Consider the following 115,343-nt stretch of genomic DNA (forward strand, 5'->3'; position numbering starts at 1 on the left):
ATCAGCCGGCGCAGCAATGATCGTGACCGTGCCAAGGGTCTGGAAGCCCTGCCCGCGATTACCCAACTCGTCGTCGAGCGGGTACAGAGCGACCTCCCACTCGCCAGCCGCCGATCCCTGCGGGATCCTCACCGTCCGCTCGTACGTCCCGTCCCTCGCGTCACCGGAGACCAGCCCCATCTCACCGAAACCGTGCGACTGCCCGCTCGGGTGGCTGACCGTAATGGTCGGCGCTGTCGCACCGGTCTCATCGGTGACACGCACACTCACCGTGAAGACCGCATCACCGTCATCGAGATTGAACTCCCGCTGACTTATCGACGACTCAACCAACACCGGCCCAGCCGTATCCGGGACGCCACTGTCGAGCAATCTCGTCCCAGAGCTTCCGCCGCTGGCTGTGGCGGCCGGTCCTGAGACCAGGGGTCCACTTGCCGCCACCATTGCAGCCACGGCGAAAGCCACTACTCGTCGCATTCTCAAAAGCTGGTCTCCTAGCCTAAAGGACACGGCAGCCCTCGTGGTGCCGCGCTGACCACCAAACTTAACGATCTGCGCCCACTTCCGGGGCGCTATTGGAGGACGCATTGACGCGTCAGCGAGGGAGGCCGAACCGGGCTGCGGCTTCCCCATTCATTGGCGCGGCGCCGTCTACCCGAAGTAACTCTCGCAGGCCTCGCCGTCGTTATCGGCGTCCAGCCGGTGGACGTCACCCAGCCCTTGCGCCATCCAGTAGTCGAACGTCGCCTGCGCCTCGGCCTTGGACCTGAAGTCTGGGCAGTCCAGGTCTGGAGACGACGGTCGCGGCGCAGGGCTCGGCGTCGGGCTAGGAGCTGGCGGAGGCCGCCGGACGCCGAGAGTGTCGGCACCGTCGCCGTTCCAGTCTCCCGCCAGCGTCGTGTCGGTCGCCCGCCCGTATGTCAGGACGCGATCCGCGTCTCCACCCGAGAAGTCATTTGCCACGTAATACGTGCTGGCCCGGCGGACAGCCAGGGTGTCGAGGCGGTCGCCGTCCCAATCTCCGACGAACACCGCGTCGGAGGAGCGACCGTACCCGACCGTCTGATCGGCACCACCGCCCGAGAGGCTGTTCTTGAAGTAGTAGGTGCTCCCGCGTCGAACGGCCAGCGTGTCAACGCCGTCACCGTCCCAGTCTCCGACAAGGACCACGTCGGAAGGTCGTCCATACGCGACCACCGCGTCGGCAGCTCCTCCGGAGAGGCTGTTCTTGAAGTGATAGATGTTGCCTCGCCGGACGACCGGTGTGTCGACACCATCGCCGTCCCAGTCGCCCATGAGAAGCGCGTCGTTGGAACGGCCATATGCGATTACCCGGTCAGCCTGGCCTCCAGTGGTTGAGTTACTGAGGTGGTACTGATTGCCGCGGCGCACGGCCAGGGTGTCGCGCCCGTCGCCGTTCCAGTTGCCGACATAGACCCGATCGTCCGTTCGACCATAGGTAAAGCGGACGTTCGCCTCACCGCTCCAGGCGTCGTTGAGGAAGTACTGGTTCCCCGAGCCGCCGATCTCGCCCCCCTTGGCCGTAGCAGACGCTCCCCACAGCGTGCTTCCGCCGACCACGATCACCGTTGCCAGCCCGACCCCGATCGAACGCCGAAACCTCAAAATTGACTCCTCGAATAAGGGAAGCTCGCCAAACCTGGCGGCGACCACGTCTCTTCAGGCAAACGTATCTTTCGGCGCTCAGGCACGAGGGCACATTGGCGACGCGATCCGCGGCGCCCGATCCAGCGCACTCGGCACAGCAGCGAGTCAGCCCTGCGAATCCTCTGCGGCTCGCCTGTCTCTGACGGCCTCGAGGCGGCGCCGTGCGTCAGCCGCGGCCACAACACCGAGGACAAGATCGGCGGCTGTGAGCAGCACACGCGACAGAAGGACGGTGACGACGACCGCGCCGGTACCAAGGTGTCCGCTGAGCACAAGGGCGAGGACCGCCTCGCGAACACCGACACCGGCCGGCACCACGATCACCAGGAAACCGACCGTCCACGCCAGGGCGTAGCCACCGACCGCCAGCGCGAACGACTCGACCGTGGCGTCCGCACCGAGGGCCGAGATAAGGAGCCACAACTGGATCCCTGCGAGCATCCAGGCGAGCAGGGCCCAGGCGGCCGCAGCGCCGACGCCGCCGATACTCAACGGCTTCTCAAGAGCCGGCCGACGAACGACTCGAAGAGCTGCCGCCAACAACCTGTTCAGCACAGGCGGCAGCAGCACGACCATGAACAGCGGAAGAGTCCAGCCGACCCAGCCATACTGGTCCGTGAGTTCTTGGGGCCCGAGGAGTAGAGCCGCGGACGCCAAGATCATCGCCATGACGATCGAGACCAGGATGGAGACCATAAGGACGGAGATCGACCGCCGCCGCGGGATGTGGAGGTCTGCGCCCATCTCGGCAACCGCCAGGAAGTTCCACACACCGCCTGGCAAATATTTGCCAAGCTGGGAGACGAAGAAGAGGCGGCCGGCCTGACGGATCGAGACCTTCGACCCCATGTCCTTGAGCACGGCGCGCCATGACAGCATGGTGACGAAGACGTAGGCGACGCCGACAACGAAGCTGAGGACGACAGTGCTCGGTGGGATGGACGTCAGTGCCGCCTGCACCTGATCCCACTGGCTGGCGACCGCCCAGACGGCGGCGGCCAATGCGCCAACGACAAATGCCCGGCGGAGCCAGGACGACCTCAGGATGCTGACCAGTCGAGCCATCATCTGAGGGCCTCGACCATCGGCACGGTCACCGCTCGTGCCGTGAACCGTTCCCCCGCGAGCTGCAGGCATGCACGTCGCACGTGGTCGAGGCGGTCGCGATTCTCCGCCAGGGTCGACAGAGCGGCGGCGAGCGCCTCGGGACTCCCCGGTTCGACCAGGACGGCCGCGTCACCGAGCGCGCGTCTCTGCGGCTCCGTGTCGCTGGTCACGACAGCACAGCCGGCGGCGGCGCCTTGGTAGACCTTGTTCGGCACGACCGCCAGCGCCTTGTCGGTGACCCCGAAGATTCCCAGACACACATCGTGGGAAGCGACGACCTCGGGGAGCTCCCCACCGTCGACCCAGTCGTGCCACGTCACACCGGCAACGCCGTCGACGAGGGCGTGGACCGCGTGGGAGTCCTGGCCGGAGCCGACGAGGGTCAACCGGATCTTGTTGCCCTGCTCATGGAGACGCCGGACGGCTTCCCCGACGACGGTCGTTCCTTGGAGCGGGGTGAAGAGCCCGAAGAAGACGACCGACAGGGTCTCCTCCGTCCGGCCTCGCCTTTGTGCGGCACGGTCACCCGCCGCGAACCAGCGATCGGTCGCACCGACGGGAACGACGACGGAGTCGGCTCGACGGTGGACCGGCACCAGCCGCTGGTGCTCCACGGTGTCCACGACCACCAGGTCGGCCGCTCGAAGCGCCGCGCGGTCGAGGGCTGTCAGGAGCCTGATGCGCACGCCGGACCTCACCCCGCGGTCCTTGGCCGTGCCGGCCGCGAAGATCAGATGGTCCAGGATGATCTGCGCGCGAGGGAAGAGGACGCGAGCGAGCAGTACGTCGAAGTGCCCGAGGTATCCGACCAGGACGTGGGTCGAGCGCTCCCCGCGGCGGATACGGGCCGACCTAGACGTCAGCGTCGCCCACCGGCGGAGGAGTCGTGCCACGAGCCACGGGACGAGCCAAGGTCTCTGGAGAACGTCGACCCTCTGCGCGGTGGAGAGACCGAGCGGGGCGTTGAGCTTTTCGACCGTGATCCCGTGGTCGCACAGTCCGTCGATGAGGACCTGGACCCGAGGATGCGCCTTGACGTCGTACGTTCCGAAGGCGAGCACCCTCACCGGTGCTGAACCGTCTCGCCGGTGTACGGACTGACGGTCTCCCCCGTAGCCGTCGTCGAGGGGCGCGCACCGGGAACGCCGTCAGCAGGGACCTCGAGCGTGATCTGCTCGGCCCGAGGGCCCTCGACCGGAACGGTTGCTCGGCGAGCCCGGCCGTCGCCGACCGTTCCGGCGGCGACATCCACGGGCGGGCGGTACTGCATCTCCTTGAGCCTCTCCAGGGATTCTTCGAGGAGGACCCGGTTGGTTCGAAGGAGGTCGGCGATGATCAGGAGGGCGAAGCACAGGAGCGCTCCGACGAGCATCGCGGTGCCGAGGATCAGCGACTGGATGTGTCCGTCGCCGCTTCCCATGAGCCAGAAGACGAAGAACCGGATGAATGGGATCAGGGCGGCGATCAGCATGACCGCGCCCAGGCCGCCGAGCATGATGTGCGGTTTGAACATCAAGTAGGACCGGGTGATGGCGGTCCCGGACTTGATCATGTGCTGCCAGATGTTCTTGAAGAGCCGCGACTCCCGGGTCCTCGGGTTGGTTCTGATCGGCAGGGAAACGATCCGGAGGCGCTTGTTGCCAGCCTGGATGATGGTCTCCATACAGTAGCTGAACTGCGTGACCACGTTGAGCCTGATCAGCGCGGCCTTCGAGTACGCCCGGAAGCCGCTCGCCGCGTCGGGCAGGTCGGTGCCCGCCGCGACGTTGACGACCTCCGACCCGATCTTCTGCATCGCCTTCTTGAACGGCGAGAAGTGCTCGATCGTCGCCGTCTGCCGGTCTGCGATCACGATGTCGGCCTGTCCCCGAATGATCGGCTGGACGAGGTCGGCGATCCGCTCCTGCGGGTACTGGTTGTCACCGTCCGTGTTGACCACGATGTCGGCACCGTGCGCGAGCGCGTAGTCCACGCCGTCGCGGAACGATCGGGCCAGGCCCATGTTCCGCGCGTGCCGGACGAAGTGCGTCACGCCGTGGGCCTTCGCGACCTCAATCGTCCGGTCGGAGGATCCGTCGTCGATGATGAGAATCTCGACGGAGTCGACCCCAGGGACCGTGCGCGGGATCGTCTCGAGGACCAGCGGTAGGGTCTCTTCCTCGTTGAGGCATGGAACCTGGACGAACAGCTTCATCTAGTCCTCGGGTACGTCATCGGCCTGGTCGGCGCGAGCAATTGGGCAAACTGGCGTGGTTTCGGGAATTCCACGGTACCTCACGCGGCGCGCGACGCACTGAGGGGCGTGCCACGGAAACTGCGGCCTACGTTCCCCGCCGGCGTAGTGCGGGCACGATCGCGGAGGCGACCAGGCCGAGCATCGTAAGACCTGCCAGCCACGGCAACGTGCCACCACCGACAGGCTCGTATCCGAGCTCGACGACGTGCTCACCCGCAGGGACGGGGATACCCATCATAGCGCTGTCGGCCATGACGAGAGGCACGTCCTGGCCGTCCACACGGGCGACCCAACCGTCTTGAAGGGCGTCCGCCACAACGAGGAGACCAGCTCCATCCGCGTCAACGACAACGCGTCGGTAATCCGCCCGGTCAGACTCGACGACAAGCCGGGCGGGTTCGCCGCCGAACTCCACCGTGGCGGCGTCTGCCGGCTCGAGCAATGCGGTGGAATCCGGGACGGCCCCCATCATCGCCGCGCACTCGGTCGTCTCCGTGCATGTCACGGCGCTGTCGGCCCATCGGAATCGCGGGAGCGCGGACGGTCGCTCGTAGATGACCGCGTCTCTCGTATGCACGATCCTCACCGGCTCCTCGGGCGCGACGAGCGCGCCGACCCATGGGCCACCGGACGAGCCAGGAACCGCTTGCACGGTCGCACCTTCGAGGCGAACCCTTACGGTCACCGGACCGGTCATCGGCAGATCCACGGACGTCACGGGGACGAAGACGCGCCCTTGGTCGCTGGAACGCAAACGGCGCTCGCTGTCCGCAAGGAGGTGTCCTTCGTCGTCGAGGGTCTCGACCACGATCCGCGCGTCCTCTGGGGTCTCGCCCCGTCCAACGAGGTCGAGCACCACGCCGCGCAGACCGGATGGATCCTGAAGCACCCGCTCGACCGGCGTCTCACCCAGCTCGACAGCTCCTGGCACTTGCTCACCGCCGCCGACGATCTCGCCTGGCGGTGCGAGGTTGGTGTCCGCAACGGCATATCTCACCGAGAGGCGGTCGAGCACCGGCGAATCGAGCGCCTCAAGATCGCTGAGCGAGTGTGCTGTCGGGGAGACGAACATGTTCGGGTCCGCCGCTCGGAGCAGCGCGCCCCACTCCTCCGTCACGAAGGTGTGACCGTCGAGGCTACGCATTTCGTCGACCCGTCCCGCCCCACGCCAGAACGCGTTTTGAGCACCCACCATGCGCTCGTGGCCGAGGTGTCTTTGCAGGTACGTGGTGACGCTGGTGTCGCGGTAGAGGGTCTCGGGCTCGGTCCGAGGCCAGAAGGCAGCGGTGAAGGATATTGCCTCGGCGAGGACCACGACCGGTACGACAACCGCTGCCAGCAAGCCCCGGCGTTCGCGAAGAAGCATCGTCAGACCCCACACGCCAGCGGTCGCGCAGACCGCGACGATGCCGAGAATGATGGAGCCCTTGATCGATACCCAATGGTCGACGGACGGTGATGCTGCCCGGATCTGCAGAACGATCACTGCCCCGAGGACCGGGCCGGCGACGAGGCCCGACCAGGCGAGAACACTACGACGCGACGTGGCCGACCGCCGGATGGCGTCGAACCCGATCCCGGCAAGCATCGCGAACATGAGAGCCCCGATGCCGCGAACCCGATGCAGGCTGTTGTCGCCCATCAGCGGCAGCAGCTGGACCACGTAGTTGACGGCGCCGCCGGCGAACGAGATCCACAGTGCGAGAGCACCGGTGCCAAGCAGGAACCAACGCAGGCCTCGCATCCCCTGGTCGATGAGCGGAAGCGTGACCGCGGCGAGGCAGAGAACAACGGCGCCAGCCCCGATGAAGGTGATGCCCTCGATGGGCAACGTGCTGCTCCAAAAACCCAGGGCGTTGTCACAGGTACCCAGCGCGAGGGGGAACATCGTCGTGACCAGCTGGGCGTCGTCGATGACGACCTTCCACTGCTCGGAGCGGTACGACAGATCGGTCCCCATGAGCCCTTGCACCCAGGGCACGATCTGGAAGGCGACGAGCCCGACGGCGCAGGCACCGCCGGTCACGGTCAGCCAGACCGGGCGCAGCTGCCCCCGCCCTCCCGACTCCCCGGCCGACCGCCTGGTCAGCAGCAGCCGAAGGACGCCATAGGCGGCCGCGACGTAGACCGCATGCACAGCGATCGCCGGAAAGCCGCCGAGCGCGAGAAGCGCAAGGACGAACGGGAACGGCAAGGCGGAGCGCCACGTCCGATCCTGCAAGATCCGCTCCAGGCACCAGAAGATCAGCGGGAAGACCGCCGCGGTGCGGGTCTGCGGCCAGTTGGTCCACATGACCATGAATCCCGAGGACACGAAGATCAGCCCGGCGACAGCCCCGGCGCCGGCCGACAAGCCGACCCGGCGAGCCCACAGCATCGTGCCACCGACGGCTAGCGCGACCTCGAGCACCTTGATCCAGGCAGTCATCGTCACGGTGGGGAACGCCATCGCCAGCATGGCGATCGGTGACGTCGTTCCCGATGCGGGGGTCGCGGAGAGCGCGGATCCGGCGCTGGCTCGGGCCTCCCACAACGGTGCCAGGTCGCCGGCGGCGTACCGCTCGTCAGCCACCATGAGCGACGGTATGACCGAGTCGATCGTGTCGCTCACACACCGGTTGACGACGCCGTCAACCATGGTCGTCTCTACCCAAGGAGCCCTTGTCTCGATGAGGTCGCCGGCACCGAAGAACGTTCGCCCCAACAGCGAGGATCCGACGGTGACGCACAGGAAGACCACGACTGCGGCCAACGGGAGGAGCACCTGCCACCGGACACGGATCCGGCGCCTCCGATCGTTCACGGGCTAACGCCCGCCCAGGCCGACGACGCGCTTCACGCGTCCGCTCGCCCGGGTAACCACCTCACGCATACCACCAGCACGGAAGTACTCGCGGAGCAGCTGCAGGTCGCTGAGATGCGGCGCCTCCTGGTGCGGGGGTGTGAAGGACGGGTCGAGAGGCCGGTAGGGCGTCGAGCCGAAGACGAGGTCCGGCGCTCTGCGGGGAGCGTCACAGAACTCCATCAGGGGTGCGAGGACCTTGGACCACCGGTACTCTTCCGCGAACTCCGCGATGTTGGCCCGCGCGTGCCCGCGTGCTTCATCGTCATACAGCATCTGCTCGAGCGCCCTCTCCAACGCCTCCACGTCCTCGGCGGGGACGACCTCGCCGAGCCCGTGGCTTCCGATCAGTCCCGCGAACGTGTCCCCGTCTGTGGCGACGATCGGTAGCCCGGCCCAGAGGTAGTCGAGGATGCGGGTGCGGAAACTGAACGCGGTCTCCACATGGTTGAAGTGCGTGGACACGCCGAGGTCGGCGTCCAAGAGGTAGTCGGCTCGCTCCTCGTACGGGACCCATCCCTCGTTGAAGAAGACGTGACGTCCCGTCAGTCCGAGACGATCGGCAAGCTGCTTGCCCTCCCAGGCGACCCGCATGTCGGGAACACCCGGGTTCGGGTGCTTGAGTCCCATGAAGAACAGGCGTACCTCGGGATGGCGATCCTTCAGTCGGTCCACCGCGTGGATGAGCGTCAGCGGGTCGAACCAGTTGTAGATCCCGCCGCCCCACAGGATCACCTTGCTGTTGCCATCGATCCCTTCAACGACGTCGCGGATCGCGGAACGGCGTTGCACGGGCGGATCGTCGGGGATGCCGAACGGGACCACATCGATGAGCGTCGAGAGGCTCTCGTCCTCGTCGTAGACGGGGGCGTTGATCCGCCCCTGCCCGGCGAGCTGCCCCAACCAGAAGTCGCGCTGCTTCTCGGACGCACAGAGGAGGAAATCGGCCCTGGAGAGCTGCTCGTTGAGGATCCGGGTGGTCTCGCGGATAGACGCCGCCCGTCCGTTCGGCCCCAGGTCCTTGGCCTGCTCGAGCTGCTCGAGATGAATGGGGTCGTAGATGTCCGCCACGAGGATCTTGTTGCTCGTCTTCAGCCACGGGGCACCCTCCAGCAGGAAGCCTTGGAAGACGATGACGTCAGCCCACCGGGTGTGTGGCCACAAGTCGTACCCGGTGGCGTGGCCGACGTTGAAGCGCTCGCTGGAGACCTCGCAGCCTGCGGTGGAGACCAAGGTGACGTCATGGCGGTCGGACAGGACGTTCGCGATCTCCCAGGCACGGATCGCTGGACCTGCCATGCGCTTGAAGAGCGGCTCTCCCGTGACGACGAGGACCCGTTGCCGCCCCTGGAAGTGTTCCGCGATGCCGAAGGCGGACACGAGAACCTCGTGCGCCTCGAGATAGCTCTCGACCGCGAAGGCGGGCTCGATCGCCTGTCGGAAGAGCGGGAAGAGCTGACGGTCGCTGCGGCGGCGGTTCGACTGGATCGCCTCCCGCGACGGCATGAGCGTCGTGAGCTGCTCGGTGAGGTAGTCGATCGCGTACGGTCCGGCCAGCGAGGCTTTCGGTACGGACACCGTGTCCTCGGCGTCGCCGCCGGGTGCACGCTGCAGGTCCAGGATGGAGGTGTCCACGCCTGCACGAGCGACGGACCTCCGCACGGCCAGGGCCATGGCGGCCGGAAGGGCACGTGCCAGCGACTCGTCGTCGAGGTTCTTGTACAGAGCGAGGAGCGCGTTGCGCTCTAGCAGGTACTGCTCACGGAAGTCACCGAACTTCTTCATCGTCACGTGGTGACGGTGGAACGCGAGCGAGGTAGGGACGTAACGGAACCGGTATGCCAGGAGGTTGAGTCGCCAGCCGAGGTCGACGTCCTCGTAGAACATGAAGAACCGCTCGTCGAAACCGCCGACGGCGCGGAAGACGTCGGCGCGCACGAACATCGCGGCGCCCGTGCCGAAGAGGACGTCCTTGGGCTTGTCGTACTCGGGCGAGTCCGGCCGTTCCGCCTCGCGCTTGTACCCCATCCCGTACCAGGTCAGCGATCCATCGACGTAGTCGACCCGCTGGCCCTCCCAGTCGAGCACCTTCGAGGCGACGGCGGCGATCTGGCGGTCGGAGGCAAACGCCTCCACCGCGGCGGAGACCCACCGAGCGTCCGGACGGGCGTCGTTGTTGAGGAACCCGATGAACTCACCGGTGGCATGTGCGACGCCGAGGTTGCACCCGCCGGCGAAGCCGGTGTTGGCGCCGGCGTCGATCACGTGCGCCTGAGGGACAGCGTGGCGGATCCTGTCCGCACCGCCGTCACCCGAGTCGTTGTCGACGACGATCAGCTCGAGCCGGTCCGCGGGCCAGTCCACCTCCAGCAGGTGCCGCAGGCACGTGATCGTGTCGGCGTCACCTCGGTAGTTGACCAGGATGACGGAGACGACACCCGGCCGGGTCCCCGCGTCGGTCTGCGCTGTCATGCTTGCCTCTGCCTCGTTTCCCGGGCTCCTAGCGTCCGATAGTGCGGGCCACCAGCCCGCGCGCACGGCGTACGACGCCCCCGAGCCCGTCTGCGCGGTACGTCCTCCGGGCAGCAACAATAAGGTGCCCGAGGCGGGTTTCCGTCAACCGCGCCCGTGACGTCGACCCGGAAGGCGCCGCGTAGGGCTCGACCCAGGCGTCGGCTCCCGACCACGGCTCGTCGTCGACAACCGGGTCGGCGCCCGCCGGACGCCCGCCGCGGCGACTGACCTCGCGGGCGTCGCGAAGGATCTCGAGGTATCGCGCGCCCTGGACGAACGGGGAGAGCTCGAGCATCGCCGAGCGTCGAGCACGTGCGCCCAGTAGGCGTCGCTGGCCCTCGTCCGCGAGGAGGTGATCGAGCGCCGCCACCCACTCCTCGACGTCACCGGCCAGCATGCCGGTTCGGCCGTTCTCGATCGCCTCGCGGAACGGTCGAGTTGGCGTCGCGACGGTGGGGGTCTCGACCAGGGCCGCCTCCAACCACTTGATCGCCGACTTGGCGTCGTTGAAGTCGCCCTGGTCTGCGAGCGGTGCGAGGCACACGTCGACGTCACGCAGCAGCGCCGGCAACCGGTGCCAAGGCTGCATGGGCAGCCGGCGTAGTCGGTCGGCGCGGGCTGCCAGGGCTGGGGTGGGACGGACGTGGCCGCCGAGCACGAGCTCGGCGCCGTGCCGCTCCAGCACGTCCAGGACCGCGGGCTCGATCGCCGCCCAGTCGGCGTCGTGGGTCGTCGTGCCACTGAAGTAGCCGATCCGGAGGCGACCCGGCCGCCGAGGCCGGACCGTCTCGGCGTCGCTCACGCGAGCCAGCTCGATCCCGACGCCGTTGCTGAAGCGTCGGGACGGAAGGCCGGTGAGCGCGGTCGCCCGTTCGCAGAGCATGTCCGTGCTACCGACGTAGAGGTCGGCATGCTCGAGGGTGGTGCGGTAGCGGGCGACGCCGTGCCACCACAGGTTCTCCTCCTCCGCGTCCAGACCGTCGAGGCCACGGAGCGTGCCCCGGAGCGACGGGTCGAAGATGAGGTCGTCGACGTCGAACAGGATCGGTGTGCCGCGTTCGCGGGCCTTACGGAGCAGACCGAGGATCTGCCACGTCGCCGGGACGCGGTACAGGACGACGGCGTCTGCGCTGGCCGCCAGGTCGCACACAGCAGGGTCGCGGTAGTGGCGCACGTCGGCATGGACGCCATGCAGGGCGATCGCCTCGGCAGGCAGGTGGGCCCGATAACGCAGCGGCGCCCCCTGGATCCCGACGACAAAGAGCACACGTCGTGGCGTCCAAGGTCGCGGGCCGTCGTCGTCACTGCGTTGCCCGAGCTCGGTGTACGTGCGCTCCAGGCCGGCGACCTGGTCGTCGACCGATCGGACCTGCACCTCGGTCGCCGCCCGTTGCATCGCCTCGAGACCAGCAGGATCGGCGAGCAGTCGTCGGACCGCCTGCCCCAGCGCAATCGGATCACCGGTGGGCACGACGAGACCGTTCCGACCGTCCTCGACGACGGCCTCTGGGCCGATGCAGTCCGTGGTGACCACGGCGAGGCCGGCACGCATCGCCTCTCTCGTCAGGATCGAGTGCGACTCCCGCATGATCGACGGCAGCAGCAGCACATCGTGACCGGCGAGGATCTCGGCCAGCGCGTCTGGCGAGTACGGCGGGCGGGCCCGCACCTGCGCCGGCAGGCCGGCGACCTTGGCCACCGGCACGCCGTAGAGGTCGGCACACCATCCCCCCACGTCCGCGAGGCCGCGGAGCGCCTGACACAGCACGTCGACGCCCTTCATCGGGTCGGGCCCGCCGGCGTACAGCAGGCGCAGGACGCCGTCACCCTGGTCCCGGGAGACGGAGACGACGTCGACCCCGTTCTCGTCCACCCGTACCCGCTCGCGGTCGACGCCGTTAGCGACGGCGACCGCGGCGGCAAGCGGCGACGGCGCGAGCACGAGATCCGCGGCGGCCAGGTCGCCGGCGAGCTGCTCCTCACGTCCCACCGTCGTGCGCCCCGCGGTCGGCCGGCGTGACGAGCACCGGGTCACGACTGGTATCGGCCGCATGTCGTCGTCGACGAGGAACTGGCGGGCGTCGAACCACCAGAAGTCGTGCATCGTCACGACGACGGCAGCCCTGCACTCCTTCGCCACGCGCACCAGGGGTCCACCGAGGGTCTGCAGGCTGTGGAGGTGCACGACGTCTGGCCGCACGTCGGCGAGCCATCGCGCGAAGTCGGCGGTGACGACAGGGTTGTCGTAGTTGTGACGGTCGGTCCAGGCCGTCCACGGAGTCGTGGATATCCACCGCACACGGACGCCGTCCTGCTGCTCGTCCCAGGTGGATCCAGGCGTTCGGGAGGGGTCGAGATGGCCGGCGTAGACGTGCGCGTCGTGACCTCGCTCGGCCAAGCCCTGAGCGAGCCGCTGCGGGACGAGTGTGCCGCCGCTGACGAAGTTGGGAGGGAAGTGCGCCGAGACCTGGACGATCCGCATCCGAGCCATGGTACGGATCCGGTGGCCCGAGCGGGTCAGCGGCTCGTCAGCTGACGGGCACGCCAGGCGACTCGCCTGCCGAGCTGACGAGGCCCACCCTCTCGCCAGTGCCTGACTGCCCCCGTCGCGACCGCTCGGACCGCGTCCGCGGCGCCGCGCAGGCCGGTGACCGGGGTGCCGTAGTCGGCGCCGGCGTCGGAGGCACGCCGAGGGCTCTCGCAGAACTCGACGAGGGGTGCCAGTGCCCGGTCCCAGGTGTACCTCTGGGCGACTGCGCGAGAGCGAGCCGCGGCGGCCTCGCGGCGGTCGCGGTCGAGGATGAGGTCGCACAACGCCCGGGCGAGCGCCTCCACGTCCTGGGCGGGCACCGCGACGCCGAGCCCCTCTGCCTGGACGAGGTCACCGAACGTGTCTCCGTCGGTGCACACGATCGGCAGCCCGGCCCAGAGGTAGTCGAGGATCCGGGTCCGGAAGCTGTACTGCGTCTCCACCTGCGGCAGGTGACAGCTGACGCCGACGTCGGCCGCGTCGAGGTAGTCCGCCCGGGTCTCGTACGGCACCCAGTCCGTGTTGAAGAACACGTGCGTACCGATCAGCCCGAGCGAACCGGCGAGCTCGCGGCACGCGTTCGCCATCGCCATCTCCGGCACGTCGGGGTTGGGATGGCGCATCCCGAGGAAGTACAGCCGCACGTTCGGCACCCGCTCGCGCACGCGGTCGACGGCGCGGACCAGCGTGAGCGGGTCGAACCAGTTGTAGACCCCACCACCCCACAGGACGACGGGATCGCCAGGTTCGATACCGGGCACCCGGCCACGGAACGGGTCCGGTCCGGGCTCCGGCGGCGCCGCGCCGAGCCCGAACGGGACGATCTTCACGAGATCCCGCATGGTGGCGTCTGCCTCGTAGGTCTCCGGATTGAGGCGCCCCACGGCGGCGAGATGCCCCAGCCAGAAGTCTCGTTGCTTCTCCGAGGCGCAGAGGAACACGTCACCTCGGCGAACCTGTTCGTTCAGTTCCGTCAGAGCGGTCCGTAGGGCCAGACGTCGCGCTCCGGGCGTCTCGTGGCGGGCCACCTCGAGCGACTCCAGGTGGAAGGGGTCGTACAGATCGACGACGACGACCTTGTCGCTGCGGCGCAGCCACGGGAAGGCGGCCATGACGTATCCCTGTAGCACGATGACGTCCGCCACCTCGACGGCGTCACGAAACTGTGCGGGACGAATTGCACGTGTGGCGAACCCCTCACCGTCACGTGAGCAGCCGCCGAACGTGGCGAGGAGCACGTCACATGTGCGGGACAAGGCGCGTGCCATCTCCCAGGCTCGGATAGCCGGTCCCGCCATCCGCTCGCCCACCGTGTCGAGCGTGACGACCAGCACACGCGTACGAGAGGGTGGACGGTCGGCGGCGCCTGAGCGATGTACGTTGGCGACCACCGCACCAGAATAGGAGCCGGTCAACCCTGCCGGCACGACGGAGAAGAGATCACCTGTGAACGACTCGCGGGTCGACGTAGGAGCGCTGTACGACTCCATCAGCCCGAACACGGGCGACAGCGCGATCGGGATCGCCGTGAGCCAGGAGCTCGCGCGGCACGGGATCGCGCCGACGCGCGTGGTCGCGCCGTTCGACGACGACCCCGGCGAGCCGGGCCTGTGCATCGTCGGGGGAGGCGAGCTGATCCGCCCGTCCGGCGACCCGTACTACGACCGCTTCCGACCGCGCGGTCCGCACGTGCTCAACTCCGTCGGCGTGTGGGACACCGCCGACGACTTGGACCACCTTCGCGACTACCGCCTGGTCAGCGCACGCTCGAGCCGTGAGGTCGACATCCTGCGGGCCTCCGTCCCCGAGGCCGAACTGGTGCCCTGTACGACCACGACGCTCGTCAGCGAGCCCTACCGCATCCCCGGCCTGCCCGACGACGGCGAACCGGTCGTCGGCATCCACGTCGTCCCGCACACGATGGAGCAGGTCCCGGAGATCGTGGAGGCGGTCAACGCCATCGAGCACCGGAAGGTGTTCATCCCGTTCACGCACTACAACCACGACGACTCGTTCATGGCCGCGCTCCCGTTCGACCGCAGCAACGCGATCGACCTGCCGAGACTCACGCCCCCGGAACTGCACAGCGTGATCGGCCAGATGACGTACGTCCTCGTGTCATCGCTCCACGCGACGATCTTCGCCTTCGCACAGGGCGTGCCGTTCGCCACGGTCGACCAACTCAAGGTCGTGAACTACCTGCGTGACCGCGACCTGGCGGACATGGTGTTCTCGGACACACACTCCCTCACCGAGGTGCTCCACAGGGTCCAGGAGGACCCCCCCGACATGGCGGCCGCCGTCGCGCGCGACAAGGAGGCGGTCCACACATGGTTCGGCCGCGTCGCGAGCCTGGTCTCACCGCCCGCGGACCGCGCGCCAGTCGAGCCCGAGATCGTCCAACCGGGACGTGCCCCGTCCGTGGAGACGCTAGACCTCATCGCACGGCAGCGGGAGCAGGTCATCCTGGGCCGCGACGGCGTGCTCGCCAGCGCCAGCCGTCGGTCCAGCCGGCTCTTCGCCAAGACCGCCGAGCTCGATGAGATGATCGAAAGTGGGCGCCGCGCCGTGGCAGCCGAGCGGTCTCGCAGCGACGCGATGGAGCGAGACCTCGCCGAGACCCGGGACGAGCTCGCCAGAATCCGTGACCAGCTTGCGAGGACCTTCGACGCCCGCCTGAGGTCTCGAGCCGCCGGGCTCCGAGGGCGCGCTCGTACGGACCGGGGAGGTCGCGGATGAGCGAGGAAGCACAGGCACGGGCCGCTCGGCTGTCGGAAACACCGATGCGGCTGGCCGTGCCGGCGACGAGCTTCACCCGCGGAGCGACGCAGTCGTTGAAGGACATCTGGGCCCGGCGAGAGCTCCTCGGCATGCTGGTGCGCCGAGAGCTTCGTGCCAGGTACAAGGACTCCTCGCTCGGGTTCATCTGGTCACTGATCCGGCCGCTGGTCCAGCTGGCGATCTACTACGTCGCCATCGGCCAGTTCCTCGGTGCCTGGCGGTTGATCCCCGACTTCGCGATCTACGTCTTCACCGGGCTCACCGTGTGGCAGCTCTTCCTGGAGATCGTCTCGAGCGGGACCGGCTCAATCATCGCCAACGGCGGGATCATCAAGAAAACCTACCTGCCCCGAGAGATCTTCCCGCTCGCCTCGGTGGGTTCGGCGCTGGTCAACTTCGCTGTCCAGTTCACCATCCTCATCGTCGCGGCCCTGGTCATCCGTGGACTGATCGTCGACCGGCGACTGCTCTTCATCCCGCTGTCCGTCCTGGTGATCATCGTGTGGGGTACGGCCCTGGCACTACTGCTGTCGGCGGTCAACGTGTACCTCCGCGACGTGCAGTACCTGGTCGAGGTGGCGCTCATGGTTGGCTTCTGGGCCTCCCCGATCGTGTACTCGTGGGAGATGGTCTCCGGTGAGATCAGCAGTGCTCTGGAGAACCTCTACCTGCTCAATCCCGTGACGCTGGCCGTTCTCGGGCTGCAACGCGGCGTCTGGACGGCAGGCGCCGACGCGCCTTTGCCGAGCAACCTGGATTTGCGGCTGGCGGCGGCCCTCGGCGCCGGCCTGGTCGCCGTGGCACTGGCCCAACGGGCCTTCGCCATCATGCAACGCAACTTCGCGCAGGAGCTCTGAGTGGACACCACGGTCGTCTCGGTCGAGAACGTCTGGAAGCGCTTCGTCATCCGCAAGGACAAGTCGCTGAAAGAGCGGGTCGTCAACGCGCGGCGCTCGCACGCGCACAAGGAGGAGTTCTGGGCGTTGGGGGACGTCTCGCTCGCCATCGACTCAGGGATCAGCGTGGGCCTCGTCGGTGCGAACGGCTCCGGTAAGAGCACCCTGCTCAAGGCGATCGGCGGCATCGTCCAGCCGACCAGCGGCCAGGTGAGGGTCCGTGGCCGTGTCGCGGCGCTTCTCGAGCTCGGTGCGGGGTTCCACCCGGACCTGACCGGCCGGGAGAACGTCTACCTCAACGCGTCGATCCTGGGCCTGACGCAGGCTGAGACGGATCGCCATTTCGACGAGATCGTGACCTTTTCGGGCATCGAGAAGTTCATCGACACGCAGGTAAAGTTCTACTCCTCCGGCATGTACGTGCGCCTCGCGTTCGGCATCGCCGTGCATGTCGACCCCGACATTCTTCTCGTCGACGAGGTGCTCGCGGTGGGCGACGAGCCGTTCCAGCGCAAGTGCATGGAGAAGATCCGGCAGTTCCAGCACGAGGGTCGGACCATCGTGCTCGTCAGCCACTCCGCGGAGCAGGTGAGCGAGGTGTGCCAGCGAGCCGTCGTCCTCGAGCACGGTCGCCTAGTTGCGGACGGCACGCCGCAGGAGGCATTCCGGCGGCTGCGCCAGGACTACGAGGTCCGCATCCAGGAGGACATCCAAGAGCAGGAGGCGAGCGAGGCGTCGCACGTGGCGACGACCATGGCTCCTGCCCGTCGGGGCCGCATCACGGAGGTGCGGCTCTCGCACGACAGTGACGGCCGGATCATGCGGCCAGGCGAGGACCTACGCATCGAGGGGATGCTGGAGCTCACCGACCCGCTGGAGGACTGGGCCCTCGCCGCGAGCATCGAGACGCCGTTGAGTCAGCTCGTCTTCGGCACGGACACACGCCTCCTCGGCCAGCACCTGCCGCCAGTGAGCGGCACCGTACCGTTCGCGATCACGCTCCCGCGGCTGGAGATCGCCGCCGGTGACTACGCCGTGAACGTCGCGGTTCGCGACTCGAGCGGCAGGGACGTCGACCGTGCGGCCCGGGTGGCCCGGTTCAGCGTCGAGACGCGGGGCCACACGGTGGGTTACATCCACACCGCCCCAGAGATCACAGTGCGCTCCTGACGGTTCCCCGCCTTCGCCCTAGCACCTGATCGCCTACCGCCGGGCTATGGTCACGTCCCGGCAGCCCAGCCGCGGCCCGGTACCGGTCACGGGGTCGATCGCACGGACACACACCTCGTGTGTCCCTGCGCGCGCGGGCACAGCGGCCTCAAACCCATGGTGCGTCCCCGTGCCGTGAACACGATCGACGTCGGCACGAAGCCGGTTCGCGGAGACAGTGCTGACCGCGCTCGCGACCCGGACATGAACGTCGATCGGTGACGTTCCGAGGTCCGGGTCGAACGCCCACCCTCGGACCGCGACCGCCTGACCGGAGGCTCGCACGGAATCCAGGTGACCGATCGGTGTCTGCTCGTTCGGTGGATAGACCGTCACTTCTCGGCAGCCGAGGCGCGGACCAGTCCCCGTGACGGGATCGATCGCGCGCACGCACATCTCGTGCGTGCCGGCGCGGACGGGCACCGAGACCTCGAAGCCGTGGTGCGAGCCCGTGCCGTACGCACGATCGACATCGGCACGGAGGCGCTTCGCCGTGACCTTGCGCACCGTGGTGCCGACCCGCACATGGACCTCGATCGGTGCCGGACCGAGATCGGGGTCGAACGCCCACCCACGGACGGCGACCGATTCGACCGAAGGCCAGACGTTGTCCACGTGGCCGATCGGTGCCTGCCGATTTGGTGGATAGACCGTCACGTCGCGGCACTCCAGTCGCGGTCCGGTACCCGTAGCTGGATCGATCGCGCGCACACACACCTCGTGGGTACCCGGTCGTGTGGGCACCGAGACCTTGAAGCCGTGGTGCGAGCCCGTGCCGTAGACACGATCGACGTCCGCACGGAGGCGGTTCGCCGTGACCTTGCGTACCGTGGTGCCAACCCGTACATGGACCTCGATCGGTGCCGTACCAACATCGTGATCGAACGCCCACCCACGGACCGCGACCGCGTCGGTGGACGGGGTCACTCCATCGACGTTACCGACCGGCGGTCGGGTGGCCGCCGCGTACACGTCCCGGATCATCGCGGGGAGCCGACCCTGGATGTTGTCGCCGGGGCAGGCGGTGTCGGCCACCTCCCGGTGGCCGAAGATCCTGGGCAGGTTCTGGCCCGCCGGGCGGGTGGCCGACCCGGGCGAGATCAAGCCGCTGCTGCCCGCGGCGTTGATGCCGCCCTTCGCGAACTGCCAAGCGACGACGTCGGCCATCCGGTCCAGGATGAGCTGCGGCGCCGTCACCCTCGTGAAGTCCCCCATGGCGGAGATGCCGAGCGTGTGGGTGTTCATCGGGCGGGCGTGCCCGCCGATGACCATGTGCCCGTCACGGGAGGCCAGAGTGCCCTTGCGGCCCTCGAAGATCTGCCCGTACTTGTCAACGAGGACGTTGTAGCCGATGTCGCCCCAGTCACGGGTGACGGCGTGGTAGTGATGGATGCCCCGGACGATGGAGGCCGACTGCTCACGCGTGTAGCTGTTCGTCCCGGCCGTGTGATGCACGACCGCGGCTCGCAGCTCTGCGTACTGGGGGACCCACGTCGAGGTGGACTCGTTGACGCCCCAGCCCGAGCGGGTGATGATCTGCGGCCGGGACACGGAGGCCGCGGTCGTCGCGGCCGCGGTGACCTCCGGGCCGTCGCCGGAGGTGTACGCCGCCGTCGAGAATGTCGCTGTCGATGTGTCCGAGTTCCTGGACGTCTCCGAAGATCCCGAGGGGTCGAGCGCGACGTCGTCGACGTCCGCCGTCGGCTCCTCCTGCGGCATGGTGTCCGGAGCGTCCGGCTCGGTGACCTCCTGCTCGGCCTCGCTGGGGTTGGACGGCACCAGGACGACCTGCAGGTCCGCGGGCAGCTCGGCTGCCTCACCGGCGATCTGGACCTGCACCGCCTCGGCGCCTCCGGTGACGAACGGGTCGGTGCCGGCTTTGGCGCCCGTGTCGTCGGCGCCTTCCTCCACACCGGTCTCGAGCCACTCGGACCACCGGCCGGCCTCGAGCACGCGCAGGAAGATCCGGGAGTCCTCGGGAAGGCTTGTCGCGGCGTTCCAGGTGATGGCCGCAACCATGAACTCGTCGGTCCGCATCGGGTCGGTGAGCACGGCGACGTCGTCCAGCTCGGCGCCCTCGTCCGCCGAGCCGTCCGGCTGGTCCGTGGGCACCTCGGTCGGCGTGGGGTCCTCGGTCGGTTCGTCGGAAGGCGCCGGCGACTCCGGCTCGGCGCTCTCGGGCTCGTCCGACGGCGTCGGCTGGGCCGGCTCGGTCGTCGGCTCGGGGGTGGTCGTCGGCTCGGCTGTCGGCGTCTCGGAGGGCCCTTCCGTCGGGCTCGCCTGCTCGGTCGGTCCCGGCGTGGTGCTCGGCTCCTCGCTCGCACCGTCCTTGACGGAATCGGTGGCCGCCACCGTCGTCATCGTGGCGGCGACGCCCGCAGCGGTCGAGGACGAGCCTGCGCCCTCTGTGCTGCCCGCCCCGTCTGCATCGGTCAGGGTCTCGATGCCCTCGACGGCCACGTCCGTGGGGTCGCCCGCAGCGTCGGTGAGCGGGATGCTCGTCACCGGCTCGGCCGTGCCGGGCACGTCTACGGGTGCGTCGATGAGTGGCTGGTCGACCGCGCCGCCGGACGCCTGGACCGACGGCGCGTTGGGAGCCTTGTCGTCGGCGGCAGCTCCCGCCGCGGTGGTTGCGGTGATCATGACGGCGGCGGCAAGGCATGCCACGGCCGTGCGTCGTCCTACTGCCACGATGCCCCTTGGTGTTTGTTGTGGGAAGTGGGACGTGACGGGAGGGCGGCGTCGAGCGTCCGCGGGCGACGGTACCGTGCCTCCGTGCAGATCCCCGTCATTCGCCGCGGCCATTCGGGTGTCGTTCGTCCCGGATTCTCAGAGCCGCGCGCCGCCGTAGTCGACTACACCGGCATCCGTCGGACCCTAGATCTTATGGAGCCAGCTCGTCCGAGCAGGCGCGTCGTAGGAGATCCATACTCCCGCCGAGCGGACACGATCACCTGGTATCGCGAGAACCGGGATTGAGTTGCAGCCGCAGAAGCAATCGCGCAGGATCCGTAGCACGCGGCCGCCTCACCACTCCTCCGAGCTCCGGATCCACTCGTCAACCGCCGCGCCGACGGTGCTGGCCGGTGACAGCTCGAGGAGAGTCCGGGTCGCGACCGCCTCGTACGGGTTGTACCAGTGGCGGCCGAATAGCTTCCGAAAGACCTCGATCTCCCCGACGATGCGTCACCGAGCGGACCGTCGCCGGAGACGGTCGGCTCGACGCCGGGGCTGCCGAGCGGCACAGCCACAACGAGGGCGTCGTCGACATCTGTGCCGATCCCTGGATCGAAGATCACCCTACCTATGGCGGTACTGAGCCCTGGTGCCCGGCGTACTCCCGCGTCTCCCACCATAATCGCGCCCGCAGGCCGGCCGAGATCGCGCGCCGCAGGGGCGTATGGTGCCAGCCGTCGTACCGGCGGTGCAGATACCGCTCCGCGCTGCGGTGATGGGCCCTGATCATGGCGGCCGGCCGCTGTCGCCAGCTCGCGCCCTGGTCGTGCACGACCTCGGCGGAGGGCACGAAGACGTTCTGCCAGCCGGCCTTGCCGAGACGATCGCCAAGGTCGACGTCCTCGAAGAACATGAAGTAGTCGGTGTCGAACCCGCCGACCTGGTCGAAGGCCTCGCGTCGCAGCAGCAGGCAGGAGCCGGAGAGCCAGCCTGCCGGGTGCTCGGCGAACAAGACCCGCTCCTGCTGACGGTGGTACGACTGCGTCCACGGGTTCCGGGGCCACCAGCGTACGAACACCGCGTGTCCGAGACCGTGCAGGAGCGACGGGATCGCTCGTGCGGAGGGGTAGACGGTGCCGTCGGTGTTGAGGACCATCGGCCCGAGCGAGCCGGCCCCCGGGTGCCGGCCACCCGCCTCGAGCAGGACATCGAGCGATCCAGGCGTCCAGGCGATGTCCGGGTTGGCCACCACCAGCCAGGGTTCGTCGGCCTCCGCGGCTCCAAGGTTCGCGGCAGCACCGTAGCCGAGATTGGCACCAGGCCGGATCACGCGGGCGCCGTAACGTCCGGCGATGTCGTCGACGATGTCGTGCTCGGTCCCGTTGTCGACGATGACCAAGGTTGTGGGTGCCCGCGTCGCGTCGGCGAGGCTGCCGGCGAACTCCTCGAGCTCGGATCCAGGGTTGAAGGCGACGGTGACCACCCGAACTGCCGACAACTCCACGGCTGTGAGTCTAGTAGGAGGTCAACGGAACGCCAGAAGTGGGGCCATGCACGCAGGCATCAGCCGATGACCGCCGGGGCCGCGGCACGCCACCGCTCCGCCCAGTCGCCGATCGGCGCTACGCCGACCCGTTCGAGCGCGTCGTGCCCCAAGACGGAGAACGCCGGGCGGACCGCGGGCCGTGGGAAGGCGTCCGACGTCGTTTCTCCCACCATTGCCGGGTCCTTGCCGAGCCCTGCGACGATCTCGCCGGTGAAGCCGTGCCAGGACACCTGCCCGGACGAGGTGCCGTGGTAAGTGCCGGCGGGCGCGCCGGCCTCGGTGAGACGGACGATGAGGTCCGCCAGGTCGGCCGTCCAGGTGGGCTGCCCGATCTGGTCGGCCACCACGGAGAGCGCGTCGCGCTCGCCCGCCAGGCGCGCCATCGTCTTGGGGAAGCAGCCGCCGTGGGCGCCGTAGAGCCAGGCGGTCCGGACGATCAGATGGTCGTCCGTCTCGGCCCGCACCGCCCACTCGCCCGCGGCCTTCGTGCGGCCGTACGCCGACCTGGGCGCCAGGGCGCTGTCCTCCTCGTACGGCACGGTGGCGGCGCCGTCGAAGACGTAGTCCGTGGAGACCTGGACCAGCCGTGCTCCCGAAGATCGGGCCGCCCGGGCGAGGAGCTGCGGCGCAGTGGCGTTGAGCGTGAAGGCCGCGGCCTCCTCGCTCTCGGCGTCGTCGACGGCGGTCCAGGCCGCGCAGTTCGCGACCACGTCCACGTCACGCACGGCTGCCGCGACGGCGGCCGGCTCCGTCACGTCGAGATCTGCGCGCCTCGCGGCACGCACCTCGTGGCCCGCCTCGCGCAGCCGCGCGACGAGATCCGTGCCCAGCATGCCGCCGGCACCGGTCACCAACCAGCGCATACGTGCTCCTCCTGTGCTCGTGCTGTGGCCGTCGCTCACGCGTATCCGAACGAGACCATGTCCTGGGCGTAGAACGCGCGCAGCCGCGTGGTCAGTTCGTCCGAGAGCTCGACCTCGCGGCTGGTCAGGCCGCGGACCTGGCCCGACTCGCGCACCCGCGGCACTTCGGTCGGCAGGCCCAGCTCGTACTGGCGGTTGAGGTCCTGCGCGACGGCGTCGAGCCCGTCCTCCAGGCGGTAGACGTGGCTGCCGGCGAGCAGGAACTCGGCCTGCGGGCGTAGGTGGTTGTCCAGGACGTAGGGGTTCAAGCCGTAGAGGCGGAAGTGCTCCCTGGCCCAGGCGTCGACCGAGGCCGGGTCGCCCGCCAGCCCCCGGCGCGCGCTGCGCATGGCGTACTCCGACCGGAAGCGCGCCAGCGGCTCACGGACCACCATGACGATCGCGGTGAAACGGTGAAGGCGAAAGGTCTCGCGAAGCGGCGCCGCGTGCATGTGCTGGGGAGAGCAGTGCCGGTACCAGTTCTGCGAGTACTTGCCGGTCTTGCCGTCCCGATAGGTCATCGTCCAGCCGTTGGAGACGAAGAGGTTCTCCAGCGACGAGCCGCCTGCCTTGGGGACGTGGACGAAGAGCACCGACTCGTCATCCTTGGTGAACACCGGCATTCGGGCGTGGTCTCTCTCTCGTCACTGGGCCGCCGTCCCGGCGCGGGCGTGTCCGCCGCAGGTCGGCCTGCCACCGAGTGTAGCCCTGAGTCCGGGAGCATGACCGTGCCGCTCGGAACCGCACAGGCGGAGCGGTTAGTGTGGGACAACGGCGCGCACGGGCAGTGCATGCCGCCAGTGACAGACAACGTCGACGGAGAGAGACGAGCGTGGAGCTTCGCGAGCTGACGGTTCCCGGCGCGTGGGAGATCACGCCCAAGCAGTTCGGCGATCCCCGCGGCGTCTTCCTCGAGGCGTTCAAGGAGGAGGCGTTCGTCGAGGCGGTCGGTCACCCGCTCGATCTCAAGCAGGCCAACACCTCCGTGAGCGCCGCCGGAGTCGTACGTGGCATCCACTTCGCGGATGTCCCGCCGTCCCAGGCCAAGTACGTCATGTGCCCGAGCGGGGCGGTGCTCGACGTCGTCGTCGACATCCGCGTCGGCTCGCCGACGTTCGGCCAGTGGGACAGCGTGCTGCTCGACGACACCGACCGGCGTGCCATCTTCGTCTCAGAGGGGCTGGGCCACGCGTTCTGCTCCCTCGAGGACGACTCGACAGTCGTCTACCTGTGCTCCGCGCCGTACGCCCCGGGCCACGAGCACGGGATCAACCCGACCAGCGAGGAGGTCGGGATCGCCTGGCCGACGACGGCGCGCGACGGCTCGCCCCTCGAGCTGCTGCTGTCCGAGAAGGACACCGCAGCCCCAGGCCTGGCAGAGGCTCGCGACCAAGGACTGCTCCCGACCTACGACGACGTGCGGTCCTTCCTCGAGACCAAGCGCACCGCCCACGCCGCGCACTGAGTCCAGGGCGCACCGAGTATCAAGGAGCATTCGTGAAGGTCCTCGTCACCGGCGGTGCCGGTTTCATCGGCGCCAACTTCGTCCACCAGACGACAGAGGCATATCCGAACGCCCAGGTCACGGTCCTGGACAAGCTCACCTATGCCGGCAATCCCGCCTCGATCACCGACCTCGAGCGAGCCACCCTCGTCGAGGGCGACATCGCCGACGCGGACGTGGTGGACCCGTTGGTCTCCGACGCCGACCTCGTCGTCCACTTCGCCGCCGAGTCACACAACGACAACTCGCTCAACGACCCCTCGCCGTTCGTCACCACCAATCTCGTCGGCACGTTCACCCTGCTCGAGGCGGTGCGCCGGCACGGCGTGCGCTACCACCACATCTCCACCGACGAGGTCTACGGCGACCTGCAGCTGGACGACCCGGCGAAGTTCACCGAGGCGACGCCGTACAACCCCTCTTCGCCCTACTCCTCGACGAAGGCCGGCTCCGACCTGCTGGTGCGGGCCTGGGTGCGCTCCTTCGGCGTGGCGGCGACGATCTCGAACTGCTCGAACAACTACGGCCCGTACCAGCACATCGAGAAGTTCATCCCGCGGCAGATCACCAACCTGATCGACGGCGTCCGGCCGAAGCTGTACGGCGCCGGTCAGAACGTGCGGGACTGGATCCACGTCCGCGACCACAACTCCGCCGTCTGGCGGATCATCGAGCACGGGAAAATCGGCGAGACGTACCTCATCGGTGCGAACGGGGAGAAGAACAACAAGGAGGTCGTCGAGCTCATCCTCGAGCTGATGGGCCACTCCCCCGACGACTACGACCACGTCGCCGACCGACCGGGTCACGACATGCGCTACGCCATCGACAACGCCCGGCTGCGGGACGAGCTCGGTTGGGAGCCGGAGTTCCCGGACTTCCGGTCCGGTCTGACCGACACGATCGCCTGGTACCGGGAGAACCAGGACTGGTGGCGGCGGCAGAAGGCCGAGGTCGAGGCGAAGTACGCCGCACAGGGTCAGTAGTTCTGGCGCGGCAGTTCTGGCACGGCCGCTCTGCGCCTGGAGGCTTCCCGGGAGGTTCCGTCCGGCTAAGCCTGACCGATGTTCCCGCCGGGGGTGCCACGGTCCGCGACCGAGCCGCGACCGCGCCAGTCGATCCGGGCCACCGGGCAGGCCGGCCCGCACGGCGTGGGCAGTCCCGTCCAGCCGCGTAGGCGCAGTGCCCGGGCCACCTGAAGTGTCACGGCGCACTCCTCGCGGACCAGATGCAGCCAGCGGTAGCGCAATGTGAGGTCACCGACCGCGACGCCGGCCGCGTTGTCGCGCCAGATGTCATCGTCGGTCTTGGCGTCGTGGTACCGGCGCCCGTCCAGCTCGATCCGCACGCCGAACTTCTCGTAGCGAGCGTCGGCGCGCACGTAGAGCCCGTCGAGGACCTCACGCACCTGCAAAGACGCTCGGGGTAGGCCGTGCCGTCGCGCGCCCCGGTGGTACCTGAGCTCGAGCGGAGACTCAACGCCCTCGCCGACCTCGGCGCACAGCTCCTCGACCAGAGCACGCCTGCGGTGCCGCCGGCGACGGCGGAGCGTTGCCAGTACGTCGTCGGCATCCTCCCGCGACCGCACGTAGCGGCCGAGCAGTCCCAGTATCTCGTCCTCTCCTGCGTCGGGGAGGTCAGCGATGTCGAGGATGGTGTCCGCTGGGTTCGTCGTGCGCAGGTTTCCCCAGGAGTCGGGCACCTTTTCACGCCGTCGGACAACGAGACCCGGGCGGGATGTCACCCGACGGGCATGCGGGACGAGCACCTCGATCGGGCCGGTGTGGCGGTCGGTCAGCTCCCGCCGGTACGCCGCGCTGCGATGGCTGAGCACGGCGCCGTCGCCGGCATACAGCAGGGCGGCACGCGCCCGCGCGCGCCAGCTCGGTGGCCCTGGTCGAGCCAGGTAGACGCCCGGGTACAGGCGGCACCACCGGCGCAGCCGCACCTGGCGCGCCATCCAGTCCGGTGTGGCGCCGAGACCAAGCAGTTCACCCCGGGTCAGGACACCGTCCTGCTTGCCGGCGAGATTGCGGACCCTCCGGAGATCGACGTTCGGGGAACGCGGCATGTCCGTAGCCTGCAGCGGTCCGGCACGCTGGCGTCTCCGCCGGCGCTGGATCTGTGGACAGCAGGGCACCGGCGAGGCCCCCGGAACCGTGGCCGGGAAGTTCCGTCAGGTTAAGCCTGACGAAACCTCCCGCCGGTCGGTCGAATCCGCTCGGCGGCCCTCAGGCGTGGTCGAACGTGAGGCGGCCGTCCCTGCCGACGGTAACGATGGCCTTGGTGTCGACGTCGCGGCCGCCGAACCTCGCCAGCATGCGGTACCGGCCGGGCCGGGCGGCGAGCCTCCCGCGCAGCACCGCTCCCCCGCCGGGCTCGGCCGTGATGGTGGCCGGCGCGGTCTCCAGCGGCTGCAGCACCACGCCTCCGTCCAGGCGCGCCCGGCCGACGACGGCGACCTCGCCGAGCGGGATCTCGTACGCGTCCGCCCCGAGGCGACGGTGCCGGGTGCTGGCCTGCTTCGGCCGCAGGCCCGCCGAGCCCACCAGGCTTCGGGTGGACTGGCCCAGGTCGACGGCGAGCATCCCCGAGCCGGTCTTGTACGCCACCCGGGTCTCGCCCTCTACCAGGGCGACCCTCGCGGGCCGCGAGGTGCGCAGCCCGCGCTGGTTGAGGACGCCGAAGATCTCGTTCCGGGCACTGAGCTCCCACACGGGGTCCGTGAGCGGGCGCCCGAGGGCCGCCGTCGCCGGGTCGAGCGTGGCGACGGCGCGGACGGTCACCTCGGCGGGCCCCCCGGCCTCGCCGTCGACCGAGACCTCGCTGGTGGTGGGCAGCTCCCAGGTGACGCCTGTCTGACGTGATCGCACCGCCAGGGACGAGGCCGCGGCTCGGACGTCGTCGGTGACGTCGTGCAGCTCGGGAGGCAGCACCTCACGAAGGTAGGGCGGCAGGTCGAGCTCGACACGGCCGTCATCGGTGAGCAGGAGGGGTAACGGGCCACCGCCTCGCACCGTCCACCTCGCGGTCGCCACGATCCGGAGGTGGCCGGAGGAGTCCCAGGAGACGTCGTCGACGGTGGAGACGCCGGCCAGCTCGGCGTCGAGGGCGCACAGCTCGGCCAGCAGCTCCCACTCGCCCGCGCGGGCCAGGTGAGCGCGGGCCCGCAGCCGCACGGGCAGTGCGTCGTCGAGCTCGGCCGGGACATGGTTCGTCAGGATCCGGCCCACCGTCTCCTGGGCGGCGGTCCGCCGACGTGGCGGTTGCGCGAAGAATCCGGCACCGAGGCTCGGCATCATCCGGCGGGAGTACTGGTAGCGACGCATCTGCTCGTGCTGGCGCGGGTCGCGGGCCAGCCGGGCGTCGACGTGGACGAAGATGCGCTCCAGCCACGTCCAGAACTCCTCGAGGTCTTCGCCGTAGCTGGTGGAGGCGGTCCGGCCGCCACGGACCCAGTGGTAGAAGGGCACGTCCGCGAGGACGGCGACCCTCGGGCCGTGGGCGGCGACGTCGACGTTGAAGAAGACGTCCTCCCACAGCACCCGCCGCCCCTCGGGGAAACGGACGCCGTGCTCGAGCAGGAAGTCGCGGCGGTACAGCTTGTGGGGGTTCGTGGGCAGCAGCGGGTGGAGGTCGTCGCGGACGGAGGCGTCGGGGTAGTTCCGGTCGTAGACGTCCAGACCCCACTTGGTCTGGTCGGTACGGGTCTCCTTGCCGGCGAGGACGTCCGCATCGTGCTCGCGGGCGTACGCGTAGGCCGCGGCGAGCCCTTCCGGGTACAGCTCGTCGTCGTGGTCCATGAAGAGCACGTACTCGCCGCGCGCCGCCTCGAGGCCGGCGTTGCGGGGGTGGCCGGGCCAGCCGGTGTGCTCGAGCTCGAGCAGCCGGGTGTTCTCGCGTGCTCCGGCGATCCCGCGCAGGCGGGCCACATGCTCCTCGCCCGAGCCGTCGTCGGCGAGGACCAGCTCGTACTCACCGGATGCCATGGTCTGCGCGTCGAGCGAGTCCAGCACCCGGTCGAGATGGTCGGGCCGGTAGGTCGGGACGACGACGCTGACCTTCACAGCTCCGCCTGGTGCGCCAAGATCTGGTCGGCGACGACGAGATCCGTGCGGGTGGTGATCTTGATGTTCCAGTCCTCCCCGCGCACGATCTTGACCTTGTGGCCGGTGTACTCGGCGACGAGGTCGGCGTCGTCACTCACCCGGGAGTACTGCTCCTCCATCGCCTTGCGGTAGGCCTCCTCGAGCAGCTCGCGGCGGAAGACCTGCGGGGTCTGACCGAGCCAGCTGTGACTGCGGTCGAGCGATCCGGAGACGTACTCGTCGTCGTCGACGAGCTTGAGCTGGACGACGGTCGGGGTGCCGAGCATGGCGGCACCGTGCTCGTCGCCGGCGGCGAGCGCTCGGTCGATCAGGTCGGCGTTGACGAACGGCCGCACGCCGTCGTGCACGAGGATCAGCTCACCGGTGGTGGCCTCGAGGCCGAGCATCGCGGAGATGAACCGTTCGGCGCCGCCTTCGACCAGGGTGACGGGCAGGCCCGCCTTCTCGATGAGGATCTCGTGGTAGATGTCCCGGTTCTCGGGACTGATCGTCACGATGATCTCGTCGATCGCCGGGTGCACGAATTCACGGACGGTCTTCTCGAGGATCGTTCTGCCGCTGATCTCGACCAGCAGCTTGTTACTGCCGAAGCGGGTGCCCTTCCCGGCGCACGTGACGATCGCCGAGGCCTTCTTGCCGTTGAACATCGCTAGGAGTCCTTCCTGATTCAGTCACTCGGCCGGTCAGCCGGTTGCTCGGCGCCGCTGCGCCACGAACTCCTTGATGGCGTCCAGCTCCTGCTCGACGGTCATGAGGTAACCGTCGGGCCCGCCGAAGAGCGCGGCATGCTTGGTGCGCATGTCGCGTGTGTAGCCGAGCGTCTCGGGCGTCTCGACGACGTCGGCGTGCTGGCCGGAGATGTCCCGACCGAACACCTCACGCGCGACGGTCTCGCTGGGTACCGGCGGCGGCGCCACGTTGAGCGCGCCGAGCCCCTGCTCGAGCGCCGTCGCGGTGTCCGCCCAGACCCGGCCGAGGTCGTAGTGCTGGAACTCGAGCCGCGGCCGGATGTGCTCGACGCGGTAGTCGTTGAGCAGGTCGTAGACGATCCCCTTCTTGAGGTTCGCCCCGTACAGCTGCGGCAGCCGCAGGATCAGGGTGTCGAACCGGGAGGCCAGCGCGTGCTCCTGGTAGGCACGGTTGGCGCCGTAGGGCAGCAGGCCCTCCTCGGTGACGGGAGTGTCCTCGTCCGGGGAGGTCAGCGGCGGGTAGAGCGACACGGTGGACACGAGCACCAGCTTGCGGATGTCGACCCGACCGAGCAGGTCGACGTAGGCCTGGATCTCGGCCCGGTCCTCGGCACCGGCCTGGTTGATGCGGTGGGAGTCGGCGCGGTTGGCGGCGCTGACGACGAGGTCGTACCGGCGGCCCGCGATCGAGTCGATGTTCGAGGTGTTGTACAGGTCGTCGAATTCGTGCTGGAGGGCGAAGTTCGATCCGACGAAGCCCGTGTGGCCGATGAGGGCGCTGGTCATCGTTCTCCCCCTGTCGAGGCCGAGGTCGTCGATGCGGCCGACTTGGCGGTGCCTGCCCGCTCGAACTGCGGTGTGCCGTGCAGCGGCACCCGCACCACCAGCGGCGAGACGACGGTGCGGCCCTGGAAGCGGAACGCCATCTTGTAGGTGCCGGGCGCGGCCCGGAAGAAGCCCTCGACGTGTGCGCCGTCGGTGTCCCCGACCAGCCGGGCCGGCTGGGCGCCCAGCGCACGGCGAAGCACGGGGCCGACCTTGGGCAGCGAGTGCAGCCGGCCGCTGAGCGCGACTCTCGCCGGCAGCGACCCGGCGGAGCTGAGCGACATGGTGCCCCTGAGCTCGGTGTAGCCGGCGGTGGCGACGTCGGCGATCGGCAGGTCGAACCGGACGAGACCCTTGCGGCCCACCCGGGCGAGCGTGGCGTCCTCGACGAGCGGCCGGGCGTAGCCGACGATGTCACGAACCTTCTGGGCGAGGTCGAGGCTGAGGTTGCCGTCGCGGTTGGTGTAGGCGATCGCGCTCCGACCGCGCAGCAGGGCGGCACGGACCGGGGTGCGTGTCTTGAGGTTCTTGTGCTGGCTCGTCCCGAGCAGGGTGTTCTTCACGTGGAAGTCCCACAGCGGACCGGCCAGCGGAGCGCCGGCGGCCGCCGACCGGATGTCCACGGCGGCACTGGCCCGCACGGTGGCGGTCACAGCCTCCGGGCGGGCCGCGCGCCCGGCGGCGTCCTCGGAGCTGATCGGCTCGATGGCGAGCTCGGCCTTCGTCGGTAGCTCCCAGGTCACGTTCTTGGCCCGGTCGCGGACCGTGATCAGCGAGGAGCCCTTGCGGACGTGGTCGGTGACGTCGAGGTACTCCTCGGGCACCGCGGCCAGGACCTCGTCGGGCACCGCTCGCACGAGCCGGTCGCCCCGCCGGAGCAGGACGAGCGGGCCTCTCGATGTGGTCCACCGGGCGGTGGCACTCACCCGCAGAACGTCGCCGTCCCAGGCGACGTCGGTGGTGGTGCTGACGCCCGAGAGGCCGGCCTCGTAGGCGCGCAGCCTGCGCGCCAGGTCGATGCGGCCGAGGCGGAGCAGATGCGCACGCGGGCGGGTGAGCGGCGGCATCCTCGCATCGACATCAGCGGGCACGTACCGCTCGACCAGGTCACGGAAGCGTTCGAGGGCCATGTCGATCCACTCGTCGCCAGGCTGTCCGAGCTCGCTCCAGACGCGGTTCACCACGCGGGTGTTGTACTGGTGTCGGATCATGGAGCCGCGGGCGGCCTCGTGCTCCTCGCCGGGCAGCTCGGCATGGATGAAGTCGAAGAGGCGGTCCAGCTTGGTCCAGTAGTCCTCCTCGCGTGGCGTGTAGGTCGCCGAGCTGTTCCGGGAGGTCTCCACCCACAGGTAGACCGGGGTGTCCGAGAGGATCGAGATGACCTTGGCGTGCTTGTACGCCGAGATGTTGAAGTAGACGTCCTCCCACAGCATGCGCCGGCCCTCGGGGAAGCGGATGTGGTGCTCGCGCAGGAGGGACGTCTTGTAGAACTTGTGCGGCATCATGGGGAACAGCGCGTTGATGCCGCGCTTGGGCAGGGCGTTGCCGATGTCGCCGGTGTAGTTGCCGATGCCCCAGCCGACGTCGGAGGTCTTGGACTCCTTGGGGCTGAGGATGTCGGCGTCGTTGGCCTTGGCGAACTCGTAGGAGGCGCGCAGGCCGTCGGGGAAGAGGGCGTCGTCGTGGTCCATGAAGAGGACGTACTCGCCCTCGGCCATGTCGATGCCGATGTTGCGAGGTCGGGACGGCCACCCGGAGTTCTCGATCCGCTCGATGCGGACGTTGTCGTGGGCGTCGCGGATCTCTTGCAGGCGCTCCCAGGTGTCGTCCGGGGAACCGTCGTCGACGACGATGAGCTCGAACTCGTCCTGGGGCAGCGTCTGCGTCTCGATGGACGTCACCACCCGGTTGATGCCGTCCCCCGGTTTGTATGCGGGGACGACGACGGAGACCTTCTTCACCGGTCCGCCTTGTGCTCCGGCTCTGGCTCCGGCTCCTCGCCCGCCGTGCCGGAACGACGGGCGTGCTCGAAGACGGCGTCGTAGAGCTCGGTGACGCGCCGCTGCTCGCGACGCATCGCGTCGATCTCCCGCCGCATCTCTCGGAGCTCGCGCTCGTACATCAGGATGCGTGGACCGTGATCCTCGTACTCGGCGTCCCACCGGTTGATGGTCTCGAGGTTCTGCATCGTGCGTGGGGCGATGCGCCGCACGACGTTGCCGACAATGTCCTTCATGGGTTGACCCCTCTCATCGCCACATGATGACGGTCTGCTTGGCCCTCGTGCCGTACGGCGTGCGGACCTTCGTCGATCCGAGGGAGTGGAACGACAGGCCGAACCGTCGGGTCTCCTCGTGCAGCGCGCTCAACGGTAGGTGCCAGGTCTCGGGCACCTGCGGGTCGCGATGCGGGTGCGGGTCGGCGTAGAAGGTGAAGTAGCCGCACGTGTGGTCGTTCAGTACCGCACGGAGCAGCAGGTAGATGCTCTCCCGACCGTTCTGGGGTACGTCGTGCAGCATCGAGCCGGCGAAGAACCACACCTCCTCGCCCTTGTCGAGCAGGTCGAGGGCCAGGGTGATGACCCCGTGCCGGTCGTTGGTGTTGAGGTAGTCGTACTCGATCCTGCTGCGCAGCCCAGGACGGGTCTGCAGTGCTGTTCTCGCGATCCGCAGCCCCTCGTGGCTGTAGTCGTAGGCCCGAACGGGGTGGCCGGCGGCGGCGATGCGCTCGGTCAGCCGGCCGTCGCCGCAGCCCAGCTCGGTCACGGGCGCGCCGGCGGGGACCCGCTCGAGGAACCGGTCGACGTCGGCGGCGTCCGCCTCGGACGGCACGGACGGGTCACGGACGTCGATCTCCTCGTAGTGCTTTTCCCACCACACCCGCTGCCGGTTGTAGACACCGAGATGGGTCTCGAAGAGGCGCAGGGTGCTCTGCGGGGTGACGAACTTGAACGACGGGTCGGGAACCAGCCAGCTTGGCCCGTAGGCGAACTCGAGCCACGCTTCCGGCTCGGCCGGGGCGGGCAACGTGCGGCCGCCGATCTCGATGGTCGAGGTCGGGACCAAGGTCTCCTTGGCGAGCTCGCCGCGCAGCGCGAACGGCTGGTTGTAGAGGCCGTCGTCGGTGTGGAAGCCGGTGAAGATGTCGATGTAGTGGTCGGTACGTCCGTCGTCGGTGAAGTAGGTGACCTGCAGGTGGGCGAGCGAGTGCCGGACGACGACGTGCCCGAGCGCCGTCAGCCGCCGTTCCATCTCGTAGCTGGCGAGGGAGACGTCCGCCATGGATGTCTCCTCGCACAGCCACGCGAAGTCGATGTCGTCGTCGTGCGGCATGAGCTCGCCGGTGCGCAGCGCGCCGAGCAGGGTGCCGCCGACGGCGTAGACGGGATACCCCCACTCCTGCAGCTGTGCGGCCAGCGCGGCACCGTTGTCCAGCAGCCGCTCCTGCACGCCGCCGCTGTCGTCGCTGTCGAGCGTGTGACCCAGGCGGTCCCATTTGTTCACAGAGAGCCAGCGCCCGCGGGCGTCCGTCACGCTGACACGTCCGTGCCCTCCGAACTTCACCTCTCCCGAGGCGATCTCCTCGCCGGTCGAGGAGGACGTCACGCTCAGGTGCGTGCGTCCCCGCAGGTAGGGGCGAAGCGCGCGCGGCCAGGCCACACCGATCCCCGGACCGGCGGCCCACCGCACCGGCGTCGACCAGACCCGATGCCCGTCGAAGTTCACGTCGAGCGTGCCGGAAGGGACCTCCGTGCCCGGCAGCTGGACCAGCAGCAGCCGCTTCGTGGCGAACAGTGTTGGCACCAACACTCCTTCGACGGGCTCGGACAGGTCACGGATCGGTCACGGTCGGCGGATCCTGCGAGTCTAACCAGGCCGTCTGGGGGTGCGACCGGAGCCGAGATGGTGCCGCGCGGCATCAGACGCGCCGGAGCGCCGGGTCAGGATCGGTCTGGTTCACTGGTTCGACGCCGGAACCTCGGGCGCCACAAGCATCGGAACGGGAGCCAGGAGCCGTGACCATCGTGCAGAACGTCGTCCTGCCGCACGACGACGTTCGTCTGCCGCTGTACGTCGAGTCACCCGCCCGGACAGGTGCGACACCGAGCTGCGTTCCTGGCATCGACGTCCGCTCGCGGCACGCCGCAACGCTGCAGGGCGGCCACCGCTTCTCGTTCGCCACCTACTTCAACGGCTTTCCGGCGACCTTCTGGTGTCGGCTCACTGCCGTGAGGGACGTCACGCTCCGGCTTCGGCTCACCGGCAGCGGCCGAGTGACGGTGTACCGGTCGGACGCCACCGGTGCCGCCACCCTCGTCGCCGAGCGCATGTTCGGTGCCACCGGAGCTCTCGCCGGACAGGATGTCTCCTCCGAAGCCGTCGCCGAAACCGCGGTCGACATCGCCGTGGCTCTCAGCCTGGACGGCTTCGAGGACGGCGGCTGGTACTGGTTCGACCTCGAGGCGACCAACGACGTCGAGCTGGTGCACGGGAGCTGGGACGTGACCGAGGACCAGGCACCGGGGCGCCCGGAGGCAGCTGATGCTCGGACCACCATCGGTATCACCACGCTGGACAAGCCGGACTACTGCGTACGAACGCTGCGTGCCCTGGCCCACAGCCCCGAGGCCATCTCCGTCATCGACCAGATCGTCGTGGTCGACCAGGGCACGGCGAAGGTCGATGCCGAGCAAGGGTTCGGGGAGGTTGCGGCTGCGCTCGGGGGGAAGCTCGTCGTCGTCGACCAGCCCAACCTGGGTGGCTCCGGGGGTTTCTCCCGCGCCATGCTGGAGGCACTCGAAGGCGGATCCGCGTCGGTCCTGATCATGGACGATGACGTGGAGATCGAGCCGGAGTCGGTGCTGCGCGCCGTGCGGTTCGCCGCCGCCTGTCGCCAGCCGACCATCGTGGGCGGCCACATGTTCGACCTCCAGCACCCGACTGTGCTGCACTCGTGGTCGGAAACCGTCGAGCAGTCCAACTTCATGTGGGGGGCCGCGGCGAAGGCCGCCGAGCGCCACGACCTGGCGGACAGCGGGCTGCGAGACGCCGAGTGGATGCACCGCGTCGGCCGCGCGGACTACAACGGCTGGTGGATGTGCCTCATCCCCGCCGAGGTGCTGAGGCGTATCGGCCTCGCCGCCCCCTTCTTCATCAAGTGGGACGACGCCGAGTACGGGCTGCGGGCCGCCGAGCGGGGTATCCCGACCGTCTCGCTGCCGGGCGTCGCGCTGTGGCACATCAGCTGGCTCGACAAGGACGACACTATCGACTGGCAGGCCTACTTCCACGAGCGAAACCGACTGGTCGCTGCGCTGCTGCACGCCGAACGGCCGCGCGGTGGGAAGCTGCTGCGGGACTATCGCCGCCTGCACCTCAAACAGCTGCTGTGCATGCAGTACTACGCGGTCGCGCTACGTCACCGTGCCCTGCGGGACGTACTGGCCGGACCGGCCGGTATGCATGCCTCCCTTGCGACCGCGCTGCCGGAGGCGCGTGCGTTGGCGGAGGTGTTCCCGGAGACCCGCAGCAGGCCCATCCCCCCGGGCCCTCCGGTGACGCGGGCCTCGTGTGAGCCCCGTCCCGGACCCAAGGGGCTCGCGCTCGCCCTCTTCACGCTACGGGCGACCATCCGGCACCTCGCCGTACCGGTCCGGGCCTCGCGGCCCCAGCGCGTGCTCGCCAAGGGCGAGGCGACGTGGTGGCACGTGCCCTTCTATGACTCGGTGCTCGTGGAGAAGGCCGACCACACCGGAGTGAACTGGTACCGCCGGGAGCCCAGGACCTTCAGCCACCTGTGGTTCGAGAGCCTCTGGCTGACCTGGGTGACTGCTCGTCGCTGGACGGAGCTGTCCGCAAGGTACCGGGCCGCCATGCCGGACCTGACCGACCCGCCCACATGGGCCCGGACGACCGGGCGTGCTGCCGACCCGCGGCGTGAACGCGACGAAGGGCCACGGCGCCACCCCGCGTAGGCCCTTGTAGACTCGGGCGGCCTCGGTGGCCCGCACCCGCGCCCACGTGGCGCACATCAGATCGACTGGTTGGGAGCACAGTGGGCGCAGTGAGCGCAGGGACGCCCCGTGAGGACGAGACCGGGGATCTGCGGGCCCTTGCCGAACGGCACGGTCTGCGGCAGATCGGGGTCCGCCCCGCCGTGCCTGCCTACTTGCAGCAGCTGTGGCGCTTCCGCCAGTTCACCGGCTACCTCGCGGCATCGAGGGCGTACTCGCAGAACCAGAACTCCTACCTGGGACAGCTCTGGGCGATCCTCACGCCGATCCTCAACGCCACGGTCTACGTGATCATCTTCGGCTTCATGCTGCGCACGGATCGCGGCGTGGAGAACGTCATCGCCTTCATCGTCATCGGTGTCTTCCTCTTCAGGTTCTTCGAGCGGTCGGTCGTCGCAGGCGGCAAGTCGATCTCGGAGAAGCTCCAGCTGGTCCGGTCGCTGCACTTTCCGCGCGCCGTGCTGCCACTGGCCGCGGTGCTGACCGAGCTGACCACGCTGCTCCCGGCGCTCGGGGTCATGTGCGTCATCACGCTGCTCTCCGGACTGTTCCCCGACTACTCCGTCGTTCCGGTCACCTGGGAGTGGCTGCTGCTGCCCGTGGTCGTGATCCTCTTCGGGATGTTCAACATCGGCTGCGCCATGATCGCCGCCCGCATCGTCGCGGCCGCCCCGGACATCCTCAACGTCATCCAGTTCGTCATGCGGTTCGTCATGTACGGCTCGGGCGTGCTGTTCAGCATCGAGCACTACCTGCGCGCTTGGCCGACGATCGCTGCCGTCATGGAGTACCAGCCGGTCGCGCTCGCCCTGGACCTGGGCCGGCAGGCGTTGACGCAGGAGGCATCGATCCCGCTGGACCCGGGAAAGTGGCTGTGGATGCTGGGATGGGGCGCACTGTTCCTGGCCGGCGGGTTCATCTACTTCTGGCAGGGCGAGGAGACCTATGGCCGCGACTGACGACGACGACCTCGATTTCGAGTTCGATCGAGAGGACATGCCGGACCGGCACGGCCCGGCCGACCTCGGACCACCGTCACTCATCGTCGACGACCTGCACGTCTCCTACCGGGTGTTCGGGGCGAAGCGGGGCGGCGCCGTCACCGGCGGCAAGCCTTCCCTGTTCAATCGCCTCCGGTGGCGTCTCCAGGGCAACGTCGGCGCGACGTCGGAGGTCAAGGCGGTCCGTGGCGTCACCTTCGTCGCCCACCACGGTGAGGCGATCGGGATCGTGGGCACGAACGGCTCCGGCAAGTCGAGCCTGCTGCGGGCTGCGGCCGGCCTCATCCCACCGAACAAGGGCGCCGTCTACGTCGACAACGAGCCCTCGCTGCTCGGTGTCAACGCGGTGCTCATGCGTCAGCTGACGGGCGAGCGCAACATCATGATCGGCGGCCTCGCGCTCGGGCTGAGCGTGAAGGAGGTCCGCGAACGCTTCGATGAGATCGTTGACTTCGCCGACATCGGCGACTTCGTCTATCTGCCCATGAAGACATACTCCTCGGGGATGGCTGCCCGCCTGCGGTTCGCGATCTCCTCGGTCGCCACGCCCGACATCCTCATGATCGACGAGGCGTTGGCCACCGGCGACGCCGACTTCAAGCAGCGGAGCAAGGCCCGGATCGAGGAGATCCGGGAGCACGCCGGGACCATTTTCCTCGTCAGCCACTCGCTGGAGACGGTCAGGAGGATGTGCACGCGTGTGCTGTGGCTCGACAAGGGCAAGCTGGTCGCCGACGGCGAACCCGAAGAGGTCACCGAGGCGTACCGCCAGCACGTGCGTGCCGAACGAGAGAAGCGGCAGAAGAAGGGCCGGCCCGAGGGTTGAGCGCCCAGCCTGGCCGTGGCTCGGTGCGCCTGGCCGGCACCCCGCTCCGCATTATTGGCTCGACATGTCCCGCCGTCCCGAGTGTCCGACGGTGCGGGATCGGCCTACCGTGGGCCTCCCGGACGGGCCCGTCCGCACCCGTGTCGACGCAGGAGGGACATCGATGGTCAGCAACGACCAGCCACGCGTTCTGCTGGTCGGCGCCTACGAGCGCGACAACTTCGGTGACCTGCTGTTCCTGCTCCAGAGCGAGGAGTACCTCCGCAACGCCGAGGTGACCGCGGCGGCGCCGTTCCCGGGCGACATGACCGAGCTCCTGGACCGAAGGATCCCGGCGTACGGGCCGCTGCTCGAGGAGCAGGAGTACGACTGCCTCTGGACGGTGGGCGGTGAGGTGGGAGCGACGAGCTTTCTGGGTGCCTATCGGATGTCCATGCCGCCCGGCGTCGTCCGCGCCTACGAGGCGGCCTCGCCCCAGGTCCGGGAGGAGATGATCCGGCGCACCTGCGGCAATACCCCGATCGAGAACCCGTACATACCGCGGCCAACCGCGTACCCCCGCAACGCCTCCGCCGCCATGGTGCTCAACTCCGTCGGCTTCGCCGGCATCACCGGGCTACCGACCGACCAGCAGGAGGCGCGGCTGGCAACCATCCGGGAGGCCGACCGCATCGCCGTGCGTGACCAGCTGTCCGCCGATCTGCTCACGGCCCACGGCGTGAGCCACACCCTCGCCCCGGACCTCGTCCACTCGATGGCGTTGACCCGGCCGCGCGAGCGCCCCGCCGAACCGGACGTGGCCCTGGTCCAGGTCTCCGACGCTCACCTGCGGCAGACGGGCCACGAGGCCTTTGCCGAGGCGCTCGCGCGCAGCGCCCACCTGGCCCCGTTCCGGATCCGGCTGTTCCTGGCCGGCACCGCTCGCGGCCACGACTCGGTCGAGTCCTACGAACGCATCATCGCGCACGTCCACCGCATCTCTCCCGGGCGCGACATCGACATCTCGACGGCGCGGCGCCCGCTCGACCTCGCCGACGAGATCGCGCGCGCCGCACTGTGGATCGGCCTGTCGCTGCACGGCAGGATCGTCGCCGCCGCCTACGGCGTGCCGCGGATGAGTCTGGCGAAGCGCAAGCTCGACGCGTACGCGCAGACGTGGGACCCGGAGATGCCGTACGGCGTCACCACCGAGGGCCTCGACGACGCCGTGGCCGAGGCGCTCTCGCCCGCCGTAGCGGCACGGGCCGGCACGGTCGGTGCGGATCTGGCGCGAATGGCCGATCGAAGCGTCCGTGCGACCGTCACGGAGACTCTTGGTGAGGACGCCGCGGCGCCGGCCGTGCGCGACGCTCGGGTGCGCCGGCGCGTCACATCCCTCGAGACCTGGCGTCAGTCACAGCGCTCCAGGCTGCAGTCCCAGGTTGCCGAGCGCGACCGGACGATCGAAGACCTGCGCCGCAGGCTGGCGCTCGCCGAGACCATCGCGTCGACCCGGTCGCCCGGCGCGACGGATCGGGTGCTCGACGGGATGCTGCGCAGGGCCCGCTCGGCCAAGGACCGGCTCCCCTCACGAAGAGCCTGAAGCGGGCGGCCGGGGTCGGTCAGGCCACCGCCTCGCGCAACGTCGGGAACTTCGCGATCACGCTGTGCGGGTCCCCGGCCGCTGGTTGCTTGGCGCGACGAGCGACCGCCCGCTGCTTCTCCTTGTCGTTCCGGCCGAGCCTGGTGTCCTGCAAGTCGTGCACGAGCCGGAGAAACGAGAGCTTCCGGGAGTCGACGACGACCGGGCAGACGGTGTCGGTCTTGTTGTGCGCCACGTTCTGCGGGCGTCCCCACAGCCGTCCGAGGTGGTCGAACCTGGCGATGGAGGCCAGGCCGCACGAGACCATCGGATAGTGCTGCAGACGAAGGTCACTCACCCGTCCCGCCGCGTACACGGCGGTCGCGCCGGATGCGAACGACACCGCCCTGCCGACGTCACCCTCGTTGAGGTAGCCGGCAAGGTCCGCGACGTAGTCCACGGACAGCAGGTCGTCGTCGTCCACCCGGAACCATGCGACCGGTCCAGGAGGCGCGCCGTCGGCACAGAGTCGCTCACGCACAAAACCCTGGTCGTCGATCTGGCCCGACGTCTCGTTGAGCAGCAGCACCGGGTACCGCTCCGCCAACGTGAACAGCTCCTCGCGCCACTTCTCAGGCATCTGCGGCGAGTGGTGGACGACGTGCCGGTACCCCACGGGGGGCGCGGCCTCCGCCATGTCCTGGTAGATCGGGGCGGCGAGCCGGGCAAAGATGTCGAAGCGGACACTCAGACGCTCGTCGGAGTACAGGTGCTCGACATACTCCGCTTCCGAGGAGAACAGGCTGCCGTTCGTCACCCGCCACGCCCCGCTGCCCGGCATGTACACGCTGAAGCGGGTGAACCCGAAGATTCGCGGCCGAACGCCCCGTCGTCCCGAGCCAGGTGCGGCGACCCTCGCCCGAGCCGCGAGATCGCTGATCTTGGCCACGCCCGGGCGTGCTGGCTTCCGCCTCCTCCGCGACATCCGCAGGCGACCTCCTTCGGCGGCTTCGTACGTGATGTGCCCGATAAACTAGGCGCCGCTCGCCCGCCCCGCAGCAGCGCTCGGCACGTCGGCCGGGAGCCGTCAGCGAAGGATGTCCGGCAGCGCGTTGTCGTAGGTCGACAGGGCCGCACCGATCGCCATGTGCATGTCGAGGTACTTGTAGGTGCCGAGCCGGCCCCCGAAGATGACGCCCTTCTCCGCGTTGCCCTGCGCGCGGTAGCGCAGCAGCGCCTGCCGGTCGGCCTCGGTGTTGATCGGGTAGTACGGTTCGTCGCCACGCTCGGCGAACCGTGAGTACTCCCGGACCACGACCGTGCGGTCGGTCGGGTAGTCGCGCTCCGGGTGGAAGTGTCGGAACTCGTGGATCCTGGTGTACGGCACGTCCTCGTCGCCGTAGTTCATCACCGGCGTGCCCTGGAAGTCGCCGACGTCGAGGACTTCCTGATCGAAGTCGAGCGTGCGCCAGCGCAGCTCGCCCTCGGCGTAGTCGAAGTACTTGTCCACCGGTCCGGTGTAGACGACGGGCACCTGTCCGACGACCGCTGCCTTGTTCACCGGCTGGCTGGTGTCGAAGAAGTCGGTGCTCAGCCGCACCTCGATGTTCGGGTGGTCGGCCATGCGCTCGTGCCAGGCCGTGTAGCCGTCGACGGGCAGGCCCTCGTAGGTGTCGCTGAAGTACCTGTTGTCATAGGTGTACCGGACGGGCAGCCGCGAGACGATCCCAGCGGGCAGGTCCTTGGGGTCGGTCTGCCACTGCTTGGCCGTGTAGCCCTTGATGAACGCCTCGTACAGGGGCCGCCCGATCAGCTGGATGCCCTTGTCGTTCAGGTTCTGCGGGTCCGTGCCGGCCAGCTCCCCGGCCTGCTCCTGGATGAGCGCACGGGCCTCGTCCGGGCTGTAGGCGGCCCGGAAGAACTGGTTGATCGTGCCGAGGTTGATCGGCATCGGGTACACCTCGCCGCGAACCGTGGTGTACACGCGGTGCTGGTAGTCCGTGAAGTCGGTGAACCGGTTCGCGTACTCCCACACCCGCTCGACGGAGGTGTGGAACAGGTGCGCCCCGTAGCGGTGGGTCTCGATCCCTGTGGTCGGCTCCTCCTCCGAGAACGCGTTGCCACCGATGTGGTCGCGACGGTCGATGACGAGGACCTTGAGACCCAGCTCTCGCGCGCACCGCTCGGCGATCGTGAGTCCGAAGAAGCCCGACCCCACGACGACCAGGTCACAGTTCACATTGCCGTCCACTGCAGTTCTCAGGAAGTTCACTTAGGCTGGATCGTTATGACCTTGTTATCGGGTATCGGTGCGCCGGCTCACCAGCATGCGGTAGAGCCGGTGACGCCGCATGTCCGGCAACGAGGGTCGTCCGCCGCCGCCGACGCTACCCCAGTCGTCGTGGCGGTCGTGGTGGCGCACGACCGCCACGAGCTGCTGGCGCACACCCTCGACGGGCTGCTGGGGCAGGACCGTCCGTGCGACCGCGTGGTCGTCGTGGACAACGCCTCGACCGACGACTCGGGCGTGGTGGCGGCGGACCACCCGCTGGCGCCCGATGTCCTCACGCTCACCCGCAACACCGGAGGGGCAGGGGGGTTCGCAGCCGGCATCGCGCACGCCGTCCAGGCCCACCATGCGGACCTGGTGTGGCTCATGGACGACGACACCGTCCCCACCGCGTCCGCGCTCGCCGAGCTGCTGCGGGCCCGAGACGCCTACACCGGCCGCCCCGCCCTCCTGGCCTCCCGCGCCGTATGGCACGACGGCCGCGACCACCCCATGAACACGCCGCGACGCCGGTTCGGCCTCGCCGGCCCACTCGTCTCCCGTGCCGCAGCCGCCGGCGCCGTGCCGGTCCGCTCGGCCTCTTTCGTCTCGGTGCTCCTCGATGCCGGCGTGGTGCGGCGCGTAGGCCTGCCCGAGGCCGCCTACTTCCTCTGGAACGACGACTTCGAGTACACCTCCCGGATCCTGCGGCGACGGGTCGGACTGTGGATCCCGGACTCCGTGGTGGAACACCGGACCCGCACGTTCGGGTCCACCGACGCCGACCCCGGCGACCGCTTCTTCTTCGAGGTCCGCAACAAGCTGTGGATGCTGCGCACCTCCCCTGCGCTGGGCCCGGTCGACCTCGCCTTGTACGGCGCCTCGACGCTGGTCCGCTGGGCGAGGACCGTGCTGCGGTCCACCGACCGGCGCACCCTCCTCGACGCCGGGCGCCGTGGTCTGGTGGCCGGACTGCGCACGACGCCGGAGACCACCTCGTCCGTTCTCGCCGGCCTCGGGCCGGTCAGCGACGAGGTACGAGCCGTGGCGAAGGGAGCCACCCGTGGCTAGTCACATCGCGCACGTCGAGGCCGCTGCCTCGTCGATGTCGCTGACGCCGTTCGTGACGCACGACACGCACGGCACGCTCGGCACGTCAGGTTCCGGCACACCGGAGAAGTTCTCGGTGCTGATGCCCGTCTACGCGGGTGACGACCCGGAGCACTTCCGACGGGCGGTGCGCTCGGCGACGCTCGAGCAGACGCTCCGGCCGGACCAGCTCGTCGTCGTGCGGGACGGGCCGGTACCGGCATCGCTCGCGCGCGTCATCGACGAGCTGGCCGCGGGAGGCGCCGGCTCCGCCGCGGGCCCCGTTCCTGCCACCGTGGTCCACCTGGCCAAGAACCGGGGCCTGTCGCACGCACTCGAGGCAGGGCTCCGGGCTTGCTGGCACGACATCGTTGCCCGCGCCGACGCCGACGACATCAACGTCCCCGAGCGGTTCTCGGTCCAGGTCCCGCTCGTCCGCGCGGGCGCGGACCTCGTGGGCTCGGCCATCACGGAGTTCGAGGAGGAGGGCGGGCCGCTGGGCCTGACCCGGCGGCTGCCCACCGAGCCCGAGGAGATCGCCGCCGTCGCACGGTTCCGCGACCCGTTCAACCACCCCTCGGTCGTCTACCGGCGCAGTGCGGTGGTACGCGCGGGTGGCTACCGGAACCTCGACCTCATGGAGGACTACTGGCTCTTCGTGCGCATGATCATCTCGGGAGCCAAGGTCGCCAACGTGCCGCACTCGCTGGTGCTCTACCGGGTGGGTGGCGGTGCGTACTCCCGTCGCGGCGGGCTGCGCCTGCTGCGCTCCGAGTGGCACCTGCAGCGATACCTGCACCGCGAGCGGTTCATCGGAGGGCGGCGCCTCGCCCGCAACCTTCTCGTTCGCGGGGTCTACCGCCTGGTCCCGGAGGCGGTGCGCAAGCCCGTCTACCGCTCCGTCATCAAGCACCGGGGCGAGGGGCCGCGCCGACCCGTCCACCGCACCCACCGTGGCAGCCACCACGGTCCCACCGCCGCGCCCACCGCGAGCGGGTGACGCTGACACCTACGCCTTCCACCCGAAACGTAGGATCGAGACATGCCCAGACATGCCCTGACGCTGCCGCGCTTCGCCCACGCGGCGAGCGGTCGGCTGCTCTCGGCACGGCACGCCCGGTCGCTGCGGCACCATGAGCTTCGCCGTCGGCTGCTGACCTCGGCGGTGGGCATCGTGGTGTTCCTGGTGAGCTCGGTGGGGTTCGCCTACTCGAACCTCCAGGGCAACGTCGGGCGGCACGACATCGACGAGCTCGTGGGAACGGAGCGGCCCACCCGTCCCGACGAGGGCGAGGAGACGCCCGAGGATCCCCAGGCCGGGCAGGCGCTGAACATCCTGGTCATCGGCAGCGACGTACGGACCGAAGAAGACGCGGCCGAGCAGGGCGTCACCGGCATGCGCGGTGACGCGACGATGATCGCGCACGTCAGCGCGGACCGTTCACGTGTGGAGGTCGTCTCCATCCCACGTGACACCCTGGTGGACATCCCCTCGTGCACGCTCCCGGACGGCACCGAGACCGGGAAGCGCTTCGACCAGCGGTTCAACTCGGCGTTCGCGATCGGCGGGAGCACGGGCGACGTCGCCCACGCCGCGGCGTGCACGCTCAAGACCGTCGAGTCGCTGACCGGCGTGTACATCGACGATTTCGTCGTCGTGGATTTCGCAGGCTTCGAGGCCATGGTCGACGCCCTGGGCGGTGTGCCGATGTACATCCCCGAGCCGGTCGACGACGAACGCGCGCACGTCGTGCTCGAGCAGGGCTGCCAGGTGCTCGACGGGGATGAGGCCCTGGGTTACGCCCGTGCTCGCTACTCGTTCAAGGATGGCTCCGACATCTCCCGGATCGGTCGGCAGCAGGAGCTCGTCGCCGCCATCGTCCGAGAGGCCCTGAGCAAGAACCTGCTGACCGAGATGCCGGCGCTCTACCGGTTCCTGGACGCCAGCACCAAGACCCTCACCACGGGCGACTGGATCGGGCAGCTGCCCAACATGGCGGGACTGGCGAACTCCCTGCGTGGCATCGACCCGGAGGGCATCCGCTTCGCCACGATGCCGTTCGAGTGGGCTGGTCCGGCGGTGGTGCCCACCGCCGAGGCGGAGACCGTCTGGGAGAACCTGCGCAACGACCGCCCGATCGACGCCGACATCACGGGGACCGGCGAGGAGCCGACCGAGGAAGCGACCACCGAGGAACCCACGACGGAGGAGCCGACAACGGAGGAGCCGACGACCCAGCAGCCGACCGAGACGCCGTCGGCCGAGGAGACCACACCGGTGTGCACCGGGTGAATCCAGGCACGCCCGCCCGGGCTCCCGGCGCAGCGGCGAGACAGGGTTAGGCTGCCGGTGCCGCGGAACAGGCATACCGACGGCCACGGCAACGGCGAGTCGGACGGGAGGGCTCGATGAGCGGCGACGATCGGCTCCCACCCAGCTTCCGACCCGCGTCCGGCGGCAAGCGTCCGGACGCGCGCACCGCGCGTCCGGTCGGCGGCCGGCCGGCCGAAGAGTCCGGCACGAGACCGATCGGGCCCACGCCCGAGCAGAGACCGAGTCACGGCGGCGCCGACCGAGCCGGTCGATCCCCTCGGCCGCGTCGCCGACCGCGCGCAGAATCGCTTCCCGCACGGGAAGCCCCTCAGCGGCGCCCCGCGCAGGCCGGTGACCGCGAGGCAGCCGGCGCGCGACAGGCCGCCCCACCCGCATACGCCCCCGCCGGCGGTGGGAAGGCCAGGCGGCCCGCGAGCCCTCCCCCGCCGACGGCGCCGTCGCGACCGGCCCCGACGAGGCCCCGCCGCCGCGGCCGTCGCGCACTTCTCGTCCTCCTGGTCCTCCTCGTCCTCCTGATCGCATGGCCGGTGGGATTGCTCATCTACGCGAACGGCAAGATCGAGCACACCGACGCGCTGACCGGCGCGGAGGGAACGCCTGGCACCACCTACCTCCTGGCGGGTTCGGACTCCCGCGCAGACGGTGCCGTCGAAGACGACACCGCCGGTCAGCGTGCGGACACCATCATGGTCATGCAGGTGGCCGGCGGGACGACGGCGTTGATCTCCCTCCCGCGAGACACCTACGTGGAGGTTCCCGGCGTCGGGCCGAGCAAGCTCAACGCCGCCTACTCGGTCGGCGGCCCGCCGCTGCTCACCCAGACGGTCGAGCAGCTGACCGGACTGACCGTCGACCACTACGTCGAGATCGGCATGGGCGGGGTGCAGGGCGTCGTGGACGCCGTGGGAGGCGTAGAGCTGTGCCTTGACTACGACGTCGACGACGAGCTCTCCGGGCTGCAGTGGACGTCGGGCTGCCACCACGTGGACGGGCCGACCGCGCTGGCGTTTGCCCGCATGCGCTACGCCGATCCGCGCGGTGATATCGGGCGGGCCGAGCGTCAGCGCCAAGTGGTCGGAGCGGTCATGGACGAGGTGACCCGACCGGCGAACATGCTCAACCCGTTCGTCCAGGTGGAGGTGGTCGATGCCGCGACCAGCGCAGTCACCAGCGACCGCGACAGCGGCATCATCGACCTGGGCCGGATGGCGCTGGCGTTCCGAGAGGCTACCGGTGAGGGCGGCGTCATGGGCGCTCCACCGATCGCCGACTACGACTACCGGCCGCCCGGCGTCGGCTCGACGGTGCTCCTCGACGAGGAGCAGGCGCCGGTGTTCTTCGAGCGGCTGCGCGACGGCGAGCTGACGCCTGCCGACGTCGAGACCCCCGAGGGCTGAGGGACCGGCTCCCCGAGCGGCTCCCTCAGGGGCGTCCGAGGGCGCGGTAGGTCCAACCAGCGTCTCGCCAGGTCACCGGGTCGAGGACGTTGCGGCCGTCGATGATTCGGCGGGTCTTGACGATCTGACCGAAGGTGGCGGGGTCGAGCTCGCGGAAGACCTGCCACTCGGTCAGCAGCAGCACCAGCTCCGCGCCCTCGGCCGCCTCCTCGGGCGTCTCGGCGAAGTTCAGGGTCGGCCAGGCCTTCGCCGCGTTGCCGTTGGCCTGCGGGTCGGTGATCACGACGTCCGCGCCCTGGAGCTGCAGCTGCGCCGCCACGTTCAGCGCCGGAGAGTCGCGGACGTCGTCCGAGTTCGGTTTGAACGCCGCGCCGAGCACGGCGATACGGTGCCCGACCACCGAGCCGCCGCACTCCTCCCGCGCCAGATCCACCATCCGGACCCTGCGGCGCATGTTGATCGAATCGACCTCCGCCAAGAAGCTCAAAGCCTGATCTGCCCCGAGCTCGCCGGCGCGTGACATGAAGGCCCGGATGTCCTTCGGCAGGCAGCCGCCACCGAAGCCGAGTCCGGCGTTGAGGAACTTCCGTCCGATCCGGACGTCCATCCCGATCGCGTCGGCGAGCGCGGTCACGTCCGCCCCCGTGGCCTCGCACACCTCGGACATCGCGTTGATGAAGGAGATCTTCGTCGCGAGGAACGAGTTCGCCGCCACCTTCACCAGCTCCGCCGTCGCATGGTCCGTGACCAGCTTGGTCACGCCTTCCGCAAGCGGGGTGGCGTACACCTCGTCCAGAAGCGCCTCGGCACGCCGGGGGTCGCCGCCCACGCCGTTGCTGACCCCGCCCTCATCGGGCAGCCCGTAGACGATCCGGTCGGGGTGGAGCGTGTCCCGCACCGCGAGCCCCTCGCGCAGGAACTCCGGGTTCCACGCCAACGCAGCGTCGGGCTGGGCCTCGGTGACCAGCTCCGCCAAGCGGTGCGCCGTACCGACCGGGACCGTGGACTTCCCCGCCACCAGGCTCCCGGGGGCCAGGTGCGGCACCAGTGCCTCCACCGCCGCATCGACGTAGGTCATGTCCGCCGCATAGGAGTTCTTCCGCTGGGGAGTGCCCACGCACACGAAATGCACCATCGCGCCCGCGGCGTCGGCGATGTCCGTGGTGAACGACAGACGGCCCGAGGCCACCTGCTCCCGAAGGAGCTCCGGCAGATCCGGTTCGAAGAACGGCGCATCGCCCTGCGCGAGCGCCTCGACCTTCGTGGCGTCGGTGTCGACGCCCACCACCTCGTGCCCGAGCTTCGCCATCGACGCCGCATGCACCGCACCGAGGTAGCCACAACCGATGACCGAGATCCGCACATCCACTCCCTAGCGTGGGCTCCAACCGCTCGCACTTCCGTCGAGCATCGTATCCGGGACGTAGCGCCTCGCCCGCATCGACCGCCGCACCCGCCTGGTGAAGTCGGGCGAGCGGGCGAGTGAGATCTCAGGTATCGACGGGACCGGCCTGGTCGGCTCCGGCTCTCGCCGAGGTGCCGGCCACTCGCTCGATGCGGCGCGGCCCCGCCTGCCATGCTTCCCAGGCGCTGCGGATGATGTCGCTCAGGCCGTGCTCGGCCTTCCAGCCGAGGGCCTCGGTGATGCGGTCCGGGGATGCTACGAGCCGCGGCGGGTCGCCCGGACGGCGCGGCTCGACGTCCGGGGAGACGTCCATACCTGTGGCCCGACCGATCTCCTCGATGACCTCGCGGACCGAGGCACCCGTGCCGGTGCCGACGTTGAAGACGTGCTCGCCCGCGTCGCTCGTCTCGCCGCCCCCGAGGTGGTCGAGCGCCGCAAGGTGCGCGTGGGCGAGGTCGAGGACGTGGATGTAGTCCCGGATGCAGGTTCCGTCCGGGGTCTCGTAGTCGTCGCCGAAGATCTTCGGGCGCTCCCCCTTCGCCAGCCGGTCAAGCACCATCGGGACAAGGTTGAGGACTGCGGGATCACCGAGCTCGGGCCAGCCGGCGCCGGCGACGTTGAAGTAGCGCAGCGCCGACCACCGCAGACCCCAGGCGCGGGCGCAGTCGGCCATCAACCACTCCCCGACCAGCTTGGTCTCGCCGTAGGCGTTGATCGGGCTTGCCCCGGTGTCCTCGGTAACGATGTCCACGTCGGGATTGCCGTAGACGGCGGCCGAGGACGAGAAGATCATCGTCCCCACACCGGTGTTCTCCATGGCGGCGAGAAGGTTGACCAGTCCCCCGACGTTCTGCCGGAAGTACCAGGTAGGCCGCTCGACCGACTCCCCCACCTGCTTCTTCGCGGCGAAATGGATGACGGCCGTGACGGCTCTCTCCTTCATGAGGAGCTCGAGCCGTTCCTGTGCGGACTCTCCAGCTACCTCGAGCTCGACGAGCGTGGCATCCCCCACCCGCTCGCCCACGCCGGTGGAGAGGTCGTCGACCACGACGACGTCATCGCCACGGTCGGCGAGGAGCCGGACCACGTGCGCCCCGATGTAGCCGGCCCCGCCGACGACCATGATGCTCATGGCACCAACCTTAAGGCCCGCCCCTTGCCGGTAGCGGCGATGCACCTGCGTGGGGATGAGCAGGTCGCACCGCCCGGCGCCGGCCATGCGACCGCACAGCGACTGGCTCCGTCGGCGGCGGATCAGCCCGGATCGGGGACCCAAGCACAGAGGACGTAGCCAGAACCGGCGACCTGGAGGCCGCCGGCGCCGTGGGGCACGAATGCCGACTCTCCCCGCTGCAAGGTCACCCGTCCACCGTCGCTACGTTCCGTCGCCAGCTCGACTCGCCCGCTCAGGCCCAGCACGATCCGGGGGCCGGCGGGCGGCATGGTGACGGCCTCGGAGAGGTCGACGTCGGCGGTCGTCAGGGCGAACTCGGCGACCGGAACCCGGTACGTGTGCACCTGACCACGGCTCCCCGACGTCGTCACCTCCGGGGAGGCCGGCCGACGGGGAACGAAGGAGGCGCAGGCCATGAGTGCGGCCTCGTCGACGTGCTTGCTCGTCAGGCCGGCCCTCAGCACGTTGTCCGAGTTGGCCATGATCTCCACGCCCAGCCCGGACAGGTAGGCGTGCACCTCTCCGGCCGGCGTGAATATCGCCTCGCCCGGCTCGAGCGATATGCGGTTGAGCATGAGCGAGGCGATGGCCCCCGGATCTCCCGGGTGCTGATCGGCCAGGTCCGCCACCGTCCGGTCCGCGCGGCTGAAGGGTGACCCAGCACGGAGACGTTCACGCACCACCACCAACGTCGCATCGATGTCCGCGGCGCAGCTCGGCTCGAGGCGACCACTGAGCAGAAGCTGGAATGCGGCACGCATGCCCGCGTGACTGCGGTCGCGCATCAGGATGCCGCGGACGCCGTCGACGAGCGTGCCGCTGAGCCCGTCGAGAAGCTCGAGGATCGTTCGAGGGTTGCGGAACCCGGCCAGGCCCTCGAACTGCGTCAGGGCCAGGAGCATCTCGGGCTTGTGCTGGTCGTCCCGGAAGGAACGCTTGGGCCCGAACGGCACGCCCTCGTTGTTCTCGCGCTCGAAACCGTCGCGCGCTCGGCTGGACGAGGGATGGACCTGCAGCGACAAGGCCCGGCCGGCGGCGAGAACCTTGAGGAGGTAAGGCAGCCGTGGACCGAAACGCTCGGCGACACGGTGACCGAGCGCGTCCTCGGGCAACGACCGCACCAGCTCGTCGAGGGAGACGTTCACGTCCGGGAGCCGGACCGTCGACGGTGCGCTCGTGTGTGCTCCCAGCCACAGCTCCGCCTGTGGGCCGCCATCCGGCTCCTTGCCCACGAAACCCGGGATGGCGTCGACCGAACCCCAGTCGTACCGCTGCACCCTGTTGCTCAACGGCAACGGGTCACGGAACTGGGCTGTGGCGAGCACCGGCCAAGGATAGCCAGAGAGTTGCGGCGCAACCGCTGCTTCCGTGCACCGGCCGGGGTGCGATCAGGACCCGAAACCGATGCGGCTCGCTCGCTGGGAGCGCAGCCGGGTTCCCTTCTCCTCCGCCTGCTGCCGCAGGCTCTCCTGGAAACCGACCATACGTTCGCGCAGCTGCAGGGACGCCTCGTCGGTGCCGGAGCCCAGGATGCGGGCGGCCAGCAGGCCGGCGTTGCGCGCGCCCCCCACCGAGACCGTGGCCACCGGCACGCCGGACGGCATCTGCACGATCGAGAGGAGCGAGTCCATGCCGTCGAGGTGCTGCAGCGGGACCGGGACGCCGATCACTGGCAGCGGGGTGACCGCGGCGAGCATGCCGGGCAGGTGTGCCGCACCCCCGGCGCCGGCGATGATGACCTGGAGCCCGCGGCCGGCGGCCTCGCTGCCGTAGGCGAGCATCTGCTGCGGCATACGGTGCGCCGAGACGACGTCGACCTCCGTCTCGACGTCGAGGTCAGCGAGCGCGTCCGCGGCGTCCTTCATCACCGGCCAGTCCGAGTCCGACCCCATGACGATCCCGACCGCTGCACCCATGGCTGCTCCTTCGTCCGTGCTCGGCATCCGTGTTCCGCGTCAGTGTCGCATCGGTGGTGCGGTCCGGGCGCAGCCGCGGCGAGTCGGTCGAGGGGTCAGTCGCCGCGCAGCAGGGCGACGGCGGCATGGGCTGTGCTGCGGGCGCGCCCCAGGTCCGCGCCGGTCACCGTGACGTGGCCGAGCTTGCGGCCGGGGCGGACGTCCTTGCCGTACAGGTGCACCTTCGCCTCGGGGTAGCGCGCCATGAGCTCGGGGTACGCGGTGTGCGGATCCTCGAGCGCGGACCCGAGGAGGTTCACCATGACGGCGTGCGGGGCGGTCGCCTCGGCGGCGCCCAGCGGCCAGTCGAGCACCGCGCGGAGATGCTGCTCGAACTGGCTCGTCACGGCCCCGTCGATGGTCCAGTGGCCGGAGTTGTGCGGTCGCATGGCGAGCTCGTTGACCACCAGCCGGCTCTCGCCGTCGCTCGTTCCGTCGTCGGCCACCTCGAACATCTCGACGGCGAGCACGCCGGTGACGCCGAGCCCGATGGCGATCCGCTCGCCGATCTCCTCGGCGCGCGCGGCCGTCGCGGCGTCGAGCCCCGGTGCGGGTGCGAGCACCTCGAAGCAGACCCCATCCTGCTGGACCGTCTGGACCACCGGCCAGGTACGGACCTCGCCGCTCGGGCGGCGCGCGACCAGGACGGCGAGCTCACGGGTGAACGCGACCTTCTCCTCCGCGAGCAGCTGCCGGCCCTGGAGAGCGTCGAGCCAGTCGGCGGCCTCGGCCGACGAGGACACCACGCGCACCCCCTTGCCGTCGTAGCCGCCGCGGGCGGTCTTGACGACCACCGGCCAGCCGGCGGACTCCCCGAAGGCGGTGAGTTCGGCCCCGTCGGAGACGGGCGCCCACGCCGGGCACGGGACACCCAGCTCACTCAGCCGGGTGCGCATCACGATCTTGTCCTGGGCGTGCATCAGCGCGTCCGGACCGGGACGGACGGCCACACCCTCGGCGTCGAGCGCGCGGAGCAGCTCGGTGGGCACGTGCTCGTGTTCGAACGTGAGGACCTCGGCGCCCGAGACGATGCCGCGGACCGCGTCGGCGTCGGACGCGGCGCCGACGGGCGCGTCCGAGACCACCTGCGCCGTGGCGACGGTCGGCGACTCGACGAGCACCCGCAGGTGGACGCCGAGAGCGATGGCTTGCTGCTGCATCATCCGGGCCAGCTGGCCCCCACCGACGACGGCGATCACTGGTGCGTCCACGAGGGCCGAGCCTAGCGTTTCGTTACGCTGGCACGGTGACCACGTCCAGAACGGACACCGTGCCAGCGGTGCCCGCAGAAGCCTCCGCGACCGAGCCGGCCGGCCGGCCGTTCGTGCAGCAGCCCCTCCTGCGGCGCCTGCTGCACGGGCAGAGCGTCGGGGCGTGGCTGCACGAGGTGGCGCGCTTCTGCACGGTGGGCGGGATGGCGTTCGTGGTCGACGTCGGCCTGTTCAATCTCGTGCGCTTCGGGCCCGGCGAGCTGCTGGGCGAGTGGCCGCTGGTCGCCAAGGTCCTCTCGGTGTCCGTGTCGGTGCTGGTCGCCTGGCTCGGCAACCGGCGCTGGACGTTCGCCCGCACGAGGCGTCGGGAACGACGGCGGGAGCTGGCCCTGTTCGTCGGCGTGAACCTCGGCGGCATGGCGATCGCCGTCGGCTGCCTGGCCGTGAGCCACTACGTGCTCGGGCTCACCTCGCCCTTGGCCGACAACATCGCCGCCAACGGCGTCGGCCTCGTACTCGGCACCGCGTTCCGGTACGTCTGCTACCGGTACCTCGTCTTCACCGGCGGCGGCGACGCCGACCGACGGTGACCAGCCCGCCCTGCGGCAGCACGACGTCCGGGTCGAGGCTGGCGGGCAGGGCGTTGAGGAAGACCGTGAAGATCGGCGGGCGACGCTGGCTGAGCTCGAGGCGGCCGCCGTCGGCCGTGACGAGATCCTTGGCGAGGGCGAGACCGAGGCCGGTGCCCACCCCGCCGGAGATGTGCTTGGTGAAGATGTCGGGGGCGGTCTCGTCGCTGACGCCCTCCCCCTCGTCGCTGACGTCGATGAACACGCCCGTGTTCTTGCCCTTGCCGGAGGCGCGGGTGCGCACCGTCGTCGTCCCGGCGCCGTACTTGAGGGAGTTCTCGATCAGCGTCGCGAGCACCTGCGCCAGCGAGCCGGGGGTGGCCAGGACGGAGACGCCCGCGGCGTCGTCGAGCACGAGCCTGCGACCGGCCCGCGTGAACGCTCCCGCCCACTCTTCCTCCTGCTGGGCGAACACCTCGTCGAGGTGCACGGCCTCGGTGGTCCCTCCGGAGGACGAGCGCGAGGACTTGAGCAGGTCCTCCACGACCCCGGTGAGCCGCTCCAGCTGTTCGAGCGAGACTCGCGCCTCCTCCCGCACCTCGTCGTTGTCGGCCAGCACGAGGATCTCCTCCAGCCGCATCGACAGGGCGGTCAACGGGGTGCGCAGCTGGTGGGAGGCGTCGGCGGCGAACTGCCGCTCGGCGGCCAGCCGGCCCGCCATCCGGTCCGCGGTGCGCACGAGCTCGGCGGCGACCAGGTCGATCTCCTCGATGCCGGAGGGCTTCATGCGGGGCCGCACCTGTCCCGAGCCCAGCTGCTCGGCGGACGCGGCCAGATAGATCAGCGGCGCGGACAGGTTGCGTGCCTGCCGGCGGGCCACGACCACCCCCACCACGAGGGCCGCCGCCGCCCCCAGCGCGATGAGCGCCACCACCCGAGCGACCTGCCACTGCACGTCGGAGGCGGCGATGTACATGCGGATGGCCGCGCCCGACGGCGTGCTCTGCTGTGATCGGATCACCCGTCCCTCGATCTCGGGCCCGGCACGGAACTCCTCCCCGCCGGGGCCACGTACGAGGATCGAGGCGGCGTGCTGGCTGTCGCCACCGACCCATGGCTCGAGCATCGTGTCGTCGAGCTGCTCGCCGTTGTTGATGCGCCGCTCGACGGACCGGCCGAGCGAGGAGGCGCGCAGGTCGAGGGTGTCGCGCTCGGCCTCCCAGACGAAGATGCCGCCGAAGATCGCCGTCGGGACACCGAGGATGAGAACGGCCACGGTGACGGCCACGACGATCATCTGGACGGCGCGGCGGCGCACGGCTACCTACCCCGCGGTCTCGAAGCGGAAACCCATCCCGCGCACGGTGGTGATGTACTTCGGGTCGTTGGCGTCGTCGCCGAGCTTGCGGCGCAGCCACGACACGTGCATGTCGAGCGTCTTGGTCGAACCGGTCGGGTCGGTGCCCCAGACCTCGCGCATGAGGGTCTCGCGGCTGACGACGGACCCGCCGTCGCGCACGAGCACCCGCAGCAGGTCGAACTCCTTGGCCGTCAGGTGCATCTCCCGGTTCCCGCGGAACGCGCGGTGCGCGGCGACGTCGACCCGCACGTCCTTGGCGGTCAGCTCGTCCTCCTCGGTGACGTCCCCGCCGGCGCGGCGCAGGAGCGCGCGCACGCGGGCGAGCAGCTCGGCCAGCCGGAAGGGCTTGGTCACGTAGTCGTCGGCGCCGGCATCCAGCCCGACGACGAGATCGACCTCGTCCGCACGTGCGGTGAGCACCAGGATGGGCACCGTCAGGCCCTGGCTGCGGATGTGCCGGGCGACGTCCAGGCCGTCCATGTCGGGCAGCCCCAGGTCGAGCACGACAAGGTCGACGCCGTTGCCGAGATCGTCGACGGCACCCTGCCCGGTGCCGTGCGCGCGGACCTCGTAACCTTCCCGCCCCAGGGCGCGAGCCAGCGGTTCGGCGATGGCGGGATCGTCCTCGACGAGCAGCACGTTGGTCACGCGGTGAGTCTAGGCCAGAATCTCAAGAGCAGGTCAAACACGCCTAACGCCCCGACACCTGCACCGCGGGCCCCCGGTGGCTCGCCCGGCACTCGCCGGGCCGGAGTCGGCAGTCGGGCGATCAGCCCGACGATCAGGCAGGCAGGCGCCGCAGCTCGATCGGCGACACCTGGCCCAGGCCGTGCAGCTCGGCCACCTCTCGCGGCACCATCGTGTACTTGCCCGCGGCCGGCGTCCGGGCGAGCACCTGAGCGGACGCCTGGTCCATGAGGATCGACCCGGCGGGTGCGACGTCGACCAGGCGGGAGGCCAGGTTCACGGTCGGTCCGAAGACGTCGCCGTGGCGCGAGAGCACCCCGCCCCACACCACCGAGGCACGTACCGGCAGCATGTTCTCCTTCGCCTGCAGAGCCTTGAGGAGCTCGCTGGCCACCTGCGCCGCCGTGTCCAGGTCGTCGGCGACGAACAGGATCGCGTCACCGATCGTCTTCACGACGCGGGCGCCGTGGGTCGTGATGACGTCACGCGAGGCGTACTCGAAGGTCTGCACGAGATCGGCGAGCGCCTGGGAACCGAGCTCGGTCGAACGGCGCGTGTAGGCCACCATGTCGACGAACCCGACGGCGCGGGCGAGCGGCATGTGCAACGGGTCGAGCTCCGGGCGCCCGCTGTCCGTGACCTCCGCCTCCGTGCGGACCATCAGCGCCCCCAGCTGACGGCGCCAGGAGTAGGTCAGCTGCGACTGCAGCACGTCGACGATCTCGGGCAGCCGGTCGAGCGCGACCAGCCGGGCGGAGACGTCGTCGAGGTCGAGCTTGCGGGCGATGCCGTCGACCAGCGCCTCCGTCTGCCACAGCACCAGCCGGTCGGTGGTGTGCGACTGGGCCCGGAGCAACGAGATGGCCGTCGTGGTGTCGATGCGGCCGTCGTCGATGAGCGACCCCATGACGCGCAGCGCATTGACGTCGATGTCGCCGAAGATGCGGGCATCGTCCTTGACGTTGGGAAATCCCATCGCCTTCCAGAAGGTGCGGGCGAAGTCGACGCTCACACCGGCCTTGTCCGCCAGCTCGACGATCGTGTAGCGGCGGGATCCGCCGAGCAGCTGCTCGACGGAGTCGCGGACGGACGAGGCGTCCTCGGCCTCCCCGGACGTCTCGCCGATGTCGTCGACACTGCGGTCGTCGGCGTGCGCGCGGGCGGCCACGTCGCCGCTCCACACATGCGGCCTCGGGGTCTCGCTCACGGAATCGAGCCTAACCGCCCCCGTGCCGACCGAGCAGGATGGGTTCACCGGCGCACGCGGAGCACGTCGCCCGCGGCGACGGCGGCCACCTCGTCCTCCTGCTCGACCAGGAGTCGACCGTCGGCGTCCAGCCCGATCGCGCGTCCGGCCGGTCCGGGACCGGCCGGGAGCTCGGTGCGCACCTCGGCGCCGAGGGTGACGCAGGCGGCGGAGACGTCGCCGCGCAGCTCGGACGCGTCGGCGTCCCCGTCCGCCGCCTCCCACCGTTCGAGCAGCGGGAACAGCTCCCCCCCGACGGCGGACAGCACCTGCGCGGGCCCGGCATCGCAGCCCAGGGCACGCAGCGACGTCGCCCAGGGCACCGGCAGGTCGGCCGGCTCCTGCGCGACGTTGACGCCGATACCGACGACGGCCGAGACGGCGTCGGCGGTGTGGGTAGCGCCGGTGGTCTCGCCGGTGTCGCGGCCCGGGCGCGGCGGGAGGGCCTCGACGAGGATCCCGGCGAGCTTGCGGTCACGCCCCCAGCCGTCGACGTCGGTCTCGCCGGCGCCGACGGCGAGGACGTCGTTGGGCCACTTGAGCCGGACGCTCACGGGCGCGACGCCGGGGAGCAGGCCCGCACAGCCTCGCTGCACGGCGAGCCCGGTCAGCAGCGGCAGCCAGCCGAGCTGCTGGGCGCGCACGCGGGAACGCACCAGCACCGACGCCGTCAGGGCGGTTCCGGGCGGGGTGACCCAGCTGCGGCCGGAACGTCCGCGTCCGGCGTCCTGGTGGTCGGCGACGAGGACGGAGCCGTGCGGCCAGGCTGCCGGGTCCGCGAGCGCGGCGGCGCGCAGGTCGGCGTTGGTCGAGCCGGCGCGGTCCACGCGCACCACACGGGAGAACGGTGTGTCCACGGGCCCACCCAACCACGGCCCCACCCACCCATCCCGGCGAGTCGTCACTGACGTACCGACTTGTCACCCCTCGACGTCAAGACATGACCAATCGGCACGCCGATGACGAATCGGCGACGAGGTGGTTTCGCGTGACAGCGCCCGCCGGCGACGGGAACGAGCCGGTGTTTGTGGAACGCTCACAACACCAGCCCCGAGAACACACCGGCTCCTGCAGCGAAACGGTGGGGTTACGACAACTACGCTGACCTTCGTGACAGACCCCATCCCCGCCGCATCGACCACCGCGGCCCCGACGTCGACCACCGCCGCCAAGCTCGCCGACCTCGGTGACCGCGTCGAGCGCGGCATCACCGAACCGGCGGAGGCGGCCAAGGAGAAGCAGCACAAGCGCGGCAAGATGACCGCCCGCGAGCGCATCGAGGCCCTGCTCGACCCGGGATCGTTCACCGAGCTGGACGCCTTCGCCACGCACCACTCGACGAACTTCGGGCTCGAGAAGAAGCGGATACCGGGCGACGGCGTCGTCACCGGGCACGGCACCGTCGACGGCCGCCAGGTGTGCGTCTACTCCCAGGACTTCACTGTCTTCGGCGGCTCCCTCGGCGAGACGCACGGACGCAAGATCACCAAGGTGATGGACCTCGCCCTGCGCATCGGGGCACCGCTCATCGGCATCTCCGACGGCGGCGGGGCACGCATCCAGGAGGGCGTGGCCGCGCTGACGCAGTTCGCGGAGATCTTCCGCCGCAACGTCGCGGCCTCCGGAGTGATCCCGCAGGTCTCGCTGATCCTCGGCCCGAGCGCCGGCGGCGCGGTCTACTCCCCCGCCCTGACGGACTTCATCGTCATGGCCGAGGGCACGTCGAACATGTTCATCACCGGCCCGGACGTCATCAAGTCGGTCACCGGGGAGGACGTCGGCCTGGAGGAGCTGGGCGGAGCCGCGACGCACAACCAGCGCTCCGGCGTCGCCCACTACCAGGCGGCCGACGAGGACGACGCCATCGACTACGTGCGCGCCCTGCTGTCCTACCTGCCGTCGAACAACCTCTCGGACCCGCCGACCTGGCCGCACGACGTGCCGCTCGAGGTCACGGCCGCCGACCAGGAGCTCGACGCCCTCGTGCCCGACTCGGACAACCAGCCCTACGACATGCGCACCGTCGTCGAGCACGTCGTCGACGACGGCGAGATCCTCGAGGTCCAGCCCGGCTACGCAGCGAACATCATCACGGCCTTCGCTCATGTCGAGGGCCGCCCGGTGGGCATCATCGCGAACCAGCCGCTGCAGATGGCCGGCACGCTGGACATCGGCGCCTCGGAGAAGGCGGCCCGGTTCGTGCGCACCTGCGACGCGTTCAACGTGCCCGTCCTGACGTTCGTGGACGTCCCCGGGTTCCTGCCCGGCACCGACCAGGAGTGGAACGGCATCATCCGCCGCGGCGCCAAGCTGATCTTCGCCTACGCGGAGGCCACCGTCCCGCTCGTCACGGTCATCACCCGCAAGGCCTACGGCGGCGCGTACATCGTGATGGGTTCCAAGCAGCTCGGCGCGGACGTCAACCTCGCCTGGCCGACCGCGCAGATCGCCGTCATGGGCTCCTCGGGTGCGGTGAACATCCTGCAGCGCTCGGCGTTGCGCAAGGTCGCCGACGAGGGCGGGGACGTCGAGGCGGAGCGCGCCCGGCTCGTGGACGAGTACGAGGAAGCACTCGTCAACCCGTGGGACGCCGCCGAGCGCGGCTACGTCGACGGCGTCATCGCCCCGTCCGACACCCGGGTCCAGATCGTCAAGGCCCTGCGTGCCCTGCGGAACAAGCGCGCCTCCCTGCCCGCCAAGAAGCACGGGAACATCCCGCTGTGAGGGTGGGTGTGCGCACTGTGACCGAGCTCGACCGGGACCTCGACAACCACCCGTCGGCCGCCTCGCCGGCCGAGTGGTCCGGCGGTGGCGGCGACGACGCCGTCGCCGCCGCGCTCGACGGGCTGCCGCAGCGCGACGACGGCGCAGCGGCGCCGACGACCTCGCCCGCGGTCCGGGTCGTCCACGGCCGGCCGGACGAGATCGAGCTCGCGGCCCTGGTCGCCGGCATCGTCGCGGCCCGCGGCCGCAGCGACGAGCTGGGCGGTGTCCCGGACGACGACGCACCGGGGATACGCAGCCGGTGGACCGACCACCGCCGCCGGCTGGGACAGCCCGCCACGCCTGGCGCGGGCTCCTGGCGCTGGTCGCTCCACCCCTGACCGCGGGCCCCCGAGCGCTCCGCAGCGGGCGATCCGGCGCTGATACCGTCCTGGTCGTCACGCATCCGCACGGACAGGACGACGCTATGACCACTCTCAACGACGAGACCGTCGGCGCTCTCGGCGGCACGGGCGAGCATGCCGTCGCCGTGCCCGGATACGACCGGACGAAGCTGAAGACCGGCATCGTGCACCTCGGCGTCGGTGGCTTCCACCGCGCGCACCAGGCGATGTACCTCGACCGGCTGATGAACGAGGGCGCGGCGCTGGACTGGGCGATCTGCGGCGTCGGGATCCTGCCGGCCGACGCGCGGATGCGCGACGCGCTCCACGCCCAGGACGGCCTGTACACGCTGGTCCTCAAGCACCCCGACGGCACCCTCGAGCCGCGCGTCATCGGCTCGATCGCCGAGTACCTGCTCGCCCCCGACGAGCCCGAGGCCGTGATCGAGAAGATGGCCTCCCCCGAGGTGCGGATCGTCTCGCTCACGGTGACCGAGGGCGGGTACAACATCCACCACGTCACGGGCGAGTTCGACGCCGAGTCTCCGGCCGTCGTCGCCGATCTCGCCGAGGGAGCGGTCCCGACGACGACCTTCGGGCTCGTGACCGAGGCGTTGCGGCGCCGGCGCGACCGTGGCGTCGGCCCGGTGACCGTCATGAGCTGCGACAACATCCAGGGCAACGGCGACGTCGCCCGGCAGGTGTTCACGGCGTTCGCGCGGCTCAAGGATCCGGAGCTCGCGACCTGGGTCGAGGAGAACGTCCCGTTCCCGAACTGCATGGTCGACCGCATCACGCCGGTGACCAGCGACGAGGACCGCAACATGGTCGCCGAGAGGTTCGGCATCGACGACGCCTGGCCCGTCGTCGCCGAGCCGTTCACGCAGTGGGTCCTGGAGGACCGCTTCGCCGCCGGCCGGCCCCCGTACGAGGACGTCGGCGTCCAGATGGTCGAGGACGTCGAGCCGTACGAGCTCATGAAGCTGCGGCTGCTCAACGCCAGCCACCAGGCGCTGTGCTACCTCGGCCGCCTGAGCGGCTACCGGTACGCACACGAGGTCGCGCAGGACGAGGTCTTCGCCCGCTTCCTCCTCGACTACATGGACCGCGAGGCCACGCCCACGCTGGCTCCGGTCCCCGGCATCGATCTCGCCGACTACAAGCGCACGCTCATCGAGCGCTTCTCGAACCCGCACGTGCGCGACACCCTCGCCCGCCTGTGCGCCGAGTCCTCCGACCGGATCCCCAAGTGGCTGCTCCCGGTCGTGCGGCACAACCTCGCACACGGCGGGGAGATCGCCCGCTCCGCCACGGTGGTGGCCGGCTGGGCGCGCTACGACGAGGGCGTGGACGAGCAGGGCGAGCCCATCGAGATCGTCGACCGGCTCGCCGAGCGCCTGCACGCGGCCGCGCTGCGTCAGGGTGAGGACCCGCTCGCCTTTCTGCGCGACCGGGAGGTCTTCGGCGACCTCGTGGACGAGCGCGCCTTCACCGACGTCTACCGAGCGGCGCTGGACGCGCTGCACACCGCCGGGGCGCACGCCACCGTGGACGCGCTCGTCGACGTCGACGGCGGCCGCTCCTGACAGGAGCGGCATCCTTGCCGGAATCCGCGGGCAGCGCTACTCTCCGCGGACCGGCATTCCTCCTGCCGGGCAGCGTCGCGAACGGCGGCTGCACCGGACGGTGTCTGGGCAGCCTTCCCGAGAGGGGTCCGCATGCCCGCAGTACCCGGCCGACGGCGGCACGAACCAGGCGGCCCGCCACCCCGACGAGCGTCCGGGGAGAGCTCGACGAAGAGAAGCGTCCGCGCCGCCGTCGGGCTCGCGGCGGCGGGCGCCACCGCGCTGGCCGGTTGCGCCGGCGCCGGCGCCATCGCCGGTGGCGGCGACGGGGAGCAGATCGTCGTCGCGATCGTCTCGAACCCTCAGATGCAGGACGCGATCTCGCTGGAGGAGCACTTCCGCGAGGACCACCCGGGCATCGACGTCCAGTTCGTCTCCCTCCCGGAGAACGAGGCGCGGGCGAAGATCACCGCCTCGGTCGCCACCGGCGGCGGCGAGTTCGACGTCGTCATGATCTCCAACTACGAGACCCAGATGTGGGCGGAGAACGGTTGGATCGAGAACCTGCAGCCGTACGCCGACTCCACCGAGGGCTACGCGCCGGACGACTTCGTCCCCAGCGTGCGCGAGGCGCTGTCCTACGAGGGCGAACTGTACTCGGTGCCCTTCTACGGCGAGTCCTCGTTCCTGGCCTACCGCGAGGACGTGTTCGCCGAGGAAGGGCTGGAGATGCCCGAGCGCCCCACCTGGGAGCAGGTGCGCGAGCTCGCCGCCGAGCTGCACGACCCCGCCGACGACTTCTCCGGCATCTGCCTGCGCGGCCTGGCCGGCTGGGGCGAGAACATGGCCCCGATGTCGACGGTGATCAACACCTTCGGCGGGCGCTGGTTCGACATGGACTGGAACGCCACGCTCGACTCCCCCGAGGTCCGCGAGGCCGTCGAGATGTACATCGACACCGTCCAGCGGTACGGCGAGCCGGGAGCCGCCACGTCCGGCTTCGGCGACTGCCTCACCCGGTTCTCCCAGGGCCAGGCTGCCATGTGGTACGACGCCACCTCGATGGTCTCCTCGGTCGAGGACCCGAACGCCTCGACGGTCGCCGGCGACGTCGGCTACGCGCCGGCACCCGTCGCCGAGACCGAGGCGGCGGGGTGGCTGTACAGCTGGTCGCTGGCGATCCCGACGACCTCGCAGCACAAGGACGCCGCCTGGGAGTTCGTGTCCTGGATGACGCATCCCGACTACATGCGACTCGTCGGCGAGGAGCTCGGCTGGGAACGGGTGCCGCCCGGCAGCCGGCTGTCGACCTACGAGATCCCCGAGTACGCCGAGGTCTCCTCCGCCTACGCCGACGAGACGCTGCAGGCCATGGAGGAGGCGACGCAGGAGAACACGATGACGCAACCGGTCCCCTATCCGGGGATCCAGTTCGTCGGCATCCCCGAGTTCCAGGACCTCGGCACGCGGGTCGGCCAGCAGATGTCCGCCGCCATCGCCGACCAGCGCAGCCTCGACGATGCGCTGGCGCAGTCCCAGCTGTACGCGGAGACGGTCGCCGAGACGTACCGGGCCGAGACAGGAGGATCGTGATGACCGCAGTGACGACGGATGGTCCTGCCGATCGGCGCAACGGCCGCACGGACGATCGCCGACCTGCGGGCGCAGGGCGGAGCCCCACCTCCGAGGAGCGGGCCCGGACGGCGCGCGCGGAGGGCTGGCGCCGCCGGGCCCCGCTGCTGCCCGCCCTGATCTTCACCATCGTCGTGACCCAGGTGCCGTTCCTGGTGACGATCTGGTACTCGCTGCGCTCGCGCAACCTGCTGCGACCGGACTCCGACCTGTTCGTGGGGTTCGAGAACTACGTGCGGATCGCGCAGGACGCCACCTTCCGGCAGGCTGCGGCCAACTCGGTGATCATCACCCTCGGCTGCGTCCTGGTGGCCATGGTCCTGGGCATCGTCCTCGCGATCCTGCTCGACCGGCCGTTCCCCGGCCGGAGCGTGGCCCGCACGATGCTCATCACCCCGTTCCTGCTCATGCCGGTCGCCAACGCGGTGCTGTGGTCGGTGGCGATCCTCAACCCGACCTACGGCCTCCTCAACTGGCTGCTCGAGGTCTTCGGGCTCCAGTCGATCGACTGGACGTCCGCCTATCCCGTGATCTCCATCCTCATGGCGCTGGTCTGGCAGTGGACACCGTTCATGATGCTGCTGGTCCTCGCCGGGCTGCAGGCCCAGCCGCGTGACGTCCTCGAGGCGGCCGCAATGGACGGTGCCGGCTGGTGGCGGACCTTCGCCTCGATCACGCTCCCCCAGCTGCGGCGCTACATCGAGCTGGGCGTGCTGCTGGGGATCATCTACGTGGTCAACACCTTCGACCACATCTACATCATGACCGCAGGGGGCCCGGGCACGGAGAGCGCCAACCTGCCCTTCTACATCTACCAGCGCGCCTTCCTCGGCTTCGACATCGGTCAGGCCGCGGCGATGGGCGTCGTCGTCGTGATCGCGACCATCATCGTCGCGATGCTGGCGCTGCGCCTGATCTTCCGCAGCTTCGACGTCAAGGAGTGAGCATGTCCGCAACGACGTACACCGGTCCGCGTCGCCGCGGCATCTCGGTCGGGCTGACGGCCGTGACGTGGCTCTTCGCGCTGGGATTCTTCTTCCCGGTGCTCTGGATGGCGATGACGGCGTTCAAGCGGGAGAACGAGGCCGCCTCGAGCCCGCCGACCTTCTTCTTCACTCCTACGCTCGACCAGTTCCGCGCGGTCCTCGACGCCGGTTCGGCCATCTACGTGGGCAACTCCGCGATCGCCACGGGCGTGTCGACGGTGCTGGTGCTGATCCTGGGCGTCCCGGCCGCGTACGCGCTCTCGATCCAGCCGGTGAAGCGGGTCAACGACGTCCTGTTCTTCTTCATCTCCACGAAGATGCTGCCGGTCGTCGCGGTCATCGTCCCGATCTACGTCATCGCCGGGCAGCTGCGGGTCCTCGACAACATCTGGACGCTCGTCGTGCTGTACACGGCGATGAACCTGCCGATCGCCGTGTGGATGATGCGGTCGTTCTTCCAGGAGATCCCCGGCGAGGTGCTCGAGGCCGCGTCCGTGGACGGCGCCGGCCTCATGCGGACGCTGCGATCGGTGCTCCTGCCGATGGTGGCGCCCGGGATCGCCGCGACGGCGCTGATCTGCGTGATCTTCGCGTGGAACGAGTTCTTCTTCGCCCTCAACCTCACGGCGTCCCAGGCGGCCACCGTGCCCATCTTCATCGTCTCCACGATGACCAGCGAGGGCCTGTTCCTGGCACGGTTGTGCGCGGCGGCACTGCTGGCCTCGCTGCCGGTGATCCTCGCCGGCTGGATCGCTCAGAAGCAGCTGGTCCGCGGCCTGTCCATGGGCGCCATCAAGTAGACGCAGCCCCGGGGGGCAAGTAGGTGCAGCCCGGGCCGGCCGGCTCGTGGCTCCTGGGGGCGCCGTTACCGGAGCAGCTTCTCCTCGGGAATGGTGAGGGCCACGGTCTGCTCCTTGACGGACGCAATCTCGTCCGCGGCGGCGTAGCGGCTGCCGGCGAAGGGCCCCTTCGCGTCGATCCGGACGTAGCCCTTCCGCGCCAGGTTCTCCTGCGCCTGGTCCGGCAGGCCGCTCGGCCGGAGCGCGTCCGCGATCCTGCCGACCAGGCTCTCGTTCTGGCCCTGCCCGGCGGGCGTCACGGCGTCGGGGTCGGACATCTGGACCTCGGCAATCGTGCCGACCTCCTCGCCGGCGGAGTCGAGAACGTTCATGTCCTCGCGGACGTCGCTGATCGGGCTGTCGCTCGTGTTCATCGGCATCTCCCTCGGTGTCTGAGCCTCTGCCAGTCTCGCCCCGCTTCCGCTCGACTGCCACTCGGCGGTGCGTTCAGCGCGACTCGGCGACCATGACCGGGGCCCATGGAGAGCGGCGCCGCCCGACCGTGGTGAGCCCGCGTGGTGAGCCCGACGAACTGGTGGTGGCAACGACCAGTTCGTCGGGCTCGACGAGCAGATCACCAGCGATACGCTCGGAGTGTGACCGATTCCTCGCCGCGCGCCACCACCCCGACCGACGCCGTCGCGGACGCCTACGTACACCGGCTGGCCGCTCTCGATCCCATGACGGCGACCGAGCTCGGTCTGCCCGGGCACGATCACGAGATGCCGGACCTGTCCCCGGAGGGCATCGCCGAGCGGACGATGCTGCACCGCGCGACGCTCGCCGAGCTCGCCTCGCTCGAGCCGGTCGACGACGTCGACCGGGTCACCCACGCGGCGATGCGTGAGCGCCTCGGCCTGATGGTCGAGCTCGCCGACGCCGGCGAGCTCGAGCGTGACCTCAACGTCATCGCATCCCCCGTCCAGTCGGTCCGCGAGATCTTCGACCTCATGCCGACCGCGAGCGTCGAGGACTGGCAGACGATCGCCGACCGCCTGCGCGCCGTGCCGGGCGCGCTGGAGGGCTACACCGAGTCGCTGCGCTCCGCGCGGCGCGACGGCAAGGTGGCGCCGATCCGCCAGATCCGCGCGTGCATGCGGGAGGCGCAGGAGCTCGCCGACGTCGACGCCTCCTTCTTCACCTCCTTCGTCGCCGGGGCCCGACCCGACGGCGAGCAGGTGCCCACCGTGCTCGCCGCGGACCTCGCCCGCGGTGCCGCCGACGCCCGCCAGGCCTACGCCGAGCTCGCCCGCGTCCTCGTCGACGAGCTCGCGCCCGACGCACCGGACGAGGACGCGGCCGGCCGCGACCGGTACGCCCTGTGGTCGAGGTACTTCCTGGGCGCGGAGGTCGACCTCGACGAGACGTACGAGTGGGGCCTCACCGAGCTGGACCGCATCGTCGCCGAGCAGCAGGAGGTCGCCGACGCCCTCTACGGGCCCGGCACCGACATCACCGAGGCGATGGAGCGGCTGGACCGCGACCCGGCCCGGAAGCTCAAGGGTACCGCCGCCCTGCGCGACTGGATGCAGGCCACCGCCGACGAGGCCGTCGCGGCGCTCACCGACGCCCAGTTCGACGTCCCGGAACCCGTCCGCCGCCTGGAGTGCCTCATCGCCCCGACGCACACCGGCGGCATCTACTACACCGGCCCGAGCGCAGACTTCTCCCGGCCGGGGCGCATGTGGTGGTCGGTGCCCGAGGGCGTCACCGAGTTCGCCACCTGGCGCGAGAAGACGACCGTGTACCACGAGGGCGTGCCCGGCCATCACCTGCAGGTGGGCCAGACGGTGTACCGGTCCGAGCTGCTCAACCTGTGGCGCCGGATGGCGTCCTGGATCAGCGGGCACGGCGAGGGCTGGGCGCTGTACGCGGAACGACTGATGGCCGACCTCGGGTTCCTCGACGACCCGGGCGACCGGATGGGCATGCTGGACGGCCAGCGGCTGCGAGCGGCGAGGGTGGTCCTGGACATCGGGGTGCACCTGGGCAAGCCGGCGCCCGAGCGGTGGGGCGGCGGCACGTGGGACGCGAGCAAGGCGTGGCCGTTCCTCAAGGCCAACGCGAACATGGCAGAAGGGTTCCTTGCCTTCGAGCTCGACCGCTACCTCGGCTGGCCGGGGCAGGCTCCCAGCTACAAGATCGGCCAGCGGCTCTGGGAGGAGATCCGCGACGACGCCCGCGTGGCGGCCGAGGCCCGGGGGGAGGCCTTCGACCTCAAGGCTTTCCACCGGCGGGCGCTCGACGTCGGGTCGGTCGGCCTGGACGTCCTGCGCCGGACCCTGACGTGACGCGCCTGCTTCTCGCCTCCGCCTCGCCGGCGCGTCTGGCCACCCTGCGTGCCGCCGGTATCGACCCGGCCGTGGCCGTCTCCGGCGTGGACGAGCCTGCGCTGCTCGCCACCGCCGCTGCGGAGGCAGCGGCTACCGGCCGGGGCGCTGTCCCGGCTGCCGAGCAGGTGCTGCTCCTGGCCCGCGCCAAGGCGGAGGACGTGCGCGCCGAGGCGCCCGCCGCCGGGGACGCGGACCTCGTGCTCGGCTGTGACTCCATGCTCGAGCTGACCGGGCCGGACGGGCCGACCGTCGTCGGCAAGCCGGCCGACGCCGACGAGGCGGTCTCCCGCTGGCGCGCGATGCGTGGCCGGTCCGGTGTGCTGCACAGCGGCCACTGGCTGGTCCGGCGCGACGGCGAGTCCGTTGGCGGTACGTCGTCCACGACAGTGCACTTCGCGGACCTGAGCGACACCGAGATCGCGGCGTACGTTGCGACCGGGGAACCGTTGCGGGTGGCCGGCGCGTTCACCATCGACGGGCTCGGCGGTCCTTTCGTCACCAGGCTGGAGGGCGACCACCACGGCGTCGTCGGGCTGAGCCTGCCGCTGCTGCGAGACCTGCTGGGCGAGCTCGGCACAACCGTTCCGGAGCTGTGGAGCGCGGGCTCCGGCTGAGTTCCGCCCGAGCACGGCTCCGGACGGAGGCACTCGATCCGCTGACGCGATCAGCGAGCCGTGCCTCCGCCCGGGTCAGGCGCCGTCCTGCGTGACGGTCGGTTCACATGTCGCCGACGGCGGAGCCGAGCAGGCGCACCGCCTCGTACCCTTCCGCGAACTGGCGCTTCGCCTGCGCCCCACGAAAGGTGGCGAGGCCCCGAAGTCGCTGCGGACTCATGTACGCCTTTCCCTTGCCGGTCTGGTCGCGGTGCAGCTTCACGGCCTCGACCTTGATGCCGATGTGGTCGGCAATGTCGACGAAGACGCTCGGGTTGAACTCACGGGTGACCGACGGGGACTCGAAGCACAGGATGCTCGAGTGCTGCCGCGCCGCCCGGAGAGCCGCCGTGTGCACCGCCGCGTGGTCCTGGTGCTGGTCGTGGGCGGAGTGCGTCAGGATGATGTCGGGCTCGACCCGGGAGATGGCGATCTCCATCGCAGCCACCATCCCCTGGCTCGCCTCTTGCAGGGCGGTGTCGGGAAAGTCGTGCACGGTGACGCTGGTCGCGCCGATGAAGCTCGCGGCCCGACGAGCCTCGCTCATCCGCTCCAGCTGGTCGCCGCCGATGTTGCCGCGACTCATCACCATGGCGTGGACCTCGTGACCGTTGTCGACAAGCTTGGCCAGCGTCCCGCCGCAGGCCAGCTCCAAGTCGTCCGGATGGGCTCCGATCGCCAGGACACGGCGCGGGTGTGCCGCCTTGGCGTCGGTGATCCGCAGGAGCGCCACGGCACCGACGAGAGCGATCAGCGCGGTGAGCGAGGTGGAAGCCACTCCGAACGCGACCGTGGAACCCACTGCCAACGACATGGCATAGACGTTGGCGGGCACGAGCACGGCGGCGGCCGCGATCGTAGACAAGCGGACCGCCGTCGCGTGCCGCACGTGGCGGGCGAACCAGTCGCCACGGGCGAGAACGGCGTAAAGTGCGGGGAGGAACAACGCAAGCATGAGGGCGTGCGGCAGCGATGTCATGGTCTTCTCTCGATGGTTCCGGGCGCGCCGGTCACGGTGGCGCCCACGGGGGAGGGTGCGGCGCACACGGAACGGGGGAGGACCGTGTGCGCCGCCCCGGGTCAGGACTCTTTCCGCCTGACCCAGCTTGGGGGGTGCGGCGCACACGGAACGGGGGGATCCGTGTGCACCGCCCGGGGTCAGGACTCTTTCCGCCTGACCCAGCTTGGGGGTGCGGCGCACACGGAACGGGGGGGATCCGTGTGCACCGCCCGGGGTCAGGACTCTTTCCGCCTGACCCAGCTTGGGGGGTTCAGCTGTTTCTGCGTCTGGCCCAGCTCAGGAGGGCCGCCGCGACGACCGCCACTGCCACAGCGCCGATCCACAGCGCGGCCGTCTGCGCCGTGAGGCGTTGCTCGGACGCCTGGGTCTCCCCCGACACGGCGGAGCCTGTCGTCCCGACGGTGGTGACGGTGGTGACGCTGGTGCCTTGTCCGCTACCGCCACTGAGTGAGCGTCCGACCTGGCTGTCGAGGTCGGCGGACTCACCGTCGATCAACAGCCTCGCTCGGCTGTCATAGCCCGCAACGCCCGCGTCCGTGACGGTCGAGGTGTATAGCACCATCGTGGCGTCGCCCGGCGCGACACTGCCCAGTGCCACCGTGAAGCCGGCGGCATCGCAGCTCCGCACTTCGAGGGCGTCCGCGGGGGCCATGTGGGCCTCGGTGACGTCACCGTTGGCAGCGAACTCGGTGAGTCGGCGGACCTGGAAGCTGTCGCAGTCGACGGCGTGCCCGCCCGCAGCGGTGCCGTGCACGACCGCGTCCGCGGCCGGGCCGACCGGGGTGACGACGCGCCACTGCAGCGCGCCGTCGGGCTCGACGCGATCTTCGTGGACAGCGTCCGTCCAGTAGCCGTAGAACCGCGCCGTGCCAGGGTCACGCTGCTCGGGGAGCACGGTGACCGGCACAGTGAACGCTGCGTCGCCCGAGCGGAAGACGAGGTCGAGGTCGGTGTCCGCCGACACCTCTGTGGCGTCGAACCGCAGCGGGATCGTCGCGGTGCCGGTCAGGTCGCGGTGCGTCGCGACGTAGTCGGTGTACGTGAAGCTGAGCGTCTGGTCGGCAACGTCGGCGGTCGCGACGAGCTCGTCGTCGTCGGTCCGCAGATCGAACCCGTCCGTGAGCGGCCGGACCTCGGGAGGTAGCCGGACGGTGACGGTGTCACCGGGTGCCGCCTGGTCGACGGACCACGCGATCTCCACCGGGAACTTGCTCCAGAGGCTGAGGGCGGCGTCGGTGACGGTGACGGAGCGGACGGCCCCGTCCACGGTGCCTTGGAGAGACACGGTGGACGAGGTCTCGTCCGTCGTGACGTCGCGCTCTGCCGCAGTCTCCACGGCATCGGGAGAACTCTCGGATGCGGCGCACGCGCCCAGTAGCGCGATCGCCAAGAGTGCCGTGAGACGCACGGGGAGGGCCCGTACTTTAGACATAGCTCGGTCGTCCTTTCGAGACGGGGAGGGATCCGGCTCGGCGCCCTGGCCGGTTCTTCGGCCATTGCGCTCTGACCCTCAACACGTCCCGCACCCGAAAGAATGACGCGGTACCAGATGTGACCTACATCACAGGACAGAAGTCCGCGTCTGGATCGGCCGGTTCGGTCGTGAAGTTGACGGTGCGTGAGGCGCCGTACGTCCCCGCTTGCCGGTCGACATAGCGCATCGTGATGTAGTGCGGCCCGGGCTCCATCTGGCCGACCAGCTCCTCGAAAGTGGTCGTGGACGTGACGGGGCCGAAGTAGTGCGTCCGGGTGCCGTCGATGTCGAGCTCGATCTCGCTGCCGGGCTGAGCAGTGAAGACGAACTCGATGGTGCGTTGCAGGACGCCATCGGCGTCGACGTACTCGCAAACCGGCGGCGTCGTGCCGTTATGAGGTTCGTCGATCACGGGGGCGGTGAAGGTGTACGGCCCGACGAGCGCGCTGGCCGGCGACACCGCGCCGTCGACGACCTGTACGACGGCGTACGACGTCTTGAGGTCCAGCGCACTGGGCGGAGGCGTTGCGACCCACCTCCCGTTCCCGTCCGCCGTCGTTGTGGCAACCTCTGTCCCGGCCTGGTCGAGCACCCGTACCACGGCACCTGGTTCGGCGCTCTCACCGCGCAGGGTGACCGGGAGCTGGACGTCGCCAGGAGCTGGCGATGCTTCGGCGATCACCGGGGCGCTCGGCAACGGTTCGGGTTCGGGTTCGGGCTCCGGTTCGGGTTCCGGTTCGGGCTCGGGTTCCGGCTCGGGCTCGGGTTCCGGCTCGGGTTCCGGAACCGGCTCCGGTTCGGTCGACGGCTCCCGCTCGGGCGGTGGCTCGGTCGACGGCTTCGGCGCAGGTGGCAGAGTGGTCGAAGGCCGTGGTTGCTCCGGCGGCTCCGACGTTGGTCGCGAGACGTCAACGGACTCGATCTCCGCCGTCGGGCCGGAAGTTTCGACGGACTCCACCTCTGTGACGCCGTGGTCGTGCTCGTCCGTGTCGTCCTTGGGGTCCTCGCTCCCGTCCACGTCTGCCCCGGGCTCGGTCGACGTCTGGACCTCCGGACCGGGAGCCCCAGCCGGCGGAGGGTCTGTCTGCGATCGCACAGAGTTCGCAAGGGCGGCAACCAGAGCAACGACCAGCACCGCAGTGGCCATCGTCAGCCAGGCGCGAGCGCCCCAAGGGCCTGCCGCCCGCAACACCTGCAGGAGCGACGAGCTCGCGCCCGCGCCCACCGCTCCGGCCGCAGTCCCGGCACCGCCCGCGGCCGCGAAGCCCGCACCGGCTCCCGTTCCGGGCCCGAGAGCCGACTGCGGCTCCGCGACTCCCCCAGCACGTTCGGGCGCTGCGACATCCGCTCGCGCTGCGAACGCGCTGCCTGCGCCGACGGCCACGGCAGCGCCGACCGCCGACGCACCGCCCGTCACCGCGCGTGCTGCGCCCGTACCACCCGTGTCTCCCGACCCGGCGTCGCCCGACCCGGCATCGAGATCGCCGGTGACCGAAGCACCGCCCGCTGCACCGACCTCGAAGGACACCGCATCCAAACGCGCGAGGAGCACGGGGTTGGCGAGCACCACGGGGAGCAGCAGGCCCCGCATGCGCGTCGAAACCTGACGCAGCTCGGCCAGGGCCTCGGTGCAGCTCTCGCACTCCGTCAAGTGGGCCTCGACCCGCGCCGTCCGGCCGGCGCCCAGGCGTTCACGCTCGTAATCGGCCAGCATGAGGGTGATCGGCCGGCACTTCGCCTCGACCTCACCCACGTGCGCCTGCAACCAGGCGGACTTCAAACCGTCACGGGCGCGACGAGACAGCTGGGCGACCGCACCCGGAGTCTGCCGGTAGTGACTCGCGAGCGATGACGGCGTCCGGCCCTCGACGACCGTCAGCCACAACACCTCTTGCCACTGCTCGGGCAAGGTGGTGAAGGCAGACGTCAGCAGATCACGGTCGATGAGCGCGTCGACCCCGTCCGGTACTGCGGGCACCGCGTGAGCGGCCTTCTCGAGATCCTCGACAGGAAGTTCCTGGGTGCGGCGGGACTTGTCGGTCAACAGGTTCCGAACCGTGCGCACGAGGTACCCGGCGAAGCCGTCGGCCGGCCCGCCGCCACCTTGGATGGCACGCAGCACGCGCAGGAACGCCTCCTGCACGGCGTCCTGCGCCTCGTGCGCGCTCGCGAACCGGCGCGCGACCCTCATGGCGTCGTCATAGTGGCGCTGATACAGCAACGAGAAGGCCTGCGCATCACCGTCGCGGACCATCCGTACCAGGACGTCGTCGGACGCTGAATCTAGTGCAGCAGTCATCCGACACCGCCTCCCATCGTGTTCCTCAGCAACCGTCACGGTGCGACCCGATGCCTTCATCTGGACACACCTCTCGTTCGTCATCACGCAGAACGAGGCTCGCGATGACGCCGGTGTGACACAGAGCACAAATATGGACCCCCGCGTACGCTATATACGTTAATCCAGGAGGCCTGAAATCCAAGCTGGTTTGGGCGGCGACTCTGAACAGCGCAGCGCTCGGACAGCAGTTGGGCATGGTCGCCGCGGCGGAGCCGGCGTTCTCGCGCTCAGCCGTTCCCGGTGACTTCCTTCGCGCGTTCGAGGACGGCGTCGAGCATGTCCTCGGTGAGCCGGCCGGTGAAGGTGTTCTGCTGGCTCACGTGGTAGCTGCCGAGCAGGCGTATCCGCCGTCCCTCCGGCGTCGGGAGCACGACCTCGGCGCCGTGCCCGAACCGCGGCTTGGGCCGCGGAACCTTCCAGCCCTGGCGGCGCGCAGCGGCGAGAGCCGCGTCCCAGCCGATCGCGCCGAGCGCCAGGATCGAGCGCAGGTGCGGCGTCACCAGCTCGAGGTCTCTGTCGAGCCACTGCCCGCACGTGGCGCGCTCCTGCGGCGTCGGCTTGTTGCGGGGCGGCGCGCACCGCACGGCCGCCACGATCCGCGCGCCCGTCAGCTCCAGGCCGTCACCGGCGGCGACGGAGGTCGCCTGGTTGGCGTAGCCCGCTCGGTGCAGGGCGGCGTAGATCCAGTCTCCGCTGCGGTCCCCCGTGAACATGCGCCCGGTCCGGTTCGTGCCGTTCGCGGCCGGCGCCAGCCCGACGACGAGGAGCCGCGCCCGCGGGTCTCCGAACCCGGGACCAGGACGCCCCCAGTACGGCTGGTCGGCGAAGCTCGCGCGGCGACCCGAGACCGCGACCGACTCCCGCCACTCGACCAGCCGTGGGCATGCCCTGCAGACGGAGACCCGCGCGTCCACCTCGGTCACGTCTCGGGCGCCGGCGGCGAGCGTGGCGACCTCCCCCGCGTCGGTCGCGACCGGGGTCTCGGCATCGGCCGGGTCGCCGGGCCACCCGGTGCCCGGCGGCACGGGCGAGACGAAGGACTCCCGGGTGACGGGATGCGGCAGGGCGACGGTCGCCGTCGGCTCGATCATCCCTCCATCTTCCACGACGGGCCGGGCGGGCACGTGATTTGTGCCACTGCTACAACCTACGGCTACGTAACCAGCAGAACGTGCCCTTCGGTTGTGGTTATCCCACAAGAGCGGTTCGGTCTCGTTGGCAGGTGGAACAGACTTGCGAGCACGGCGCCGTCGGGCTGTGATCTCGGGCCGTCACGCGGATAGTCTCGGTCGGTCACCACCGCGCCGACCGACCTCCGGGAGCTTCCCCATGCCCAGCACCTCCGCCCCGCCGGGCACCTCGCACCGGCTCCGGAAGGTGCTGATCGCGAACCGTGGTGAGATCGCGGTCCGCGTGGCCCGCGCGTGCGCGGACGAGGGCATCGCGACCGTCGGCGTCTACGCCGATCCCGACCGTGACAGCCTGCACGTCAAGCTCTGCGACGAGGCCTACGCCCTCGGGGGCATGCGGGCGGTCGAGACGTACCTGGACGGCGCGAAGATCCTGGACGTCGCCCGCCGCTCCGGCGCGGACGCCGTTCACCCCGGCTACGGGTTCCTCTCCGAGAACGCCGACTTCGCCCGCGCCGTCGTCGACGCCGGCCTGGTGTGGGTCGGTCCCCCGGCCGCGGCCATCGACGCTCTCGGCGACAAGGTCACCGCACGGCAGATCGCACAACAGGTCGGCGCGCCGCTGGTGCCCGGCACTCCGGACCCGGTCAGCGACGCCGACGCCGTCCTGGCGTTCGCCGACACCCACGGCCTGCCGGTCGCCATCAAGGCCGCGTTCGGCGGCGGCGGGCGGGGCCTGAAGGTCGCCCGCACCCGCGAGGAGGTGCCGGAGCTCTTCGACTCCGCCGTCCGGGAAGCCACCGCCGCCTTCGGGCGCGGCGAGTGCTTCGTCGAACGCTTCCTCGACCGACCCCGGCACGTCGAGACCCAGTGCCTGGCGGACGCCGCTGGCAACGTCGTGGTCCTGTCCACCCGGGACTGCTCGCTGCAGCGCCGCCATCAGAAGCTCGTCGAGGAGGCGCCCGCGCCGTTCCTCACCCCCGAGCAGGAGGCGGAGCTCGTCGCGTCCTCCCAGGCGATCCTGCGGGCCGCCGGGTACGTCGGTGCCGGGACGTGCGAGTTCCTCGTCGGCGCCGACGGCACGCTGTCGTTCCTCGAGGTCAACACCCGGCTCCAGGTCGAGCACCCGGTCACCGAGGAGATCACCGGCGTCGACCTGGTGCGCGAGCAGCTGCGCCTCGCCGTCGGGGAGGACCTCGGCTACGACGAGGTGCCGACGCGCGGGCACGCCATCGAGCTGCGGATCAACGGGGAGGACCCGGCCTCGGGATTCATGCCGGCGCCCGGCACCATCACGTCGCTGATCTGGCCGTCCGGACCCGGTGTCCGCGTCGACTCCGGCGTCGTCGCCGGCGACGTGATCTCCGGGGCGTTCGACTCGATGCTCGCCAAGATCATCGTCACCGGCGCCACTCGCGCCCAGGCCGTCGAGCGCGCCCGCCGCGCGCTCAAGGAGACCGAGGTGGTCGGGCTGCCGACCGTACTGCCCTTCCACGCCTCGGTGCTTGCCGAGCCCGACTTCGCGGCGCCCGACGGCGCAGCCTCCTTCCGGGTCCACACCACCTGGATCGAGTCGGACTACGCCGAGCGGCTGCGGGCGCTGCCGACCACCCGGCCCCCGGAGGCCGGTGCCCCCTCCCCGGAGCCCGCGGGCGAGTCCGAGGCCACCGAGCGGGTCGTCGTCGAGGTCGGCGGCAAGCGGCTCGAGGTGGTCCTCCCGGCCGGGCTGGGCATCAGCGGGGGCCTGCGGGGCGGCATGCGCCGCCCGGTCCGTAGATCCGCGGGTCGGTCGGCCGCGGCGGCCGGCAGCAACGGCGCGGCGCTCTCCTCCCCGATGCAGGGCACCATCGTCAAGGTCGCCGTCGGGGAGGGCGACCTCGTCGAGCCGGGCGACCTCGTCGTCGTCCTGGAAGCGATGAAGATGGAGCAGCCGCTGCTCGCGCACCGGGGTGGCCGGGTGCAGGGCATCAGCGCCGCGGTCGGGCAGAATGTCGCGACCGGTGCGGTCATCTGCCAGATCGAGCCGGTCGACGCCTGAGAACGAATCGGCCGGGGGACGATAGTCTTCGCGCCCGCCTTGGGCACGGCCGCCGTCCGCCGTGCGCGACGCGCGCCGTCCTCGGCGATAGCGTGCGAGGTACCCATCGCGGAGGCGAGATGTCGACCAGCCAGCACACCGTGCCGAAGCGCCCGGCCGCGCTGCCCCGTGCACTCGTGGTGGCGATGTCCGTGCGGCTCGTCCCGTTGCTCGTCCTCGTGATCCTGTCGGTGGCTGCCGGCGCGGCGGGTCACGCGATGACGGACATCCCGCTCGCGCAGTGGTTCGTGCCGTGCGCCCTCATGCTCGTCTCGGCTGCGGGCTGGTTGGCGGGGCGCCGTGTCCTCGAGCGCTGTCCCGGCGGGCGGGAGGTCCGGTTCACGGCCGCGGGGCGCGCCGGTGCGGTCTCGCTCGCATGCAACTTCCTCGTCATCTTCCCCATCATTGTGCTGCGCGACCATCCGGGCGGGCTCGTGCTCGTGGGCGGGCTGCTCGCCGTGGGCGCGGCCGCCCTCGCGTACGGCATGCTCGACAACGTGCGCCGATTCGTGCGGTGGGCCGAGATCGACCGAGACGGCCTGCACGATAGGTGACCTTCGCTCTCGCCACAGTGCCGTTGTTGTGACGGTACGTACCCTCGTCAGACGTCGCGCGTTACGAGCTCGAGGGGGCGAACGATGACCGCATGGGTCGATGATCGGTCCGATTCGACCGGGCCGTCTGCGCGCGTGCCGTCCGGGCTGCTTCCGGCCCTGGGGCTGGGCTACATACCGATCTTCGTTGCAGCGGGGTGGCTCGTCGGAGCCGGGAGCGCGGGGAGCACCTTCACCGAGCTGTCGCCGTTGACCCTGTTGCTGCCCGCCTTGTCGTTCGCCGGCGAGCTCTGGTTCGCACGGGTGCTCAGCCGCTACCCGCCCGCCCTGCGGGACCGTCGGCTGAGGCGTTCGTGGGGGCAGTTGCTGCTGGCTGCGGCGTTCGTCGCGATCGCTGTGGTGCTCTTCGTGGTGCTGATGCCCGAGATCGACTCACCGCACGCGACGCTCTCGATGGGTGTCGGGTTGATGGCGGGGATGAGCGTGCACAGCACACTCACCGTGCGCTCCGTCCGGAGGCTGCTGGAGAGCTGAGGCACCGCCTGTGCCACGCTTGGGCGATGTCCCAGCCCGACCACGGCCGAACGCCCGGCCAGCGCCCGCCACCGGATGCGCGCGTGCACCGACAACCCGGCGACGGGTGGGTCGAGTGCGGCTGCGGCTCGCGGCACTGGGGCCTCAACGGCGCCGCCGGCCTGATGCTGTGGCGCGTCGGCGCCGACGGGGTGGAGGTCGTCCTGCAGCACCGCGCCCTGTGGTCGCACCACGGCGGCACCTGGGGCCTGCCGGGCGGCGCGATCACCGACGGCGAGGATGCCGGCGACGGCGCCGTGCGCGAGGCCGTGGAGGAGGCCGGCCTGGATGCCGCGGGGATGCGCGTGTGGGCCGAGCGCTCGCTCGTACACCCCGACTGGTCCTACACGACCGTCGTCGCCGAGTCCGTCGGTCCCCAGGAGCCCAGCGTCAGCGACCCCGAGAGTCTCGAGGTGTCGTGGGTGCCGATGGATGGCCTGGACGGCCGAGAGCTCCTGCCCGCGTTCGGCGAGTCGCTGCCGCTCTTGCGGGCCATGGTGCGCCGGCTGGTGCTCGTCGTCGACGCCGCGAACGTCGTCGGCTCCCGACCCGACGGCTGGTGGACGGACCGGGCCGGCGCGACGACGGCGCTGCGCGACCACCTGGGCGCGCTGATCACCGACGGACTGCCCGCGAGCGACGTCGAGCTGCCCGGCGACCGCTGGTACCCGGAGGTCCTGCTCGTCACCGAGGGCGCTGCCCGGGGCGTGCCCGCCGCCGGTGGGGTCGACGTCGTCGCGGCCGCCCGCAGCGGAGACGACGCGATCGTCGACGAGGTACGCCGCCTCGTGTTGGACCCGGTCAACGACGTCGCCGTGACGACGGCGGACCGGGGCCTGATCGCCCGCGTGGGCGCACTCGGTGCACGGACCCTCGGACCGCGCCTCGTGCGCCACTGACGGTCCGCCACCGAGCCGTCCGCCACCGGGCGCTGCTCGCCACATAGAGTTGACCCATGACCGACCGCACCGCCTGGGCCTTCGGCCTTGCCACCGTCACGACCACCGGCGAGACGCTCGACGTCTGGTACCCCTCCCCCGCACTCGGCACGGCGCCGCCGAACGCCGCCGCACCGGCGGACCTCGTCGGGCTCGAGGACACCGACGCCGCGCGCGAGGTCCGCACCGAGGTGGTCTCCACGGAGATCGACCTCGATGCCCCGCCCGCCTCCGCCGCGGACGGCTACCTGCGCCTCCACCTGCTTTCGCACCGCCAGGTCACGCCGAACAGCATCAACGTCGATGGCATCTTCGGGGCGCTGACCATCGTGGTCTGGACCTCCGCCGGGCCGTGCGCCGTCGAGGGTTTCGAGGCCACCAGGGCACGGCTGCGCGCGCGCCACGGCGCCGTGAGCGTGTACGGGACCGACAAGTTCCCCCGCATGGTCGACTACGTCGTCCCCTCCGGCGTGCGGATCGCCGACGCCGACCGTGTCCGCCTCGGCGCCCACCTCGCGGAGGGCACGGTGGTGATGCACGAGGGCTTCGTCAACTACAACGCCGGCACGCTCGGACGCTCCATGGTCGAGGGCCGGATCTCCCAGGGCGTCGTCGTCCACGACGGCGCTGACATCGGCGGCGGCGCCTCCATCATGGGCACCCTCTCCGGCGGTGGGAAGGCACGCATCGAGGTCGGCCCGCGCTCGCTGCTCGGCGCCAACGCCGGCCTGGGGATCTCCCTCGGCGCGGACTGCGTGGTCGAGGCCGGCCTCTACCTCACCGCGGGCACGAAGGTCTCCGTCATGACCGGCGAGGGCATCAGGCCGGAGGGCGGCCGCCTCGAGAGCCCTCGGGTGGTCGCCGCGCGTGAGCTCTCCGGCATCGACAACCTGCTCTTCCGACGCAACTCCGTCTCCGGCGCGGTCGAGGCCCTGCCCCGCAGCGGCACCGGCGTGGAGCTCAACGCCGCGCTGCATGCCTAGAACCGTGAGCGGCCGCGCTCGTCGCCGCGGCTGCCTGAGCGGCCTGCTGGTCGCGCTGGTCGTCCTCGGGCTCGCCGTGGGCGCGGTCGTGGTGGCGCTGCAGGTCCTGGGTGGCGAGGATCCGCCGTCGAACTCCTGCGTCGCGCCGATCGGCGAGGACGTGATGGTGCTCGACGCGGAGCAGGCGGACAACGCGGCGCTGATGGCTGCCGTCGCCATGCGCCGTGAGCTGCCCGCGCACGCCGTGACGGTGGCGATCGCGACGGCGATGCAGGAGTCCCGGCTGCGTAACATCGACTACGGCGACCGCGACTCCGTCGGCCTCTTCCAGCAGCGTCCCTCGCAGGGCTGGGGCACGGTCGCCGAGATCATGGACCCGATCTACTCGACCAACGCCTTCTACGACGTCCTCGTCACCGTCCAGGGGTGGGAGGACCGGCCGGTGACCGAGGCTGCGCAGGATGTCCAGCGTTCCGCGTTCCCGGACGCGTACGCCCAGCACGAGAACCGCGGGCGTGCCTTCGCCTCGGCGCTGACCGGCTACTCCTCGAGCGCGCTGGTGTGCGAGCTGGACCCCGCCGAGGGTGGGGAAGCGTCCGGCACGGCCTCGGCGCCCGGCGCTCTGGGAGCGGTCCGGGACCGGCTCGTTCGGGACTTCGTCGAGATCGGCTTCCAGGAGCGTGGCGAGCTGCTGGTGGTGGACGCGACGACGCTGCCGGCGGGCCGGGACGCGGCGCCGGAGCGGCGCGGCTGGGCGGTCGCGCAGTGGGCGGTCGCGACGGCAGGGGCGACGGGGATCAGCACGGTCGTCACGGACAGTGAGGCCTGGATCCGCGGCGACGGCGACGCCGCCTGGGTGCCGCTCGCGGACGCCGAGCTGCCGGCCGCCGTCGCCGAGGCTGCCGCCGCAGCGGGACCGGGCGCCGTCGTCATCGCCTGACGGATCTCCGCCAGCCGCCGAGAGCGGAAACCTGCACCGATAGCGGACGTTCAAGCGTCCGCTACTGGCGCAGGTTTCCGCTCTCGGCGGCGGTCAGCACATCCACAGGTCTGCACGGGCGGCCATCGCGTCCACGGCAGGCGTCTCCGCGCGTCCACGACGACTCCCCCACGACGCATCGTCCTTCCATGTCGGATCACGCCGAGCCCTCACCACCCGCCCCGAGCCTCTTCCTGACACGCGACTACGGAAGCGGCTCGATCCGTTCCGCGCGTCGCGCCGGCGACATCGTGCAGCTCCGACCTGGAGCTTGGACCGCACCACCTCTCGCCGACGAACCCTGGTGGGAGACTCGCAGACGAACGGAGATCGCTCGTTGCCATGCGCTCGACAGGCAGCTGCGGTCACCGCATGTCTTCTGCCTCACCACAGCGGCCCTGTTGCACGGCTGCCGCATCTGGCGGCTGCGGCCCGGCTCCGACGTCGCCCAACGGTCCACCGCGGACCGCTCGCGCTCGAAGGACCTCAGACGACATCGCTTCCCGGTAACCGAGCAGGACATCACAGAGGTCGCGGGCCTGCGGGTCACCTCGCTCGAACGCACACTCGTCGACTGCGCCCGCTTCCTGCACCCACGCGACGCCACGGTCGTCGTCGACTCCGGGATCCGGATCCTCGCGGCACCGGACAAGTGGAACCGCGTCTCATCGGATGCGCGGGTCACGGCGGTCCGGCGTCGGCTGCTCTCACGACTCGAGGCGCTCAGGGGATGCCGCGGGGTGCGTCGTGCACGGGCCGTGATCACGCACGCCGATCCGTACGCCGAGTCGCCCTCGGAGTCCGTCCTCCGATGGACAGTCACAGCACACGGCTACCCGCCTCCGGTCGCCCAGTTCCGGATCGACGTCGGTGACAGGACGTTCTTCACGGACCTGACGTGGAAGTTCGAGGAAGGCAACGTCACGAGGTTGGTGCACGCCGAGTTCGACGGTCTGGTGAAGTACGGGGGCGACCGCGGCACCCGGGCGCTGGCCGACGAGAAGCCTCGCGAGGATCTGATCCGCGAGCGTGGCGACGTATTCCGCCGGTTCGGCACCGCGGACCTCTCGGACGAGCAGGCGGTGGTCCGACGCCTGGCCTCGGCCTTCCCACCCAGGCTCCGCGGCACGCTCGCCCCGGTCCCGGATCTCCTCGGCGCGCCACGACCGCGTCGACAGTGATGCTGACCCAGGCGCCGACGCCGCCGCTGACGCCGAGAGCGGAAGCTTGGACCGATAGCGGACGTTCAAGCGTCCGCTACTGGCGCAGGTCTCCGCTCTCGGCGAGAGGCCGGCGCAGGTCTCCGCTCTCGGCGAGAGGCCGGCGCAGGTCTCCGCTCTCGGCGAGAGGCCGGCGCAGGTTGCCGCTCTAGGCGAGAAGTCGTCAGCGCTCGTCGACGGGCACGTAGGCCCGCTCGACCTCGCCCGTGTAGACCTGGCGCGGACGGCCGATCTTCGTGGTCGGGTCCGCGATCATCTCACGGTACTGGGCGATCCAGCCCGGCAGGCGGCCCATCGCGAACAGGGGCGTGAACATCTGCGTCGGGAAGCCCATGGCCTTGTAGATCAGGCCCGTGTAGAAGTCGACGTTCGGGTAGAGCTTGCGCTCGATGAAGTAGTCGTCGTTGAGCGCGATGTCCTCGAGGCCCATGGCGATCTCAAGGAGCTCGTCGTTCTTGCCGAGCTTCTGCAGGACGTCGTGCGCGGCGTCCTTCACGATCGCGGCGCGCGGGTCGTAGTTCTTGTAGACCCGGTGGCCGAATCCCATGAGCCGGACCCCGCCCTCCTTGTTCTTGACCTTGCGCATGAACTCGGAGGCGTCACCGCCGTCCTGCTGGATCTGCGTGAGCATCGACAGGACGGCCTCGTTCGCACCGCCGTGCAACGGCCCGGAGAGAGCGCCGACGCCGGCAGCCACGGAGGCGTAGATGTTGGCGTGCGCGGAGCCCACCATGCGCACCGTCGCCGTCGAGCAGTTCTGCTCGTGGTCCGCGTGCAGGATCAGCAGCATGTCGAGGGCCTTGACGACGGCCGGGTCGATGTCGTGCCGCTCGTAGGGCAGGCCGAACGTCATGCGGATGAAGTCCTCGACGTACCCCTTCGAGGCATCCGGGTAGAGCAGCGGGAGACCCGTGGAGCGCTTGGCGATGGCCGCGATCATCGTCGGCACCTTCGCCATGAGCAGCACGGTGGACAGCTCGCGCTGGTACTCGTCGTGCGGGTCGAGCGTGTGCTGGTAGTACGTCGCCAGCGCCGCGATGCCCGCCTGGAGGATCGCCATCGGGTGGCCGTTGGCCGGGAAGGCGGTGAAGAACGCCTTGAAGTCCTCGTGGAGGATCGTGTGCCGCTTGATCCGACGGTTCACCGCCTCCAGCGTGTCGCTGTCCGGCAGCTCGCCGTAGATGAGGAGGTAGGCGGTCTCGAGGAAGTCCGACTGCTTCGCGAGCTGATCGATGGGATAGCCCCGGTAGCGCAGGATGCCGGCGCCGCCGTCGATGTAGGTGATGGCCGAGGTGGTCGACGCCGTGTTCATGAAGCCGGTGTCGAGGGTGACGAGGCCGGTCTCCTTCAGCAGCGAGGAGATGTTGACGCCGTCGTTGCCCTGGGCAGCGGGCACGCGGTCGAACTGGACGGTCTTCCCGTCCACCTCGAACGTCGCCGGGGCGGCCTTCTCGGCCGTCGCCGGGGTGACTTCCGTCTGCGACATGTGTGGTTCCTCCTCGATCGACGCCTGCTGCGCCACGCTGCCTGGGTCGCCGACATCACGCGCGATCCGGCTACCAACATAAGCCATCGGCGGAGCAAAGAAGAACCCAGCCCCGACGGCGCCGACCACCGGCGCAGACCGCTCCCCGGCGGATCGTCGCGCGGTCCGCGTCAGAAGAGCGGGCCGCCCTCCGTCAGGCGGCGCACCGCCTCGTCCACCCGCTCATCCGTGGCCGTGAGCGCCATCCTGACCCGGTCGTGGCCGGCCGCGCCGTAGAAGCTGCCCGGCGCGACGAGGATGCCCCTGCCGGCCAGTGCGTCGACGATCTCCCACGACGACGCCTGCCGCCCGCCCGACCCTAGCCAGAGATACAGGCCCGCGACGGACTCCGGGTCCCGCTCGAGACCGGCGGGCTCGAGCGCGCCCAGCAGCGCCTCGCGCCGGGCGCGGTAGCGGTCCTTCTGCTGCGCGACGTGCTCGTCGTCCGACAGGGTCGCGGCCATCGCAGCCTGGACCGGAGCCGGCATGATCATGCCGGCGTGCCGGCGCACCTCGCGCAACGGCGCGACCAGCGCCGGGTCGCCGGCGATCAGCGCTGCCCGGTACCCGGCCATGTTGGACTGCTTGGACAACGAGTACAGCACCAGCAGACCGGTGTGGTCACCGCCCGTGACCCGTGGGTCGAGCAGGCTCGGCACGCCGTCGGAGGACCAGGGCTCGATCCAGCCGAGCTCGGCGTAGCACTCGTCGGCGGCAACGACGGCGCCCCGCTCGCGGGCCCATGCCGCGACGGCGGCGAGCTGGTCGACGCCGAGGACGTGCCCGTCGGGGTTGGCCGGCGAGTTCAACCAGATCAGGCGTGCGTCGGGCCATGCCGAAGGATCGGCGTCGACCGGGACGGGCTCGGCCCCCGCCAGGCGAGCCCCGACGTCGTAGGTCGGGTACGCGGTCCGGGGGTGCAGGACCGTGTCGCCCGGCCCGAGGCCGAGCAGCGCGGGCAGCAGCGCCACCGTCTCCTTCGAGCCGATGGTGGGCAGCACGCCCGTGGCGTCGAGGTCGTGCACGCCTCGCCGGCGCGCGAACCAGTCGACGACGGCGGAGCGCAGCGCGGGCGTGCCGATCGTCTCGGGGTATCCGGGTGCGTCGGCCGAGGCGACCAGCGCATCCCGCGCGACCGCTGGAGTGGGATCGACCGGCGTCCCGACGGACAGGTCCACGATCCCGCCGGGATGCGCCCGCGCCCGCGCCTTGGCGGGGGCGAGCGAGTCCCAGGGAAAGTCGGGCAGCGCCGCCCCGTGGAGCGGCACGTCAGGCCTGCGGGGGCAGGGCCGCGACGATCGGGTGGTCCTTGTCGATCATGCCCATCTTGGCCGCGCCACCGGGCGAGCCGACGTCGTCGAAGAACTCGACGTTGGCCTTGTAGTAGTCGGCCCAGACGGTGGGGGTGTCGTCCTCGTAGTAGATGGCCTCGACCGGGCACACCGGCTCGCACGCACCGCAGTCGACGCACTCGTCAGGGTGGATGTAGAGCATCCGCTTGCCCTCGTAGATGCAGTCGACGGGGCATTCGTCGATGCACGCCAGATCCTTGACGTCCACACACGGCTGGGCGATGACGTAAGTCACGAGAACTTCCTTTCCGTCGCTGCACGGCGCCCCGGACGCCGTCCATCTAGTATCACGCAGACGCGCGCCTCAGCACGACCGCGCGGCCCTGACCGGGCACGATGGGTGTGTGAGCTCACCACATCCTCCCCCGCCGTGGAACGAGTGGCGTCCCGGTGAGCGCATCGTCGTGCGCTACCGCGCCGAGGACGGGCTGCACGACGCGCTGGGCTATCTGGTCGAGGTCGGCGCCGACGGGGTCGTGGTCCGTACCCGCCGCGGTGACGTGCCCGTCGCGGCCGGCACCATGCTGACCGGGAAACGGGTTCCGCCGCCTCCGGCGCGGCGAGGCCCGTCGTCGCGTCGTCAGTCCCCGCCGCCCGAGGAGTCCCCGGAAGACCCGTCGCCGGACGAGCGGTCGGAGGGCGGGGCCCCGCAGACGACGTGGTTCCACGGCGAGTAGGTCCAGGTCCAGGTCTCCTCGTCGAAGAGGCTGCCGTCGCGGAAGCGCTGCCGCGTGACGGTCACCGTGAACCCGTTCTGCCCGCCGGACTCCGGCTCGCACTGGTCGGAGGGGTTGTACACGGTCTCCGGCTGGACGATGTTGTAGGGGTCCGAGGTTCGGGACTCCACATCCCACACGTCGGTGCCCCACAGCCGCGCGTGCACGCGGTCGTCGGTCACCCAGGCTTGAACGAGCACACCGTAGTCCGTGTTGTTCCGCCAGATCATGTCGGTGCTCGGCTCCCACAGCGTCGCCTCGCGACCCATCGGGTACCGGTCGAACCAGCGGCTGTGCGGCGTGTGGGCGACGTCGTCCATACCGGCGAGGTAGCCGACGTTGTACAACGTGGTCGACAGCTGGGAGAGGCCTCCGCCGAGGGCCTCGGAGACGAACCCGTCCTCGACGACGCCGGAGGAGACGTATCCGTTCGACGCCGTGATGGGCCCGATGGCCTTCAGCAGGGAGAACTCCTCACCGGGCCTGAGCAGCGTGCCGCTGGCCTTGGCGGCACCCACCTGAAGGTTCTCGGTGCGCACAGGGTTGTACGGCATGGGTGTGGAGAACTCGGAGATCACCTCGTCCACGCCGAGCGCCTCGGCGTCCTCGGTCGTGAAGTCCGGCTCGGACGCGACCAGCTCCACCTCGGCGGTCCGTTCACCGGACGTGCCGGCGGCCAGCACGGACTCGGCGAGCTGCTCCGGGTCCAGACCCTTGCCGGTCGTGGACGGCACGATCTCGGGTCCGTCGTTGCCGAGGATGATCTGTGCGTCCTCACCCGTGACCTCGATCTCGGGATTGACCTCGACGACCGTGTCGGCCAGTCCTTCACCGTCGAGCTGCAGCTCCAGCGAGGAGCCTTCGGCGACGAACGTGGCGTGGGTGGCAAGCTGCTCGGGGCTCAGCTCGGCAAGCTTGTCGCCTACCTTGACGGTGACCGGCGCAGACACCAGCGGTTCAGCGAGCGACGTGCGCGCCTCCTCGACCGCATCGGCGCCGATCTCCGGCGCCACCTCCTCGGTGGGGAGCTGGAGCGGCCGCTCCTCGGTGAGCCAACCCTCCTCGACGGCCTCGACGGCGGCGTCGACGTCGACGGCGGTGCCGGGCTCCGGCTGCGTCACGTCGATCGTGGTGCCGGAGAACGCGATGGCACCCTGGACCGGAGCGACGTCGAGCTCGTCGGCGACGCCCTGCAGAGCCTCGCGGAGCGCCGGCTCGTCGACCGTGGTCGCCGGCTCGACCGCGCCGAGGCCGAAGAGATGCCCCCACAGCGCCTGAGGGTCGAGCGTGAAGCCGACGAGGTCGTCGACCGTCGCCTCGGCGTCGAAGGTCATCCCGGTCTCGCCGGGATCGATGCCCGCCACCTCTTCACCGACCGCGACGGGAACCTGCTCGGCGGCCACCGGGCCGAGCTCCTGCTCCAGCCGCTCGCGGGCGGCGTCGTGCGTCATGCCACCGACCGGCACGCCCGCGACCGTGGTGCCGTTGGGTACCCGCTCGCCCAGGAACATCGCTGCGCCCCCGTACGCGGCGGCGAGGACGATGAGGACCACGAGGGCGATCAGCGCCCGCCGGCGGCCGCGACGCGGCTTCTCCTCCTCGAAACCCGCGAACGGCGAGGCCGCTGCGGTGGTCGCCGGATCGCTCGCCGGATCGCTCCAGTGCGGCTCGTCGCCGACCGCGGGGACGACGGCGGTCGCGTCGGGGTCTGTGGTCACGTCTCGCTCCGCCTCGTGCTGGGCAGCGCCATCGTCGGCACCGTCGTGCGGGGTCTGTCCGCCCCGGTCACCGGAGGGGACTGCGCGGCCGTTGCCGTCGGAGGCCGGCGGCGGTGGCGGTGGCTCTTCCAGACCGCGCTGGCGTCGGTCGAGGACGGTGTCCAGGTCCGACATACCGGTGCCCGCTGCGGGGTCGCCCGTCTCCGGCGTCGCGGTGTCCGGCTCTTCTCCGGGCGTGCGGTCGTCAGTCACTCAGCGCTTCCTCTTTTTCCCCCGGGACCCAGAACGGGTCCCTGTGCATGGTAGTCAAGGCACTGCTCGGACATACGGTGACCACCGCCACCGTCACCACATCGTTACGCGGTCCGCCCGAGTCGTGACTGATCAGGTCAGGGGTCGGACACGCCCGAGGTGGTGGACGAGGCCGCCGGTGCCCGTGGAACCGGTCCACGCGTCGAGCACCTCGCCGACCACGACGTCGTGGTCACCGGCGGTCTTGATCCACGATGTCCGGCACTCCAGCCATCCCTGGGCGGCGTCCATCAGGGCGGCGCCGGTGCGCGCGCCACGGTGGTGATCGATGCCGAGGAGCTGCCCGAACGCGGGCCGCCCGGGCTCGGCCAGCCGCTCGGCGGCGAGCGTCCCGCCGGCGTCGAGGATGCTGACTGCCCACGTGTCCACCTCGTCGAGGGAGTCGCGTACCCGGGCGTCCGAATGCACGCAGAACAGCACCATCGGTGGGCGAAGCGACACGGACGCGACCGCCGTCGCCGTCATCGCGACGTCCAGGCGACCGTGCCGGAGAGCCACGACCGTGATTCCGCCCGGCAGGCGCGCCATCGTCGAACGGAACCGGTCGACGAGGTCGGGGTCCGTCGCGCCGATCAACGGCCGGCCTGCGCGGCGTTCGGCCGGCGCGGGTGGTCGGAGTACCACACGCTCGGGGTCGCGGCGGCGATCAGTCCGGCGATCGGCAGACCGAGCAGCCACAGACGGCTCGCCAGGTCGTTCGTGACCAGGACGTCCTGGTTCGGCGACAGGTAGGTCAGCGCCAGGGCTGTCAGGAGCGCCGCCAGCGCGTAGAGCAGGACACCGACACGGTCCGCGGCGGCGCGCGCGAAGACCCCCCCGAGCACGACCAGCACGAGGGCGCCGGCCAGCCCCTCCGGCAGGGCCTCGTGCGACAACCGGTGCACGAACGTGCCGGCCAGCCCCACCAGCACGCCGACGACGACGGCGGAGACCGTCGGCACGACGCTCCCTCCCGACGTCGTCGCGCCGGTGTCGGGTCGGCGGCCACCGGCCGTGCCGGGAGAGCCGGTGTAGGCGTTGCCCGTGCTCTCGCCACCCGTGCTCGGGCCACCCGCGTTCGGGGCGCTCGTGTCGTAGGCGGTCATGCGATCGATCCCCCGAGGAAGGCGGCCAGCCGGTCGATGCCCTGGGTGCCGGCGAGCCGGTCACGGGTGAGGCCGTCGACGGTGCGCGGGTCGGTCAGCTCGATGACGAGGTCGCGTCCGGGCGCGAGCCGGAGGCTGGCCGTGCCGAGCCAGGGCAGCAGGACCCCGTTGCTGACGGCCAGCCAGCCGCACACCGGCAGACCGCGGTTCTCGGGCCGTGAGCGGTCGAGGGTGCGTACCGACTGCACCTGCGTGCGGTGTGCACGCAATGCCGCGAGGACGGGGGCCATCACGGGCTTGACGTCGATCGTCAGGTCCACGAGGTGGTCCGGGGCCACGAGAGAGGGCAGCTCGCGGTCCGGGGACGCGGTGCCCAGGACGTCGCCGCGAGCGCCGAACTGGGGATCGTGGTCGACCATCGTCTCGAGCCAACGCAACGCCGCCCGATACCGGTCCTCCGGTTCCACGATCCAGCCGACCACGGGGACGAACCAAGGGGCGAGGTCGGTGAGCGGGTCGTCGTCGTCCTCGACGGGCCGGGCGTCGGCGGCGAGCTCGACGGCGCGCATGGTGACCTGGTGAACGTGGACGTGGTCCGGGTGCCCGTATCCGCCGTCGGGCTCCTCGGTGACGATGACCTGAGGACGCGCCCGCCGAATGATCGCGGCGAGCAGCCGGGCCGCGACGTCGACCGGGACCGCCGTGAAGGCGTCTCCCTGGGACTCGCTCCCGGGCCCGGCGACGCCGGGACGCACCCAGGCCATGCCGGAGTCGGTGAACCGGGCGGGGCGCCTGGCGGCGAGGCCGGGCTCGGTGTCGAGGAACCGGTGGGCGCTGACCCCGAGCGCTTCCAGGGCACGGGCGACCTCGTGCTCCCGCTCGTGCGCCAGCGACTGCGGGTCGCCCGCGAGATGAGCCAGCTCGGGCGGGATGACCTCACCCCGCTCGCCGCGGGTGGCGGTGACGACGTCGACCGCGACTCCCGCCGCCGCGGCGGCCGCGAGGAGGCCTCCGGCGCCGAGCGTCTCGTCGTCAGGGTGTGCGAAGACCCCGAGCAGCCCGCTCGTCGCGAGGGGCGCCCGTGAGATCGCGTGCGGATCCGTCACACCCCCATCATGGCCCGAGTCGCGACGATCAGCACACGAGCCGACGCGTCGTCGTCCGGAGGCACGCCCGACGACGGACGCCAGCCGATCGTGGCCGCCGGCCTCCGTGGCCGTTGCTGCGGCAACGACCTCGGGCGAGCGCCTCGTCCGTGGCGGGGGTCAAGCGTTGGCGGCGGCGCGCTTGGCGCGAGCGGCCGAGCGGTACCGGTCCTGGGTGTTGAGGACGACCTTGCGGATGCGCACAGCCTCCGGGGTGACCTCGACGCACTCGTCCTCGGCGGCGAACTCGAGCGACTCCTCGAGCGTCAGGCGCCGCGGCGGGACGAGGTTCTCGAACGAGTCCGCGGTCGAGGAGCGCATGTTCGTCAGCTTCTTCTCCTTGGTGATGTTGACGTCCATGTCCTCGTTGCGGGAGTTCTCCCCGACGACTTGACCCTCGTACACCTCGGAGGTCGGCTCGACGAAGAACGACCCACGCTCCTGCAGGTTGATCATCGCGAACGGAGTCACGGCGCCGGCCCGGTCGGCGACGAGCGATCCGCTGCTCCGCATCTCGATCGGCCCGTGCCAGCGCTCGAAGCCGTCCGAGAACGAGAAGGCGATGCCCGTGCCGCGGGTCTCCGTGAGGAACCGGGTGCGGAACCCGATGAGGCCGCGAGCGGGCACCATGAACTCCATGCGGACCCAGCCGGTGCCGTGGTTCGCCATGGTCTCCATGCGGCCCTTGCGGCCGGCCATGAGCTGGGTCACGGTACCGAGGTACTCCTCGGGCACGTCGATGGTCATGCGCTCCATCGGCTCGTGGACCGCCCCGTCGATCTCGCGGGTGACGACCTGCGGCTTGCCGACGGTCAGCTCGAAGCCCTCGCGGCGCATCTGCTCGACGAGGATCGCCAAAGCCAGCTCACCGCGGCCCTGGACCTCCCACGCATCGGGTCGCTCGGTGGGCAGGACTCGAAGGGAGACGTTGCCGATGAGCTCGCGGTCGAGGCGATCCTTGACCTGCCGAGCCGTGACCTTCGCGCCCTTGACGCGCCCGGCGAGCGGGGAGGTGTTGATGCCGACGGTCATCGAGATCGCGGGCTCGTCCACGGTGATGAGCGGCAGCGGGCGGGGGTCGTCGGGGTCGACGAGGGACTCACCGATGGTGATGTCCTCGATGCCCGCGACGGCGACGATGTCGCCGGCGAACGCACGATCGGCCGGCACCCGGTCCAGACCCTCGGTGCGCAGGAGCTCGGAGACCCGCACCGTGCGGGACGTGCCGTCGGCACGTGCCCAGAGCACGTTCTGGCCCTTGCGCAGCTCTCCGGCGCGGATCCTCAGCAGCGCGAGGCGGCCCAGGAACGGTGAGGCGTCGAGGTTGGTCACGTGCGCCTGCAGGGGCGCGCCCTCCTCGTACGCCGGCGCCGGCACGGAGTCGAGGAGGGTGGCGAAGAGCGGCTCGAGGTCCTCGTTCTCCGGCAGCTCGCCGTCGGCGGGCTGAACGGTGCTGGCCCGGCCGGCCTTCGCGGAGGCGTAGACGACCGGCACGTCGAGGATGGTGTCCAGGTCGAGGTCGTCGACCTCTTCGGCCAGGTCCGAGGCCAGCGAGAGCAGGAGGTCCTGGGACTCGGAGACGACCTCGGAGATGCGTGAGTCCGGACGGTCGACCTTGTTGACGACGAGCACGACCGGCAGCTTGGCCGCGAGGGCCTTGCGCAGCACGAACCGGGTCTGCGGCAACGGCCCCTCGGAGGCGTCGACGAGCAGGACGACGCCGTCGACCATGCTCAGCCCGCGCTCGACCTCGCCGCCGAAGTCGGCGTGGCCGGGAGTGTCGATCACGTTGATGACGACGCTGTCGTTGGCCGCCCCGGCAGCCCGTGCCGCGGGACCGGAGTAGTGGATGGCGGTGTTCTTCGCGAGAATGGTGATGCCCTTCTCGCGCTCGAGGTCGCCGGAATCCATGATGCGCTCGCCGGTGTTCTCGACGGTCTGGTGACCGCCGAAGGTGCCGGTCTGCCACAGCATCGCGTCCACGAGGGTGGTCTTGCCATGATCCACGTGGGCGACGATGGCGACGTTGCGCAGGTCGGAGCGCACAGGCATGCGGTGGTGACTCTCTTTCCGGATGGGGGCCAGGTCGTTGCCCGCCAATGGGGGCGTCGGCCGGCTGAGGGGCGCCCGAGACGGGCGCCAAGGCTCCATCCTACCGGTGGATGGCCGCCAACAGCCGACGGCGTGAGTGAGGTCTCACCGAGAGGGTGACATCTCGGTGTGAACGTGACGTGTCATCGCTGGTGACCGTGGCGCGGGCCCGGTGCGTGACACCTGGACGCGGCAGGCGCGCGATGATGAGAGACATGCGATCGACGATCACCGTGCGCGCCGGCTCCAGCAAGGCGCTCGCCGTCGTCTCATGGGTGGCGTGCGCCGTCGTGCTGGTGACGATGGGGATGAACGGCGGCCTCGCGGAGCTGGCCGCGTACGGCGGGGTGCCGCTCGCCGCAGCCGCCCTGGCGTGGGCGGTGTTCTGGCAGCCTCACGTCCGGGTGGACGACGAGGGAGTGACGCTCGCCAACGTGTGGCGAACGGTGCGGGTGCCGTGGTCGGCGCTGGAGTCGGTGGACACCAGGTGGGGCCTGCGGCTGCACACGAAGCGCAAGCGGTACTCGTCGTGGGCGGTGCCCGCACGGAGCCGGTACCGCAAGAGCGGGAATCAGGACCAGCAGCCGTCGTCGAGTCTGCTGGAGCTTCCCGACGGCGCCGAGCGGACCGTCTCCGCGGACTCCGAGCAGATCGGCCGGGTCATCGAGACCCGCCTGCTCGCGGGCGCCGGTTCGGGTCCGGACCCCGAACAGGTCCGGGCGACGCTCAACACCCGTTCCGTCGCCGTCGTGCTCGCCGCCGTCGCCCTCGCCGTCCTGACCGTCACCCTGTTCGGCTGACCGCGACGGGCGCGCTCACGGAGGCCGTGTACTGGGCGCCCGGGCACGGCCGGGCCATCGATCCCGCGGCTCTGCGGCGCGAGATCCGAAGGCCATCCCTGCCAAAGTCCAACCACAACCGGGAACGCACCGGGCGGGCCTCACGACGGCGCCCCCGACCCCGAGACCAACCGCGCCCGGCACGACGAAGGGCCGGTGGATCGTCCACCGGCCCTCCGTCAGTCCGGACGGCGATCACCGTCCAGGGTTTGCGGGGATCACTCCGCCACGAAGCCCCAGTTCTCCGGGCGCGTGGTGCTGAAGCCCTCCGCGCCGTAGTTGGCGAGGTTGTTGTCCGTCGCGTAGATCTCCGGGCGCTGGTAGAGGGGCAGCGTGTGCACCTCTTCCCAGATCATCTGGTCGGCCTGGTTGGCCATCTCGATCCGCTTCTCTTCGTCGGTCTCGACGTCGATCTGGGCGATGAGCTCGTTGAGCTCCGGATTGTTGAGATTGGCGTAGTTGGAGTCGTTGGTCTCCGGGTTGCCGTAGATCTGGGAGATGCCGTACATCGGGTACGGCGTCCCGATCCAGGAGAAGGCGATCATCTGGAAGTCACCGTTCGACAGGGCCTGGCCCCACGTTGCGGTGTCCTGCTGCTTGAGCTGGACGTCGATGCCGATCTCGCCGAGCTGCTGCTGAACCAGCTGGCCCTCGTTCTCCGACACCGCGATGCCGGTGAGGACGCTGAAGCTGACCTGCAGCGGCTCACCGTCGCGCTCACGGATGCCCGTCTCCTCGTTGAGGACCCACCCGGCCTCCTCGAGCTGCTTCCTCGCGGCCTCGGGGTCGTACGCGAACTCACCGGTGTTGTCCTGGTAGCCCTCCTGCCCGTTCACGAAGACGTGGTTGCCAAGCGCGACGATGAACTCCTCGGGCAGACCGGCGAGGTCGGAGGCCGCGATCGCCTCGCGGTTGAGGCCCTTGACGATCGCCTGACGAACGTCGAGCTCCTGGATCAGGCCGGCCTTCGAGTTGAAGGTGATATGGCGCCAGTCGGGACCGTTCGCCTGCCGGATGTCGGCGTTCGCCACCTTCGAGGCGACTTGGTAGTTGTTCGGGTTCGGGCCGACCTCGAACGCGTCGATCTCACCGTTCTGGAACGCCTGCGCGACCGCCTCGGCCGGGATCATGTGGAACTGGACCTCGTCGAGCATCGGCTCCGGGCCCCACCAGATGTCGCTGTTGGGCACCAACGTGATGATCTGCTGCGCCTGGTTGATCTCCTCGATCTTGAACGGGCCGGTGAAGTAGTCCGCGTTGTACTCCAGCCAGCCTTCCTCGAACGTCGTCGTGTCCGCGACCGACTCGGCCGGGACGATGTCGTCCAGCAGCGACTCCCAGTCGGGGAAGGTGCTCTTGAAGGTGATGACGACCTGGAACTCATCCTCGCCCTGGTCGACCGACTCGATCTGCTCGTACGGGCCTGTCTGGACGCAGCTGATGTCTTGGTTGGACCCGTCGCAGACGGTCAGCGTCGCCTGGTAGTCCTCCCACGTGATCGGGTCGCCGGTGTTCCAGACGGCATCCGGGTTCAACGTCAGCGTGATGACGTGCTGGCCGTCGACGATCTCCTCGTTGAAGTCCTCGAGGAAGCTCTCGTTCGGAGTCGGGAGGCCCTTCGCGTCGTAGTTCCAGGGCCGGACCGACATGAGGTCGCGGATGTCCGTCCAATCGGCCTGGTTGCCGTTGACGTGCAGTGGGTTCCACTGCGAGGGCAATGCCTCGCCGCCCGCGAGTCGCAGGGTCCCGCCGTCTTGGAGATCTTCACGGGGGTGGGCGTTCACCTCGATCGCGCCACTGCCGCCGCCGGAGGAGCCGTCTCCCTCCCCGCTGTCATCGTTGCCGCCGCCGTCTCCACCGGGACCGCACGCGCCAAGCGCGAGCGCCATGGCGGCGCTGGCCGCGAGAATCGCGGCACCCTTCTTCGTGCGCACTGTGTGAACCCTCCGTCGATCTACGGACAGACGTGCGCGGATCGTTCCGCCAGGGCGCAGACAGGGCTGCGACACGTCACATGACATTTACTGAACCATGCGTGGCTGTGAGGTCCGGCACGCCGAGCCCCTGACAGGCCTGTTTGTGACCCAATTGAGACCACGCGGTGACACCAGCGAAACCGCGCGGCAGAACCGCTTCAGAAGACCTCGACCGCCTCGGCGTAGTGGCACGCGGACCGTTGGTCCTCGGCCGTCCGGCGCAGCGCGGGGTCGTCGTTGATGCACAGCTCGCGCTCGTCGTCGGAGAGCGTGAGGAACTTCTGGCAGCGGGTACGGAACCGGCAGCCCGACGGTGGATCCGCGGGCGACGGCAGGTCGCCACGCAGGATGATCCGCTCGCGCCGGCGTTCCTTCTCCGGGTCCGGGATCGGGATCGCGGAGAGCAGGGCCTGGGTGTAGGGGTGCGTGGGGTACTCGAACACCCGGTCCACCTCGCCCACCTCGACGATCCTGCCGAGGTACATCACGGCCACCCGGTCCGCGATGTGGCGCACCACCGACAGGTCGTGGGCCACGAACAGGTAGGACAGGCCGAGCTTGGCGCGCAGCTCGTCCAGCAGATTGATGACGCCCGCCTGGATAGAGACGTCGAGGGCACTGACGGGCTCGTCGAGAACCAGGAGCTTCGGTTCCAGCGCGAGGGCGCGTGCGATGGCGATGCGCTGGCGTTGGCCGCCCGAGAAGTGCTGCGGGTACCTGTTGGCGTGCGAGGACTCCAACCCCACCAGCCGGAGAAGCTCGCGGACTCGGCTCTCGATCTTGTCCTTGGGTACGCGGTTGGCCGTCATCGGCTCGGCGATGATGTCGAAGACCGGCATGCGGGGGTCGAGCGAGGCCATCGGGTCCTGGAAGACGACCTGCAGGTCTCTGCGGAGCTCGCGCCGTTCCGCCCCCTTCTTGATGTCTCCCACATCGTTGCCGAGCACGACGATCTTCCCCTCCTGCGGCGCCTTGAGGTCGAGCACCTCCAGCAGCGTCGTCGTCTTGCCCGACCCGGACTCCCCCACCAGCGCGAGCGTCTCACCGGCCCGGACGTCGAGGCTGATGCCGTCGACGGCCTGGACGGTGCCGATACGACGGCGGAACACGGCGCCCTTAGTCAGGGGAAAGTGCCGCTTGAGATCCGTGATCTGCAGCACCTCTTCCCGCTGCTCACGTGGACGGCGGGTGAGGTCCGGCTCGATGACCCGCGGGACGGGATAGATGTCCCGGTAGTCCAGGTCCCCCTGGGCAATCTCGCCCGAGCGGTGGCAGGCGGCCGTGTGCTGTGCGCCGCGGGTCGGCGTCAGCGCCGGTTCAACCTCGAGGCAGGTGTCGACCGCCATCGGGCAGCGCGGGTTGAACGGGCAGCCTGGCGGGAGGTCGAGCAGCGACGGAGGGTTGCCTTCCACGGGGGCGAGCGCGCTCTTCTCCTCCTCGTCCGGCCTGGGTAGCGAGCCGAGCAGGCCGATCGTGTACGGCATCGTCGAGCGGCAGTAGATGTCGTCGACGTCGCCCTCCTCCACGACCCGGCCGGCATACATGACGGCGACACGGTCGGCCACGCCCGCCACGACCCCGAGGTCGTGGGTGATCATGACGACGGCGGCGCCCGTCTCCCGCTGCGCCGTCTTCAGCACCTCGAGGATCTGCGCCTGGATCGTCACGTCCAGGGCGGTGGTGGGCTCGTCGGCGATGATGAGGTCCGGATCGTTCGCGATCGCCATCGCGATCATCGCCCGTTGCCGCATGCCACCGGAGAACTCGTGGGGGAAGGACCGGGCACGCACCTTCGGGCTGGGGATGCCGACGAGGTCGAGCAGCTCCACCGCGCGCTCGCGAGCGGCCCGCTCGCCCATGCCCCGATGGGTCTGGAGCGCCTCGACGATCTGGCCGCCCACGGTGTACACGGGCGTGAGCGCCGACAGGGGATCCTGGAAGATCATGCCCATCTGGTTGCCGCGGATCTTGGACATGTAGGCGTCGGAACGCCCGAGCATCTGCTCGCCGTGCAGCTCAACGGATCCGGTCACCCGGGCGTTCTCCGGCAGCAGCCCCATGATGGCCATCGACGTCACCGACTTGCCGGAGCCGGACTCCCCGACGACGGCCAGGACCTCGCCCTCGCGGACCGAGAAGCTGACACCGCGCACGGCGTGGACGACCCCGTCCTCCGACGGGAAGCTGACGTCGAGGTCCTCGACGTCGAGCACCGGCTCGTCGGGCCCCCGGGGGGTGAGGTTCGGTGTCGGTTCGCTCTGGCTCCGGGGCCTTGCCAGGAAGTTCACGCGGTGCCTCCGGACTTGGACGAGGGGTCGAGGGCGTCACGCAGGCCGTCGCCGACGAAGTTGATGAACACGAGCATGAGAGTGAGCGCGGTGGCCGGCGCGAGGAAGATCCACGGGTACGTGGACGCCACGCTCTGCCCCTCGGCGATCAGCGTGCCGAGGGAGGTCTCCGGTGCCTGGACCCCGAACCCGAAAAAGGACAGCGACGTCTCGCCGAGCACCGCGGAGGCGACCGCGAGAGTGGCGTCGATGATCAGCAGCGACGAGATGTTCGGGATGATGTGCCGGAACACGATCACCGGTGCCCGGACGCCCATGTAACGCGCCGCGGTGACGTACTCCAGGTTCTTGATCCCGAGCGTCATGGAGCGCACCACGCGGGCGGAGAGCATCCAGCCGAACAGGACCAGGAGGAAGATCAGCCTCGGCACGGAGCTTCCGCCGCCGCCGGACTGGGTCATGATGATCGCGATGAACAGGAACGCGGGCACGACTAGGAGCAGGTCGATCACCCAGAGGGCGATCCGCTCGAACCACCGGCCGAAGTAGGCGGCGAAGGAGCCGATGGTCGCGGCCACGACGGTCTGCAGCACCGCGACGCCGAGGCCGATCATCATGGATTTGCGCAGACCCTCGATGGTCAGGGCCAACACGTCCTTGCCGGCCTGGGTCGTCCCGAGGGGGTGGGAGTCGCTCGGTGGCCTGAGGAACGCCTCCTGGTCGATGTCCTTGTAGCCCCACGGCAGCAGCAGCGGCCCGACCAGCGCGACGAGCACCAGGAGGGCGTAGCCGACGAGCCCCGCGAGGGCGGTCTTGTTCCGGGCGAACCGACGCGCGACGATGCGACCGCGCGAGAGCCTCTTGGCCTCGCCCGGTCGTTGGCCTTCGTCCTGGTCGGGCCCTTCCGGCCCGGTATGGACCCTCTCCCCCGGCACGCTGGCGTCGCCGCCGAGACCGGTGTTGGTCGTGGCCATGTCAGCTCACTCTCACTCGCGGATCGAGGGCGGCGACCAGGATGTCCGAGAGCGTCGCCCCCACCAGGACGCACACGCCCGCGAACGCAGCGAACGCCACGGTGCCATGGATGTCCATCTGCTGAATGGCCTCGACCCCGTAGATGCCCATGCCGTGCCAGCTGAAGACGAGCTCGACGAACGTGGCTCCGAGGACCAGCTGAGCCATGGTGAACGCGAAGTAAGTGCCGGTCGGGATGAGCGCCGTGCGCAGCGCGTGCCGGCGCAGCGCCACGCCCTCGCGCAACCCCTTCGCGCGTGCGGTGCGCACGTAGTCGTTGCCGAGGGTGTCGAGCATGAGGTTGCGCTGGATGCGGCTGTAGAAGGCGAGCCCGTTCAGCGCCAAGGTCAGCGTGGGTAGGAACAGGTGCTGGAGGCGGTCGGCCAGCCAGGCGCCCGGGTAGTCACCGACCTGACCTGCCTCGCCGACGAACTCCAAGAACGTGTACCCCAGGGCGTTGTTGGCCCGGATCGCGAGAATCTGCAGCACCACGGCGACCACGATGATCGGCGTCGAGATGAGGATCAGGGAGATCAGCGTGGTGATCCGGTCGCTCGCGCGGTACTGCCGAACGGCCGTCCAGGCCCCAAGCGCGACGCCCACCAGGATCCCGATGACGGAGCCGAGCGTCACCAGCCGGAGCGAGACCCACACGCGCGTCCCGATCTGCTCGTTGACGCTCTCGCCGAACGGGGCACGGCCCCAGTTCCAGTCGGTCAGGACGTTGGTCAGCCAGATCCAGTAGCGCTCCAGCACCGGCACCTCGTCGCTGAGGTTGTACGACCGGAGCGCGTTCTCGATCGCCTGCGGGTCCAGCGGGGGGTTGCGATGCTCGTAGAGCGAGCGCGGGTCCAGCTGGGTGGCTGCGAGGAGGTACACGAGCGAGACTGCGATGAAGAGCAGGATCAGGTAGTTGAGAAACCTGCGTGAGATGAACAGCAGCATATTCACGCCTTCGTGACGGACGGGCCGCGGTCACCGCCGCACCGTCGGGACGGTGCGTCGCCGTGCCACGCCGGACGGACTGCGCCGGCAAGCAGGAACGGGACCTGCAGCACTCCGGCGTCCGCCCACTGTACCTGGCGGATCTGCGTCTCAGTGCCGCTGACCGGCCGCCGCCAGGGCGTCCTCGCCCCCCTCACTCCGTTCACTCCGTCGTCGTGCCCGACGCCGTTCCGGGTCCCTCGTCGACCTCCGGGACCTCGGGGTCGAGCTGCAGCCGCGCGCCCGGGATCGCGGCGAGGAGCTCGCGCGTGTAGGGCTGGCGCGGGTTGTCGAAGACCTCGTCGGTCGTGGCGTGCTCGACGATCCGCCCCTTCTCCATCACGGCCACCTCGTCGGCGATCTGCCGGACGACCGCCAGGTCGTGGGTGATGAACAGGTACGTGAGGCCGAGCTCCTTCTGCAGGTCGTTCAGCAGCGTGAGCACCTGGTCCTGGACGAGCACGTCGAGAGCCGACACCGCCTCGTCGCACACCACCAGCGCCGGCTCGAGGGCGAGCGCCCGGGCGATGGCGACGCGCTGGCGCTGCCCGCCCGAGAGCTCGTTGGGGTAACGACGCATGGTCGAGCGGGGCAGGGAGACCATCTCGAGCAGCTCCGCGACCCGCTTCGTCCGTTCCTGCTTCGTGCCGACCCGGTGCACCCGCAGCGGCTCCTCGATCGTGCGGAAGATCGAGTACATCGGGTCCAGGGAGCCGTACGGGTTCTGGAAGATCGGCTGGACCCGGCCGCGGAAGTCGAAGAGCTGCCCCTTGTCGAGCTTGCCGACCTCCCTGCCCTCGAAGATCACCGACCCGGACGTCGGCGGCAGCAGGTTGAGCAGGATGTTCGCGACCGTGGACTTGCCGGAGCCGGACTCCCCCACCAGCGCCGTGGTGGACCCGCGCGGAACGCTGAAGGAGACGTCGTCGACGGCCTTGAAGTCGTGGCCGGTGCCCGGGAGCGCGCCGCGGAGGTGGAAGACCTTCGTGAGGTTCCTGACCTCGACGATGTCCTTCGCCGCCGCGAGGTCCGGCCCCTCGTGCCCGAGCAGCTCGGCGGCGTCCACGCCCCGCTCCTTGGCGCTCTGGATCCGCCGCGAGGCCAGGGACGGCGCGGAGGCGACCAGCCGCTGGGTGTACGGGTGGCGCGGGTCGTTGAGGATCTGGCGCGCCGGACCGGACTCGACGACGCGTCCGCGGTGCATGACGACCAGATGCTCGGCGCGCTCGGCCGCGAGGCCCAGGTCGTGCGTGATGAACAGCACGGCGACGTTGCGTTCCTGGGTGAGCCGCTCCAGGTGGTCGAGGATGTGCCGCTGGACGGTGACGTCCAGCGCCGACGTCGGCTCGTCAGCGATGAGCAGCCGCGGCTGTCCCGCCAGCCCGATGCCGATCAGCGCCCGCTGGCGCATGCCGCCGGAGAACTCGTGCGGGTACTGCTTGGCGCGCTCTGCGGCGTCGGGCAGACCCGCCGTCTCCAGCACCTCGGCGACCTGGGCGTCTGCGGCGCGGCCCTTGGCGATGCCGTTGGCCGCCAGCGCCTCGCGAACCTGGAAGCCGATCTTCCACACCGGGTTGAGGTTCGACATCGGGTCCTGCGGGACCAGGCCGATCTCCTTGCCGCGCAGCTCCTCCATCTCGGCGCGGGAAGCGCCGACGAGCTCCCGGCCCAGGTACTTGACGGAGCCGCCGACGACCTTCCCGGTGCCCGGGAGCAGGTCGATCACGGCGTGCGCCGTCGTCGACTTGCCCGAGCCCGACTCCCCCACGATGGCCACGGACTGGCCGGGGTAGACGGTGAGGTGGGCACCGCGCACGGCGGGCACCATGCCCGTCGAGGACTGGAAGGCGACCTCGAGATCGCGGATCTCGAGGAGCGGGGCGTTCGTGTCGACGTCGCCGGCGAATCGCGGCTCGGTGGAGGTGGTGGTCATCGGTCACGCTGCTTCGGGTCGAGGGCGTCGCGCACGGCGTCTCCCATCATGATGAAACCGAGCACGGTCAGGGCGAGACCGGCGGCCGGGTAGAACAGGATCTCGGCATTCGTGCGGATGGAGTTCTGCGCGTCGGAGATGTCGCCGCCCCAGGACACGACGGTCGTGGGGAGCCCGAGGCCGAGGAAGGACAGGGTGGCCTCCGCCACGATGAAGATGCCCAGCGCCACGGTCGCGTAGACGATGATCGGCGCCGCCGCGTTCGGCATGACGTGCCGAGCCAGGATCCCGAGACGGCCCACACCCAGCGACTGCGCCGCCGTGACGTAGTCGTTGTTCTTCACGGTCATCACCGAGCCGCGCGTGATGCGGGCGATGTTCGTCCAGCCGAAGGAGGCCAGGACGGCCGCAACCATCAGCGCGCTGCCGTCGGTGAAGACCTGCATGATGACGATGGCAGCGAGCACGATCGGGATGGCGAAGAAGATGTCGGTGATGCGCGACAGGATGGTGTCGAACCAGCCGCCGAAGTAGCCGGCGACCGCGCCGATCACCGTCCCGAAGACCACCACCGCCGCGGTGGCCAGCACGCCCACCGTCACCGACGCCCGGGCGCCGTAGATCGTCCGGGCGTAGATGTCGCAGCCCTGGCGGTCGAACCCGAAGGGGTGTCCGGCCGACGGCTCTCCGTACGAGTTGGCCAGGTCGCAGTTGCGGGGGTCGACGGACGTGAACAGCTGCGGGAAGACCGCCATGGCGCACACGAGCGTGATGATCGCGGCGGAGACCCAGAACAACGGACGACGGCGCAGCTTCCGCCACGCCTCCGACCACATCGAGGACGGGGCGCCGGAGTCGTCGACGGCGTCGACGGCACCGAGGCCGCTCTCGTCCGTCTGGGCGAAGAAGTGCTCCTGGTGGCGCCGGGCCGCGACGGGCCCGCGCCCGGGGCCGGGCGGAGTGCTGTCAGGCATATCGGATCCTCGGGTCCAGGGCGGCGTAGAGCAGGTCCACGACAAGGTTCGCGATGATGTAAACGATCACCAGGACGGTGGTCAGGGACACGACGGTCGCGGACTCCCCGCCCTGGATCGCGCGGTAGAGCGTTCCGCCGACGCCGTTGATGTTGAAGATGCCCTCGGTGATGATCGCGCCGGCCATGAGCTGGCCCAGGTCGGCACCGAGGAAGGTCACCACGGGGATGAGCGAGTTGCGCAGCACGTGCACGTTGATCACTCGGGTGCGGCTCAGGCCCTTCGCCGTCGCGGTGCGCACGTAGTCGGCGCCCCGGTTCTCGGACACCGACGTGCGGGTCAGCCTCAGCACGTAGGCGAAGGAGACGGCGCCGAGCACGACGGCGGGCATCAGCAGACTGACGAAGTCCGGATCGCTCCCGGCCGTCACGGGCAGCCACTCGAGCTGGACGCCGACGAAGAACTGCAGCGTGAAGCCGATGACGAAGGTCGGGACGGCGATGACGAACAGGCTGATCACCAGGACGGTGGCGTCGAAGACGCCACCGCGGCGCAGGCCCGCGAGGAGGCCGAAACCGATGCCGAGCACGGCCTCGAAGACGAGTGCCATGACGCCGAGCCGGAAGGTGATCGGCATGGCCTGCGCGACGACGTCGATCACCTCTCGCCCGGAGAAGGTCGTCCCGAAGTCGAGGGTGACGACGCCCTTGAGGTAGATCAGGTACTGCACGAGGAAGGGCTCGTCGAGGTTGTACTGCTCCCGGAGCTGCTCAGCGACGGCCGGAGGCAGGCCTCGCTCGCCCCCGAGGGCGGCGATGGGGTCGCCCGGCATGGCGAACACCATGAAGTAGATGAGGAGCGTCGCCCCGATGAATACGGGGATCAGCTGCAGCACTCTGCGCCCGATGTACCGGAGCATGCGCGTGGGTCTCCTTCTCCCGGCCGTTGCCGAGGACGCGATCGCGTGCACGATACGCCGTCGAGCGGGTCGAGGGCGATCGGCCCCTCACAGGGGCACGCACGAGGGGCGGGACCCGAAGATCCCGCCCCTCTGCGTCAGCGACGGTGAGCTGCGAACCAGGTCACTCGGACTTGGTCACCTGGTAGTACAGCGGCACGCTGCGCCAGCTGAACTCGACGTTGTCGACGAGCGTCGAGTGACCGCCGGTCACGTTCTGGTACCACAGCGGGATGCCCGGGAGGTCCTCCATGAGGACACCCTGAGCCTCGATGAGCAGCTCGTTGGCCTCTTCCTGCGTCTCGGCACCGTTGGCCTGGTTGATCAGGCCGTCGAACTCCTCGCTCGAGTACTGCATGTCGTTCGAGCCGGCGTTCGTGTAGTAGATCGGTGCGAGGAAGTTGCTCAGCGCCGGGTAGTCGGCCTGCCAGCCACCGCGGAACACACCACGGATCTCGCCGGCGTCACGGTCGTCCAGGAACTCCTGGAAGGTCGGGTACCCGTCCATCTGGCACTCGACCCCGAGCGCGTTGCGGATGGAGTTGCAGGCCGCCTCGACCCACGCCTGGTGGTCGCTGTCCGTGTTCGTGGCGATGTACAGCGGCTGGTCGCCCCACGGCTCCATCTCCTCGGCCTGGGCCCACAGGTCCGCGGCCGCCTGCTCGTCGTACACCAGGACGTCGTTGCCGGGCACGTCCTCGGTCCACCCGTCGATGACCGGGGAGGTGAAGTCGACGGCCGGGGTCCGGCTGCCGCTGAAGATGGACTCCGTGATCTGCTCACGGTTGATGGCCTTCGAGATGGCCTGACGCCGCAGGTTCCCGGCCTCGCCCTGGAACTGCGGGAGGTACTCCGGGACGTTCAGGACCTGGATGACGGCGGCCGGCTGGTTGGTCGCCCGGTCACCCAGCTCCTCCTCGAACACCTCGAACGCGGACGCCGGGATGTTGTCGATGATGTCGAGGTTGTCCGACAGGAGGTCGTTGTAGGCCGTGTCCTCGTTGTTGTAGATGACGAACTCGATGCCACCGTTCTGGGGCACGCGGTCACCGGAGTACTCGGGGTTCGGCACGAGGCTGATGCTCTGACCGTGCGCCCACGCGCCCTCGCCGTCCATCATGTACGGGCCGTTGCCGACCGGGTTCTGACCGAAGGCTTCCATGTCCTCGAAGGCCACCTCGGGCAGCGGCGCGAACGCGCTGTAGCCGAGGCGCAGCGGGAAGTCGGACTCCGGCTGCTTCAGCTCCACCGTGAAGGTGTGGTCGTCGACGACCTTGAGACCGGTGAGCTCGCTGTCCTCATCGTAGGAGAAGCCCTTGATGCTCTCGAAGAAGTAGCTGCTGTTCTGGGCGTTGGACAGCAGGGCGCCGTAGTTCCACGCGTCCACGAAGCTGTTGGCGGTGACCGGCTCGCCGTTGGAGAAGGTCCAGCCCTCCTCGAGCGTGATCGTGTAGTTCTGGTTGTCCTCGGTCTCGATGGACTCGGCCACCTCGTTGTGCACGGCGCCCTCGGCGTCGTAGTACACGAGGCCCGCGAAGAGCTGGTCGATGACCTTGCCACCGCCGGTCTCGTTCGTGCTCGTGGGGATGAGCGGGTTCTGGGGCTCGGTGCCGTTCGCGCGGATGACGGCGCTGCTCGAGGCGCCGCCGCCCTCCTGGTTCCCGCCGTCGCCGCCGTCGCCCGAGCCGCCGCCACAGGCGGCGAGGACGAGGGATCCGGCCAGGACGGACGCAGCAACGCCCGCCATTCGCCTGGTCTTCAATGTTCCTCCTGATGAGTGAGCAGAGTGCTCGTCAGCCGCGGCACCTGGACGCGGGACCGCGCTCCCGTGAGCGGGATTTCACGGAACGATACGTGCGAGGTCAGTCCCGAATGAGCACGGAGGCCGATCGTTACAACATCGTGACCGCATAGTGAGACTCGCGCCACAGGAAGCACGCGCGGACGCCTTCCGCCCGATATCGAGCGATCCGCACGAGCATGCGGATCGCGTCAGCCGAACCACGGCGTCGGGCCCCCGATCGCGATCACCGGCTCGCCGGGTCGGGGTTGCACCGGCGGGACGGACCTACAACCGTGGTCTTGTCCGAGGCGCGTGCGTACTGCCGATGGTGGGCGTAGGCGTCACCCGGCGCGACAGCCGGCAAGCACCGCACCGACGACAGGAGCCCATCGTGCTCAGCCTCACCGACAACGCCCAGGCAGCCGTGAAGGGCCTCACCAGCGAGGCCGGACTGCCCGACAGCGGGGGCGTCCGCATCGCCCTCACCGACGACCAGAGCCAGCTCGAGATGAGCCTGGTGACCGAGCCCGAGGACAACGACGAGGTCATCGAGACCGAGGACGCGAAGGTCTTCGTCTCCCCCGAGACCTCCCCGATCCTTTCCCAGCACACGCTCGACGCCGGCCAGACGTCCGACGGCATCGGATTCAGCCTCAAGCCCCAGGAGGAGGAGGGCACCGAGGAGAGCGCGGAGGAGACGCCGCAGGCCTGACCCGCCGGTCTCGCCGCCAGCCTCCTTCCCCCACAACTTGTCGGCAGCGGCTCGATCCCCTGCCGAACAAGCCCTGGCCCGATCGTCCGGAGATCCGGACGATCGGCTGGGGCTTGTTCGCGTTCAGGGCGACCTGGCGAGCTCAGGGCGACCTGGCGAGCTCAGCCCGACCCGGCGACCCGTCCCGGCCGGTCAGCGCGGGACGACGGCGAAGCGCCGGTTCGCCAGCGACGGGTTCCGCTCCCGCACGGCGGCAAGCGTTCCCGGATCCACGTCGACGACGGCGACGTCCGGCTCGTCACCGAGGTCCGCGGTCACCACACCCGCCGGGTCCACGGCGAGGGACCGCCCGGTGCGGTAACGCCCGCACTGACCGGCGGCGAGGACGTACGCGGTGTTCTCCACGGCCCGGGCGCGGACCAGCACCTCCCAGTGCGAGCCCTTGCCCGGCCCGGCCATCCAGGTGGCGGGCACGAGCAGGACGTCGGCTCCGGCGTCGACCAGGAACCGGGCCATCTCCGGGAAGCGGAGGTCGTAGCAGGTCATCACCCCCACGTGCAGGTCACCGATCGGCAGCACGAGCGCCTCGGGATCGGCGGCGGAGAGCCGGTCGGACTCCTTGTCCCCGAACGCGTCGTAGAGGTGGACCTTGCGGTAGGCGCCCAGCAGCGTGCCGTCGGGCCCGAGGGCGACGACGGTGTTGGCCGGCCGGCCGGTGCCGGTGTCCTCGGTCATGCCCGCCACGACCGTGACGGACCCGTCCCGGGCCGCCTCTGCGAGGCCGGTGACGAACGGCCCGTCCAGCGGCTCGGCCTCCCGGCGGAGCCCTTCGGCGGTGGGCCGCGGGTCCCATGACATCGTGTACTCGGGCAGCAGCACCAGCACCGCGTCCTGGTCGGCCGCCTGCCGGACCAGGTCCGCAGCGGTCGCGAGGTTCTGGGCCTTGTCGGTGGTGACGTCGAGCTGAGCCACGGCCATACGCATGGCCCGAGCCTACGGTCCGGAACCCTCGTCCGGGGAGACGGTGCTCGGGCGATAGCCTGGCCGCCTCCCGGACCCGGAGCCCGCCATGGCCGACCTTCTCATCGTGCTGGCGACGACCTTCGTCGCCGGGCTGCTGGCGCGCGTGATCCACCTGCCGCCGCTCGTGGGCTTCCTCGCGGCCGGGTTCGGCCTCCACGCCATCGGGTTCCAGGAACCGACCGGCCTGGAGACACTGGCCGACCTCGGGGTCACGCTGCTGCTCTTCGGCATCGGGCTCAGGCTCGACGTCCGGTTCCTGCTGCGGCGCGAGGTCTGGCTCACCGCGGGCGTGCACATGCTGTTCAGCGTGGCGCTCGGTATCGGCTTCCTCGCACTGCTGGGCGCCGTCGGGCTCCGGCTCCTCGCCGGTGAGTCGTTCGGCACGCTGGCGCTGGTCGCGTTCGCCCTCTCCTTCTCCTCCACGGTTCTCGCCATCAAGGTCCTGGAGGAACGCAGTGACTCGCTCGCCCTCTACGGCCGCATCGCCGTCGGCATCCTCGTGGTCCAAGACCTCGCGGCCGTCATCTTCCTCGCCGTCGCCGAAGGGGACCCGCCCAGCGCCTGGGCGTTCTCCATCGTCCTGCTGGTCCCGGCGGCGTGGGTCTTCCGACGGGTCTGGAACTTCGTCGGGCACGGTGAGCTGCAGGCGCTCTTCGGTCTGGCGATGGCACTGCTGCCCGGGTACGCGCTCTTCGAAGCCGTCGGGCTCAAGGGCGACCTCGGCGCCCTCGTCGTGGGGATGCTGCTCGCATCCCACCCGGCCGCCGGGGAGGTGGCGAAGTCGCTGCTCAGTCTCAAGGACCTGCTGCTGGTCGCCTTCTTCGTCTCCATCGGCATGGCGGCCGCCCTCACGCCGGACGCCGCCGTGCTCGCCCTCCTGCTCGTCGTGCTGCTGCCGCTCGAGGCGTTGGCCTTCACGGCACTCCTGCGGATGATGGGGCTGCGGTACCGAACGTCGTTGCTCGCCGGCCTGGCCCTCGGCAACTATTCGGAGTTCGGCCTCATCGTCGGCGCCGTCGGCACCTCGGTGGGGCTCCTGGACGAGCGTTGGCTCGCCGCGATCGCGATGGCCGTCGCGCTCGGCCTGGTGGTCTCCGCGATCGCGAACAGGTTCGGCTACGAGCCGCTCGACGAGCTGGCCGCGCGCCTGCCCGAACGCGCGCCGGAACGCCTCCACCCGGACGACCGTCCCATCGACGTCGGCCGGGCGGAGGCCGTCGTGCTCGGCATGGGCCGCGTCGGACGCGCGACCTACGAGCAGCTCACCGATGCCTACGGCCTGACCGTGGTCGGGGTGGAGCACGACTCGAGCCGGGCGACGAAGCTGCGGGCCGCGGGCTACGACGTCGAGGTCGCCGACGCCACGGACGTCGACTTCTGGAAACGCGTGAACCGGGCGCGGGAGGTCAGCATCGCGGTCCTGGCGATGCCGTTCCACGGCTCGAACCTCGCCGCGCTGCAGGAGCTGCGCCAGTCCGGATTCCGCGGGCACGTCGCCGCGATCGCTCGGTACGACGACGACGTCGACGAGCTCCGCGAGCGCGGCGCGCACGTGGTCTTCCATCTCTACGGCAGCGCGGGGATCGCCCTGGCGGACGGTGCGGCGGAGGCCGCCGCCAGTGGCCCGACGACGGAGGAGTGAACCGTCGCCGGGTAGTTGACGGAGTGGCAGCATGGCGGCATGACTCCCACGACCGGCGTGATCTTCCGCCCCCAGTCATCGCCCGAGGACCTGCGCAGCACCGTCGAGGCCGCCGATCAGGCCGGCGTGGCCGAGCTGTGGCTGTGGGAGGACTGCTTCTTCGAGGGCGGCCTCACGACGGCGACGGCCGCCCTTTCCTGGTCCGACCGGCTGCGGGTCGGGATCGGCATCCTGCCTGTCCCGCTGCGCAACCCGGCACTGACGGCGATGGAGATCGCCACCTTGAGCCGCCTGTTCCCGGGTCGTTTCGTGCCGGGCCTGGGACACGGTGTCCTGCCGTGGATGCGGCAGGTCGGCGCCGGTGTCGACTCACCCATGACGCTGCTGCGCGAGCACGTGAGCGTCGTGCGGGACCTGCTCGCCGGCCGGACCGTCGACGTGCAGGGCCGTTACGTCCACCTCGACGACGTCACGCTCGACTGGCCGCCGCAGCAGCCACCCGAGCTGATCCTCGGCGCCCGGGGCCCGAGGACCGTGGCCCTGGCGGGCGAGGTCGCCGACGGCGCCGTGCTCGACGTCGCGGACCTGGACAAGGTCCGCGAGGTGCGCTCCTGGCTCGACGAGGCCCGGGCGGCCGCGGGACGGGACGGTCGGTCGCGCCTCGTGGTCAACGCGGCCGTCGAGGTTCAGCAGGATCACTCCGGCCTGTCGTCACGTGTCGCCGACGAGGTGGGCGCGCTGCGTGACGCCGGCGCGGACACCGTCGCGCTGTTCTCCGCCGACGACGACGCACCGGACCCGCGTCCGCTCATCGAGGCACTCGCCGACCTGCGCTGACTCGCCGGCCTGCGCTGAGCCGGGTGGTGGTGGACCTCGTCGCCGGCTCCGCACTCTCGAGCGGGCGATGACCCCGCCAGCTGTCACGCGGTGATCGCTGCCCTCAGCGCCCGTCGACGTCGTGATTGACCTTCATGACCACCTCGCTGACCGCCATCCACAGCGCGAAGGTGGCGGCGCCGGCGTCGAACGCCACGATGCGCCCGCTCCAGCGCCTGCCGCCGCCCTGCGGCCGGGCGGCGAGCGCGAGCCCTCCGGCGAGGTTTAGGGCGCCCCAGCCGAGATTGACCCACCGGTTCGAGGTCTTCCCGCCCAGCGGGGTGAGGTGCTGGTGCCCGGCTGCCGCCGTGGCGAGGTGGGGAAGGCTGTTCGCGCACAGCAGCCCGGAGCAGAAGGCGGTCACGTCGTCGCGGTTCATCGTTCCTTCCTACCTGCCCGGGTGCGGCTCGTACAGGGCGCCGGCCGATCGGCCCGATACCGACCGCCGCGACGCCGGCCGGTCGCGCCGTCGGCCGGCTGCGCGGTCGCGCGGATGTTCCGGGCGGGAGTCGTCCCGTGTGGCGAGCCGGATCGCCGTCGCGGAACATGGGGACATGGGAGCAGCCGCGCGCGCGACGGACACGGCCATTGGCCTGTACCAGCGACACCTCTCCCCCGGCAAGGGTTGGACGTGCGCTCACCTCGTCGCGCACGGGGGACAGTCCTGCTCGGCAGCGGTTCGCAGGCTCGTGGCGACCCGGGGCGTGCTCGGAGCCTTGTCCCCGACGATCGTCAGGTTCGTCGCCTGCTATCGCGCCGCGATGCTGCTCGCTCAGCAGGACGTCCGCGGCGTCTGTTGCTGCGGCGGCATCCCGATCCCGTTCCGGTTCCGTGGTCGCTGAACGTCAACAGCGCCCGTGACATCGCGGCCGTTCAGCGCTGTGCCAGTCCGGCGAGCCGTTCCAGCGAGGCCCGCAGCATCTCGGGCGTCGTGCTGCGTGCCCGCACCAGACGCTTCTCCTCGGTCAGCTGCGACCAGTCGTAGGTGTGGGTGACGCGGGTCCGCCCGTCCTCGAGCGGTTCGAGCTCCCAGCGCCAGAGGTGGCCCGGTGGCTCCTTGCCCGGTTCCGCGGGCCGCCAGGCGATGCGCCGGCCCTCGACGTACTCCACCACGTGGTTCTCCCGGACCGGGCCGCCGGTGAGCGTCATCGAGAACACGTCGCCGACGGCGCGGACTCGCTGACCGGGGGCGGCCTCGCCGAGGTTGTCGTTGCCGTCCCACCGCGGCTGCTGGGACGGGTCTGCGATGAGCTCGAAGAGCTGGTCGGCCGGGGCGGCGATCTCGCGGCTCGCCCGTACGACCCGGGTGACGTCGTCGTTGCTGTCCATAGGGTCATCCAAGCAGAGAGGGCATTCAGCAGGACCGTCGGCGGGCCGCAGCGAGAAGCGCGACGCTGCCGAGGCGGCACCGGGTAGCGTCTGCGGCGTGGAGGGTCCAGGGACGTACGCGTGAGGCCCGACGTCGCCCTGCGCCTGCCGTTCACGGGCCGCTGGCGTGTGGAGAACAGCCCGGCCCGCCGGGTGCCGAGCCACGGCACCGACCTCATGGGCCTGCGGTACGCGATCGACTTCACCGGCGTCGACGACCGGCACCGCACCGCGACGGTGCGTGACTGGCGGACGGTCCTCGCGACCGAGCCGCCAGAACGTTTCGTCGCCTTCGGCCGGCCGATCCTGGCGCCCGTCAGCGGTGTCGTCGTCGCCAGCCACGACGGCGAGGTCGACCACGAGGCACGCCGCTCGCAGCCGACGCTGGTGCCGTACGCCCTCGGACAGGCGTCACGGTTGCGGCAGGGGGTCGCGGCCGTCGCGGGCAACTACGTGACGGTCAGGGACCGGGCGAGCGGAACATTCGTCAGCGTCGCCCACCTGCGCAACAGCTCCCTGCTCGTCCGCGTGGGCGACGAGGTGGCGGCCGGGCAGCAGATCGCCGACTGCGGCAACTCCGGCAACTCCACCCAGCCGCACGTGCACGTGCAGGTCAACGACACGGCAGACTTCTCCGTGGCTCGGGGCGTGCCGATCACGTTCGAGCGGTACCGGGAACGGGTACGCCGGTCGGCGAGCACTCGCGCCGTCGAGCGCGGGATTCCGGGCGAGCGAGCCGTCGTCGAACCGTTGGAGTGAGTCCCTGACGTCGCCGGAGACGCGACCGGCGCGGCGTGCCCGGTGCGGGGCCTGGACCGGGCAGCCGCCGACTGCTCGAATGAGCCGATGAATGTCGAGCGCATCGTTCCCGTCCTGACCGTCACCGACCTCGCCGAGGCGATCCGCGAGCACACCCGCGTGCTCGGCCTGCAGGTGGTGATGGACAACGGCTGGGTGGCGTTCATGAGCGACGGCGCCGGTCACCAGCTGGGCCTGATCACCGCTGATGCGACGGCCCCGGTCAACCCGGACGTCTCCGTCTTCGTCGACGACATCGCCGAGGCGTACGCGGCGGCGGCCTCCGCCGGCGTCGAGATCGTGCACCCGCTGACCACCGAGGAATGGGGCGTGACCCGGTTCTTCTACCGGGACGCCTCCGGCCGGGTGGTCAACGTGGGCACTCACACCTGACATCGATCCGGCGCGTCTCGACGATCGGGGTGCTCATCTCGTGAAGGCCGTTCTCTACGACCGCTACGGACCTCCTGAGGTCCTCCGGGTCGCGCATGTCCCGAGGCCAGCGCCCGCAGCCGGCCAGGTGCTCGTCGAGGTCGAGGCGACCTCGATCAACCTCAGCGACTGGGAGACGCTGCGCGGGTCCCCGCTCTACGCCCGCGTGTGGGGCCTGCGCACGCCACGGCGGCCGACGCTCGGCTCGGACATCGCCGGCCGGGTCGCCGCGGTCGGCCCCGGCGTCACGCGTGTCCAGCCGGGTGACGAGGTGTACGGCGACAACCTGGGGCTCAAGGGCGGTTTCGCCGAGTACGCCGTCGCGCCCGAGGCGGCGCTCGCACACAAACCCGCCGGCCTGACGTTCGCCGAGGCGTCGACGATCCCGCAGGCGGGTGCGATCGCGCTGCAGGGCACACAGGGCGCTGCTGAGGGACGACGGGTGCTGATCAACGGGGCAGGCGGCGGTTCCGGGATGTTCGCGATCCAGCTGGCGAAGCGGCTCGGTGCCCATGTCACCGGTGTCGACAACGGCGCCAAGCTCGACCACTTGCGCTCCATGGGTGCCGACGAGGTGATCGACTACCGCCGCGAGGACTTCACCCGTGGCCGCGCCCGGTACGACCTCGTCCTGGACCTGGTGGCCCACCGTTCGGTGTTCGACTATCGCCGGGCGCTCGCCCCGGGCGGCCGGTACCGGTGCGTGGGCGGTTCGGTGCGCGCGCTGCTGCGTGTCCTCACGATCGGCGCTGCCGCCGGAGCCCTCACCGGCCGTCGGCTCGGGATGCTCGCCGTGCAGGAGGGCCCAGATCACTTCCAGCCCTTGGCCGACAAGTGCGTCGCCGGCGAGGTCAGCATCCGCATCGACCGCACCTTCACCCTCGACGAGGTGCCAGAGGCACTGGCCTACGTCGGCGAGGGAAATGCCCTCGGCAAGGTCGTCGTCGAGGCGTCGCCGTAGGCGGCTCCTGCGAGCTCGGCGCTGTCGTGCCAGAGGGCGTGCATGACGCCGTCGCGCCGAGCCAGCTCGGACGGCTGCTTCCAGGTGAGGCGGCCGCGCCGCAGCGCGGCGTAGCACTCGCCGTCCGGCGGCCGGACCACCGCGAGCGCAAGATCGGCCAAGGCCTGCCCCGCGCCCTCGCGACTGTTCAGGTCCGGCACCAGGCCCCGGAGCCGCCCGCCGAGCAGGCGCCACGCCAGCCGCAACGGAAGGCGCATCGACCGGGTGAGCCCCGTCCCCGGAGTCTGGCCGGGGCAGTAGGCGACGCCCCTGATCCTCCGGACGCGCGCCCCCGGCAGGTGCTCCAGTGCCCGAGCGGTCAGCACCGCGCAGAGCTTCGAAGCCGTGTAGGCGCGGCGGCCGGCGACGGAGGGCTTCTCGCGCCGGGTTTCATTCTCGGGGTGCGCGAGCAGGCGGGCGTCCGCGTGCCGCGGCGCCGGCAGCCCGGCCTTCTCGGCGGGGTCGTGCGTCCCGCTCGTGGTCAGCACGACGACGGCGCCAGGTGCCAGATGCCCGAGCAGCAGCGGTAGGAGCAGGTGGTGCGCGAGGTGGTTGACGGCGAAGGTGGTCTCGAACCCGTCGGGCGTGCGGCCGTCGACGTCGCGGCGGAGCATCCCCGCGTTGAGGACCAGTGCGTCGATCCGGTCGCCGCGGAGTCGCTCGACGACGGCGGCCGCGAAGCCACGGACGGCGGCCAGGCTGGTCAGGTCCAGCGGCAGGGACTCGTGCCCGTCCGGCGCTGGCCCGCGCACGCCCAGCAGCAGACGGGTCCCCGGTCTCGCCTCGATGCGCTCGGCGGCGACGGCGCCGAGGCCCGAGGTCCCTCCGGTCATCACGATGGTTCGCATGTCGTGGCCACCCGCTTTTACGAGACCATAGTCTCGATACTGTGGTTTTGTATGCTGGCACGATGGTGACGACGCGTCAACGCCTCGGACGTCCGCGCGACACGGAGATCGACGCCTCGCTGCTCTCCGCCGCGCGGGAGCTGCTCGGCGAGGTCGGGTACGCACGGGTGACGATGGACGCGACGGCTGCCCGGGCGGGCACCTCCAAGGCCGCGATCTACCGCAGGTTCCGCTCCAAGGCCGAGATGATGTTCGCCGCGGCCGTGCACAGCACCGACACCGAGCCGCCGGCCGACACGGGATCGCTGCGCGGCGACCTTCTCGCGCTCGGGCGCCGCATTCGTGCCGACATGTCCGCGCCCACGGCACGTGAGGTCGCACCACAAATCATCGCGGAGATCGGCCGGTCACCCGAGGTGTCGCAGCGGCTGCGCGAGGTGTTCGTCGCCCACGAGCGCGGCGAGGTCGAGACTATCCTCGACCGGGCCGTGGCGCGCGGCGAGCTTCTCCGCCCACCCGACGTCCGCACGACCCACCGCCTGCTCGGGGGCGCGCTGTTCTTCACGATCTTCGTGACCGACGAGCCGCTCGACGACGTCGACCTCGCCCGGGTGATCGACGTGGTGGTGGCCGGGATCGCAGCCTCGACGACGGCCGGCTGACGTCGGAAGCCACCGCTTACATTGCGGCCAGCAGATAGTCCGCCGTGAAGCCATCGCCGCTGTACGACGCGTCTCGAATCTGAAAGCCCGCCCGCTCGATCATCGGCTCCAGCAACCAGGAGTACGTCGAGTGCTCGTCGCGCACATGCTCCTCGGCATCCTGGCGGGTCCACTCGCTGTCGTCCGCTCCGACGCCCTCGCACCAGGCCTCGACGCGCTCCTCGGCCTCACCGACGTCGAACGAGAACACCACGTCGGACAGCCGGAACAGCGCGCCCGGGTGCAGCAGCTCCCGAACCCGACGTAGTGCGACCGACTTCCAGAAGTCAGGCAGATGATGAAGTGCCAACCGGCTGTAGGCGACGTCCGGAGCCTGACCGCCATGGTCGTAGGTGAGGAACCCCGCCTCGACAACCTCGAGCGCGGAGCCCCGGCGACGGACCGAGTCACGGAGGCGGGCCAGCATCACCGGCGAAGGGTCGACGGCGACGACGCGGCCGAAGACCTCGGCGGCAGCCAGGGCGAACTGCCCCGTCCCGGCTCCGATGTCCACCACCACAGAATCGCCGCCATGACCCAGCGACCTCAGCAGCGCGATCTCCTGGAAGGCCCCGGCGTCCTCCTTGTCGTCGTAACGCGCGACGTGCTCGGGGTCGAGATTCTCCCGGCCGATGGACGCCAGCTCGTCGATCTGCCATCCCCGGCCGCGAGGTGCTCGACCGCCTCGGTTCCGCTCCGTCATGGCGGCGAGCCTAGGAGGGCACGACGCAGACGACCACGTGCCGTCTGTCAGCCGAGCTCGAAACGCATCCGGGGGGCGGCATCGACCGGTGAAGTATCACGGCCAGGATCTGGCCCGATCGCCTCGTAGCGTCTACTTCATGACCGAGCAGACGATCCAGATCCGGGACGCGCGCACGAACAACCTCGATCACCTCGACCTGAGCATCCGACGCAATCAGCTTGTGGTGTTCGCCGGTGTCTCCGGATCCGGGAAGTCCTCCCTCGTCTTCGACACGATCGCGGCCGAGGCAGGCCACGAGCTGAACGAGACGTTCCCGCCGTTCACCCGCAACCGACTGCCGAGGTGGACACGACCGGACGTCGGCTCCGTCGACGGCCTGTCTCCGGTGATCGTGACCGACCAACGCCGTCTCGGCGGCAACGCCCGTTCCACGGTCGGCACGATCACCGACACCTGGACCTACCTGCGCCTGCTGTTCTCGCGACTGAGCACGCCGCACGTCGGCGAGTCCAACTGCTTCTCCTTCAACGACCAAGCCGGGATGTGCCCCGCGTGCTCCGGCTTGGGGGAGGTGGTGACCTCCGCGGTCGACAGGTTCCTCGACCCGGACCGGAGCCTCGCTGAGGGCGCGATCCTGCTGCCCGGGTTCGGCAACGGCGGCTACTGGTACTCCAAGTACGCCGACATCGGCACCTTCGATGCCGACACCCCGCTGCGCGAGTGGTCCGCGCAGGAGCGCGACGCCCTCCTGTACGGCGGTGAGCGTGCCGCGGTTCTCGGCACCAAGCCGCCGTCGGACTACGAGGGCGTGGTCGAGCGTTTCGAGCGCATCTACCTGCGCACCTCTGACGACCTGTCCGATCGCAAGCGCCGGACGATCGAGGAGTTCACCCGCGTATCGGTGTGCCCGGACTGCCGGGGTGACAGGCTGAACGAGGCGTCTCGCACCGCCACGGTCAGCGGGCACACCATCGGGCAGATGAGTCGCCTGGAGCTTCCGGAGCTCCGGGAGGTCATCGATAAAACCGACCGGGCCGAGATCGGCTCCGTGGTCGCCGCGCTGCGCGAACGGCTGGATGCGATGATCACGATCGGGCTCGGCTACCTGCACCTCGCCCGCGCCACCACGACGCTCTCCGGCGGGGAGTCCCAGCGCGTCAAGGCGGTCAAGCACCTGGGATCCAGCCTCATCGAGATGCTGTATGTCTTCGACGAGCCCACCGTCGGCCTGCACGCGCATGACGTCGACTCCATGGTCGCCCTGCTGCAACAGCTCCGCGACCGGGGGAACACCGTCCTGGTCGTCGAGCACGACCCGGCGTTGATGGCGATGGCCGACGAGATCATCGAGATCGGTCCGGATGCCGGCGAGAACGGCGGTCGACTCGTCTTCCAGGGCGGCTACGGCGACCTCCTCGCCGCTGACACGCCCACTGGCCGCGCGCTCACCGCTCACGGACCCGCCGCTGGAGAGCCGCGCACGCCCCGAACCTGGGTCTCGGTGACCGACGCCCGACGGAACAACCTTCAGAACGTGACCGTCCGGCTCCCCCTCGGGGTGATGACGGTCCTGACGGGGGTGGCGGGATCGGGCAAGTCGAGTCTGGTCACCGAGCTCACCGCGCAACATCCCGCGATCGTGGTCGATCAACGGCCGGTCTCGGCAAATCGTCGCTCCACGCCGATCACCTACACGGGCATCGCGACCGCACTGCGCAAGCTGTTCGCCCGACAGACCGGGGCCTCGGAGAGCCTGTTCAGCGCGAACTCCCAAGGCGGTTGCCCGGATTGCCAGGGCCTCGGCATTCTCTACATGGACTTGGCCTTCATGGACGGGCAGGAGACGATCTGCCCGACATGTCAGGGCACGAAGTTCACCGCTGAGGCGCTCTCGCACACGGTGGACGGACTCACCATCGCCGACGTCGAGCACCTCACCATTGCCGAGGCACTCGTCCGACTCGACGACGCCGCCATTCGGGGACGGCTACGCCACCTCGACCGGGT

At 70.1% G+C, this 115,343-nt stretch carries 97 protein-coding genes (1 of these 97 running past the window's edge); 40 read left to right on the plus strand and 57 right to left on the minus strand.

Annotated elements, in window-relative coordinates; all coding sequences use genetic code 11:
- The 9 genes from ABD907_RS07235 to ABD907_RS07275 all read right to left on the minus strand — a co-directional run.
- Positions 1-336: hypothetical protein (locus tag ABD907_RS07235; protein WP_345215572.1), on the minus strand; the 336-nt coding region annotated here is incomplete at its 3' end.
- Positions 337-651: 315 nt separating this feature from the next.
- Positions 652-1,674: an excalibur calcium-binding domain-containing protein gene (locus ABD907_RS07240; protein WP_345215573.1), complete on the minus strand. Its 1,023-nt coding sequence runs from the start codon at positions 1,672-1,674 to the stop codon at positions 652-654.
- A 99-nt stretch (positions 1,675-1,773) separates the two neighbouring features.
- Positions 1,774-2,670: a lysylphosphatidylglycerol synthase domain-containing protein gene (locus ABD907_RS07245; protein ID WP_345215574.1), complete on the minus strand. Its 897-nt coding sequence runs from the start codon at positions 2,668-2,670 to the stop codon at positions 1,774-1,776.
- A gap of 62 nt (positions 2,671-2,732) precedes the next feature.
- A complete protein-coding gene (locus tag ABD907_RS07250; protein ID WP_345215575.1) occupies positions 2,733-3,842 on the minus strand; it encodes a glycosyltransferase in 1,110 nt (369 codons plus the stop codon).
- Positions 3,839-4,969 carry a glycosyltransferase gene (locus ABD907_RS07255; protein ID WP_345215576.1) on the minus strand — a complete coding sequence of 377 codons (1,131 nt, stop codon included), beginning with the start codon at positions 4,967-4,969 and terminating at the stop codon, positions 3,839-3,841. Before ABD907_RS07255 ends, ABD907_RS07250 begins: the two co-directional genes overlap by 4 nt.
- Before the next feature lie 127 nt (positions 4,970-5,096).
- Complete coding sequence (locus ABD907_RS07260) at positions 5,097-7,814, minus strand: hypothetical protein (protein ID WP_345215577.1); 2,718 nt, start codon at positions 7,812-7,814, stop codon at positions 5,097-5,099.
- 3 nt (positions 7,815-7,817) lie between these two features.
- A complete protein-coding gene (locus ABD907_RS07265) occupies positions 7,818-10,325 on the minus strand; it encodes a glycosyltransferase (protein ID WP_345215578.1) in 2,508 nt (835 codons plus the stop codon).
- Between the two features lie 28 nt (positions 10,326-10,353).
- A complete protein-coding gene (locus tag ABD907_RS07270) occupies positions 10,354-12,849 on the minus strand; it encodes a glycosyltransferase (protein WP_345215579.1) in 2,496 nt (831 codons plus the stop codon).
- Between the two features lie 35 nt (positions 12,850-12,884).
- Entirely contained in the window at positions 12,885-14,231 is a 1,347-nt protein-coding gene (locus ABD907_RS07275) for a glycosyltransferase family 4 protein (RefSeq protein ID WP_345215580.1), read from the minus strand.
- 112 nt (positions 14,232-14,343) lie between these two features.
- Here ABD907_RS07275 and ABD907_RS07280 point away from each other — a divergent pair, with 112 nt between their 5' ends.
- Genes ABD907_RS07280 through ABD907_RS07290 form a run of 3 tightly spaced genes read left to right on the plus strand, consistent with a single transcriptional unit; the run spans position 14,344 to position 17,744 of the window.
- Positions 14,344-15,636, plus strand: coding sequence for a polysaccharide pyruvyl transferase family protein (locus tag ABD907_RS07280; protein WP_345215581.1), 1,293 nt, complete (start codon positions 14,344-14,346; stop codon positions 15,634-15,636).
- Positions 15,633-16,535, plus strand: coding sequence for an ABC transporter permease (locus tag ABD907_RS07285; RefSeq protein ID WP_345215582.1), 903 nt, complete (start codon positions 15,633-15,635; stop codon positions 16,533-16,535). Before ABD907_RS07280 ends, ABD907_RS07285 begins: the two co-directional genes overlap by 4 nt.
- Positions 16,536-17,744 carry an ABC transporter ATP-binding protein gene (locus ABD907_RS07290; protein WP_345215583.1) on the plus strand — a complete coding sequence of 403 codons (1,209 nt, stop codon included), beginning with the start codon at positions 16,536-16,538 and terminating at the stop codon, positions 17,742-17,744.
- Positions 17,745-17,777: 33 nt separating this feature from the next.
- On the opposite strand, the gene ABD907_RS07295 is transcribed toward ABD907_RS07290, so the two are convergent.
- From ABD907_RS07295 to ABD907_RS07310, 4 genes are all read right to left on the minus strand, one after another.
- Positions 17,778-20,450 (minus strand): N-acetylmuramoyl-L-alanine amidase, encoded by a 2,673-nt coding sequence (locus ABD907_RS07295; protein ID WP_345215584.1) that lies wholly within the window; start codon positions 20,448-20,450, stop codon positions 17,778-17,780.
- Between the two features lie 637 nt (positions 20,451-21,087).
- Entirely contained in the window at positions 21,088-21,963 is an 876-nt protein-coding gene (locus ABD907_RS07300) for a glycosyltransferase (protein ID WP_345215585.1), read from the minus strand.
- A gap of 59 nt (positions 21,964-22,022) precedes the next feature.
- The gene (gene rfbD, locus ABD907_RS07305) at positions 22,023-22,868 is read right to left on the minus strand and encodes a dTDP-4-dehydrorhamnose reductase (protein WP_345215586.1); all 846 of its coding nucleotides are present in this window, start codon (positions 22,866-22,868) and stop codon (positions 22,023-22,025) included.
- Positions 22,869-22,903: 35 nt separating this feature from the next.
- Entirely contained in the window at positions 22,904-23,530 is a 627-nt protein-coding gene (locus tag ABD907_RS07310; protein ID WP_345215587.1) for a sulfotransferase family 2 domain-containing protein, read from the minus strand.
- A gap of 209 nt (positions 23,531-23,739) precedes the next feature.
- On the opposite strand from ABD907_RS07310, the gene ABD907_RS07315 reads away from it, so the two are divergent.
- Together ABD907_RS07315 and rfbB are read left to right on the plus strand one after the other, a co-directional pair.
- Entirely contained in the window at positions 23,740-24,372 is a 633-nt protein-coding gene (locus ABD907_RS07315) for a dTDP-4-dehydrorhamnose 3,5-epimerase family protein (protein WP_345215588.1), read from the plus strand.
- Between the two features lie 32 nt (positions 24,373-24,404).
- Positions 24,405-25,397, plus strand: a complete 993-nt coding sequence (rfbB, locus tag ABD907_RS07320) for a dTDP-glucose 4,6-dehydratase (protein WP_345215589.1) — start codon at positions 24,405-24,407, stop codon at positions 25,395-25,397.
- Positions 25,398-25,462: 65 nt separating this feature from the next.
- On the opposite strand, the gene ABD907_RS07325 is transcribed toward rfbB, so the two are convergent.
- The 7 genes from ABD907_RS07325 to ABD907_RS07355 all read right to left on the minus strand — a co-directional run bounded on the left by ABD907_RS07325 (position 25,463) and on the right by ABD907_RS07355 (position 33,837).
- Entirely contained in the window at positions 25,463-26,482 is a 1,020-nt protein-coding gene (locus ABD907_RS07325; protein WP_345215590.1) for a type IV toxin-antitoxin system AbiEi family antitoxin domain-containing protein, read from the minus strand.
- Between the two features lie 160 nt (positions 26,483-26,642).
- Entirely contained in the window at positions 26,643-28,478 is a 1,836-nt protein-coding gene (locus ABD907_RS07330; protein ID WP_345215591.1) for a glycosyltransferase, read from the minus strand.
- Positions 28,475-29,167: an IspD/TarI family cytidylyltransferase gene (locus ABD907_RS07335; RefSeq protein WP_345215592.1), complete on the minus strand. Its 693-nt coding sequence runs from the start codon at positions 29,165-29,167 to the stop codon at positions 28,475-28,477. The genes ABD907_RS07330 and ABD907_RS07335 overlap by 4 nt, the downstream gene beginning before the upstream one ends.
- A 36-nt stretch (positions 29,168-29,203) precedes the next feature.
- Positions 29,204-29,995, minus strand: coding sequence for an NAD-dependent epimerase/dehydratase family protein (locus tag ABD907_RS07340; RefSeq protein ID WP_345215593.1), 792 nt, complete (start codon positions 29,993-29,995; stop codon positions 29,204-29,206).
- Positions 29,992-31,995, minus strand: a complete 2,004-nt coding sequence (locus tag ABD907_RS07345) for a glycosyltransferase family 2 protein (protein ID WP_345215594.1) — start codon at positions 31,993-31,995, stop codon at positions 29,992-29,994. Before ABD907_RS07345 ends, ABD907_RS07340 begins: the two co-directional genes overlap by 4 nt.
- Complete coding sequence (locus ABD907_RS07350) at positions 31,992-32,270, minus strand: hypothetical protein (RefSeq protein ID WP_345215595.1); 279 nt, start codon at positions 32,268-32,270, stop codon at positions 31,992-31,994. Before ABD907_RS07350 ends, ABD907_RS07345 begins: the two co-directional genes overlap by 4 nt.
- Before the next feature lie 13 nt (positions 32,271-32,283).
- A complete protein-coding gene (locus ABD907_RS07355) occupies positions 32,284-33,837 on the minus strand; it encodes a hypothetical protein (protein ID WP_345215596.1) in 1,554 nt (517 codons plus the stop codon).
- A gap of 212 nt (positions 33,838-34,049) precedes the next feature.
- Here ABD907_RS07355 and ABD907_RS07360 point away from each other — a divergent pair, with 212 nt between their 5' ends.
- The 4 genes from ABD907_RS07360 (at position 34,050) to ABD907_RS07375 (ending at position 39,456) form a co-directional block, all read left to right on the plus strand.
- Positions 34,050-36,008: a glycosyltransferase gene (locus ABD907_RS07360; protein WP_345215597.1), complete on the plus strand. Its 1,959-nt coding sequence runs from the start codon at positions 34,050-34,052 to the stop codon at positions 36,006-36,008.
- An 89-nt stretch (positions 36,009-36,097) separates the two neighbouring features.
- Positions 36,098-37,006: an ABC transporter permease gene (locus tag ABD907_RS07365; protein WP_345215598.1), complete on the plus strand. Its 909-nt coding sequence runs from the start codon at positions 36,098-36,100 to the stop codon at positions 37,004-37,006.
- On the plus strand, positions 36,993-37,874 hold the full coding sequence (locus ABD907_RS07370) for an ABC transporter ATP-binding protein (RefSeq protein ID WP_345215599.1): 882 nt from the start codon (positions 36,993-36,995) through the stop codon (positions 37,872-37,874). The genes ABD907_RS07365 and ABD907_RS07370 overlap by 14 nt, the downstream gene beginning before the upstream one ends.
- 163 nt (positions 37,875-38,037) lie before the next feature.
- Complete coding sequence (locus ABD907_RS07375; RefSeq protein WP_345215600.1) at positions 38,038-39,456, plus strand: polysaccharide pyruvyl transferase family protein; 1,419 nt, start codon at positions 38,038-38,040, stop codon at positions 39,454-39,456.
- 19 nt (positions 39,457-39,475) lie between these two features.
- Here the strand turns inward: ABD907_RS07375 and ABD907_RS07380 are convergent, their stop codons facing one another.
- Both ABD907_RS07380 and glf read right to left on the minus strand, forming a co-directional pair.
- On the minus strand, positions 39,476-40,420 hold the full coding sequence (locus tag ABD907_RS07380; protein ID WP_345215601.1) for a glycosyltransferase: 945 nt from the start codon (positions 40,418-40,420) through the stop codon (positions 39,476-39,478).
- A gap of 102 nt (positions 40,421-40,522) precedes the next feature.
- Complete coding sequence (gene glf / locus ABD907_RS07385; protein ID WP_345215602.1) at positions 40,523-41,674, minus strand: UDP-galactopyranose mutase; 1,152 nt, start codon at positions 41,672-41,674, stop codon at positions 40,523-40,525.
- A 162-nt stretch (positions 41,675-41,836) separates the two neighbouring features.
- On the opposite strand from glf, the gene ABD907_RS07390 reads away from it, so the two are divergent.
- The 4 genes from ABD907_RS07390 (at position 41,837) to ABD907_RS07405 (ending at position 46,525) form a co-directional block, all read left to right on the plus strand.
- Positions 41,837-42,775, plus strand: coding sequence for a glycosyltransferase (locus tag ABD907_RS07390; RefSeq protein ID WP_345215603.1), 939 nt, complete (start codon positions 41,837-41,839; stop codon positions 42,773-42,775).
- Positions 42,768-43,793, plus strand: a complete 1,026-nt coding sequence (locus ABD907_RS07395) for a glycosyltransferase (RefSeq protein ID WP_345215604.1) — start codon at positions 42,768-42,770, stop codon at positions 43,791-43,793. Before ABD907_RS07390 ends, ABD907_RS07395 begins: the two co-directional genes overlap by 8 nt.
- Positions 43,794-43,835: 42 nt before the next feature.
- Positions 43,836-45,086 carry an LCP family protein gene (locus ABD907_RS07400; RefSeq protein ID WP_345215605.1) on the plus strand — a complete coding sequence of 417 codons (1,251 nt, stop codon included), beginning with the start codon at positions 43,836-43,838 and terminating at the stop codon, positions 45,084-45,086.
- A gap of 569 nt (positions 45,087-45,655) precedes the next feature.
- Positions 45,656-46,525, plus strand: coding sequence for an LCP family protein (locus ABD907_RS07405; RefSeq protein WP_345215606.1), 870 nt, complete (start codon positions 45,656-45,658; stop codon positions 46,523-46,525).
- A gap of 25 nt (positions 46,526-46,550) precedes the next feature.
- Here the strand turns inward: ABD907_RS07405 and ABD907_RS07410 are convergent, their stop codons facing one another.
- The 5 genes from ABD907_RS07410 to ABD907_RS07430 all read right to left on the minus strand — a co-directional run bounded on the left by ABD907_RS07410 (position 46,551) and on the right by ABD907_RS07430 (position 52,270).
- On the minus strand, positions 46,551-47,888 hold the full coding sequence (locus tag ABD907_RS07410; protein ID WP_345215607.1) for a UDP-glucose dehydrogenase family protein: 1,338 nt from the start codon (positions 47,886-47,888) through the stop codon (positions 46,551-46,553).
- Positions 47,889-48,015: 127 nt separating this feature from the next.
- Positions 48,016-49,062 (minus strand): UDP-glucose 4-epimerase GalE, encoded by a 1,047-nt coding sequence (gene galE / locus ABD907_RS07415; RefSeq protein WP_345215608.1) that lies wholly within the window; start codon positions 49,060-49,062, stop codon positions 48,016-48,018.
- Positions 49,063-49,184: 122 nt separating this feature from the next.
- A complete protein-coding gene (gene manA / locus ABD907_RS07420; protein ID WP_345215609.1) occupies positions 49,185-50,429 on the minus strand; it encodes a mannose-6-phosphate isomerase, class I in 1,245 nt (414 codons plus the stop codon).
- Between the two features lie 63 nt (positions 50,430-50,492).
- Positions 50,493-51,020, minus strand: coding sequence for a 5-(carboxyamino)imidazole ribonucleotide mutase (gene purE / locus ABD907_RS07425; RefSeq protein WP_345215610.1), 528 nt, complete (start codon positions 51,018-51,020; stop codon positions 50,493-50,495).
- 95 nt (positions 51,021-51,115) lie between these two features.
- Positions 51,116-52,270 carry a 5-(carboxyamino)imidazole ribonucleotide synthase gene (locus tag ABD907_RS07430; protein ID WP_345215611.1) on the minus strand — a complete coding sequence of 385 codons (1,155 nt, stop codon included), beginning with the start codon at positions 52,268-52,270 and terminating at the stop codon, positions 51,116-51,118.
- A gap of 35 nt (positions 52,271-52,305) precedes the next feature.
- Here ABD907_RS07430 and ABD907_RS07435 point away from each other — a divergent pair, with 35 nt between their 5' ends.
- Positions 52,306-52,860 carry a GtrA family protein gene (locus ABD907_RS07435; RefSeq protein ID WP_345215612.1) on the plus strand — a complete coding sequence of 185 codons (555 nt, stop codon included), beginning with the start codon at positions 52,306-52,308 and terminating at the stop codon, positions 52,858-52,860.
- Here ABD907_RS07435 and ABD907_RS07440 read toward each other — a convergent pair.
- From ABD907_RS07440 to ABD907_RS07455, 4 genes are all read right to left on the minus strand, one after another.
- Positions 52,829-54,157 (minus strand): sensor histidine kinase, encoded by a 1,329-nt coding sequence (locus ABD907_RS07440; protein ID WP_345215613.1) that lies wholly within the window; start codon positions 54,155-54,157, stop codon positions 52,829-52,831. The genes ABD907_RS07435 and ABD907_RS07440 overlap by 32 nt on opposite strands.
- A 6-nt stretch (positions 54,158-54,163) precedes the next feature.
- Positions 54,164-54,847, minus strand: coding sequence for a response regulator transcription factor (locus ABD907_RS07445; protein ID WP_345215614.1), 684 nt, complete (start codon positions 54,845-54,847; stop codon positions 54,164-54,166).
- A gap of 133 nt (positions 54,848-54,980) precedes the next feature.
- A complete protein-coding gene (locus ABD907_RS07450) occupies positions 54,981-56,093 on the minus strand; it encodes an adenylate/guanylate cyclase domain-containing protein (RefSeq protein WP_345215615.1) in 1,113 nt (370 codons plus the stop codon).
- A 44-nt stretch (positions 56,094-56,137) separates the two neighbouring features.
- Positions 56,138-56,989, minus strand: coding sequence for a biotin--[acetyl-CoA-carboxylase] ligase (locus ABD907_RS07455; protein ID WP_345215616.1), 852 nt, complete (start codon positions 56,987-56,989; stop codon positions 56,138-56,140).
- 253 nt (positions 56,990-57,242) lie between these two features.
- On the opposite strand from ABD907_RS07455, the gene ABD907_RS07460 reads away from it, so the two are divergent.
- The 6 genes from ABD907_RS07460 (at position 57,243) to ABD907_RS07485 (ending at position 64,222) form a co-directional block, all read left to right on the plus strand.
- Positions 57,243-58,856, plus strand: coding sequence for an acyl-CoA carboxylase subunit beta (locus ABD907_RS07460; protein ID WP_345215617.1), 1,614 nt, complete (start codon positions 57,243-57,245; stop codon positions 58,854-58,856).
- Positions 58,857-58,864: 8 nt separating this feature from the next.
- Positions 58,865-59,236 carry an acyl-CoA carboxylase subunit epsilon gene (locus ABD907_RS07465; RefSeq protein WP_345215618.1) on the plus strand — a complete coding sequence of 124 codons (372 nt, stop codon included), beginning with the start codon at positions 58,865-58,867 and terminating at the stop codon, positions 59,234-59,236.
- An 86-nt stretch (positions 59,237-59,322) separates the two neighbouring features.
- Positions 59,323-60,825: a mannitol dehydrogenase family protein gene (locus ABD907_RS07470; protein WP_345215619.1), complete on the plus strand. Its 1,503-nt coding sequence runs from the start codon at positions 59,323-59,325 to the stop codon at positions 60,823-60,825.
- Positions 60,826-60,957: 132 nt separating this feature from the next.
- The gene (locus ABD907_RS07475) at positions 60,958-62,397 is read left to right on the plus strand and encodes an ABC transporter substrate-binding protein (RefSeq protein ID WP_345215620.1); all 1,440 of its coding nucleotides are present in this window, start codon (positions 60,958-60,960) and stop codon (positions 62,395-62,397) included.
- Complete coding sequence (locus tag ABD907_RS07480; RefSeq protein ID WP_345215621.1) at positions 62,397-63,380, plus strand: carbohydrate ABC transporter permease; 984 nt, start codon at positions 62,397-62,399, stop codon at positions 63,378-63,380. The genes ABD907_RS07475 and ABD907_RS07480 overlap by 1 nt, the downstream gene beginning before the upstream one ends.
- A 2-nt stretch (positions 63,381-63,382) precedes the next feature.
- Positions 63,383-64,222 (plus strand): carbohydrate ABC transporter permease, encoded by an 840-nt coding sequence (locus ABD907_RS07485; RefSeq protein ID WP_345215622.1) that lies wholly within the window; start codon positions 63,383-63,385, stop codon positions 64,220-64,222.
- A 65-nt stretch (positions 64,223-64,287) separates the two neighbouring features.
- Here the strand turns inward: ABD907_RS07485 and ABD907_RS07490 are convergent, their stop codons facing one another.
- Positions 64,288-64,635 (minus strand): hypothetical protein, encoded by a 348-nt coding sequence (locus ABD907_RS07490; protein WP_345215623.1) that lies wholly within the window; start codon positions 64,633-64,635, stop codon positions 64,288-64,290.
- Positions 64,636-64,857: 222 nt separating this feature from the next.
- Here ABD907_RS07490 and ABD907_RS07495 point away from each other — a divergent pair, with 222 nt between their 5' ends.
- Positions 64,858-66,552, plus strand: a complete 1,695-nt coding sequence (locus tag ABD907_RS07495) for a DUF885 domain-containing protein (RefSeq protein WP_345215624.1) — start codon at positions 64,858-64,860, stop codon at positions 66,550-66,552.
- Positions 66,549-67,208, plus strand: coding sequence for a Maf family protein (locus ABD907_RS07500; RefSeq protein WP_345215625.1), 660 nt, complete (start codon positions 66,549-66,551; stop codon positions 67,206-67,208). The genes ABD907_RS07495 and ABD907_RS07500 overlap by 4 nt, the downstream gene beginning before the upstream one ends.
- 103 nt (positions 67,209-67,311) lie before the next feature.
- Here the strand turns inward: ABD907_RS07500 and ABD907_RS07505 are convergent, their stop codons facing one another.
- From ABD907_RS07505 to ABD907_RS07520, 4 genes are all read right to left on the minus strand, one after another.
- Positions 67,312-68,226, minus strand: a complete 915-nt coding sequence (locus ABD907_RS07505; protein WP_345215626.1) for a PIG-L deacetylase family protein — start codon at positions 68,224-68,226, stop codon at positions 67,312-67,314.
- Between the two features lie 292 nt (positions 68,227-68,518).
- Entirely contained in the window at positions 68,519-69,604 is a 1,086-nt protein-coding gene (locus ABD907_RS07510) for an Ig-like domain-containing protein (protein WP_345215627.1), read from the minus strand.
- Positions 69,605-69,824: 220 nt separating this feature from the next.
- Positions 69,825-72,041: a sigma-70 family RNA polymerase sigma factor gene (locus tag ABD907_RS07515; RefSeq protein WP_345215628.1), complete on the minus strand. Its 2,217-nt coding sequence runs from the start codon at positions 72,039-72,041 to the stop codon at positions 69,825-69,827.
- 269 nt (positions 72,042-72,310) lie between these two features.
- Entirely contained in the window at positions 72,311-73,174 is an 864-nt protein-coding gene (locus ABD907_RS07520; protein ID WP_345215629.1) for a uracil-DNA glycosylase, read from the minus strand.
- Between the two features lie 238 nt (positions 73,175-73,412).
- Between ABD907_RS07520 and ABD907_RS07525 the strand changes: the two genes are divergently transcribed.
- The 7 genes from ABD907_RS07525 (at position 73,413) to ABD907_RS07555 (ending at position 80,498) form a co-directional block, all read left to right on the plus strand.
- Positions 73,413-75,251, plus strand: a complete 1,839-nt coding sequence (locus tag ABD907_RS07525; protein WP_345215630.1) for an ATP-binding protein — start codon at positions 73,413-73,415, stop codon at positions 75,249-75,251.
- 119 nt (positions 75,252-75,370) lie between these two features.
- Positions 75,371-75,844 carry a hypothetical protein gene (locus ABD907_RS07530; protein ID WP_345215631.1) on the plus strand — a complete coding sequence of 158 codons (474 nt, stop codon included), beginning with the start codon at positions 75,371-75,373 and terminating at the stop codon, positions 75,842-75,844.
- Positions 75,845-75,979: 135 nt separating this feature from the next.
- Entirely contained in the window at positions 75,980-76,378 is a 399-nt protein-coding gene (locus ABD907_RS07535; RefSeq protein WP_345215632.1) for a hypothetical protein, read from the plus strand.
- A gap of 83 nt (positions 76,379-76,461) precedes the next feature.
- Positions 76,462-77,316, plus strand: coding sequence for an NUDIX domain-containing protein (locus tag ABD907_RS07540; protein ID WP_345215633.1), 855 nt, complete (start codon positions 76,462-76,464; stop codon positions 77,314-77,316).
- Between the two features lie 56 nt (positions 77,317-77,372).
- Complete coding sequence (dapD, locus tag ABD907_RS07545) at positions 77,373-78,338, plus strand: 2,3,4,5-tetrahydropyridine-2,6-dicarboxylate N-succinyltransferase (protein ID WP_345215634.1); 966 nt, start codon at positions 77,373-77,375, stop codon at positions 78,336-78,338.
- Positions 78,339-78,342: 4 nt separating this feature from the next.
- Complete coding sequence (locus ABD907_RS07550; protein WP_345215635.1) at positions 78,343-79,278, plus strand: hypothetical protein; 936 nt, start codon at positions 78,343-78,345, stop codon at positions 79,276-79,278.
- Positions 79,279-79,718: 440 nt separating this feature from the next.
- Positions 79,719-80,498, plus strand: coding sequence for a hypothetical protein (locus ABD907_RS07555; RefSeq protein WP_345215636.1), 780 nt, complete (start codon positions 79,719-79,721; stop codon positions 80,496-80,498).
- A 202-nt stretch (positions 80,499-80,700) separates the two neighbouring features.
- Here the strand turns inward: ABD907_RS07555 and ABD907_RS07560 are convergent, their stop codons facing one another.
- The 3 genes from ABD907_RS07560 to fdxA all read right to left on the minus strand — a co-directional run bounded on the left by ABD907_RS07560 (position 80,701) and on the right by fdxA (position 83,649).
- A complete protein-coding gene (locus tag ABD907_RS07560; RefSeq protein ID WP_345215637.1) occupies positions 80,701-82,023 on the minus strand; it encodes a citrate synthase in 1,323 nt (440 codons plus the stop codon).
- 170 nt (positions 82,024-82,193) lie between these two features.
- Entirely contained in the window at positions 82,194-83,330 is a 1,137-nt protein-coding gene (gene dapC / locus ABD907_RS07565; RefSeq protein WP_345215638.1) for a succinyldiaminopimelate transaminase, read from the minus strand.
- Position 83,331: 1 nt separating this feature from the next.
- Positions 83,332-83,649: a ferredoxin gene (gene fdxA / locus ABD907_RS07570; protein WP_345215639.1), complete on the minus strand. Its 318-nt coding sequence runs from the start codon at positions 83,647-83,649 to the stop codon at positions 83,332-83,334.
- A gap of 109 nt (positions 83,650-83,758) precedes the next feature.
- Between fdxA and ABD907_RS07575 the strand changes: the two genes are divergently transcribed.
- A complete protein-coding gene (locus tag ABD907_RS07575) occupies positions 83,759-84,091 on the plus strand; it encodes a hypothetical protein (RefSeq protein ID WP_345215640.1) in 333 nt (110 codons plus the stop codon).
- On the opposite strand, the gene ABD907_RS07580 is transcribed toward ABD907_RS07575, so the two are convergent.
- The 5 genes from ABD907_RS07580 to typA all read right to left on the minus strand — a co-directional run bounded on the left by ABD907_RS07580 (position 83,995) and on the right by typA (position 90,442).
- Positions 83,995-86,100 (minus strand): VanW family protein, encoded by a 2,106-nt coding sequence (locus ABD907_RS07580; protein WP_345215641.1) that lies wholly within the window; start codon positions 86,098-86,100, stop codon positions 83,995-83,997. The two genes, ABD907_RS07575 and ABD907_RS07580, sit on opposite strands and share 97 nt — an antisense overlap.
- A gap of 132 nt (positions 86,101-86,232) precedes the next feature.
- On the minus strand, positions 86,233-86,736 hold the full coding sequence (locus tag ABD907_RS07585) for a flavin reductase family protein (RefSeq protein WP_345215642.1): 504 nt from the start codon (positions 86,734-86,736) through the stop codon (positions 86,233-86,235).
- On the minus strand, positions 86,733-87,245 hold the full coding sequence (locus ABD907_RS07590) for a hypothetical protein (protein ID WP_345215643.1): 513 nt from the start codon (positions 87,243-87,245) through the stop codon (positions 86,733-86,735). Before ABD907_RS07590 ends, ABD907_RS07585 begins: the two co-directional genes overlap by 4 nt.
- Positions 87,242-88,351, minus strand: coding sequence for a PIG-L family deacetylase (locus ABD907_RS07595; protein ID WP_345215644.1), 1,110 nt, complete (start codon positions 88,349-88,351; stop codon positions 87,242-87,244). Before ABD907_RS07595 ends, ABD907_RS07590 begins: the two co-directional genes overlap by 4 nt.
- 159 nt (positions 88,352-88,510) lie before the next feature.
- On the minus strand, positions 88,511-90,442 hold the full coding sequence (gene typA, locus ABD907_RS07600; RefSeq protein ID WP_345215645.1) for a translational GTPase TypA: 1,932 nt from the start codon (positions 90,440-90,442) through the stop codon (positions 88,511-88,513).
- Positions 90,443-90,696: 254 nt separating this feature from the next.
- On the opposite strand from typA, the gene ABD907_RS07605 reads away from it, so the two are divergent.
- Positions 90,697-91,281: a PH domain-containing protein gene (locus tag ABD907_RS07605; RefSeq protein WP_345215646.1), complete on the plus strand. Its 585-nt coding sequence runs from the start codon at positions 90,697-90,699 to the stop codon at positions 91,279-91,281.
- Positions 91,282-91,538: 257 nt separating this feature from the next.
- On the opposite strand, the gene ABD907_RS07610 is transcribed toward ABD907_RS07605, so the two are convergent.
- From ABD907_RS07610 to ABD907_RS07645, 8 genes are all read right to left on the minus strand, one after another.
- Positions 91,539-93,254: an ABC transporter family substrate-binding protein gene (locus tag ABD907_RS07610; RefSeq protein WP_345215647.1), complete on the minus strand. Its 1,716-nt coding sequence runs from the start codon at positions 93,252-93,254 to the stop codon at positions 91,539-91,541.
- Positions 93,255-93,454: 200 nt separating this feature from the next.
- The gene (locus tag ABD907_RS07615) at positions 93,455-95,575 is read right to left on the minus strand and encodes an ABC transporter ATP-binding protein (RefSeq protein ID WP_345215732.1); all 2,121 of its coding nucleotides are present in this window, start codon (positions 95,573-95,575) and stop codon (positions 93,455-93,457) included.
- Positions 95,576-95,580: 5 nt separating this feature from the next.
- Positions 95,581-96,558, minus strand: a complete 978-nt coding sequence (locus ABD907_RS07620; protein WP_345215648.1) for an ABC transporter permease — start codon at positions 96,556-96,558, stop codon at positions 95,581-95,583.
- A gap of 1 nt (position 96,559) precedes the next feature.
- Complete coding sequence (locus ABD907_RS07625) at positions 96,560-97,543, minus strand: ABC transporter permease (RefSeq protein WP_345215649.1); 984 nt, start codon at positions 97,541-97,543, stop codon at positions 96,560-96,562.
- A gap of 202 nt (positions 97,544-97,745) precedes the next feature.
- Positions 97,746-99,515, minus strand: a complete 1,770-nt coding sequence (locus ABD907_RS07630; RefSeq protein ID WP_345215650.1) for a dipeptide ABC transporter ATP-binding protein — start codon at positions 99,513-99,515, stop codon at positions 97,746-97,748.
- A complete protein-coding gene (locus ABD907_RS07635) occupies positions 99,512-100,489 on the minus strand; it encodes an ABC transporter permease (protein WP_345215651.1) in 978 nt (325 codons plus the stop codon). Before ABD907_RS07635 ends, ABD907_RS07630 begins: the two co-directional genes overlap by 4 nt.
- Positions 100,482-101,408 (minus strand): ABC transporter permease, encoded by a 927-nt coding sequence (locus tag ABD907_RS07640; protein WP_345215652.1) that lies wholly within the window; start codon positions 101,406-101,408, stop codon positions 100,482-100,484. The genes ABD907_RS07635 and ABD907_RS07640 overlap by 8 nt, the downstream gene beginning before the upstream one ends.
- Before the next feature lie 163 nt (positions 101,409-101,571).
- Complete coding sequence (locus ABD907_RS07645) at positions 101,572-103,209, minus strand: peptide ABC transporter substrate-binding protein (protein ID WP_345215653.1); 1,638 nt, start codon at positions 103,207-103,209, stop codon at positions 101,572-101,574.
- Positions 103,210-103,621: 412 nt separating this feature from the next.
- Here ABD907_RS07645 and ABD907_RS07650 point away from each other — a divergent pair, with 412 nt between their 5' ends.
- Positions 103,622-103,942, plus strand: coding sequence for an iron-sulfur cluster biosynthesis family protein (locus ABD907_RS07650; RefSeq protein WP_345215654.1), 321 nt, complete (start codon positions 103,622-103,624; stop codon positions 103,940-103,942).
- Positions 103,943-104,134: 192 nt separating this feature from the next.
- Here ABD907_RS07650 and ABD907_RS07655 read toward each other — a convergent pair whose 3' ends face one another.
- On the minus strand, positions 104,135-104,926 hold the full coding sequence (locus ABD907_RS07655; protein WP_345215655.1) for a carbon-nitrogen hydrolase family protein: 792 nt from the start codon (positions 104,924-104,926) through the stop codon (positions 104,135-104,137).
- 85 nt (positions 104,927-105,011) lie between these two features.
- On the opposite strand from ABD907_RS07655, the gene ABD907_RS07660 reads away from it, so the two are divergent.
- Together ABD907_RS07660 and ABD907_RS07665 are read left to right on the plus strand one after the other, a co-directional pair.
- The gene (locus ABD907_RS07660) at positions 105,012-106,607 is read left to right on the plus strand and encodes a cation:proton antiporter domain-containing protein (RefSeq protein ID WP_345215656.1); all 1,596 of its coding nucleotides are present in this window, start codon (positions 105,012-105,014) and stop codon (positions 106,605-106,607) included.
- A gap of 39 nt (positions 106,608-106,646) precedes the next feature.
- Complete coding sequence (locus tag ABD907_RS07665; protein WP_425555720.1) at positions 106,647-107,444, plus strand: LLM class flavin-dependent oxidoreductase; 798 nt, start codon at positions 106,647-106,649, stop codon at positions 107,442-107,444.
- 103 nt (positions 107,445-107,547) lie between these two features.
- On the opposite strand, the gene ABD907_RS07670 is transcribed toward ABD907_RS07665, so the two are convergent.
- The gene (locus ABD907_RS07670; protein WP_345215658.1) at positions 107,548-107,862 is read right to left on the minus strand and encodes a hypothetical protein; all 315 of its coding nucleotides are present in this window, start codon (positions 107,860-107,862) and stop codon (positions 107,548-107,550) included.
- A 175-nt stretch (positions 107,863-108,037) separates the two neighbouring features.
- Here ABD907_RS07670 and yidD point away from each other — a divergent pair, with 175 nt between their 5' ends.
- The gene (gene yidD, locus ABD907_RS07675; RefSeq protein ID WP_345215659.1) at positions 108,038-108,325 is read left to right on the plus strand and encodes a membrane protein insertion efficiency factor YidD; all 288 of its coding nucleotides are present in this window, start codon (positions 108,038-108,040) and stop codon (positions 108,323-108,325) included.
- Between the two features lie 31 nt (positions 108,326-108,356).
- On the opposite strand, the gene ABD907_RS07680 is transcribed toward yidD, so the two are convergent.
- Entirely contained in the window at positions 108,357-108,812 is a 456-nt protein-coding gene (locus ABD907_RS07680) for an SRPBCC family protein (RefSeq protein WP_345215660.1), read from the minus strand.
- Positions 108,813-108,932: 120 nt separating this feature from the next.
- On the opposite strand from ABD907_RS07680, the gene ABD907_RS07685 reads away from it, so the two are divergent.
- The 3 genes from ABD907_RS07685 (at position 108,933) to ABD907_RS07695 (ending at position 111,042) form a co-directional block, all read left to right on the plus strand.
- Positions 108,933-109,610 (plus strand): M23 family metallopeptidase, encoded by a 678-nt coding sequence (locus ABD907_RS07685; RefSeq protein ID WP_345215661.1) that lies wholly within the window; start codon positions 108,933-108,935, stop codon positions 109,608-109,610.
- Positions 109,611-109,697: 87 nt separating this feature from the next.
- The gene (locus ABD907_RS07690; RefSeq protein ID WP_345215662.1) at positions 109,698-110,042 is read left to right on the plus strand and encodes a VOC family protein; all 345 of its coding nucleotides are present in this window, start codon (positions 109,698-109,700) and stop codon (positions 110,040-110,042) included.
- A gap of 40 nt (positions 110,043-110,082) precedes the next feature.
- The gene (locus ABD907_RS07695; RefSeq protein WP_345215663.1) at positions 110,083-111,042 is read left to right on the plus strand and encodes an NAD(P)-dependent alcohol dehydrogenase; all 960 of its coding nucleotides are present in this window, start codon (positions 110,083-110,085) and stop codon (positions 111,040-111,042) included.
- Here ABD907_RS07695 and ABD907_RS07700 read toward each other — a convergent pair.
- On the minus strand, positions 110,988-111,929 hold the full coding sequence (locus ABD907_RS07700) for an SDR family NAD(P)-dependent oxidoreductase (protein ID WP_345215664.1): 942 nt from the start codon (positions 111,927-111,929) through the stop codon (positions 110,988-110,990). The two genes, ABD907_RS07695 and ABD907_RS07700, sit on opposite strands and share 55 nt — an antisense overlap.
- A gap of 62 nt (positions 111,930-111,991) precedes the next feature.
- On the opposite strand from ABD907_RS07700, the gene ABD907_RS07705 reads away from it, so the two are divergent.
- A complete protein-coding gene (locus ABD907_RS07705; RefSeq protein WP_345215665.1) occupies positions 111,992-112,591 on the plus strand; it encodes a TetR/AcrR family transcriptional regulator in 600 nt (199 codons plus the stop codon).
- A 16-nt stretch (positions 112,592-112,607) separates the two neighbouring features.
- Here ABD907_RS07705 and ABD907_RS07710 read toward each other — a convergent pair whose 3' ends face one another.
- Positions 112,608-113,333 (minus strand): class I SAM-dependent methyltransferase, encoded by a 726-nt coding sequence (locus ABD907_RS07710; protein ID WP_345215666.1) that lies wholly within the window; start codon positions 113,331-113,333, stop codon positions 112,608-112,610.
- Positions 113,334-113,472: 139 nt separating this feature from the next.
- Between ABD907_RS07710 and ABD907_RS07715 the strand changes: the two genes are divergently transcribed.
- Positions 113,473-115,343: the 5' portion of an ATP-binding cassette domain-containing protein gene (locus ABD907_RS07715; RefSeq protein ID WP_345215667.1), read on the plus strand. The gene runs 370 nt beyond the window's last position; the window shows 1,871 of its 2,241 coding nt (coding positions 1-1,871); the start codon lies at positions 113,473-113,475; its stop codon lies off the right edge, out of view.

It is taken from the genome of Georgenia halophila, assembly GCF_039541595.1.

What these genes read in the sequence shown, in the direction of transcription:
- ABD907_RS07475 (WP_345215620.1), top strand. Translation starts at nt 60,958, where the DNA reads ATGCCCGCAGTACCCGGCCGACGGCGGCACGAACCAGGCGGCCCGCCA.
- ABD907_RS07505 (WP_345215626.1), bottom strand. Translation starts at nt 68,226, where the DNA reads ATGACATCGCTGCCGCACGCCCTCATGCTTGCGTTGTTCCTCCCCGCA.
- ABD907_RS07710 (WP_345215666.1), bottom strand. Translation starts at nt 113,333, where the DNA reads ATGACGGAGCGGAACCGAGGCGGTCGAGCACCTCGCGGCCGGGGATGG.
- dapD (WP_345215634.1), top strand. Translation starts at nt 77,373, where the DNA reads ATGACCGACCGCACCGCCTGGGCCTTCGGCCTTGCCACCGTCACGACC.
- ABD907_RS07490 (WP_345215623.1), bottom strand. Translation starts at nt 64,635, where the DNA reads ATGAACACGAGCGACAGCCCGATCAGCGACGTCCGCGAGGACATGAAC.
- ABD907_RS07480 (WP_345215621.1), top strand. Translation starts at nt 62,397, where the DNA reads ATGACCGCAGTGACGACGGATGGTCCTGCCGATCGGCGCAACGGCCGC.
- ABD907_RS07590 (WP_345215643.1), bottom strand. Translation starts at nt 87,245, where the DNA reads ATGACCGCCTACGACACGAGCGCCCCGAACGCGGGTGGCCCGAGCACG.
- rfbD (WP_345215586.1), bottom strand. Translation starts at nt 22,868, where the DNA reads ATGCGCTGGTTGGTGACCGGTGCCGGCGGCATGCTGGGCACGGATCTC.
- ABD907_RS07625 (WP_345215649.1), bottom strand. Translation starts at nt 97,543, where the DNA reads ATGCTGCTGTTCATCTCACGCAGGTTTCTCAACTACCTGATCCTGCTC.
- ABD907_RS07635 (WP_345215651.1), bottom strand. Translation starts at nt 100,489, where the DNA reads ATGCCTGACAGCACTCCGCCCGGCCCCGGGCGCGGGCCCGTCGCGGCC.
- ABD907_RS07515 (WP_345215628.1), bottom strand. Translation starts at nt 72,041, where the DNA reads ATGACTGCTGCACTAGATTCAGCGTCCGACGACGTCCTGGTACGGATG.
- ABD907_RS07310 (WP_345215587.1), bottom strand. Translation starts at nt 23,530, where the DNA reads ATGCCGGTGTTCACCAAGGATGACGAGTCGGTGCTCTTCGTCCACGTC.
- ABD907_RS07690 (WP_345215662.1), top strand. Translation starts at nt 109,698, where the DNA reads ATGAATGTCGAGCGCATCGTTCCCGTCCTGACCGTCACCGACCTCGCC.
- galE (WP_345215608.1), bottom strand. Translation starts at nt 49,062, where the DNA reads ATGAGCATCATGGTCGTCGGCGGGGCCGGCTACATCGGGGCGCACGTG.
- typA (WP_345215645.1), bottom strand. Translation starts at nt 90,442, where the DNA reads ATGCCTGTGCGCTCCGACCTGCGCAACGTCGCCATCGTCGCCCACGTG.
- ABD907_RS07665 (WP_425555720.1), top strand. Translation starts at nt 106,647, where the DNA reads ATGACTCCCACGACCGGCGTGATCTTCCGCCCCCAGTCATCGCCCGAG.
- ABD907_RS07700 (WP_345215664.1), bottom strand. Translation starts at nt 111,929, where the DNA reads ATGCGAACCATCGTGATGACCGGAGGGACCTCGGGCCTCGGCGCCGTC.
- ABD907_RS07605 (WP_345215646.1), top strand. Translation starts at nt 90,697, where the DNA reads ATGCGATCGACGATCACCGTGCGCGCCGGCTCCAGCAAGGCGCTCGCC.
- ABD907_RS07350 (WP_345215595.1), bottom strand. Translation starts at nt 32,270, where the DNA reads ATGAAGGACATTGTCGGCAACGTCGTGCGGCGCATCGCCCCACGCACG.
- ABD907_RS07380 (WP_345215601.1), bottom strand. Translation starts at nt 40,420, where the DNA reads ATGTCGCGGAGGAGGCGGAAGCCAGCACGCCCGGGCGTGGCCAAGATC.
- ABD907_RS07620 (WP_345215648.1), bottom strand. Translation starts at nt 96,558, where the DNA reads ATGGCCACGACCAACACCGGTCTCGGCGGCGACGCCAGCGTGCCGGGG.
- ABD907_RS07270 (WP_345215579.1), bottom strand. Translation starts at nt 12,849, where the DNA reads ATGCGGATCGTCCAGGTCTCGGCGCACTTCCCTCCCAACTTCGTCAGC.
- ABD907_RS07325 (WP_345215590.1), bottom strand. Translation starts at nt 26,482, where the DNA reads ATGCCGCGTTCCCCGAACGTCGATCTCCGGAGGGTCCGCAATCTCGCC.
- ABD907_RS07630 (WP_345215650.1), bottom strand. Translation starts at nt 99,515, where the DNA reads ATGACCACCACCTCCACCGAGCCGCGATTCGCCGGCGACGTCGACACG.
- yidD (WP_345215659.1), top strand. Translation starts at nt 108,038, where the DNA reads ATGGGAGCAGCCGCGCGCGCGACGGACACGGCCATTGGCCTGTACCAG.
- ABD907_RS07340 (WP_345215593.1), bottom strand. Translation starts at nt 29,995, where the DNA reads ATGACCAGCGCCCTCATCGGCCACACGGGCTTCGTCGGATCGAACTTC.
- ABD907_RS07370 (WP_345215599.1), top strand. Translation starts at nt 36,993, where the DNA reads ATGGCCGCGACTGACGACGACGACCTCGATTTCGAGTTCGATCGAGAG.
- ABD907_RS07560 (WP_345215637.1), bottom strand. Translation starts at nt 82,023, where the DNA reads ATGTCGCAGACGGAAGTCACCCCGGCGACGGCCGAGAAGGCCGCCCCG.
- ABD907_RS07265 (WP_345215578.1), bottom strand. Translation starts at nt 10,325, where the DNA reads ATGACAGCGCAGACCGACGCGGGGACCCGGCCGGGTGTCGTCTCCGTC.
- ABD907_RS07640 (WP_345215652.1), bottom strand. Translation starts at nt 101,408, where the DNA reads ATGCTCCGGTACATCGGGCGCAGAGTGCTGCAGCTGATCCCCGTATTC.
- purE (WP_345215610.1), bottom strand. Translation starts at nt 51,020, where the DNA reads ATGGGTGCAGCGGTCGGGATCGTCATGGGGTCGGACTCGGACTGGCCG.
- ABD907_RS07660 (WP_345215656.1), top strand. Translation starts at nt 105,012, where the DNA reads ATGGCCGACCTTCTCATCGTGCTGGCGACGACCTTCGTCGCCGGGCTG.
- ABD907_RS07680 (WP_345215660.1), bottom strand. Translation starts at nt 108,812, where the DNA reads ATGGACAGCAACGACGACGTCACCCGGGTCGTACGGGCGAGCCGCGAG.
- ABD907_RS07485 (WP_345215622.1), top strand. Translation starts at nt 63,383, where the DNA reads ATGTCCGCAACGACGTACACCGGTCCGCGTCGCCGCGGCATCTCGGTC.
- ABD907_RS07520 (WP_345215629.1), bottom strand. Translation starts at nt 73,174, where the DNA reads ATGATCGAGCCGACGGCGACCGTCGCCCTGCCGCATCCCGTCACCCGG.
- ABD907_RS07255 (WP_345215576.1), bottom strand. Translation starts at nt 4,969, where the DNA reads ATGAAGCTGTTCGTCCAGGTTCCATGCCTCAACGAGGAAGAGACCCTA.
- ABD907_RS07530 (WP_345215631.1), top strand. Translation starts at nt 75,371, where the DNA reads ATGTCGACCAGCCAGCACACCGTGCCGAAGCGCCCGGCCGCGCTGCCC.
- ABD907_RS07335 (WP_345215592.1), bottom strand. Translation starts at nt 29,167, where the DNA reads ATGTTCAACGGCAAGAAGGCCTCGGCGATCGTCACGTGCGCCGGGAAG.
- ABD907_RS07525 (WP_345215630.1), top strand. Translation starts at nt 73,413, where the DNA reads ATGCCCAGCACCTCCGCCCCGCCGGGCACCTCGCACCGGCTCCGGAAG.
- ABD907_RS07655 (WP_345215655.1), bottom strand. Translation starts at nt 104,926, where the DNA reads ATGCGTATGGCCGTGGCTCAGCTCGACGTCACCACCGACAAGGCCCAG.
- ABD907_RS07375 (WP_345215600.1), top strand. Translation starts at nt 38,038, where the DNA reads ATGGTCAGCAACGACCAGCCACGCGTTCTGCTGGTCGGCGCCTACGAG.
- ABD907_RS07670 (WP_345215658.1), bottom strand. Translation starts at nt 107,862, where the DNA reads ATGAACCGCGACGACGTGACCGCCTTCTGCTCCGGGCTGCTGTGCGCG.
- ABD907_RS07470 (WP_345215619.1), top strand. Translation starts at nt 59,323, where the DNA reads ATGACCACTCTCAACGACGAGACCGTCGGCGCTCTCGGCGGCACGGGC.
- ABD907_RS07400 (WP_345215605.1), top strand. Translation starts at nt 43,836, where the DNA reads ATGCCCAGACATGCCCTGACGCTGCCGCGCTTCGCCCACGCGGCGAGC.
- ABD907_RS07705 (WP_345215665.1), top strand. Translation starts at nt 111,992, where the DNA reads ATGGTGACGACGCGTCAACGCCTCGGACGTCCGCGCGACACGGAGATC.
- ABD907_RS07285 (WP_345215582.1), top strand. Translation starts at nt 15,633, where the DNA reads ATGAGCGAGGAAGCACAGGCACGGGCCGCTCGGCTGTCGGAAACACCG.